80 protein-coding genes, 1 tRNA gene and 1 pseudogene are annotated in these 85990 nt (G+C 64.5%); 33 read left to right on the top strand and 49 right to left on the bottom strand.

Features of this window, described 5'->3' with window-relative positions; all coding sequences use genetic code 11:
• Positions 1-116: 116 nt before the first annotated feature.
• From ACFC25_RS19765 to ACFC25_RS19850, 18 genes are all read right to left on the bottom strand, one after another.
• Positions 117-857, bottom strand: a complete 741-nt coding sequence (locus tag ACFC25_RS19765) for a polyprenol monophosphomannose synthase (protein WP_337348258.1) — start codon at positions 855-857, stop codon at positions 117-119.
• Between the two features lie 102 nt (positions 858-959).
• Positions 960-2621: an amidohydrolase gene (locus ACFC25_RS19770; RefSeq protein WP_376048328.1), complete on the bottom strand. Its 1662-nt coding sequence runs from the start codon at positions 2619-2621 to the stop codon at positions 960-962.
• 58 nt (positions 2622-2679) lie between these two features.
• Positions 2680-5625, bottom strand: coding sequence for a DEAD/DEAH box helicase (locus ACFC25_RS19775; protein ID WP_376048331.1), 2946 nt, complete (start codon positions 5623-5625; stop codon positions 2680-2682).
• 24 nt (positions 5626-5649) lie between these two features.
• The gene (tatC, locus tag ACFC25_RS19780) at positions 5650-6444 is read right to left on the bottom strand and encodes a twin-arginine translocase subunit TatC (RefSeq protein ID WP_337348261.1); all 795 of its coding nucleotides are present in this window, start codon (positions 6442-6444) and stop codon (positions 5650-5652) included.
• Between the two features lie 48 nt (positions 6445-6492).
• Positions 6493-6768, bottom strand: coding sequence for a Sec-independent protein translocase subunit TatA (tatA, locus tag ACFC25_RS19785; RefSeq protein ID WP_337348262.1), 276 nt, complete (start codon positions 6766-6768; stop codon positions 6493-6495).
• Between the two features lie 32 nt (positions 6769-6800).
• Positions 6801-7142 (bottom strand): hypothetical protein, encoded by a 342-nt coding sequence (locus ACFC25_RS19790; protein ID WP_337348263.1) that lies wholly within the window; start codon positions 7140-7142, stop codon positions 6801-6803.
• Between the two features lie 10 nt (positions 7143-7152).
• Complete coding sequence (locus ACFC25_RS19795; RefSeq protein WP_376048334.1) at positions 7153-9138, bottom strand: helix-turn-helix transcriptional regulator; 1986 nt, start codon at positions 9136-9138, stop codon at positions 7153-7155.
• 103 nt (positions 9139-9241) lie between these two features.
• Entirely contained in the window at positions 9242-9637 is a 396-nt protein-coding gene (locus ACFC25_RS19800; RefSeq protein WP_337348265.1) for an FKBP-type peptidyl-prolyl cis-trans isomerase, read from the bottom strand.
• Positions 9638-9714: 77 nt separating this feature from the next.
• Entirely contained in the window at positions 9715-10650 is a 936-nt protein-coding gene (locus ACFC25_RS19805) for an FKBP-type peptidyl-prolyl cis-trans isomerase (RefSeq protein WP_337348266.1), read from the bottom strand.
• Between the two features lie 107 nt (positions 10651-10757).
• Complete coding sequence (pafA, locus tag ACFC25_RS19810) at positions 10758-12122, bottom strand: Pup--protein ligase (protein ID WP_337348267.1); 1365 nt, start codon at positions 12120-12122, stop codon at positions 10758-10760.
• A gap of 1 nt (position 12123) precedes the next feature.
• Positions 12124-12831 (bottom strand): proteasome subunit alpha, encoded by a 708-nt coding sequence (gene prcA / locus ACFC25_RS19815; protein WP_376048339.1) that lies wholly within the window; start codon positions 12829-12831, stop codon positions 12124-12126.
• A 2-nt stretch (positions 12832-12833) separates the two neighbouring features.
• On the bottom strand, positions 12834-13652 hold the full coding sequence (prcB, locus tag ACFC25_RS19820; RefSeq protein WP_337348269.1) for a proteasome subunit beta: 819 nt from the start codon (positions 13650-13652) through the stop codon (positions 12834-12836).
• Positions 13653-13733: 81 nt separating this feature from the next.
• The gene (locus tag ACFC25_RS19825; RefSeq protein ID WP_337348270.1) at positions 13734-13937 is read right to left on the bottom strand and encodes a ubiquitin-like protein Pup; all 204 of its coding nucleotides are present in this window, start codon (positions 13935-13937) and stop codon (positions 13734-13736) included.
• Between the two features lie 86 nt (positions 13938-14023).
• Positions 14024-15643, bottom strand: a complete 1620-nt coding sequence (gene dop / locus ACFC25_RS19830) for a depupylase/deamidase Dop (protein ID WP_337348340.1) — start codon at positions 15641-15643, stop codon at positions 14024-14026.
• 50 nt (positions 15644-15693) lie between these two features.
• The gene (arc, locus tag ACFC25_RS19835) at positions 15694-17445 is read right to left on the bottom strand and encodes a proteasome ATPase (RefSeq protein WP_337348271.1); all 1752 of its coding nucleotides are present in this window, start codon (positions 17443-17445) and stop codon (positions 15694-15696) included.
• Positions 17446-17527: 82 nt separating this feature from the next.
• On the bottom strand, positions 17528-18592 hold the full coding sequence (locus ACFC25_RS19840) for a tRNA (adenine-N1)-methyltransferase (RefSeq protein ID WP_337348272.1): 1065 nt from the start codon (positions 18590-18592) through the stop codon (positions 17528-17530).
• Positions 18593-18707: 115 nt separating this feature from the next.
• Entirely contained in the window at positions 18708-19874 is a 1167-nt protein-coding gene (locus ACFC25_RS19845; protein ID WP_376048344.1) for a site-2 protease family protein, read from the bottom strand.
• Positions 19867-20613, bottom strand: coding sequence for an HAD family hydrolase (locus ACFC25_RS19850; protein ID WP_376048347.1), 747 nt, complete (start codon positions 20611-20613; stop codon positions 19867-19869). The genes ACFC25_RS19845 and ACFC25_RS19850 overlap by 8 nt, the downstream gene beginning before the upstream one ends.
• 152 nt (positions 20614-20765) lie before the next feature.
• Here ACFC25_RS19850 and ACFC25_RS19855 point away from each other — a divergent pair, with 152 nt between their 5' ends.
• Positions 20766-21671 carry a PAC2 family protein gene (locus ACFC25_RS19855; protein WP_337348275.1) on the top strand — a complete coding sequence of 302 codons (906 nt, stop codon included), beginning with the start codon at positions 20766-20768 and terminating at the stop codon, positions 21669-21671.
• A 25-nt stretch (positions 21672-21696) separates the two neighbouring features.
• Positions 21697-21882: pseudogene (locus ACFC25_RS19860) on the top strand (transcription initiation protein); the annotation flags it as partial.
• Positions 21883-21890: 8 nt separating this feature from the next.
• Here the strand turns inward: ACFC25_RS19860 and mshC are convergent.
• Both mshC and ACFC25_RS19870 read right to left on the bottom strand, forming a co-directional pair.
• Positions 21891-23168 carry a cysteine--1-D-myo-inosityl 2-amino-2-deoxy-alpha-D-glucopyranoside ligase gene (mshC, locus tag ACFC25_RS19865; protein ID WP_376048351.1) on the bottom strand — a complete coding sequence of 426 codons (1278 nt, stop codon included), beginning with the start codon at positions 23166-23168 and terminating at the stop codon, positions 21891-21893.
• A gap of 15 nt (positions 23169-23183) precedes the next feature.
• Complete coding sequence (locus ACFC25_RS19870; protein WP_337348277.1) at positions 23184-24017, bottom strand: undecaprenyl-diphosphate phosphatase; 834 nt, start codon at positions 24015-24017, stop codon at positions 23184-23186.
• Positions 24018-24067: 50 nt separating this feature from the next.
• Here ACFC25_RS19870 and ACFC25_RS19875 point away from each other — a divergent pair, with 50 nt between their 5' ends.
• Positions 24068-25009 (top strand): aldo/keto reductase, encoded by a 942-nt coding sequence (locus tag ACFC25_RS19875; RefSeq protein ID WP_376048354.1) that lies wholly within the window; start codon positions 24068-24070, stop codon positions 25007-25009.
• A 22-nt stretch (positions 25010-25031) separates the two neighbouring features.
• On the opposite strand, the gene ACFC25_RS19880 is transcribed toward ACFC25_RS19875, so the two are convergent.
• Complete coding sequence (locus ACFC25_RS19880) at positions 25032-25298, bottom strand: hypothetical protein (RefSeq protein WP_337348279.1); 267 nt, start codon at positions 25296-25298, stop codon at positions 25032-25034.
• Positions 25299-25337: 39 nt separating this feature from the next.
• Here ACFC25_RS19880 and ACFC25_RS19885 point away from each other — a divergent pair, with 39 nt between their 5' ends.
• The gene (locus tag ACFC25_RS19885; RefSeq protein WP_337348280.1) at positions 25338-25571 is read left to right on the top strand and encodes a DUF5703 family protein; all 234 of its coding nucleotides are present in this window, start codon (positions 25338-25340) and stop codon (positions 25569-25571) included.
• 20 nt (positions 25572-25591) lie between these two features.
• Here ACFC25_RS19885 and ACFC25_RS19890 read toward each other — a convergent pair whose 3' ends face one another.
• Together ACFC25_RS19890 and ACFC25_RS19895 are read right to left on the bottom strand one after the other, a co-directional pair.
• Entirely contained in the window at positions 25592-26752 is a 1161-nt protein-coding gene (locus tag ACFC25_RS19890) for an acyl-CoA dehydrogenase family protein (protein ID WP_376048357.1), read from the bottom strand.
• Positions 26753-26764: 12 nt separating this feature from the next.
• The gene (locus tag ACFC25_RS19895; protein WP_376048359.1) at positions 26765-28069 is read right to left on the bottom strand and encodes a M20/M25/M40 family metallo-hydrolase; all 1305 of its coding nucleotides are present in this window, start codon (positions 28067-28069) and stop codon (positions 26765-26767) included.
• A gap of 173 nt (positions 28070-28242) precedes the next feature.
• Here ACFC25_RS19895 and ACFC25_RS19900 point away from each other — a divergent pair.
• Together ACFC25_RS19900 and ACFC25_RS19905 are read left to right on the top strand one after the other, a co-directional pair.
• Positions 28243-28325, top strand: a tRNA-Leu gene (locus ACFC25_RS19900).
• A gap of 262 nt (positions 28326-28587) precedes the next feature.
• Positions 28588-28890 carry a DUF4193 domain-containing protein gene (locus ACFC25_RS19905; RefSeq protein ID WP_131132986.1) on the top strand — a complete coding sequence of 101 codons (303 nt, stop codon included), beginning with the start codon at positions 28588-28590 and terminating at the stop codon, positions 28888-28890.
• Positions 28891-28983: 93 nt separating this feature from the next.
• On the opposite strand, the gene ACFC25_RS19910 is transcribed toward ACFC25_RS19905, so the two are convergent.
• On the bottom strand, positions 28984-29448 hold the full coding sequence (locus tag ACFC25_RS19910) for a GatB/YqeY domain-containing protein (RefSeq protein WP_376048362.1): 465 nt from the start codon (positions 29446-29448) through the stop codon (positions 28984-28986).
• A gap of 111 nt (positions 29449-29559) precedes the next feature.
• Between ACFC25_RS19910 and ACFC25_RS19915 the strand changes: the two genes are divergently transcribed.
• From ACFC25_RS19915 to ACFC25_RS19930, 4 genes are read left to right on the top strand one after another with little or no spacing between them, the layout of a single operon-like run.
• The gene (locus ACFC25_RS19915) at positions 29560-30303 is read left to right on the top strand and encodes a M50 family metallopeptidase (RefSeq protein ID WP_376048364.1); all 744 of its coding nucleotides are present in this window, start codon (positions 29560-29562) and stop codon (positions 30301-30303) included.
• A 9-nt stretch (positions 30304-30312) separates the two neighbouring features.
• The gene (locus tag ACFC25_RS19920; protein WP_376048367.1) at positions 30313-31422 is read left to right on the top strand and encodes a glutathione S-transferase family protein; all 1110 of its coding nucleotides are present in this window, start codon (positions 30313-30315) and stop codon (positions 31420-31422) included.
• A 17-nt stretch (positions 31423-31439) separates the two neighbouring features.
• Positions 31440-32549, top strand: a complete 1110-nt coding sequence (locus ACFC25_RS19925) for a serine hydrolase domain-containing protein (protein ID WP_376048370.1) — start codon at positions 31440-31442, stop codon at positions 32547-32549.
• A 27-nt stretch (positions 32550-32576) separates the two neighbouring features.
• On the top strand, positions 32577-33710 hold the full coding sequence (locus ACFC25_RS19930) for an aromatic acid exporter family protein (RefSeq protein WP_376048373.1): 1134 nt from the start codon (positions 32577-32579) through the stop codon (positions 33708-33710).
• On the opposite strand, the gene ACFC25_RS19935 is transcribed toward ACFC25_RS19930, so the two are convergent.
• Genes ACFC25_RS19935 through ACFC25_RS19945 form a run of 3 tightly spaced genes read right to left on the bottom strand, consistent with a single transcriptional unit; the run spans position 33707 to position 37332 of the window.
• Positions 33707-34618 carry a MaoC/PaaZ C-terminal domain-containing protein gene (locus ACFC25_RS19935; RefSeq protein ID WP_337348288.1) on the bottom strand — a complete coding sequence of 304 codons (912 nt, stop codon included), beginning with the start codon at positions 34616-34618 and terminating at the stop codon, positions 33707-33709. The genes ACFC25_RS19930 and ACFC25_RS19935 overlap by 4 nt on opposite strands.
• On the bottom strand, positions 34615-35955 hold the full coding sequence (locus ACFC25_RS19940; RefSeq protein WP_376048376.1) for a 3-oxoacyl-ACP reductase: 1341 nt from the start codon (positions 35953-35955) through the stop codon (positions 34615-34617). The genes ACFC25_RS19935 and ACFC25_RS19940 overlap by 4 nt, the downstream gene beginning before the upstream one ends.
• A 9-nt stretch (positions 35956-35964) precedes the next feature.
• A complete protein-coding gene (locus ACFC25_RS19945; protein WP_376048379.1) occupies positions 35965-37332 on the bottom strand; it encodes an acetyl-CoA C-acetyltransferase in 1368 nt (455 codons plus the stop codon).
• A 60-nt stretch (positions 37333-37392) separates the two neighbouring features.
• On the opposite strand from ACFC25_RS19945, the gene ACFC25_RS19950 reads away from it, so the two are divergent.
• Entirely contained in the window at positions 37393-38085 is a 693-nt protein-coding gene (locus ACFC25_RS19950) for a TetR/AcrR family transcriptional regulator (protein ID WP_337348291.1), read from the top strand.
• A gap of 92 nt (positions 38086-38177) precedes the next feature.
• Positions 38178-40316 carry an acyl-CoA dehydrogenase gene (locus ACFC25_RS19955; protein WP_376048382.1) on the top strand — a complete coding sequence of 713 codons (2139 nt, stop codon included), beginning with the start codon at positions 38178-38180 and terminating at the stop codon, positions 40314-40316.
• A 103-nt stretch (positions 40317-40419) separates the two neighbouring features.
• On the opposite strand, the gene glgA is transcribed toward ACFC25_RS19955, so the two are convergent.
• Positions 40420-41616 (bottom strand): glycogen synthase, encoded by a 1197-nt coding sequence (glgA, locus tag ACFC25_RS19960; protein ID WP_337348293.1) that lies wholly within the window; start codon positions 41614-41616, stop codon positions 40420-40422.
• Positions 41617-41718: 102 nt separating this feature from the next.
• On the opposite strand from glgA, the gene glgC reads away from it, so the two are divergent.
• From glgC to ACFC25_RS19975, 3 genes are read left to right on the top strand one after another with little or no spacing between them, the layout of a single operon-like run.
• Positions 41719-43122, top strand: coding sequence for a glucose-1-phosphate adenylyltransferase (gene glgC / locus ACFC25_RS19965; RefSeq protein WP_337348294.1), 1404 nt, complete (start codon positions 41719-41721; stop codon positions 43120-43122).
• Positions 43123-43181: 59 nt separating this feature from the next.
• On the top strand, positions 43182-44633 hold the full coding sequence (locus ACFC25_RS19970; RefSeq protein WP_337348295.1) for an SDR family NAD(P)-dependent oxidoreductase: 1452 nt from the start codon (positions 43182-43184) through the stop codon (positions 44631-44633).
• Between the two features lie 40 nt (positions 44634-44673).
• Complete coding sequence (locus tag ACFC25_RS19975; RefSeq protein WP_337351232.1) at positions 44674-45141, top strand: pyridoxamine 5'-phosphate oxidase family protein; 468 nt, start codon at positions 44674-44676, stop codon at positions 45139-45141.
• Between the two features lie 58 nt (positions 45142-45199).
• Here ACFC25_RS19975 and ACFC25_RS19980 read toward each other — a convergent pair whose 3' ends face one another.
• The 3 genes from ACFC25_RS19980 to ACFC25_RS19990 form a co-directional block, all read right to left on the bottom strand.
• Entirely contained in the window at positions 45200-46051 is an 852-nt protein-coding gene (locus ACFC25_RS19980) for a transglutaminase family protein (protein WP_337348297.1), read from the bottom strand.
• Positions 46048-46974: an alpha-E domain-containing protein gene (locus ACFC25_RS19985; RefSeq protein WP_018761308.1), complete on the bottom strand. Its 927-nt coding sequence runs from the start codon at positions 46972-46974 to the stop codon at positions 46048-46050. Before ACFC25_RS19985 ends, ACFC25_RS19980 begins: the two co-directional genes overlap by 4 nt.
• Before the next feature lie 63 nt (positions 46975-47037).
• On the bottom strand, positions 47038-48594 hold the full coding sequence (locus ACFC25_RS19990; RefSeq protein WP_376048388.1) for a circularly permuted type 2 ATP-grasp protein: 1557 nt from the start codon (positions 48592-48594) through the stop codon (positions 47038-47040).
• Between the two features lie 113 nt (positions 48595-48707).
• Between ACFC25_RS19990 and ACFC25_RS19995 the strand changes: the two genes are divergently transcribed.
• Both ACFC25_RS19995 and pepN read left to right on the top strand, forming a co-directional pair.
• Positions 48708-49757 carry a YeiH family protein gene (locus tag ACFC25_RS19995; RefSeq protein ID WP_376048391.1) on the top strand — a complete coding sequence of 350 codons (1050 nt, stop codon included), beginning with the start codon at positions 48708-48710 and terminating at the stop codon, positions 49755-49757.
• A 70-nt stretch (positions 49758-49827) separates the two neighbouring features.
• Positions 49828-52461 carry an aminopeptidase N gene (pepN, locus tag ACFC25_RS20000; RefSeq protein ID WP_376048394.1) on the top strand — a complete coding sequence of 878 codons (2634 nt, stop codon included), beginning with the start codon at positions 49828-49830 and terminating at the stop codon, positions 52459-52461.
• An 11-nt stretch (positions 52462-52472) separates the two neighbouring features.
• Here the strand turns inward: pepN and ACFC25_RS20005 are convergent, their stop codons facing one another.
• From ACFC25_RS20005 to ACFC25_RS20025, 5 genes are all read right to left on the bottom strand, one after another.
• Entirely contained in the window at positions 52473-53564 is a 1092-nt protein-coding gene (locus ACFC25_RS20005) for a biotin/lipoate A/B protein ligase family protein (protein ID WP_376048396.1), read from the bottom strand.
• A 98-nt stretch (positions 53565-53662) separates the two neighbouring features.
• The gene (locus tag ACFC25_RS20010) at positions 53663-53920 is read right to left on the bottom strand and encodes a type B 50S ribosomal protein L31 (protein ID WP_028267311.1); all 258 of its coding nucleotides are present in this window, start codon (positions 53918-53920) and stop codon (positions 53663-53665) included.
• 161 nt (positions 53921-54081) lie between these two features.
• Positions 54082-54891 (bottom strand): TrmH family RNA methyltransferase, encoded by an 810-nt coding sequence (locus ACFC25_RS20015; protein ID WP_376048400.1) that lies wholly within the window; start codon positions 54889-54891, stop codon positions 54082-54084.
• A gap of 7 nt (positions 54892-54898) precedes the next feature.
• Positions 54899-55684: a sulfite exporter TauE/SafE family protein gene (locus tag ACFC25_RS20020; RefSeq protein ID WP_337348310.1), complete on the bottom strand. Its 786-nt coding sequence runs from the start codon at positions 55682-55684 to the stop codon at positions 54899-54901.
• Between the two features lie 18 nt (positions 55685-55702).
• Entirely contained in the window at positions 55703-56488 is a 786-nt protein-coding gene (locus tag ACFC25_RS20025) for an ABC transporter ATP-binding protein (protein ID WP_376048403.1), read from the bottom strand.
• A 156-nt stretch (positions 56489-56644) separates the two neighbouring features.
• Between ACFC25_RS20025 and serB the strand changes: the two genes are divergently transcribed.
• The gene (gene serB / locus ACFC25_RS20030; protein ID WP_376048406.1) at positions 56645-57538 is read left to right on the top strand and encodes a phosphoserine phosphatase SerB; all 894 of its coding nucleotides are present in this window, start codon (positions 56645-56647) and stop codon (positions 57536-57538) included.
• Positions 57539-57576: 38 nt separating this feature from the next.
• Here the strand turns inward: serB and ACFC25_RS20035 are convergent, their stop codons facing one another.
• Together ACFC25_RS20035 and ACFC25_RS20040 are read right to left on the bottom strand one after the other, a co-directional pair.
• Positions 57577-58473 (bottom strand): VOC family protein, encoded by an 897-nt coding sequence (locus tag ACFC25_RS20035; RefSeq protein WP_376048408.1) that lies wholly within the window; start codon positions 58471-58473, stop codon positions 57577-57579.
• A 180-nt stretch (positions 58474-58653) separates the two neighbouring features.
• A complete protein-coding gene (locus ACFC25_RS20040; protein WP_337348314.1) occupies positions 58654-59406 on the bottom strand; it encodes an SDR family oxidoreductase in 753 nt (250 codons plus the stop codon).
• A 196-nt stretch (positions 59407-59602) separates the two neighbouring features.
• Here ACFC25_RS20040 and ACFC25_RS20045 point away from each other — a divergent pair, with 196 nt between their 5' ends.
• Positions 59603-59980 (top strand): DUF5655 domain-containing protein, encoded by a 378-nt coding sequence (locus ACFC25_RS20045; RefSeq protein WP_376048411.1) that lies wholly within the window; start codon positions 59603-59605, stop codon positions 59978-59980.
• 30 nt (positions 59981-60010) lie between these two features.
• Here the strand turns inward: ACFC25_RS20045 and fabG are convergent, their stop codons facing one another.
• Positions 60011-60736, bottom strand: coding sequence for a 3-oxoacyl-ACP reductase FabG (gene fabG, locus ACFC25_RS20050; RefSeq protein ID WP_337348316.1), 726 nt, complete (start codon positions 60734-60736; stop codon positions 60011-60013).
• 142 nt (positions 60737-60878) lie between these two features.
• On the opposite strand from fabG, the gene ACFC25_RS20055 reads away from it, so the two are divergent.
• From ACFC25_RS20055 to ACFC25_RS20065, 3 genes are read left to right on the top strand one after another with little or no spacing between them, the layout of a single operon-like run.
• Positions 60879-61313, top strand: coding sequence for a DUF3099 domain-containing protein (locus ACFC25_RS20055; RefSeq protein ID WP_376048414.1), 435 nt, complete (start codon positions 60879-60881; stop codon positions 61311-61313).
• On the top strand, positions 61310-61585 hold the full coding sequence (locus ACFC25_RS20060; protein ID WP_337348318.1) for a hypothetical protein: 276 nt from the start codon (positions 61310-61312) through the stop codon (positions 61583-61585). The genes ACFC25_RS20055 and ACFC25_RS20060 overlap by 4 nt, the downstream gene beginning before the upstream one ends.
• A complete protein-coding gene (locus ACFC25_RS20065; protein WP_376048417.1) occupies positions 61586-62479 on the top strand; it encodes an SURF1 family protein in 894 nt (297 codons plus the stop codon).
• 246 nt (positions 62480-62725) lie between these two features.
• Here the strand turns inward: ACFC25_RS20065 and ACFC25_RS20070 are convergent, their stop codons facing one another.
• Positions 62726-64324, bottom strand: coding sequence for an ABC-F family ATP-binding cassette domain-containing protein (locus tag ACFC25_RS20070; protein WP_337348320.1), 1599 nt, complete (start codon positions 64322-64324; stop codon positions 62726-62728).
• A gap of 309 nt (positions 64325-64633) precedes the next feature.
• Between ACFC25_RS20070 and ACFC25_RS20075 the strand changes: the two genes are divergently transcribed.
• From ACFC25_RS20075 to ACFC25_RS20085, 3 genes are read left to right on the top strand one after another with little or no spacing between them, the layout of a single operon-like run.
• Positions 64634-65263 carry a biotin transporter BioY gene (locus tag ACFC25_RS20075; RefSeq protein WP_376048420.1) on the top strand — a complete coding sequence of 210 codons (630 nt, stop codon included), beginning with the start codon at positions 64634-64636 and terminating at the stop codon, positions 65261-65263.
• 5 nt (positions 65264-65268) lie between these two features.
• A complete protein-coding gene (locus ACFC25_RS20080) occupies positions 65269-65985 on the top strand; it encodes an energy-coupling factor ABC transporter ATP-binding protein (protein ID WP_376048423.1) in 717 nt (238 codons plus the stop codon).
• The gene (locus ACFC25_RS20085) at positions 65982-66605 is read left to right on the top strand and encodes an energy-coupling factor transporter transmembrane component T family protein (protein ID WP_376048426.1); all 624 of its coding nucleotides are present in this window, start codon (positions 65982-65984) and stop codon (positions 66603-66605) included. The genes ACFC25_RS20080 and ACFC25_RS20085 overlap by 4 nt, the downstream gene beginning before the upstream one ends.
• Positions 66606-66631: 26 nt before the next feature.
• Here ACFC25_RS20085 and ACFC25_RS20090 read toward each other — a convergent pair whose 3' ends face one another.
• Complete coding sequence (locus tag ACFC25_RS20090; protein WP_376048428.1) at positions 66632-67816, bottom strand: thiolase family protein; 1185 nt, start codon at positions 67814-67816, stop codon at positions 66632-66634.
• Positions 67817-67836: 20 nt separating this feature from the next.
• Positions 67837-69240, bottom strand: a complete 1404-nt coding sequence (locus ACFC25_RS20095) for a class I adenylate-forming enzyme family protein (RefSeq protein ID WP_376048430.1) — start codon at positions 69238-69240, stop codon at positions 67837-67839.
• A 50-nt stretch (positions 69241-69290) separates the two neighbouring features.
• Between ACFC25_RS20095 and ACFC25_RS20100 the strand changes: the two genes are divergently transcribed.
• Positions 69291-70169 carry a neutral zinc metallopeptidase gene (locus ACFC25_RS20100; RefSeq protein ID WP_376048433.1) on the top strand — a complete coding sequence of 293 codons (879 nt, stop codon included), beginning with the start codon at positions 69291-69293 and terminating at the stop codon, positions 70167-70169.
• A gap of 141 nt (positions 70170-70310) precedes the next feature.
• Here ACFC25_RS20100 and ACFC25_RS20105 read toward each other — a convergent pair whose 3' ends face one another.
• The 6 genes from ACFC25_RS20105 to ACFC25_RS20130 form a co-directional block, all read right to left on the bottom strand.
• Positions 70311-70643, bottom strand: coding sequence for a metal-sulfur cluster assembly factor (locus tag ACFC25_RS20105; RefSeq protein ID WP_337348327.1), 333 nt, complete (start codon positions 70641-70643; stop codon positions 70311-70313).
• A 12-nt stretch (positions 70644-70655) separates the two neighbouring features.
• Complete coding sequence (sufC, locus tag ACFC25_RS20110; RefSeq protein ID WP_337348328.1) at positions 70656-71447, bottom strand: Fe-S cluster assembly ATPase SufC; 792 nt, start codon at positions 71445-71447, stop codon at positions 70656-70658.
• A gap of 115 nt (positions 71448-71562) precedes the next feature.
• On the bottom strand, positions 71563-71922 hold the full coding sequence (locus tag ACFC25_RS20115) for a non-heme iron oxygenase ferredoxin subunit (protein WP_337348329.1): 360 nt from the start codon (positions 71920-71922) through the stop codon (positions 71563-71565).
• 21 nt (positions 71923-71943) lie between these two features.
• Positions 71944-73230 carry a Fe-S cluster assembly protein SufD gene (sufD, locus tag ACFC25_RS20120; protein ID WP_376048438.1) on the bottom strand — a complete coding sequence of 429 codons (1287 nt, stop codon included), beginning with the start codon at positions 73228-73230 and terminating at the stop codon, positions 71944-71946.
• A gap of 2 nt (positions 73231-73232) precedes the next feature.
• The gene (sufB, locus tag ACFC25_RS20125) at positions 73233-74696 is read right to left on the bottom strand and encodes a Fe-S cluster assembly protein SufB (RefSeq protein ID WP_337348331.1); all 1464 of its coding nucleotides are present in this window, start codon (positions 74694-74696) and stop codon (positions 73233-73235) included.
• On the bottom strand, positions 74696-75529 hold the full coding sequence (locus ACFC25_RS20130; protein WP_337348332.1) for a helix-turn-helix domain-containing protein: 834 nt from the start codon (positions 75527-75529) through the stop codon (positions 74696-74698). The genes sufB and ACFC25_RS20130 overlap by 1 nt, the downstream gene beginning before the upstream one ends.
• A 114-nt stretch (positions 75530-75643) precedes the next feature.
• Between ACFC25_RS20130 and ACFC25_RS20135 the strand changes: the two genes are divergently transcribed.
• The 3 genes from ACFC25_RS20135 to ACFC25_RS20145 are packed head-to-tail and all read left to right on the top strand — an operon-like array spanning position 75644 to position 78331.
• Positions 75644-76612, top strand: a complete 969-nt coding sequence (locus ACFC25_RS20135; protein ID WP_376048442.1) for an ABC transporter ATP-binding protein — start codon at positions 75644-75646, stop codon at positions 76610-76612.
• A complete protein-coding gene (locus tag ACFC25_RS20140) occupies positions 76609-77379 on the top strand; it encodes an ABC transporter permease (protein WP_337348334.1) in 771 nt (256 codons plus the stop codon). The genes ACFC25_RS20135 and ACFC25_RS20140 overlap by 4 nt, the downstream gene beginning before the upstream one ends.
• A gap of 7 nt (positions 77380-77386) precedes the next feature.
• Positions 77387-78331 (top strand): COX15/CtaA family protein, encoded by a 945-nt coding sequence (locus ACFC25_RS20145; protein WP_337351253.1) that lies wholly within the window; start codon positions 77387-77389, stop codon positions 78329-78331.
• A 371-nt stretch (positions 78332-78702) separates the two neighbouring features.
• On the opposite strand, the gene ACFC25_RS20150 is transcribed toward ACFC25_RS20145, so the two are convergent.
• A complete protein-coding gene (locus ACFC25_RS20150; RefSeq protein ID WP_376048444.1) occupies positions 78703-79665 on the bottom strand; it encodes a heme o synthase in 963 nt (320 codons plus the stop codon).
• Positions 79666-80177: 512 nt separating this feature from the next.
• Here ACFC25_RS20150 and tkt point away from each other — a divergent pair.
• From tkt to ACFC25_RS20170, 4 genes are all read left to right on the top strand, one after another.
• Entirely contained in the window at positions 80178-82304 is a 2127-nt protein-coding gene (tkt, locus tag ACFC25_RS20155; protein ID WP_376048446.1) for a transketolase, read from the top strand.
• 24 nt (positions 82305-82328) lie between these two features.
• Positions 82329-83444: a transaldolase gene (tal, locus tag ACFC25_RS20160; protein ID WP_337351255.1), complete on the top strand. Its 1116-nt coding sequence runs from the start codon at positions 82329-82331 to the stop codon at positions 83442-83444.
• Between the two features lie 6 nt (positions 83445-83450).
• On the top strand, positions 83451-85085 hold the full coding sequence (locus ACFC25_RS20165; protein ID WP_376048449.1) for a glucose-6-phosphate isomerase: 1635 nt from the start codon (positions 83451-83453) through the stop codon (positions 85083-85085).
• A gap of 15 nt (positions 85086-85100) precedes the next feature.
• Positions 85101-85990 (top strand): glucose-6-phosphate dehydrogenase (locus tag ACFC25_RS20170; RefSeq protein WP_376048452.1); only part of this gene is annotated, 890 nt, incomplete at its 3' end.

Here is an 85990-nt window from a genome sequence, read left to right on the forward strand (position 1 = left end):
GGGTCATCTGCCCGAAGTGGAACGGGGACGAGTTGCCATACGACGCGACCAGGTGCGGGACGGCCCTTTTCGGGTTTGACCAAAAGCCGGGCGGCGGCCGTCGCCCGGCGCTGCGGTCATGGTTGGGAAGAATCCTTGCCGGTCAGCTTGTTCCAGCGGGCCAGCAGACCCCACTTCGTGACGTTGATCATTGCTTCCACAACGATGTTTCCGCTCATCTTCGACGCACCCAGCTCACGCTCCACGAATGTGATGGGCCGTTCCTCAATCCTTAGCCCCATCTTCGCGACGCGCCAGGCGAGGTCGACCTGGAAGCCGTAACCCACGGAGTCCACCTGGTCGAGGTTCAGCTTTTCCAAAGTGGTCCTGCGGAAGGCCCGGTAACCGCCGGTGACGTCCTTGATCTTCAGGCCCAGCATGATGCGGGCGTAAGTGCTGCCGATCCGGGAAATGGCCTGGCGGTACAACGGCCAGTTGACCACGCTGCCGCCAGCGACCCACCGCGAACCCATCGCCAGGTCTGCGCCCTGGTCAATGGCGTCCAGGAGGAGCGGCAGCTGTTCGGGCTTGTGGGAGCCATCCGCGTCCATTTCGACCAGGACGTCGTAGCCGGCGTCCAAACCCCATTTGAAGCCCGCAATGTATGCAGCGCCAAGGCCTTCCTTACCCTTGCGGTGCAAAACGTGGACCTGGGAGTCTTCGGCAGCGAAGCCGTCAGCCAACTGCCCCGTCCCGTCAGGGCTGTTGTCATCGACCACCAGTACATCCGACGCCGGCACGGCTGCCCGAAGGCGTTGGAGGGTCTTGGGAAGCGATTCCAGCTCGTTGTAAGTAGGAATGATGGTGAGGACGCGCACAGAGAGCCTTTCCTGGATGAAAGCGGTCAGAGCACCTGGTGCGCAGCGGAGGCACTGGCAGGCGCAACTTCCCATTATAGAGTGATGCCCGGTGGGCCGTGTTCAGGAGCGGAGGGCCGGGTTGCAGTACAGCTCGGCTCCGTCACGGACCGTCTGCAGGCAAACGGGGTCCGTATCCGTGTCCAGGGCGGGGAGGAGGGGGGTGCGGGCACGGGGGTCGGTGCTCCACGACTGAACCCTGCCGTCAGCCACCTGGACCATAAGTTCTTCGACGTCCCACACGGCAAAACTTGCCGGTGCCCCCGGAACTAACTGCCCGGCCATGGGGTTGTGGTACTTCGCAGCCCGCCAGCCGGCGCGGGTGTGGCCAACGAAGGCGGCGCGGGCCGAGATCCGCTGATCGGGATTGTGGTGTTCCAGGCATGCGCGGACACTGGCCCACGGGCGCAAAGGCGTTACCGGGCTGTCGCTTCCGAAAGTGATGGGCACACCGGCTGAGTAGAACGAGGCGAAGGGGTTCATGCTGCTGCTGCGGCTGCCAAGGCGTTGTGCGTAGAGGCTTCCATCTGCCCCCCAGGCGGCGTCAAATCCAGGCTGCGAACTGACCGTGACGGAGTAGTGCGCCAGCCGCTCCACTGCCTTGGAATCTGCGATCTCGACGTGCTCAAACCGGTGGCCCGCAGACCGGATACGTTGTTCGCCCACTTCAGCGGCGGCAAGGTCCAGGGCCGCGAGGGCGGTGTCCAGCCCGGCGTCGCCTATGACGTGGAACCCGCCCTGAATTCCAAGTACGGAGCACGCGGCGAGATGGGCAGCAGCCTGGTCCACCGAAAGGTACAGGCTGCCCCGCTCCCCCGTCGCGTCGCTGTAGTCGGAACGGAGCGCCGCGGTCCTGGAACCGATGGAGCCATCGATATTCAAGTCGCCGGCAAGTCCACGGACGGGCACACCCAGTTCATCGAGGATCGACTGTGCGTGTTCCGGGGTCAGAGCCAGTTCTCCCCAGTACGGGAGGACCTCCGGCAACGCTTCTGATCCGGGCCAGCCAAGGTTCCAGGACGCAGCCAGTCGAAGGTCAGCCATCCCGCCAATGTGGGGTGCCCCCATTTCGGCGGCCGCGACGTAGCCGTTCGCTGCCGCCTCAGCCAGTGCGCGCCGCTGGTAGTTGCGCAAGGCTTCCTCCGGCAGGTTCCGGGTGGCCTGCCGGGCAGCGTTATGGGCCGCACGCTTTAGGTGGCCTTCCGGCGAAAATCCGTCCAGTTGTGCCAAGCCGGCGGTGGCGGTGAGGGAACGGGACACGAGGGCTGAGTGAACATCCACCCTGGACAGGTAGACAGGCCGGCCCTGCGCAGCGCGCTCAAGTTCATCGGCGGTGGGCAGGGAAGGATCGTGCCAGGTGGATTCGTCCCAGCCGTGTCCGAGCACGGTACCCTCCCCGGGCGCGGACTGGACTGCGTCCAGCAGCTCCCGGGCGGACTTGACCAGGCCGAGTTGGAGGGAATCCAGGGCGATCCCCGTTTCGGTCAAATGGATGTGAGAGTCGACAAATCCCGGCGCCACCAGGCCACCGTGGAGGTCGATGACCTCCATGGTGCTGTCAGCGATGGATGACGCCGCCTGCTCAGATCCAACCCACGCCACTGTTTCGCCGTCCACGAGCATGGCAGTGGCAAAAGGATCCGCCGCCGTGTACACGGAACCGTTGCGGTAAAGCACCACCTTGCGCTCGTTCGGGGACGGCGTGGCAGACTTTGCTTCGGTCATGTGTTGTAAGGCTCCTCGAGATAGTGGGCCGCGCGCGGAGGTGGCAGCGGCAGGTGGGTCAGACGACGGACGAGTAGGCCACCACGCCACGGCGGACCAAGGAAATGGCTTCGGTGCAGAGCCGGGCGAGGCGGGGTTCCAGCCCGGGAATCTTGGCGAGCTGGTCAAGCAGGTCGATGACCTGCTTGACCCACCGTACGAAGTCGCCTGCGGCAAGGTCCGTGCCGTTAAGCACCTCCTGCAGGTGCTTGCCCTTTGCCCACTTGTACATCGGCCACACCAGGCCCAGTTCCGGCTCGCCGGTCAAAGGAAGCTTGTTCTGTTCCTCCACATCCTCAAGCGAGGACCATTCCCGGATGACGACGTCCACGGAGGACTCCAGCGAGATGCTGGGCATCCGCGGCCGGAGCCCCCTGTCCTCGCGCTTGGCCTGGTAGACCAGCACGCTGGCAAGGGCCGCAACTTCGACGGCGTCCAGGTCGTCGAAAGCACCAAGTCGAAGGGACTGGGAGATCAGCAGATCCTTTTCACCGTATATGCGCCGCAGCCGCTGGCCGTCCGCGCTGATGGACTGCCGTCCGTCAGCCGTGGTTTCCAGGTAGCCGTAGGCCGAGAGCACGTCGCAGACGCGGTCGAACGTTTTGGCGATGGTGTTGGTCCGGCCCTGGATCTGCCTGACCAAGGCGTCGGTTTCCCGGCGCAGCTTCCACCAGCGTTCGGACCACCTGGCGTGGTCTTCACGCTCACTGCAGCCATGGCAGGGGTGAGCGCGAAGCGCCCGCCGGAGGTCAGCGATGCGCTTTTCCTGGTTGGGCAGCGCTGTAGCCAGGCCGAAGTCATTGTTCCGGCTGCTGGTAGCCGCAGGTGGCCGGTTCTCCCGCAGGGCATTCCGTGCTGACGAGGCAAGGTCACGCCGTGACTTGGGCACTTTGGCGTTGAAGGATTTCGGGATCCGGATCCGGGTCATGGGCGCAATAGGCCCTTCCAGATCCTCGGTCCCGATTCGGCGCAGCTGGTTGTCCAGCGTCAGGACGGCCGGCCGCGGTTCCCGGCTGCTGTGATCGGCACTCAGCACAATAGCCGGCCCTGGCGCGCGTCCGCCGGGTACATCCACAACGTCCCCCGGCAGCAGCCGCGCCAAGGAGTCGTCACTGAGTGACTTTCTTGCTCGCGACTTGCTCCGGGAGGTCATGTTTTCGGCGTCTGAGAGCTCCCGGCGCAGCCTTGCATATTCGGTGAAGTCCCCGAGGTGGCAGGTCATCGACTTGGCGTAGCCGGCCAGCGACTCCTCCCTGCTGCGCACTTGCCTGGCGAGGCCCACCACCGAGCGGTCTGCCTGGAACTGTGCAAAGGAGGATTCCAGGATTTCGCGTGCCCGGGCGCGGCCGAACTGCGCCAGCAGGTTGATGCTCATGTTGTAAGTCGGGCGGAAACTGGAGTTGAGCGGATATGTCCGGCGCGATGCGAGCCCGGCCACCGCCGTCGGATCCGTTCCTGGCTGCCAGAGCACCACAGCATGGCCTTCGACGTCGATTCCGCGCCTGCCCGCGCGGCCCGTCAGCTGGGTGTACTCCCCTGCTGTGATATCCACGTGGGCTTCGCCGTTGAACTTGTCCAGTTTCTCCAGGACTACGGACCGCGCTGGCATGTTTACACCCAGGGCGAGCGTTTCCGTGGCGAAAACTGCTTTGACCAGGCCCTCAACGAACAGTTTCTCCACGACCTCCTTGAAGGTGGGCAGCATTCCCGCGTGATGGGCCGCAAAGCCCCGGAGCAGGCCGTCCCTCCACGTCCAGAAGCCAAGCACGTCAAGGTCTTCGGAGGGGATGTCCTGCCCGGCCTCGTCAACGCGCTGGGCAATAATGCGCTGCTCTTTCTCCGTGGTCAGCCATAGCCCGGAGGAGACGCACTGTGCCACCGCTGCATCACAGCCGGCACGGGAAAAGATGAAGGTGATGGACGGCAGCAGGTCCTGCCGGTCGAGGCTGGCGATGACCTGGGGGCGGCTGGCCTTCCGGACGCCGACTGGCTGGGCGCCCTGGCCCGGCCTGTCGTCTCCGCGCTGCCTGTGCTGTCGGCGCTGGCTGCGGCCGCCGTGGCCGAAGCGTCCGCGGAAACTTTGCTGGCTCTCGCTCCTTGCCATGGCCAACAGGTCCGGATTGACCTCGAATCCACGGCCGGGCATCTCCTCCGGCACTGCTGCAGGTGCCGGTACTCCGGTCTCCGCGTCTGCAGGTGGGGCGATCTCGTCGAAAGTGGTCTCGCCGGCGAAGAGATCCACGATTTCCTTGCCCACCATGACGTGCTGCCACAATGGCACGGGCCGATGCTCCGAGACGATGATGTCGGTGTCGCCCCGGACGGTGTCCAGCCAGGCCCCGAACTCTTCCGCGTTTGAGACCGTGGCGCTCAGCGAAGCTACCTGCACCTCACTGGGCAGGTGGATGATGACTTCCTCCCACACGGCGCCACGAAAGCGGTCCGCGAGGTAGTGCACTTCATCCATCACCACGAAGCCAAGGTCATCCAGTGACGCGGAGTCGGCGTAGAGCATGTTACGGAGGACCTCGGTGGTCATCACCACCACCGGCGCTTCGCCGTTGATGCTGGTGTCCCCCGTCAGGAGGCCAACGTTTTCCGGTCCATACTTTTCCGAGAGCTCGGCGAACTTCTGGTTGCTCAAGGCCTTGATGGGGGTGGTGTAGAAGGCTTTGAGGTTGCGCTCGAGTGCGAGATAGATCGCGAACTCACCCACGATGGTTTTTCCGGCGCCGGTGGGTGCGGCGACCAATACGCCCCTGCCTTCCTGCAGGGACCTGCAGGCCTGGCGCTGGAAGTCGTCCAGCTCAAAATCGAGGGTGCGGACGAAGCCGCCCAGATAGCTCGCGGCCTCGGCTGTCCGCTCCGTGCTGGCCCGGTAACTCTCAGAGGGCGAGAGCTGCTCTGGAACGGTAGGCCGGGAAGGGAACGGACCCGCTGGGTGCGGCCCGGAAATAGAGGACATGACTCCAGCCTAGTGGGCGCGGGGCTACAGGTTCTTCAGTTGGTTTCCGGGCGTCGCGACGTCGGCTGTCGCCTCGGTCTCGGCTTCGCGCTTGGCCACTCGCCGGGCACGGCGCTTGTCGTTCAGCAGGCAGAGGCCGATGGCTGCGAAAAAGAGCACCAGCAAGGGCCCTGCCAGCATGAACATCGAGATAGCGTCAGCACCGGGGGCGGCGATGGCCGCGAGGACGAACACCAGGAATACAGTGATCCGCCAGGCCTTAAGGATGGTCCGACCTGTGACGATGCCGGCCATGTTGATCCCTACCAAAACCACCGGGACCAGGAAGGCAAACCCGAGGACAAGGACCATCCTGGTGACAAAGTCGATGTAGTCCCTGGCGTCGATGATGTTGGAGAACCCGGCGGGGGTGAATTGTGTGAGGGCGCGGACGACCTGTGGGACCACAAGCCAGCCTGCCCAAATGCCGGCAAGGAAGAGCGGAACGGCGGCAGCCATGTAGCCCAAGGTGTAACGGCGTTCAGTGCTGGTCAGTCCCGGGGTGATGAAAGCCCACAGCTGGTAGATCCAGATGGGACTCGAAATGACCAAGCCGATGATGAGAGACATCTGCAGCTGGAAATCGAATGCCGACCCGATGTTCGAGAAGTTGACCGACGATACTCCACCGGTCTGCTGTGCGATCCGGTCCACCGGCTCCTTGAGGGCCGACAGCAGCGGGTTATAAAGTATCCATCCGCCGATCGCGCCGACCAGGACACCGATCCCGGACTTGATCAGCCGGTTCTTGAGTTCCTTGAGGTGGTCCCAAAGGGCCATACGGCCCTCAGGGTTGGCTTTGCGGCCCCTCGTCAGTGCCACCGTGGGTTAGGCGCGGTTCGACGGCGGTACATCAGTACCGTCCGTCGCGTCACCGGGCTTTGCCTGCGGGTGGTTGACGATCTTGCCCTCCACCGGTCCGGTCGTGTCAGCGGGGGTTTCGGTCTTGCCGTCGTTCTTCATTTCCTTGACCTCGGACTTGATGATCCGCATGGACTGGCCAAGGCTGCGAGCCATGGCAGGAAGCTTAGGGGCGGCGAAGAGCAGCAAAGCAACAACGATAATAATGACGATCGGCCAGGGGCCATCAAAGAGTCTTCCCACGGGAATTCCTTTCCTCTTAAAACATCCTACGTCTAAGTGAAGTCCAGATCGCCAAGCGACTGCCGCTGGCCACGGTCAGTCCTGCGCTGGACCCGCCTCAGGCGGCGGTCTTCCCGGCGGGCTGATTTGGATGTGTGGTAATCATGTCGCATTTGCACCGGAGAGGCAAAAACCGCTGCACCCGGAAGGGTTGCCGGTGGAGCCTGCGACGGCGCAGGGGCGGGGCTGAAATGACCAAGCTTCTCCCCGGCTGCGCCCAGATCCTTCAGCGTCGCCATGAACTGGCGGAACAACCGGATGCCCAACAGGACATAAAACAGCACAGACACCGCAACAAGCGCTATCCAGATAAGGATCCAAGACCACCAAGGCATGCTGAGAAGTCTAGCCGCCGTACCGGGTCAGTGCCGCCGCAACCCAGGCGCGGGACTGGTCGGCAAGCTCCCGTGGCTCCAGGATGCGCACCGCCCCGCCGTGCTGTGCTACGAACATTGGCAGCCACGCCGTGTTGCCAAAGCGGATTTCAGCCAGCAGACCGCCGTCGGGCAGGGGCGAAGTCCGCTCGGCGTAGTAGTCCTCTGCCAGCCCGGCGCCCCGCCTGGTGAGCTGGACTGTCACAGTCGTGTCGTCGTCGTTCGGTGTAAACAACTTGGCCGGGAAGCCTTCGTTGGGCTGCAGCATTGTCGACGCCGCGTTGCCGTTCGGGTGCAGATCCTGCACGCCGTCAAGACGGAAGTTCCGCAGGCCTTGGGCGGAGTGGCAGTAGGCTTCGAAGTACCACGTATTGTCCAGCGAATAGAGCCGAAGGGGGTCCACGTTCCGTTCGGAAACGCGGTCCCGCAGCGGCGACAGATATACCAGGCGAAGCTGCGACCGGGACTCGATTGCTTGGCGGACGACGTCCAGCGTGGCCGAATCAGCGGGGCCGACCTCCGGCCCGGCCAACGTTCCCGCGCGCAGCCCTTCCTCTCCGGCTGCAGCCATCAGTTTCAGGGTGACCGACTCCAGAGCGCCGCCTTCAGCGAGTTCCGGCAGCCCGTTCAGTGTTTCCAAGCCCGTCAGGAGTGCGCAGGCTTCCTCCACGGTGAACCTGACCGGTCTTTTGAGGTCCAGGTCCTGCGTGATGTAAACGTGGTCGTCCTCCCACTGGATATCCAGGAGGTCGTCAGGATATCCCTCAGGCAGCCCGGAGCAGATCAGGATCTGCAGGTCCCCTTCAAGTTCCTTGCGCGTGACGCCAAACCGTTCAGCGACCTCCTGGATGTGCAATCCCTGGTTGTGGACGAGAAACGGAACAAGCTGGAGCATGCGTTTGAGCTGGTCTTCGGAAGTCCGGGTCCGGACGCTGCCCGGCCGGGGCTGGTTCGGGAAGTCAATGACCGGAATCGGAGCCGCACAGAAGTCGGCTGCGGCCCGCAGCCGGCGCCGGACAGCTGTGACGAGGTCATCAGGCGTCACAGCGGTGGCGTCCGGACCGTAGGAGGCCAGTTCCTCTGCAAGTACCTCCACGTCCCGGTACTGGACGCTCAGGCGGTCGTAGCCGGCGTCGGGCGTTCCCGATGGGCCAATGTCGCCTGACAGGGCCCGCTGGCGAAGCCCCAGCAAGCGGCCGACCCGCACATCCACCTCGGCGGTCCGGAGCGGCAGTTCCGGCAGCCGGTCCAGCTCCGCCCGGATGTTGAAGTCCGCTGGCGGCGAGTAGCGCTCTTTATCCAGGACGGTGACGGCGCTGGTCAGACGGGACAGCCGGAAGTGCCGAGGAGCCTGTCGAGTCCGGTCGTAGCCGGCAAGGTACCACTGGCCGAAGCGACTGCCCAGGCCCCACGGTTCAACGGTCCGCTGTTCTTCTTTCCCTGTACTTCCCGCGAGGTAGGAAAAGGAGACCGGGTGCTGGGCGTGCATGGCTGCCACGAGGTCGTCGAAGGCCTTTCCGGCGGGTTTGATCCGCGGCTGGACCCCGAGAGGCAGTTCAACGTCAGTGAGGCGGCTGGACGCCTGGAGCTTTCGCAGGGCATTGGCCGCGGCGGTGCCCAGGGCCGCACGCTCCCAGAGCTGCGAGGCCAAGAGAATCACCGTCCACTCCCCTGGGCTGAGTTCGACGTCCGGAAGCCGGTTGGACTCCTTGCCGATCCGGTATCGCGTGGTTGCGGGGTCGTCCTCGCTCCATCCGAGGTCGGTGACGGTTTCGACGTCGAACCCGAAGTTTCGCAGGTCAGTCTTGTCTCGTTCGAACATCCGCCCGAAAGATACGTCGTTGCCGGCAACGTCACGGTAGACCGTTTCGCGCAAATCGCTGCGGTGCAGGCCATACCTGGTGTTCAGGAGGGCTATCAGGAGATTAAGCAGGCGTTCTGTACGGGATGGGGACACCCTCGCTACGTTACTAAAATCCGCGGGGGAAAGCAGAAGGCGCGGTAATGAACGGATGAGCTCATCCGATCATTACCGCGCCCTGGGGCCTGGAGGGCTCCGCTTAGCGGACGCCCACGAGGTCGACGACGAAGATCAGGGCTTCGTTGGGCTTGATCGCTCCCCCGGCACCGCGGGAGCCGTAAGCCAGCTCCGAGGGGATCTCCAGGCGACGACGGCCGCCAACCTTCATGCCCAGCAGGCCCTGGTCCCAACCCTGGATGACCTGGCCAACGCCGACCCGGAAGTCCAGCGGAGCGCCCCGGCCCCAGGAGGCGTCGAATTCCTCGCCCGTGGACCAGGCGACACCTACGTAGTGGGTGGACACGGTGTCGCCGGCTTTCGCTTCGGCACCGTCGCCCTCAATGAGGTCGGTGATGACCAGTTCCGTGGGAACATCGCCTTCCGGGAAGTCAATTTCCGGCTTCTGGCGGTCGAATTCGCGCTGACCAAATGACATGCTTGCTCCTTTTATTTGTTGGGCGGGTGAAGTTTGCCTGAAGTCTTGCCGGGCCCGGTTTGGGGCCCGCGATGGGGCTATTTGGCGCCGAGGATATCCACGACGAAGACAAGGTCGCCCTTGGCTTCGCCCTGGCCTGCATCACCATACGCGAGGTCCTTGGGGATGACCAGAAGGACCCGGGAGCCCACCGTCTTGCCTGCAAGGCCCTTGGTCCAGCCCGGAATGACGCCGGTCAGCGCGAAGCTGGCCGTCTCGCCACGGTCAAAGCTGGAGTCGAATTTGGTGCCGCCAACCAGGGTGACGCCCACATAGTTCACCGTCAGTGTGTCGGTTTCCTTGACTTCCGCGCCGGTGCCCTTGATCAGGTCCTGGGACACGAGGGCAGTCGGGGCTGCGACACCCTCAACGGAGATTTCCGGCACGCCTTGGTCGTTGTCTTTGACCGTGGGGAGGCCGGCGGGCGGGGTCACTGTTTCACCCTCGGGCTTTTCGAGCACCGGGGTTACATCCGTGGCGGAAAGTACCTTAATCAGCAGCAGCTGGGTGGGCTGCGCTGCGGCGCCTTCAGCGGCTGCCGCCTTGCCAGGAATGGCCAGGGCCAGGGTCGAGCCGATCTTGGAACCGACAAAAGCGTTATAGATGACGGCGCCGCCGGTCTTTAGCTCCTCGTTCAGTTCCAGGGGCTCGGGTTCGCCTGCGTAGGTGTCTTCGAGCGTGGCCCCGTCAGTGCCGTTCAGGGCGAGGATGGAAATGTTGGCCACCTGGTTCGCCTTGAGGGAATCGCCGGTGCCTTCGGTGACGACCTTGATGGTGGGCTCCGCTACGTCCAGCGGCTTGGTGAACTCAACACCGGGAGCTTTTTTGTCCCCGTTGTCCGTCAGTTTCAGGGAGTCGAACTTGGCAGTATCACCTGCGGACTGGCTGGTGGGCTCCGGTGCTGCGGGCGTCCCGCCTCCACAGGCGGTAAGCAGCAGCAGACCGGGGATAAGGATTGCTAGTAGTCGGCGCACGTAAGAACTTTCGTCGGGGCAGGATGGACGCTGCACCGGAAAATATCGCTCGGCGCAGCTCAGGACCGAAGAACGGCCCCATCCAGAATAGCCCCTGAAGCTGGGTGTCAGCCCATAGAGTCCAGGAGCGCATCCACACGGTCATCAACGCTTCGGAACGGATCCTTGCAGAGGATGGTCTGGTGGGCGCGGTCATTGAGTTTCAGGTGCACCCAGTCAACTGTGTAGTCCCGGCCGAGTTCCTGGGCACGCCGGACGAAGTCGCCGCGCAGTTTGGCGCGCGTGGTCTGCGGCGGAGCGTCCACTGCATCCTTGACCACGGTGTCGTCCACCACGCGGCGGACGGCGCCCCTGGACTGTAGGAGGTAGTACAGCCCCCTCGTCCGGGAGATGTCATGGTAAGTGAGGTCCAATTGTGCGATCCGCGGTGCATCAAGGCCGAGCCCGTGCCGTTGCCGGTAGTTGTCCATCAGCTTCTTTTTGATGGCCCAGTCGATCTCGGTGTCAATCGAACTGGTGTCTCCGCTCTCGATGGCCCTCAACGTCCTGCCCCACAGGTCCAGTATCAACGGCACGTGCGGGTTGTGCGCCCCATGCTCCTGGACGAAAGCAGTGACCTTCGTCAGGTACTCCTGCTGGATCTCCAGGGCTGTGAGTTGGCGTCCGTTGGCCAGCCGGACCAAGGCCCGTCCACTGAGGTCGTGGGAGATCTCCCGGATGCTCCGGATGGGGTTCTCCATGCGCATGTCGCGCATGATCACACCCGCCTCGATCATGCGGAGGATCAGGTCCACCGTTCCCACTTTGAGGAGGGCGGTGGTCTCGGACATGTTCGAGTCGCCCACGATCACGTGGAGCCTGCGGAAGAATTCGGCGTCGGCGTGGGGCTCGTCGCGGGTGTTGATGATCGGACGGGACCGGGTGGTGGCCGAGGACACGCCCTCCCAGATGTGGTCTGCACGCTGCGAAAAAGCGTAGGTGGCGCCGTGCGGGGTCTTGAGGATTTTTCCTGCGCCGGCAATCAGCTGGCGCGTCACGAGGAAGGGAATGAGGATTTCGGCGAGCCGGGAGAATTCCCCACGCCGGGGAATCAGGTAGTTTTCGTGGCTGCCGTAGGAGTTGCCGGCGGAATCGGTGTTGTTTTTGAACAGGTAGACGGTGCCGTTGAAGCCTTCTGCCGCCAGCCGGGACTGGGCTTCGTCCACGAGGTCATCGAGGATCAGTTCGCCGGCCCGGTCATGGGCGATCAGCTGCGCGAGGTCGTCGCACTCGGCGGTGGCGTACTCGGGGTGCGATCCCACGTCGAGGTAGAGGCGTGAGCCGTTGGTCAGGAAGACGTTGGACGAGCGTCCCCAGCTGACTACCTTGCGGAAAAGGTACCGGGCCACCTCTTCCGGGGCCAGCGGCCGCGAATCGGGGCTCGAATACGAAATGCCGAATTCGGTCTCGATACCGAAGATCCTCTTGTCCATCTCAGTCCTCCTCAGCCAGCAGCGCCGTGATGTCGGGGTCGTTCAATCGTCGGAACGCACGCCGGGACCCGCGCGAGCTCTCCGAGAGCCGGTCCAGGACAGCGACTTCCACCGCCGTGGCCGGCAGCGCGCCGGCTTCGGCGTCGGTGACGAGTCCTCCCATCGCCAAGCGGATCGCTCCCGGGAAACGCAACGAAGCGCGCCAGCCGTCCGCGATGGCGGCAGAGACCCGGTCCGCCTGGCCGCCCATCACGATGAACCCCTGTTCGTCTGCGATGGACCCGTCAAACGTCAGGCGGTAGAGGTGGTCCTCTTCCTGGGTCTGGGCGACTTCGGCGACTGCCAGCTCCACCTCGAAAGGCTTCTGCTCTGCAGTGAACACTGCGCCAAGGCTTTGGGCGTAGACACTGGCCAGTCCGCGGGCGGTGACGTCCTCGCGGTCGTAGGAGTAGCCCCGGACGTCGGCATACCTCACCCCGGCCTGCCGGAGACTCTCGAACTCGTTGTACTTTCCAACGGCGGCAAAAGCGATTTTGTCGTAGATTTCGCCGATCTTATGCAGGGACGGCGAGGGGTTCTCGGCCACCAGCGCGATGCCGTCCTGGCAGCTGACCACCACGACGGACCTGCCGCGGGCAATGCCTTTCCGTGCGAAGTCCGCACGGTCCTTCATCAGCTGCTCGGGGGAAACATAAAACTGCTGGGTCATTTCTAGGCCTCCCGCCGGGCGATGGTCCGCGCTTCAATGATGCTGCCTGCAACCGCAGCGAGCTCGGACTCGGGTACGCGCCGGGCTCCGCTCCGGCTGACGGTATACACCACGGGCCACAGTTGGCGGACGGGGTCGGGGCCGCCTGTGGCAGAGTCGTCGTCGGCTGCGTCGTAGAGGGACTCGACGGCGACAGCGACCGCTTCGGCTTCGGTCAGGTTGGGCCGCCAGAGTTTCTTCAGGGCGCCGCGGGCGAACACGGAGCCGGAACCGACCGTGTGATGTTCGCGTTCTTCGTACCGGCCGCCGGTCACGTCATAGGAAAACAGCCGGCCCAACCCCGCGGCAGTATCAAATCCGGCGAAGAGGGGCACCACCGCCAGCCCCTGCAGCGCCATGGGCAGGTTCCCCCGGATCATGGCCCCCAGTCGGTTGGCCTTACCTTCGAGGCTGAGCAGCGTGCCCTCTATTTTTTCGTAATGCTCAAGTTCAACCTGGAATAATCGGGTGAGGTCGATCGCGATGCCGGCCGTGCCCGCAATGCCAAGCACCGAGTAGTGGTCGGCCGGAAACACCTTCTCGATGTGGCGGCTGGCAATGACGTTGCCCATGGTCGCCCGGCGGTCTCCGGCCATCAGGACTCCGCCCTCGTAGCTCAAAGCCACGATGGTGGTGGCGTGCGGCACCTGCAGCGGCGTGGCGGCTGCCCCGGCGGGTAAGTCCCGGTTGTACGGAAGCAGTTCCGGCCGATCCCGCTGCAGATGCTCGGTGAACGAGGATGTCGCGTTGGCGGCTACCTGGTGGGCGGTCGGTTCCTGCACTGATGCACTCCTTCAACGTAGTAAGTCAACGTCTTGCCAGATCTGCGGCCGTCCGCGGCTCCCGCCGCCTTGTCGGACCGGTTACTGACCGCCCTTTTGGACGAACGCCCGAACGAATTCTTCGGCGTTGGATTCCAGGACGCCGTCGATTTCGTCAAGGAGGTCATCCACGCCCTGGGTCGCTGCGGATGCCTGCGCTTCGGGCGGCGCGGGAGGGGCCTCCGGCACGTCCTCTTCGACCTGGCTGTCGTGCGACTGCGGCTGCTGCTGCTCCTGGCCTGCCATTGTTATCTCCCTCTTCCTTAAAGCTCGGGTCCGGGTGGAACATCCGATACGCCCATATTGCCACGCTCCGGGGCTGCCGGGGTGGTTTACGCCCCCGGCGGATTGGTGTTATGTCCGAGCAGTTCTGCCAGGAAAGGACCAGCCTCCCGGTGCCGGGCAAACAGGCCACTTGTCAGTGCTTTGGTCCCCCTCAGCGGCTCGCGGGTGGGCACCCGCTGGAGACGTCCGTAGCCCGGCACATCGAAGATTACCGAGTCCCAACTGGCCCCCACGACATCCTTCCCGAAGCTGCTGACGCAGCGGCCGCGGAAGTAGGCCCGGGTGTCCGACGGCGGTTCCGTGACCGCTGCGGCGATGTCGGCGTCGTTCACAATCCGCTGCATCCGGTCCCTCGCCAGAAGGCGGTAGTAAAGGCCCTTCTCTGGCCGGATGTCCGCCCACTGGAGGTCCACAAGGCCCAGCCTGGCATCGTCCCAGGCAAGTCCGTCCCGATCCCGGTAGCCGTCAAGGAGCGAGAGCTTGGCGAGCCATTCGACCGAGGAAGCCGCTGCCGACCTGTCGCTGTCGAGCTGCGTCAGGGTGTTGGCCCAGCGCTCCAGCACCTCGTGCGTGTGGCCGTCGCCGTCGAGGGCGTCGGAAACCCCGGTGTCCTGGGCGAGCTTTGCCGCTGCTTCGTGGTAGATCCACTGCAGGTCCAGCGCAGTGACGCGGCGCCCGTCCAGCAACCGCAGCTTGGTGGTCAGGGACGTGTCATGGCTGATGGCCTGCAGTGCGGCGACCGGTTCATGCACCTCCAGCTTCGGTGCCAGGCCCGCCTCGATGAGACTGAGGACCATGGCAGTAGTGCCGAACTTGAGGTAGTTGGACGCCTGGCTCAAGTTGGCGTCGCCGATGATGACGTGCAGCCGGCGGTACTTGTCCGCCGTGGCATGCGGTTCATCGCGGGTGTTGATGATGGGCCGCCGGATGGTGGTTTCAAGGCCGACCTCCGCCTCAAAAAAATCGGCCCGCTGGCTGATCTGGTACCCCGGAACAGAACTGTCCTGGCCCAGGCCCACCCTGCCCGCGCCGCAAAATATTTGCCGCGTAACGAAGAAGGGCGTCAACCCGCGCACGATGTCCCCGAACGGAACGGAGCGTGGCATGAGGTAGTTCTCGTGCGAGCCATAGGACACGGACTTGTTGTCCGTATTGTTCTTGTATAGGTTTACCGCGGGCAACTCGGGGTCCATGGTGAGCCGGCGTACCGCGGCCAATGCCACCAGGTCGCCGGCGGCGTCCCACGTCACGGCGTCGCGGGGGTTGGTGACCTCGGGGCTTGAGTACTCCGGGTGGGCATGGTCCACATACAGGCGGGCGCCGTTACCGAGCACCATGTTCATCAGCAGTGTCCCGGACTCGTCCTGTCCGTCCAGTTCCAGTTCTTCGCGGCCGTAGGCAAGGGCGACGGCCTCCGCATCCAGGACCGGCGGCTGGTCCGTGAGCTGGCTCGGGTGCGCCGAGGCCCGGTCAAGGGTCCAGCCGCGGGCGTCGTGCAGCGGCTCCTCATCCGTGTAGTCCCACCGCGTTTCGGCGCCGCCGGCCGCGCGCTGGCGTGTCACCTGCGCATATGCCTGCACTACCCGGGCCGACATCATGGTGGCGTTAGCCGAGGGAGCAGCTGGAGCGTGGATCCCGTATTCCGTCTCCGCACCCATAACCCGCATGGCCCCGCCGACGGGGAGTGATCCTCCGCTGGCGGGTTCCGCAGCAGCCGTCACAGGTACTGTCCTGTGCTGGGCATCGTTTCGATGGACTTCCCGGGTTCCTGTCCGGCCTTGCCCTGGACGATGGTCCGGATATAGGTGATCCGCTCGCCCTTCTTGCCCGAGATGCGGGCCCAGTCATCCGGGTTGGTGGTGTTCGGCATATCCTCATGCTCGCGGAATTCGTCCACGACGGCCCGGAGGAGGTGCTCGATCCGCAGGCCCTTCTGGTGGAGGGTCAGCAGGTCCTTGATGGCATACTTCTTGGCCCGGTCCACAACGTTTTGGACCACCGCCCCGGAGTTGAAGTCCTTGAAGTAGAGCATCTCGGTGTCCCCGTTGGCGTACGTGACTTCCAGGTATTCATTGGACTTCTCCGTGGAGTACATGGCTTCCACCGTGCGCTGGACCATGGCGTCCACGGTGGCCTGGACATCGCCGTCGTATTCGGCAAGGTCAGACTCGTGGAAGGGCAGGTCCGTGGTGATGTATTTGTTGAAGATGTCCGCGGCTGCTTCGGCATCCGGCCGCTGGATCTTGACCTTGACGTCCAGCCGGCCCGGACGAAGGATCGCGGGGTCGATCATGTCTTCGCGGTTGGACGCGCCGATGACGATGACGTTGTCCAGGCGCTCCACGCCGTCGATCTCGCTCAGAAGCTGGGGCACGATGGTGGTTTCGACGTCGGAGGAGATGCCCGTACCGCGTGTGCGGAACAGGGAGTCCATTTCGTCGAAGAACACTACAACGGGGCTGCCGTCCGAGGCCTTTTCACGCGCACGGGAGAAGATCAGCCGGATGTGGCGTTCGGTTTCACCGACGTACTTGTCCAGCAGTTCGGGGCCCTTGATGTTGAGGAAGTAGCTCTTCAGGTCGACGTTCCCGGACCGCTCCGCTGCCCGGGCTGCCAGCGAGTTTGCCACCGCCTTCGCGATCAGGGTCTTACCGCAGCCCGGGGGGCCGTACAGCAGAATGCCTTTGGGGGCCTTCAGTCCATGCTCGCGGTAGAGGTCTGGGTGAAGGAACGGCAATTCGACGGCGTCGCGGATCTGTTCGATCTGCGGGCCAAGCCCGCCGATGTCCTCGTAGGTGATGTCGGGAACTTCCTCCAGGACCAGGTTCTCAACCTCGGACCGCGGGACTTTCTCCAGCGCATAGCCTGTCCGCGAATCAATGGATAGGGCGTCCCCAACCCGGAGCTTTTCGCCCAGCAGGGCGCCTGAGAGCCTGATGACCCGTTCTTCGTCGGCGCGTCCGACGACGAGGGCCCGGTCCGTGCCCAGCATCTCCTTCAGGGTTGCCAGCTCGCCGGCGCGTTCGTAGCCAAGGCCGGCAACAATCAGAAGGGCCTCGTTGAGGAGGACTTCCTGGCCAACGGCCAGCTGGCTGATGTTGACCAAGGGGCTGATGCCTACCCGCATCTTCCGGCCGGCATTGAAGATGTCCGCTGATTCCTCGGTGGTGGCTTGGCCGCTGTTGCCGGCGGACGGCTGGCGCTTCGGATTGAGTTGGAGAATGGTGCCGAAGCTGTATGGCGGCTGCCCCTCCTGGTCGAGGGCGTTCTTGAGCCGCAGGATCTCCGCTTTCGCGGCTTCCAGCATGGTGACCAGCTTGGCGTTGTTCTGTGTTGCGGCCGCGAGTTGGCGGTCAATGTGCCTGAGCTTGTCCCGGAGGATGTTGACCTGCCTGTCAGCAACAGACAAATCATTAACGGCAGACTGCTCTGCCGGTGTACGTCCGGAGTCCTGGTTCGGAGTCTCCATGATGCATCAGCCCCTTCCTGCGCTTCTCTTAAGACCTTAGCCCCAAGTTGGCAGGTACAGCTGAAGACTCCCGAAATCTGGACTAGTTCGTGATCTCCGGATCGTCCTTGACGTTGGTCCCCGCGATTGCGTCGCGGGCGGCTCGGCGGAGCTTCTTGTCTGAGACCAGCCGCTCCCCCACCGCTCCCGGTGTCCAGGCATTCACATCGGCTTCGTCAAAGTCGGTTTTCGACGGGCGCCGCTTGACAGAGATCCCGGTCACGCCGTCGGCCAAGCGCCGGGTGACCAGCAGGAAACCTGTGTGGGCAACCATCCGGTGGTCGGGGCGGACCGCGAGGCCTTCAAGGTGCCAGCCGCGGACCATGGACTCCCAGGCGTCGGGCTCGGTGAAACGGCCGTCGGCGCGGATAGCTTCAGCCGTGCGGGAAAGCTGGGTCACTGTGGCCACGTAGTTGATCCAGACGCCGCCCGGAGCAAGCACTGTTGCTACGGCGTCGAGGCACTCCCAAGGGGCCAGCATGTCCAGAACCACCCGGTCAACGGATCCGGGGGCTTCGCTGCGGACAACTTCCTCCTGGAAGTCACCGAGTGAAACTTTCCACGCCGGGTGGGGTCCGCCGAAGATTGTTTCAACATTGCCGCGGGCAATGTCGGCGAATTCTTCCCGCCGTTCGAAGGAGTGCAGGTAACCGTTGTCGCCCACCGCCCGCAGGAGGGAGATGGACAGTGCTCCCGAGCCGACGCCCGCTTCAACCACCCTGGCCCCGGGGAAGATATCCGCCATGGTGACGATCTGGCCGGCGTCCTTGGGGTAGACAACGGCGGCGCCGCGGGGCATGGACAGGACAAAGTCGGAGAGCAGGGGGCGCAGCGTCTGGTACTGCTGGCCTACGTTGTTCACCACGACGGAGCCGTCAACCTTGCCGATGATCTCGTCGTGGTTGAGGAATCCCCGGTGGGTGTGGAAGGCGCCACCCACCTCAAGAGTGATGGTGTTCATGCGGCCGCGCTCGTCGGTCAGCTGGACGCGTTCGCCCTCACGGAAGGGTCCCCGGCGCCGCGCAGCTCCCACCGGCTGGGCTCCGTTGGCGGCAACACCTGTCTGGGGTTTTGCTGCGGCTTCGGTGGCGGCAGATTCGCTGCTCATGAATTTTCCTCGCTCCTGTAAAACTGTGGGGCTGCGCACTTGGTGGGGGCTGTCCTGTCCGGCCTGGCCCCACAACGGAAACCGTGTGGCAGCTAAACGCGACCGGCAGGTAACTCTACCGGTTCTGGCGCTGTGGATACCTATTGGGGCGCACGCTCTTACCGGTGATGGCTGCCACCACAACATCCTGGGCCAGCAGCCCGGTCACTGTGCCGCGGTGGTCAACCACCGCATACTCCTGGCCTTCCAGCTGGCCGAGGTACTGGATGAGCTCCTGGCCTTTTGACCACTCAGGCACGTGGGCGCCTGCACCAAGGGCATAGGACACCGCCGTTACTGGCGTGGAACTTGTGGCGTGCGGCGGAACTGCGGCCACTGCCGGGGGGTCTACTACGGCCTGCGGGCGTCCATCGGGTCCGCACACCACAACGGCAGGGACACCGGTCGGTGACAGCCGAAGGACGTCCGCCACCGTGGAGGTGTTGGGAATTCCGACGGCGGGCCTGGCCAGTGCGGCAGCATTGACGAGGTGCAGCCGCCCTCGCATGGTTCCCTGCTGGATAGACGCTGATGCCCCCATCCAGAGGAATCCACCCACCAGGACGGTGATCATCAGCAGGCTGAGTTCGGGCGTTTCTCCGGCCAGGACGGGGCGGGCCAGGAACCAGAAACCCAGGGCGACGACGATGACGCGGCCTGCCCAGCCTGCGGCGACCGTGCCTTTGGCTTGGCTGCCCGTGGCTTTCCATACGGCGGATTCGACGATCCTGCCGCCGTCGAGGGGCAACCCGGGAAGGACGTTGAAAATACCGATCAGCAGGTTGGCCCACATAAAGATGTTGGTCAGGAGTTCTGCGACGCTGGGAAGGCTGGCGCCGGACAGGACCAGCCACGCGCCACCGGCCAGCGCGAAGTTCGCGGCTGGTCCTGCAAGCGCGACAAGCACGGACCGGCCCGGAGTGGCTGTGAAGTTCTCAAACTGGGTGTGCCCGCCCCAAAGGTTCAGGACGATCTTCTGCGTCGGCCAGCCATAGATTTTCGCGGTCAGTGCGTGGGCGAGTTCGTGCACAAGCACGGAAATCAGTAGCAGGATGGCATAGGCAAATGCCACCGTGTAGGCGGCTACGCCGAGAGCCGGATTGTTCTCCCGCAGCACGGGCCCGTAAACAATCACGGTGAAGGCGGCGATGACGAACCATGAGTAGGCCAGGATGACAGGGATGCCCGCGATCCTGCCGAGGGGGATTCCTTCGCGGCGTGCCGGCGTGGTTTTCTCACCCATCTGCGGGGCTCCCCTGCGCCGCTTCCAGCAGACGCCCGGTGCCGCCTGTTCCGTTGCGGTCCGCGGCAATGGCGACCAGTTCGGCCACCGTCCGGCCCTTCAGGGACTCCCAGGTGGTGTGCCGGGGGCTGTCTGGGATAGGCACGATGTGGGGAATGGCCACCGTGGATACGCCGGAAGCCACTGCAGCTGCAACGCCGGGCGCGGAATCTTCCAGGGCGATGCAGTGATCGATGGTCAGGGCCGGATCAGAGCCCTGAAGCAGTTCAACCGCGGTCAGGTACGCCTCAGGGTGCGGCTTGCCCTGGGTGACGGTGTCCCCTGTCACCACAAATTCAAAGTAGGGCCTGGGGAGGTTCGCAACGATTTCCCGGGCCAGTGGACCCTCGGACATGGTGACGAGGGCGCACCGGATACCCTCCTGGTGGAGCTCGTCCAGGAGTTCACGGGCGCCGGGCCGCCACGGCACACGGCGTTGCACGCCACGGATGACTTCTGCCGTGAGTGTGTCGATGATTTCCCGGGCTTCCAGGTCCACTCCGGCGTTCTGGAGGATGCCAGCCGAGTAGGTCAGCGACTGGCCGACGAGCTGAATGGCTTGTTCGTGGGACCAGGTGCCGCCATGGGCTTCCACCAGCGCATGTTCGGCCGCGATCCAGTAGGGCTCCGTGTCCACAATGGTGCCATCCATGTCCCAGAGGACTGCTTTGAGGGGGGAAATTGTGGCTGGGGATCGCATGTGTTCAGTCTACGGTGCCCTGCTGGACGCGGGCTGTGGGCTACGCCCTCGGCGAATACATGGCATCCCGTAGGCAGGCGTGGCGCGGCGCCGCTCATTTTTCGGCGCTTCATTCTATGCGTGACGCGGGTTCTTGGACGTAGGGTGATGGGATGAATAGCTTCGACGGAGACACCACCGAACCGGGTGCCGAGGCCGGGCCGGAGCGGTTCCTGCAGCCAGTGGCTGAGGGTGAACGCATCACCGTAATGCTGGCCGCCTTTGAGGGCTGGAACGACGCCGGGGAAGCGGCCAGCGATTCTTTGCGGTACTTGAACAAGCTCTGGGGCGGCAAGAAAGTTGCGTCCATCGACGCCGACGAATATTACGACTTCCAGTTCACCCGGCCGACGGTAAGGCGCAACGCGGCCGGCGAACGGAAGATCAAGTGGCCATCCACCAGGATCTACAAGGCCAGCGCGCCCGATTCCAACGTGGACGTCATCTTTGTCCAGGGCACCGAGCCGTCCTACAAGTGGCGTGCCTATACGGCAGAGCTGCTGGTCCACGCGGAAGCCCTGAATGTGGACTATGTTGTGCTGGTCGGAGCCCTGTTGGCTGATGTGCCCCACAGCCGCCCCATCCCGGTCAGCACATCCTCGGACGATGCACCGCTGCGGGAGCGGCTGAACCTGGAGGCCTCCCAGTACGAGGGACCCGTCGGCATAGTGGGAGTTTTGGCCGAAGTGGCGCTGCTGGCCGGGATCCCCACCGTCTCCCTGTGGGCTGCCGTGCCGCACTACGTGGCCCAGGCGCCGTCGCCCAAAGCTCAGCTGGCCCTCCTTCACCGCATTGAAGAATTGCTCCAGGTGCCGCTGGACACCCATGAACTGGCCGAGGAAGCTGATGCCTGGGAACGCGGTGTGGACGAGCTCGCCACCGAAGATCCAGAGATCGCAGCCTATGTGCGCCAGCTTGAGGAAGCGAAGGACACCGCCGATCTGCCTGAGGCCAGCGGGGAGTCCATCGCCCGGGAGTTTGAGCGGTACCTGAAGCGCCGGGGCAAGGACAAGCAATAAGAATGCCACAGCAGAGGAGTCCTCGATGACGAAGTACCTGATCTCGTTCCCCAGTGAAGCGATGGTGGCCCCGGAGGAGGAGTTCGAGGCGGTGGTCGAAGCCTCGCACGCCGTCATCGACGAGGCCAAGGCTGCGGGCGTCTACGTTTTCGGCGGCGGGATTGATGAGGGCGTAGCTCCGGTGCTCGTCGCCGGTGACGGCACCGTCAGGACGGCGGTCTAAAGGACGACGCCGAGCAGCGCCTCGACGGCGTCACTGACCAGGGCACGGTCCCGCTGGCTGCCCGCTGCCGCGGCGGAAGCGGCTCCGGCGGCCCAACGGTCGACCGCCCCAACCGCCGCCGGCGCGTCCAGATCCGTTGCGAGGGCGGCACGCATTTCCGCGATCAGCCCGAGGGCAGAACCTTCCGGAGCAGCCTCGAGTGCGTTGCGCCACGCTGAGAGCCGACCTTTCGCCTCCGCGAAGCCGGCGTCGGTCCAGGACCAGTCAGACCGGTAGTGGTGGGCCAGGATCGCCAGCCTGATGGCCGCGGGCTCCTCCCCCGTGGCCCGGAGCCGCGACACCAGGACCAGGTTGCCTTTGGACTTGCTCATTTTCTCGCCGTCCAGCCCCACCATGCCGGCATGTGCATAGTGGTGTGCCAGCGGAACGCCCGCTAGGGAGTAGGCGTGGCCCGCACCCATCTCGTGGTGCGGGAAAATGAGGTCGGAGCCCCCACCCTGCACCGTAAACGGGGCGGGGAGGTACTCCTGGGCGATGACAGTGCACTCGATGTGCCAGCCAGGGCGTCCGTCTCCGAGCTCTCCCCCGGGCCAGCTGGGTTCACCTTTTCTGGCGACTCGCCACAGGAGCGGGTCCAGCGCCTGCCGCTTGCCGGCACGTCCGGGGTCGCCGCCGCGTTCGGCGAACAGTTCCAGCATCTCCGTTTCCACAAGGCCGGAGATATCACCGAGGGTCCAGGCATCGGCGGCGCTGGACTGCTTTCCGGCCGCCTCGACGTCGTAATAGACATCGCCGTCCGGCTCGCCCGCTCCGCCGGGTACGCGGTAAGCGAGGCCTTTGCTGAGGAGCCGCTCAATGGCGGGAACGATCAGCGGGACGGATTCCACAGCGCCGACGTAGTGGTCCGGCGCGAGGACATTCAGGGCCACCATGTCTGTCTGGAAAAGTTCGATCTGGCTGGCGGCAAGGTCCTGCCAGTCGACGCCCGTGGCAGTGGCCCGCTCCAGCAGCGGGTCATCGACGTCGGTGACGTTTTGTACGTAGGCCACGCGCTGGCCGGCATCACGCCAGGCCCTGTTCAACAGGTCAAACGCAACGTAACTGGCCGCGTGGCCCATATGTGTGGCGTCGTAAGGCGTGATCCCGCAGACATACAACGACTGGTCGCCGTCGCCCTGGAGTTCAACTTCCCGGCCTTGGACAGTGTCAAAAAGCCTGATGGCAGGCATTTGGCCGGGCAGGTCAGGAACGGGGCGGGATATCCAGGACTTCACAGGCCAAGCCTACTGTCAGGCACTGATCACATTGAAACCGAGCAGCAGATACAGGGCAAGGCCCAGGAAGATCCGGTACCAGACAAAGAGCCGGTAGCTGCGCGTCGAGACGAACTTCAGGAACCAGCCAATAATGACGTAGCCCACCACGAAGGCGATGACGGTGGCCATGGCAGTCTCCGGCAGGCCGTAGGGGCCTGTGATGCCTTCCTTCGATACCGTCTTGTAGAGCTGGAACAGTCCGCTGCCGAAGACTGCGGGAATGGCCAGGAGGAACGAATAGCGGGCGGCGGCTTCACGGGTGTACCCCATGAGCAGGCCCGCGGTGATAGTGCCACCGGAGCGGGAAACGCCCGGGATCAAGGCCATTGCCTGGGCGAAACCGAAAAGGATGCCGTGCTTATAGGTTAATCGGGTCAGCTCCCGTTCCTGTTTGCCCACGGCATCCGCCACGGCGAGTACCAGGCCGAACACGATCAAGGTCGTTGCAACAATCCAGAGACTGCGCAGGACTGATTCGATCTGGTCCTGGAACAGGAGCCCCAGAACGATGATGGGAAGGCTGCCGAGAATCACGAGCCAGCCCATCCGCGCGTCCGGGTCCTGTCGCGAGACTTTTCCGGTCAGCGAGCCCAGCCACGCCTTGACGATGCGGACGATGTCGTGCCAGAAAAAAACGAGGACGGCTGTTTCGGTGCCGAGCTGCGTGATAGCGGTGAATGCGGCACCGGGATCGGCAGCGTTGGGCAGGAATTGCCCGACGATCCGTAGGTGCGCGCTTGATGAAATCGGTAGAAATTCGGTCAGTCCCTGCACTAGGCCCAGCAGGGCCGCCTCAAACCAGTTCACGCTAAGACCCTACGTCATGGACCCCGCTGATTCCCCGTAAGCTTGCTGCTATGCAGCAGCGTTACGTCGGCAACAGTGGATTGCGAGTCTCCGCCCTATCTCTCGGGACCATGTCATGGGCTGGCGAAACCGATGAGCAGGACGCCACCGAATTGCTGCGGACGTTTGTGGACGCGGGCGGCCGGCACATCGATACGGCGGCCTCTTATTCCGACGGCAGGTCGGAGGCGCTGATCGGCTCGCTGCTGGGCGACGTCGTCTCCCGCACCGAGGTCTCGATCTCCACCAAAGCCGGAATCTCGACGCCGGACGGCCGGCGGACCGTGGACACGTCGCGTAACGCGATGCTGTCGGGGCTCGATGCCAGCCTCGCACGACTGGGCACCGACTACGTCGATATTTGGTTTGCCCAGGCCTGGGATCCCAACGTCCCCCTCGATGAGACATTGTCCGCCTTGGAGTTCGCCTTACGGAGCGGCCGTGCCCGTTACGCCGGCATCTCAAACTTCAACGGCTGGCAGAGCGCCAAGGCCGCCGCCATCGCCGGATTCCCGCTGGTTGCCGCCCAGGCAGAATATTCGCTGCTCCGGCGGAGGCCTGAAGAAGAATTGATTCCTGCGGTGGAGGACGCCGGGCTGGGGCTGCTGGCGTGGGGGCCGCTGGGGCGTGGAGTGCTGACGGGCAAGTACAGAGGCAGCATCCCGGGCGATTCGCGGGCGGCCAACCCTGGCCTTACCTCCTATGTGGAACCGTATCTCGGCCAGGAGGCCTCCCGTGTGGTGGAGGCTGTTTCAATGGCTGCGAAGGGTCTGGGGCGCACGCCGCTCGACGTGTCACTCAGCTGGCTGCTCTCCCAGCACGGAGTGGCCTCGGCCGTCGTGGGCCCCCGGACGCCTGTCCAGCTCAAGGAAATCCTTGACGCGCAGCTTTCCCCGCTACCGCCGGAAATTTCGCGGGCCCTGGAGGACGTGTCCGAACCGGCCCAACGCTGACTGGCGGCCGGTTGACCGGGTCCTAGTCTTCGAGGATCTCCAAGTCCTCTTCGTCGTCGACATCCCGTTCTTCGTCTTCGTCCTCTTCGTCGTCAAAAACCTGCAGCGGCGTCACTTCGCTGTAGGCCTCGTAAAGGGCGTCCTCATAAACTTCGAACGCATCCGCGACGGCAAAAAAAGCCGCCTCTACGGCGGGGTCCCCATCACCGCGGCGATTGGACGCTGCTATAAGGTGTTCTTCCAAGGAGGAAGTTAAGGACTGAAGCGCGACACGCGGATCGATGCTCATGACTTCACGTTAGCCGGAAAAGGACGAAAATGGAGAGCAATGAAGGAACATTTTCTCACCAGCTCGGTCCAGCGGGAACGGGACTATCTGAGGCAGTACGAGTACCTCGTACTGACGGTCAGTCCTGACGATTCCCTCCCTGACGCCCGGCGCCGTCTTGTGGAACATTCCGAATACGGCAAGTGGGAGTTGGAGCGCAGCAAGCTGTACGTGGGCGGAGGCAGGCGCTTTTGGCTCCGCCGCCGGGTGATGCAGGTCCAGCGGACTGTCTAGGGGTTCGCTGCCGAGGCGGTTCAGGCTTCGAGCGGGCCGAGCCAGGCGTTGGCAACCGTGTTGTGTGCCGACTCGTCATCCGACGGGTGGAATATGCCGGCCAGCACGTCGCGGTAGAGCCGCTCCAGTTCCGAGCCCCGGAAATAGCTTGAGCCGCCGCTTACCCTGATGGCAAGGTCCACCACACGGCGTGCAGTTTCGGTTGCGTTGACTTTCAGCCCCACGAGCTTGGGGAACCACTGCGGTCCATGGTCGACGAGGGCATCAACATCCCGGGCCACTAAGGCCAACTGCGGATAGAGGCAGTCCATGGCCATGGCCGCCTCTGCCACTTTCCAGCGGATGTCAGGATCCTGGGCATAGCTTCGGCCGCCATTCTTCAGCGAAGTCCGCCGCTTAACCGCTGCGACCCCCAAATCCAGGGCCCGTTCTCCGATTCCTGAGTAGACGGCGGCCAGCAACGTTTCGAAACACGCGAAGATGGCGAAAATCAGCGGATCGGCGTTGGGGCCGACGGGCAGTTTGCGGAAGATCCGGTCCGGCGGGATTTCGGCGCCGTCCAGCACTGTGCTGTTGGACTGGCTCGCACGCATCCCCAGCGTGTCCCAGTCGTCCAGGATCCGGTAGCCGGGGGCGTCCCGGCGGAGGAAACCGTGGACCAACTCCCCTTCGCCGTTCCGGGCCTCGGTATCTTTGCCGAAGATCCCCAGCTGTGTCCAGGCCGGCGAGAGGCTTGTGAAGATCTTTGTTCCCGTGAAGCTGTAACCGCCATCCGGCAACGGCGCCGCCACCGTGCGCGAATCAAACAGCACGGAGTCGTTGCCCGCCTCCGAGTTCCCGAACGCGAAGATCTCGCCTCCGGCCGCTTCCCGCAGGACATAGTCCAGGGACTGATCGCCCCTGGCCGCGAGCACCTGTGCGACGCCGGTCCAGACCAGGTGCATGTTCACGGCCAGGGCGGTGGCTGGCGCCGCCGTTGCCAGCCGCCGTTGGCACTGTGCCGCCGATTCCAGCCCAAGCCCCAGGCCGCCGTCGGACACGGGGACAAAGAGCCTAAGGTAGCCGGCGGCGGCGAGTTCCTCAAGGTCTTCGTGGAAAAACGCATTATCGCGGTCATAGGTTGCGGCGCGCCCCCTGAACCGCTCCAGCAGGGCGTCCGGCAACACGTCCTCGGGTGTCATGCTGGGCCTGTCTCAGTAGTTCGTAAGGAGTGTGTTGAGCACGCGCGCACCGAACTTCAGCGAATCCGCCGGGACGCGCTCGTCGACGCCGTGGAACATGCCGGTGAAGTCGAGGTCGTCCGGAAGCTGCAGCGGCGCGAAGCCGTAGCCCGTGATGCCCAGGCGGCTCAGGGACTTGTTGTCCGTGCCTCCAGAGAGGGTGTAAGGCAGAACTTTGGCTCCCGGGTCTTCGGCATGCAGCGCGTCAATCATGGAATCCACCAGGTTGCCCGCGAAGGGAACCTCCAGGGAGACATCGTTGTGCACGTAGCTGACGTCCACCCCGGTTCCGGCGAGCTCACGGACTATTTCGAGCACGTGGTCCTGCTGGCCAGGCAGTGTGCGGCAGTCAACAAGGGCCTCGGCCGATTCCGGAATCACGTTGTGTTTGTAGCCGCCGTTCAGCAAGGTCGGGTTGGTGGTGTTTTGCAGTGTTGCCCCCACGAACCGGGCCACCGTGCCGAGTTGGTTCAGGAGGATGTCCGGGTTGTCCGGATCGAATTCCACTCCCGTGAGTTCTGTCACGCCGTCCAGGAACTGACGGGTGGTAGGGGTCAGCTCAATGGGCCATTTGTATTCCCCGATCCGGGTCACAGCGGCTGCCAGCCGTGTGATCGCGTTGTCAGTATTGATCTGCGAACCGTGGCCGGCCCGTCCGTGGGCAACGAGGCGGAGCCAGGAGATCCCCTTTTCCGCGGTCTGAAGGAGGTAGGTGCGCTGCCCGCCAATGGTTGCCGAAAACCCGCCTACCTCGGAGATGGCCTCCGTCGCACCTTCGAAAAGTTCCGGGCGCTTGTCCACCGCGTACCGGGCCCCGTATTCGCCCCCAGCCTCCTCGTCAGCGAAGAAGGCGAAGATGATGTCCCGCTTCGGTTTCCGTCCCTCCCTGGCGAACCCGCGCAGGACGGAGAGGATCATGGCGTCCATGTCCTTCATGTCCACTGCGCCGCGCCCCCAGATGAGGCCGTCCTTGAGCTCCGCGCCGAACGGATCTACCGACCACTGCTCCCTGATAGCGGGGACCACGTCGAGGTGGCCGTGGACCACGAGGGCACTTGCGCCCGGGTCCTCCCCAGCCATCCTGGAGACGACGCTTGCCCTGCCCGGGGCCGACTCGAAGATTTCGGCGGACAACCCGACTTCCTCGATCAGGCCGGCTGTGTACTCGGCTGCGGCGCGTTCCCCGGGTCCGGACCCGTCGCCGTAATTGGAGGTGTCAATCCGGATGAGTTCCTGGCAGATCCGGACGACTTCATCTTCGGGACGGATTTGGGTCATTGGGCACTCCTCATGAAGGTGGCGGCTGCTGGGAACCTGGGCGGATTTCCGTGCCTTCAGCCTACCCATCGGGCCCGATTTCATGTTCCAGGAAAGTTCATGTAGAGTCTTTCTCGCTGCTTCGGAGAAATGCGAAACGCTGAAAGGCGGAAACGTTGTCCGAATTACCACCTGCGCGGGTGGCGGAATGGCAGACGCGCTAGCTTGAGGTGCTAGTCCTCGAAAGGGGGTGGGGGTTCAAGTCCCCCTCCGCGCACAGAAGGGAAAGCCCCTGGAATCCAAGGATTCCAGGGGCTTTTTTCTATGGCGGCAAACTTCGATCCGGCTGCGTCCGCCGTCGGCCTTGTGCTGATTGCAGGTTCCATGCTTTAGTAGCCCGCAGCAATGCCGTTGGTCACATTCGGATCGAATATCGCCCGCCACACGTGTAGTGGAGCGTTAGCCCGTTGGGGAATACCAGCGCCATGCTGTACGTTGCATACGCGACAGACTGAACCAAAGAAAAGAGAAACACCTAAGTGGCAACCGATTACGATGAACTCCGCTCCGACGTCAAGGAGTCGCAGGACAACTCGCTCGAGGCGCTCCAGTCCGCGAACGCACCGGACGCCCGCAGCGTTGTGCTGGAACTCGATGAGGCAGATGGACTGGACGGCGCAGGCGTTCCGGGCGGCGAATTCGTTGCCGAGGAACTGATCGTCCAGGTCATCCCCCAGGCCGATGACGAGTTCACCTGCTACTCCTGCTTCCTGGTCCGGCACCGCTCGCAGATCGCGCGGCAGAAAGACGGACACAGCTACTGCACGGACTGCGAAGGCTGATAGCAGTACAAGGACACCCCCGGCGCCCGCTACCGCAGGCGCACCCGGAGACGATGAGGCGCGCCCACGGCAACCGTGGACGTGCCTTTCGTTTTAACCGAGCCGGCTGCGGACCATCTGGCTGACGGCTTTTCCGTCGAAGCGGCCAGCGACCTTCGCCGTGACCGGCTTCATCACCTCGCCCATCTGGCGCATGCCGGGCACCTGGCCCTGGGCGCTGATCTCGGCAATGACGGCATCAACGATGGCTTCCACTTCAGCTTCGGTCAGCTGCTTTGGCAAGTAAGCCTCGATGACCTCCGCCTCGGCGAGTTCAGCGGCAGCGCGGTCAGGTTCTCCTGCCTCCGTATAGATCCGCGCGGTGTCGCGGCGTTTGGCCGCTTCCTTCTGCAGCAGGGACGTCACCTGGGCGTCGTCCAGCACCACAGGCGTCTTCCCTGACTTTTCGCGGGTTTCGATCTCGCCCAGTACGTTGCGCACGGTCGTGAGCGCTACCTTGTTGCGCTCCTTCATGTGCGTCACCACATCAGCGTGCAGTCGTTCCTTCAAAGTGGACACGGTATTCCTCGATTCATAGCGCGCCCCAGGCCGGGGCGCCGGCAGGTCCACCTGCCCTCTAGTACCGTAGAGGGCTATGGCGCACTCTGACTACCTCCCCGCGGGCAGGCGATGAACACCCTGCCCGGTCAACTGTGGCAGCGCCTCGTTGAAGCTTTCGGCCGGACCGCCCTCCCTGATGTTTCCCTCAGTGAATTGGCGGTGGTCCTTCTTGTGGCCACTGCATTGTCGATTCCCCGGGCCACTTGGCGATACTTTGGCCTGTTGGCCACCGCTACCCATGAGCTGGGCCATGCTTTTGCCGCTCTTATGAGCGGACAAAGACTGGGCGGGATCAGGCTCAGCCTGGATCACTCGGGGACAACCACCAGCTACAGCAGGGGCCGGTTGGCTGCCGTGTGGTCCGGCTTCTGGGGATACCCCGTGCCGGCACTGACCGGGGCGGCGCTGGTCTGGTCCGGCTTCAACGGCTGGGGGCCGGCCGCGCTGACGGCAGGCTCACTGACCCTGCTCCTGTCGCTTCTTTTCGTTCGCAACCTGGCGGGGTTCCTCATCACCGTGTGCGCAGCCGCGGCGGGCGCCGCACTGGTTTTTTTCGTTCCGCACGCCTTCACCGGCCATGTGGCGATCGCGCTCGGGCTGGCTCTGTTAGTGGCTGCAGTCCGCGATGTGATCAAGCTCATGCACGTGCATTTTCGGCGCAGGGACCGTTTGGCCAGCTCCGACGCCTATCTGCTTTATCGCTCCACGTCCGTGCCCTCGTTTATCTGGATTGCGTTGTTCGCCGCCGTCGTGGGGGCTTCGTGGGTGGTGGCCTGGCAGCCTATCTCGGCGATTCTCGTTGCAGGAGCATAGGGTAGTCGGATGAAACAGGAAACGGGAGCAGCGCCGACGTCCGGCCCCAAGGGTGGCGACGATCACAGCACGTTGGGTGCCTATGTTACCGGCGGTGCGGAGTTCACCCGCGATACCAATTACATCGAGGACCGGATCACCCGTGAAGGCACTCCCGGACCCAACGGGGAACGCGGCTGGCCCGTGGAGTCGGGACGGTACCGCCTGATCGCTGCAAGAGCCTGCCCGTGGGCCAACCGGACTGTCATCGTACGAAGGCTTCTGGGCCTCGAAGATGCCATTTCCCTTGGGCAGCCTGGACCCACCCATGACGCCCGTTCCTGGACTTTCGACCTGGACCCAGGCGGCGTTGATCCGGTCTTGGGCATCGAGCGTATCCAAACCGCGTATTTCCGGCGGTTTCCCAACTATCCGAGGGGCATCACCGTCCCTGTGATCGTGGATGTCGCCAGCGGTGAAGTTGTGACGAACAATTTCCCCCAGATCACCCTCGACTTCTCCACCGAATGGACGCAGTTCCACCGTGCGGGCGCGCCGCAACTGTACCCGGTAGAGCTGCGGGCAGAAATTGACGCAGTCAACAAACGCGTCTTTACAGAGGTCAACAACGGGGTCTACCGCTGCGGCTTTGCCGGGTCGCAGGAAGCCTACGACGCCGCCTTCGCCCGGCTTTGGACGGCTTTGGACTGGCTGGAGGAGCGGCTCTCCGGCCAGCGATACCTGGTCGGAGACACCATTACCGAGGCGGACGTCCGGCTCTTCACCACCCTGGCCCGGTTCGATGCCGTGTACCACGGCCACTTCAAGTGCAACCGCCAGAAGCTTTCCGAAATGCCGGCGTTGTGGGGCTATGCCCGTGATCTTTTCCAGACGCCCGGATTTGGCGACACGATCGATTTCGTCCAGATCAAGCAGCACTATTACCTCGTGCACGAGGACATCAATCCCACGGGCATCGTGCCGCAGGGGCCGGAGTTGTCGGGCTGGTTGGATGCCCACGGCCGGGAATCCCTGGGCGGACGCCCCTTCGGAAACGGTACTCCCCCGGGTCCGGTGCGGCCAGATGAAAAGGTGACGCCAGGGCATGGGGCCGGGTCAGCATCGGAAAGCGCTTTCTAAGCCGCTAAGCTAAGGCCATGCAGATTTCTCATGGCTTTGCCGCACCCGGTTTCGAGGGCGTTTTTGACCTGTTCGAATCTCTCCTTGCCCAGGATGAGCGCTACAGCGCGCAGCTGGCTGCCTACCAGCACGGTACCAAGGTAGTTGAGCTCAGCGGCGGCCCTCTCATCTCGTCAGATTCCATCACGGGCGCCTACTCCTGTTCGAAGGGCGTGGCCGCGATGGTGATTGCCTTGCTGGTCCAGGACGGTCTGCTGGATCTGGACCGCACCATGGCACACTACTGGCCGGAATTCGGGCAGCACGGAAAGGACCGCCTCCTTGTCCGTCAGGCTTTGTCCCACCAGGCCGGCGTGTTGGGCGTCGAGGGCGGCTTCGCCCTCGGTGAGTTCACTACGCCGGAAGCCGCCGCGCGGCTAGCGGCAACTGTGCCGGCGTGGCGCCCAGGCAGCTGCTTCGGATACCACGCGATCACCATCGGGATCATGATGGAGGAACTGTGCCGGCGAGTGGCCGGCAGCACGCTCCAGTCGCTGTACAACAGCCGCATCCGCGAGCCGTTCGGTGTCGACTTCTTCCTGGGGCTGCCGGTTGAGCTGGACAGCCGCTACCGGGATGTCCTCTATGACGCCGACCCGCAGCAGCCGTGGCTGGACCCACTGAGCCTTGAAGGAATCAATGGCAACGCTGCCGTGAGCACCATCATGGAGCTGCCCAACCAGCGGACGGTACGGGAGGCCGGCATGAGCGCGGCCGGCGGGGTCGGTTCGGCCCAAGGGCTTGCACGCCTGTACGCAGCGGCTACCACCGGCGTCGAAGGCGGCCCGCCATTGCTCTCGCCTGGCACAGTGGCAGCGATGTCCCAGGAACAGGTGTGGGGCCTGGACCGTTCCTCGGGGCTCGACAACGCCTTTGCCGTGGTGTTCATGAAGCCGCATCCGTCACGGAATTTTGGCAGCCACCGCGCCTTTGGCCATGAAGGCGCCAACGCGGCCCTGGGCTTCGCGGACCCATCCTACGGACTTGGTTTTGGCTACATTCCGCAGCGCGCAGAGGTCGGCCGTACTCCCGGTAAGGCGCACCGCCTGGCCGCTGAGGTCAGGCGTGCGGCCGCTGCCTTGTCCTAGCGGGACCCTGCCCCTAAGGTGGGGCGGATGGGTGATACTCAACCGCCGCGGGCGGCCAGGCTGCCTAACGGGACCAGGCTCTTGCGCCGGGCGGTCAAAGGCGTAGGTGTAGCGTTCGAAGTGCAGCGCCTTCAGCTGGCCGCAAAGGCTGCGCTGGCTGCCGGCCTGGCCTTTTTTGTTGCCCCGTACATGCCGGGAGCGGCGGCGGAGTATCCGTATTATGCCCCTCTGGGCGCCTTGGTCTCGATGTACCACAACGTTGCCGGTTCAGTACGCCAGGGCCTCCAGACTTTGGTGGGCCTGGCCATGGGAATTGGCCTTGCGTTCCTCCTGGTCAATGTCACGGATCCTTCTCCGGTGAGCGTTGCGGTCTTCATGGGCATCGGCGTGCTGCTCGCGGGCCTGCCGCGGCTGGGATCGGGAAGGGACTGGATTCCAACGGCGGCACTGCTGGTCCTGTTGGTGGGCGGAAGCAACCCTGATGATTTTTCCTTCGGCTACCTCATCCAGATGGGTGTGGGCGTTGCTGTCGGCATCGCCGTGAACCTCCTGGTGTTTCCGCCCTTGCACTTCAATGCTGCGGCCGCCAGCCTGGACGAGCTCCGACTGGCACTTGGCACACAGCTGACCGACATGGGGGCAGCGCTCAAGGAGAAGTGGCCCCCGGAGCATGAGGACTGGTCCCGCCGTTCGGACGAGCTGGCAACGGCCGCCCGGTCCGTCAGGCACCTGGTCCAGGAAGCAGACGCCAGCCGGCGCGCGAACCCGCGCCGGCGGCTCCACCCCCGGGACGTGGACCTGGACTACCGCAACCTGCGCGAGCTGGAAAGGGTGACGTTCCACATCCAGGACATGACGGAGGTTCTCTCCGACGTCATCTGGCAGGAAGACGTACCGTATACGGTCCCCTTCAGGGACAGCGTGCCGCTGGCAGAGGCCATGACCGCCACCGGAGAGCTGTTGCGCTCATTCCATAGTGAAGACACCGCATCACAGCACCGGCTGTTCAGCTCGGCGGAAGCGGCTGTGGCAGCCTGCATGGCCGCCACAGCCAGCCCGGACCTGGCAGAGCCTGACCCGGACGAAAGGACCGTGACCGCTTCCGAATCGATCCTCCTGAGCCTGCACCGGATCCTGCGCGCCGTGAGGCCAGCACCCTAGAGTGCAGCCACGGTTCCGGCGAAATACTTGCGGCCGGACCTCGGGTTCCAGGCAACAAAAGCGGACTTTTGCCACGCCCCTGCTGGAAGCTGCTCGCTGCCGATGTCAAGGGCAACGCGTGCCGGCAGGAACACCGGCGCTTCGAAGTCAACGTCCCAGCTAAATGAATCCCCCTTGACCGCGCCAACGTCCGCCAGCGCCCTCGACGCCAAGTACATGCCATGGGCTATGGACCGGCGCATCCCGAGGGCTTTGGCTGACAACACGCTGAGGTGTATCGGGTTGAAGTCGCCTGAGACTGCTGCGTAAGCCCTGCCGGTATCAACGCCCAGGTGCCACAAGGCCGTTGGATCGGGGGCTTTGAAGTCAGCCCTGCTTTCAGCAGGCGAAGGTTTGTCGATCCCCGGCAGGAATACGCCTTTGGCGAGATACGTAGAGACTCCCCGCCACCGGAGGTCGGCCGTCCCGGCACTGCGCACCTCCACCACCACGTCCACTTGCGTCCCGGAACGGTGGCCCCTCAGGTTCTCCACGTGAGCTGTGATGTCCAGCCGTTCCGAGAACAGGACTGGGGACCGTTGTTCTACATGGTTGCTGAGATGGACCATGCCCAGCAGTGGCAATGGGAAGTCATCCCTGTTCATCACGCTGATGGCAAGCGGGAAGGCGAGGGCATGGATGAAGCCGGCCGGCAGGACATCGCTGGCCGTCTCGCCGATGAGGTGCTGATATGCAGTGAGGTTGCCGACGTCGGCAGTGACTCCCCTGACTTCGTGGCTGGCCTCTGGAAGTTCAGCCGCATCGTGGGATCCCAGTATTCGGCGGCGTGCGGCCTGCGCGGCCGCATTGACATACAGCTTGGAGAGGGACGGCATCTCACCCAGGATGACCGGCTGGACTGTGGTCATGCCCCCACCATGTACTGTCCGCAGACCCGCAGGACGCCGCCGTTGATTCCTCCGGCGGCATCGCTGGCCAGGAAGGCGATGGCTTCGGCAACGTCGGTGGGCTGGCCGCCCTGCCGGAGTGAGTTGAGCCGGCGGCCCGCCTCCCTCAGAGCCAGCGGTACTTTGGCGGTCATGTCGGTTTCGATGAACCCGGGTGCCACGGCGTTGATCGTTCCCCCGCGCTCGGAAAGGAGCGGAGCGGAGGCTCGCACCATGCCCATCACTCCGCCTTTGGAAGCAGCGTAGTTTGTTTGGCCGCGGTTTCCGGCGATGCCGCTGGTGGAGGCCAGCGACACGATGCGGGGTGAATCGCGAAAGTGTTCAGAAGCGAGGAGGGCCTCGTTGATTCGGAGCTGGGCGGCAATATTGACGTTGATGACGGCGGACCAGCGCCCGTGATCCATGTTGGCCAGGAGTTTGTCTCTGGTGATTCCGGCGTTGTGGATGAGGATGTCCAGGCGTCCGTGCCGCTGCACGGCATGTTCGATGATCCGCTGGCCCGCGTCCTCACGGCTGATGTCCAGTTGGAGGGCCGTGCCGTGGACTTCGTTGGCCACCGCGGCGAGATGGTCTCCTGCCGCCGGAATATCCACGAGGACCACGGTTGCCCCGTCGCGGTGAAGGGTCCGGGCAATCGATGCGCCGATTCCGCGGGCGGCACCGGTAACAACGGCAACCTTGCCCGCCAACGGTTTCTCGAAATCTGCCGGCAGGCTGCCTTCCGTCGAGGTGACAGTCAGGAACTGACCGTCCACGTATGCCGAGCGTCCAGAGAGGAGGAACCGCAAGGCTGCCAAGGCGCTGGGGCTGGTAGTGGTGACGCCATCACCGAGCAGGATGCCGTTGCCGGTCGCGCCGGCGCGGAGTTCCATTGCCAGCGACCGCAAGAAGCCGTCCACGCCCTGCCTGGCCGCGGCCTGTGAGGGGGTCGCGCTGTTGGCTGCAGGCCGGGAGAGGGTTATGACGCGGCCACTGGGAGCGAGATCGCGGAGCGAAGCTGCCGCTGCCAGGACTGGGTGTTCAAGATCGTCGGGCCGGTCCAGCTCATCGAGGACCAGCACTATGGCGCCAAGTTTTTCGCGCGGTACGGCATGTCTGCGGACATCCAGGTCCCACGAGAGCAGGCTGGCCGCCAGCGCGTCAGCTCCCGCAGAGTTGCCTTGCACCAGGACCGGGCCGGTGATCAGTGGCTGCCCCGGCTCGTACCGCCGCAGGATCGTCGGCTGTGGGAGGCCCAGCTTCTTTGCGACGTTCCTGCCGAGTCCGTGGCTCACGAACTGCGTGTATTTGTCTGTCATCCGGTCCCCCTACAGTGCTTCGAGAATTGCGACAACGCCCTGGCCACCTGCGGCGCAGATGGAAATGAGTCCACGCGCCGGCCGTCCGTCAACGCTGCCCTTGGCATGCAGCATCTTCGCCAGCGAGGCAACGATGCGGCCTCCAGTGGCGGCAAAGGGATGCCCTGCGGCGAGGGACGAGCCGTTGACGTTCAGTTTGGCGCGGTCGACAGTTCCGAACGCGCCTTCAAGGCCCAGCCTGGTGCGCCCAAACTCTTCGTCCTCCCATGCTGCCAGGGTGCTGAGGACTGTGCCGGCGAAGGCTTCATGGATTTCAAAGAAGTCGAAGTCCGCCAGGGTGAGGCCGTTGCGGGCCAGGAGTCGCGGAACAGCAAACGCGGGAGCCATCAGCAGGCCGTCCTTGCCATGGACAAAGTCGACGGCGGCCGCCTCACCGTCCACGACCGCTGCCAGTTTGGGAAGGGCATGGGCATCAGCCCACGCCTCAGCTGCGAGGAGGACTGTGGAGGCTCCGTCAGTCAGAGGGGTCGAATTACCCGCGGTCATGGTGGCTTCCGCCCCAAGGTTCCTGCCGAAAACCGGTTTCAGCGTGGCCAGCTTCTCCAGCGTGGTGTCAGCCCGCAAATTGGAGTCCCGCGCCAGGCCGCGGTAGGGGGTCAGGAGGTCGTCAAAAAAGCCGGCGTCATAAGCAGCCGCGAGATTGCGGTGGCTGGCGAACGCAAGCTGGTCCTGCGCCTCCCGCGTGATGTTCCACTGGGCGGTGGTCAGCGCTTGGTGTTCGCCCATGGAGAGGCCGGTACGGGGCTCGCCCGTGTTGGGCGCATCGGGGGCGAGGTCCTTCGGCCTCAACCGGCTGAGCACCTGCAACCGCTGCGGGAGGGTTTTGGCCCGGTTGAGGTCCAGCAGTACCTGCCGCAGCCCCTCGCTCACGGCTATGGGCGCATCCGATGCCGAATCCACGCCGCCGGCAATCGCGGAGTCGATTTGGCCGAGCTTGATCTTGTTGGCAAGGCCGAGAACGGTTTCCAGCCCTGTGGCGCATGCCTGCTGGACATCGTACGCGGGTGTCTCAGCGGACAGCGCTGAGCCCAGGACGGCCTCGCGCGTCAGGTTGAAATCCCGGGAGTGTTTGAGGACGGCGCCGGCGGCGACCTCGCCGATCCGCTCCTCCTGAAGTCCGAACCTGGCAATGAGGCCATCCAGGGCGGCGGTCAGCATGTCCTGGTTCGAGGACTTGGTGTAGGCGCCCCCTGACCGTGCAAAGGGGATCCGGTTTCCGCCTACCACCACAGCCCTGCGGGGCGTTGGAACGGTTGCGGGGACAACCGGGCTGCTGGATTCCTGGGGTCCTGCGACGGACTGTCCTTCGACGGACATAGGTGTCTCCTCTGTTGTGGTCTGTTACCGATACCCAGCGTACCTGATACGCTGGGTATCGTGAACAACCCTCAGGCGAAGGCAGCACCATCCCCGGTCATTGTCAGCGAAGACGGCCGCTCGTCCCGCTGGCAGAGCCACCGCGAAGAACGACGCCGGGAGCTGATCAAGTCGGCGCGCCGGGCAGTGCATGCCCTCGGCAGTGATGCTTCCATGGAGGAGATCGCCCACGCCGCCGGCACGTCGAAGTCTGTTTTCTACCGCTATTTCGGGGACAAGGCAGGGCTCCAGAAGGCAGTGGGCGAGGTTGTCCTCAGCCAGATGCAACGCCGTATCGGCGAAGCCGCCCAAAACGCCCAGACTCCCCGTGAGGGGCTGCTGGCCATGGTCTCTGCCTACCTGCAGATGGCCGAAACCAGCCCCAATGTGTACACGTTCGTGACACGGCAATCCGGTGGCGAGCCGGACAGTCTGCACGGTTCAGCAGCTATTTCCGGCGCCCTCGGTCATTTTTTCGACTCCATCGGGGAGATGATCGCCACGCCTATGCGCGCACATCTTGGCGAGGGCAAGGAAGCAGTGATCGGCTACTGGCCAACGGCTGCTATCGGCCTGGTCCGCAACGCCGGGGAGCAGTGGCTGAGCACCCCCGATTCTCCGGCAAAGCCCGGCCAGGAAGCCATGGCACGCCAGATCACGGCCTGGCTGTGCGTGGGGATAGCCCCTGAGCTGGACCCCGCCAAATCGCTATGAAATCCGCATTCAGCCCGGGAATCCCCTAACTGGCCGAGCTGAGAGCATCACCGTCAGAACACCACCTGTCAGAACCAACGAAGGACATTGACATGACTGAAGTAGTGGACCGCCCGACAGGCAAGGGGCCGCGGCCCGCCAAGCAGACCAGGGCGTCTGCGTTGCCCTCGAGCAGCCAGCACGGAAAGGCCCAGCCCGCCGTCGACGTCGCCGCCCTGGGTGAACAGCTCCTGGGTAGATGGGCCAGCATCCGCCGGCAGGCGCGCCAACTTGCCAAAAGCCCTGAGCTGCACAAGACGGAGGGCCTGACGCACACCGACCACCGGAGCCGCACCTTCGGGCAGCTGAAGTTCCTCGTGGACAACGAAGCAGTGCACCGGGCCTTCCCGGCTGCCCTTGGTGGTTCGGATGATCATGGGGGCAATATCGCCGGATTTGAGGAGTTGGTCACGGCCGACCCGTCGCTACAGATCAAGGCAGGCGTCCAGTGGGGGCTCTTCGGGTCGGCGGTGATGCACCTGGGCACCGAGGAGCACCACGCTAAGTGGCTGCCGGGCATCATGAACCTGGACATTCCCGGCTGCTTCGCCATGACGGAAACGGGCCACGGTTCGGATGTGGCGAGCATCGCCACGACTGCCACGTACGACGCCCAAACCCAGGAATTTGTGGTCCACACACCCTTCCGCGCGGCGTGGAAGGACTACATCGGCAATGCCGCCATCGATGGCCTCGGTGCTGTTGTCTTTGCCCAGCTGGTGACCAAGGGCGTCAATCATGGCGTCCATGCCTTCTACGTTGACCTGCGTGATCCGGCAACGAAGGAATTCCTGCCGGGAATCGGCGGCGAGGATGACGGCGTCAAGGGCGGCTTGAATGGAATAGACAATGGGCGCCTGCACTTCACCAATGTCCGCATTCCCCGCACGAACCTGCTGAACCGCTACGGGAACGTGGACGCGGACGGAACCTACACATCAATGATCGCCAGCCCCGGCCGGCGGTTTTTCACCATGCTGGGCACCCTGGTCCAGGGCCGGGTTTCCCTGGACGGCGCCGCCGTCGCCGCCTCGAAAATTGCGCTTAAGGCGGCCATCCAGTACGCCACAGAACGCCGCCAGTTCAACGCCTCCTCCCACACCGACGAGGAAGTCCTCCTCGACTACCAGCGGCATCAGCGCCGCCTCTTCACGAGACTGGCAACCACGTACGCCGCCGGCTTTGCCCACGAGCAGCTTCTGCAGAAGTTCGATGACGTGTTTTCCGGCGCCCACGACACCGATGAGGACCGCCAGGACCTGGAAACCCTGGCAGCCGCCCTCAAGCCGCTCAGCACCTGGCACGCCCTGGATACGCTGCAGGAATGCCGTGAAGCCTGCGGCGGCGCCGGCTTCCTGATCGAAAACCGCTTTGCTTCCCTCCGCGCAGACCTCGATGTGTACGCGACCTTCGAAGGGGACAACACGGTGCTGCTCCAGCTCGTGGCCAAACGGTTGCTTGCCGATTACGCCAAGGAGTTCCGGAACGTCGATTTTGGCGTGTTGGCGCGCTACGTCGTAGGCCAGGCGACAGGTGCGGCCATTCACCGCACCGGCCTGCGGCAGGTTGCCCAATTTGTGGCCGACACCGGTTCTGTGCAGAAGGCGGCGCTGGCCCTCCGTGACGAGGAAGGACAGCGGGCGCTCCTCACCGACAGGGTCCAGACCATGGTGGCGGACGTCGGATCCGCGCTCAAGGGCGCCGGGCGGCTGCCCCAGGACAAGGGTGCCGCCTTGTTCAACCAACACCAGAATGAACTCATCGATGCTGCCCAAGCACACGCGGAGCTGCTGCAATGGGAAGCTTTCACCGAAGCACTCCGTGACGTCGCAGATCCAGGCACCAAGACTGTGCTGACGTGGCTGCGGGACCTTTTCGGTCTCTCGCTGATCGAGAAGAACCTGGCCTGGTACCTCATGAACGGCAGGCTTTCCATGCAACGCGGTCGCACTGTGGGTGAGTACATCAACCGGCTACTGACCAAGATCCGCCCGCATGCAGTGGACCTGGTGGACGCCTTCGGCTACGGCCCGGAGCACGTCCGCGCCGCGATCGCCACAGGCGCCGAAAAGGCGCGGCAGGACGAGGCCCGGGAGTACCTTCGGGCAGAACGCGCAAGCGGCCAGTCCCCCGTTGAGGAAAAGGTCCTGTTGGCGCGCACCGCGGCCGCCGCGCGCACGCCGCGGAGTTGAGTCCCTTCCGTACTTCGTTGTCCGGGCACGGCTAAGCGGTGAAATAACGACGGCGCCACTCCCCTTGCGTGGGGCGCGGCGCCGTCGTTATTTATCACCCGCCTCAGGCGAGGACTGAGCGGTACACCTCAAGGGTGGTTTCGGTGATGGATTCCCAAGAGAAGTGCTTCTCGGCGCGCAGGCGGCCTGCCTGTCCCATGGCACGTGCGCGTTCGGGGTCGGAGACGACTTCGGTCAGGGCAGCCGCGAACTCGGTGACGAACTTCTCCGGATCCAGGGGCGTCCCCGTGCCGTCAGTGACCTGTTCCAGTTCCACGAGCAGGCCCGTTTCGCCGTGCTGGACAACCTCCGGAATGCCGCCCGTGGCACTGGCAACCACGGCAGCGCCGCACGCCATGGCTTCGAGGTTCACAATGCCCAGCGGCTCATAGATTGACGGGCAGGCGAACGCGGTGGCGTGGCTGAGCACCTGGATAAGTTCGTTGCGGGGAAGCATGCGCTCAATCAGTACTACGCCCGTGCGCTGACTCTGGAGTTCTTCAATGAGGCGGGCCGTCTCGGCTGCGAGCTCCGGCGTATCCGCGGCTCCCAGGCACAGGACCAGCTGCACGTCGGCCGGCAGTTTGGCGGCGGCGCGCAGCAGGTACGGAACGCCCTTCTGGCGTGTGTTGCGTCCGACAAAAACGACGCTGGGTTTCGTCGGATCGATCCCCAGCGCCCGGACTGCATCTTCGCCTTCATCGCGGTGCCACATCTCGACGTCGATGCCGTTGTGGACCACCCGGACCTTGGCCGGGTCCACGTCGGGGTAGCTGCGCAGGATGTCCTGGCGCATGCCTTCAGAGACGGCGATGATGGCCGCTGCTGCCTCATAGGCGGTCTTTTCCACCCAGGACGACAGTGCGTAGCCGCCGCCGAGCTGTTCGGCTTTCCACGGACGGAGCGGTTCAAGGCTGTGGGCGCTGAGAACGTGCGGGATGCCATGGAGCAGGGACGCCAGGTGCCCGGCCATGTTGGCATACCACGTGTGCGAATGGACAAGGTCGGCGCCCTCGATGTCCGGCACGATCCGAAGATCCACCCCTAGCGTCTGGACGGCCGCATTGGCTGAGCCCAGGTCTTCAGGCACGGAATACGACGTCACCCCAGCACCGTGGTAATCGGCGTCGCGGGGTGCCCCGAAGGCACGAACCTGCAGGTCAACGTGCTTACTAAGCACCCTGCTCAATTCGGCCACGTGGACCCCGGCGCCTCCGTAGATCTCCGGCGGGAACTCTTTAGTCACAATGTCTATTCGCACGATACCCAAGGTAGTCCTTCCGGCTTAACTGTTCTAGTGTGAAGGGGTCCGGGCATGCCGGACTGTTTGGGGAGTTACGAAGGCGTACAGGAGCGACCAATAATGCCGTTGAACAAAAGAGTCCTGGCCATTGTCCTCGCAGGCGGCGAGGGAAACAGACTGATGCCACTGACGGCAGACCGCGCAAAACCTGGCGTGCCCTTTGCCGGCAGTTACCGCCTCATCGACTTTGCGCTGTCCAACCTGGTGAATTCGCGTTACCTCCAGATTGTGGTGCTGACGCAGTACAAGTCACACAGCCTTGACCGCCACATTTCCGAAACGTGGCGCATGTCCACCCAGCTCGGGAACTATGTGGCGTCAGTCCCCGCCCAGCAGCGCGTGGGCAAGAGCTGGTTCCTCGGCAGCGCCAACGCCATCTACCAGTCCCTTAACCTGATCCACGACGCCAACCCGGACATCGTGGTGGTGGTTGGCGCGGACCACGTGTACCGGATGGACTTTGCCCAGATGGTGGAGCAGCACGTCCTCAGCGGTGCCAAGGCCACCGTGGCGGCCGTCCGGCAGCCCCTGAGCATGGCCAACCAGTTCGGCGTGATCGAAGTGGACCAGAACGATGCACAGAAGATTGCAGCGTTTGTGGAGAAGCCTGCCAGCACGCCGGGCCTGGCAGCAGACCCTACCCAGTTCCTTGCATCAATGGGCAACTACGTGTTCGACGCCGACGCCCTGGTGGAGGCCCTCCAGGTAGACGCGGAGCGCCTGGACACCAAGCACGACATGGGCGGCGACATCATTCCCTACTTCGTCAACAAGGGCGAAGCGGGCGTGTACGACTTCACGCTTAACGACATCCCCGGCTCCACCGAGCGTGACCGCACGTACTGGCGCGACGTCGGGACCATCGACTCCTTCTATGACGCGCACATGGACCTTATTTCCCCGCTGCCCGTCTTCAACCTCTACAACTCCGAGTGGCCTATCTACACTCGCCAGAGCATTTCGCCGCCCGCCAAGTTCGTGCGCGGCGAGAAGGACACCGTAGGTACCGCGCTGGACTCGATCGTTTCCAACGGCGTGGTGATCTCCGGCGGTGTGGTGGAAGGCTCGGTTCTGTCCAACGACGTCTTTGTGGCGACCGGCAGCCGGGTCATCGACTCAGTCCTGATGGACAAGGTGAAGATCGGCGAAGGGGCCGTAGTGAACCGGGCCATCATCGACAAGAACGTCAAAGTACCCGCAGGAGCGGCGATCGGGCTTGACGCGGACCTGGACCGCGCCCGTGGTTTCAAGGTCACGGAGTCGGGGATCACGGTGCTGTCCAAGGGCCAGAACGTCCCGGAGCCGGGCGATGAGGAACGTGCACTCGCCGCCAAGAACCTGCACCTTGTACCCAACGCGGTGAAGGCGGCCACCGCCAACTACCCGGAGCTTCGCGAATCCGTGGAGCAAGTGGCAGAGGTGCACGCCGGTGTGGCCAATGCCTCCGGGGCAAACCGCAACTAGTAGCAGGACTTCATTCCGTCCGGGCAGGCCGGATCTCCACAGGCTGTAAAATCGGTACAATGAGCTCCCCCGATCTGACGCCTGAGGAAATCCAGGCCTGCCTCAAGGTTTTAAACACCATCCACGCGTATGACGAGGAGCACCCGGACTACGTCCAGGTTCGGCGTGCCACCGGGAAAATGTTCAAAGCCGTCAAGCGGCACCGCCGAGTGACAAAGCGGGATCTCATCTCCGAAGCGGACCGCGCGGTCATCGCCCAGACGGCCACCGCGGCTCCGGACCGTATCGACGACGAAACCCGGGGCAACAAGCTGGCGACGTCGGCCACTGGTGCCATCGCCGGGCACCTCATCCGTTCGCGTCCGTGCTACATCTGCAAGCAGCATTACACGCAGGTGGACGCCTTCTATCACCAGCTCTGTCCCGAGTGCGCCGCCTTCAACCACGGCAAGCGGGATGCCCGTACTGACCTCACAGGCCGCCGGGCGTTGCTCACGGGCGGACGCGCGAAGATTGGCATGTACATAGCCTTGCGGCTGCTGCGCGACGGCGCGCACACCACCATCACGACGCGGTTCCCCAAAGATGCTGCACGCCGCTTCGCGGCCATGGAGGACAGCGGGGACTGGCTGCACCGGCTTCAGATTGTGGGCATCGACCTCCGCGATCCGTCGCAGGTGATGGCCCTGACAGATTCCCTCAGTGCTGCCGGCCCGCTCGACATCATCATCAACAACGCAGCACAGACAGTGCGCCGCTCGGGCAACGCGTACAAGCCGTTGGTTGACGCTGAAGATGAGCCCCTTCCCGCCGCCCTGGACGCTTCCAACGGCGGTCCTGTGCTGCTGACGTTTGGCCATGCGCACGACAAGCATCCGCTCGCCCTGGCAAGCAGCGTCACCGACCATCCCGTGCTGGCGGGCGATGCCATTACGTCACTGGCCCTCTCCACCGGTTCTGCCTCCCTGGAGCGCATCGCGTCCGGGACGGCGATCGACGCCGGCGGGCTGGTTCCGGACCTGGCCACCATCAACAGCTGGACGCAGGTGGTTGACGAGGTGGATCCACTGGAAATGCTGGAGGTCCAGCTCTGCAACGTGACGGCTCCCTTCCTGCTGGTGAGCCGGCTGCGTGATGCCATGAAGCGCTCAACGGCGCACCGGAAGTACATCGTTAACGTCTCCGCCATGGAAGGACAGTTCTCCCGCGCCTACAAGGGCCCCGGGCATCCGCACACCAACATGGCGAAGGCGGCACTGAACATGATGACCCGGACCAGCGCCCAGGAAATGCTGGAGACCGACGGCATCCTGATGACTGCCGTCGACACCGGCTGGATCACTGATGAGCGCCCGCATTTCACAAAGGTCCGGCTCATGGAGGAAGGCTTCCACGCGCCCCTGGACCTGGTGGACGGAGCCGCACGCGTCTACGATCCCATCGTGATGGGTGAGAAGGGCGAGGACCAGTACGGCGTCTTCCTGAAGGACTACAAGCCAAGCCCCTGGTAGTCCCTGTCCCAGGGCCCGGCTCGGGCGTAAGCTCAGCGGCATGAGCAACGAGTCATCTTCAGAGGTCGAGAACCTGGAAAACCATGAATGCTGGGAACTGTTGCGGACAGTCTCCGTGGGAAGGCTGGCGGTCCTTGCTGACGGCCACCCGGATATCTTCCCGATCAACTACACGGTAGACGGCGGAACGCTGGTGTTCCGCACCGGCGAGGGAACCAAACTGGCTGGCGCCACTGAAGGCGCCCACGTGGCCCTCGAAGCGGACGGCGTGGATGCCACCACCGGCCTCGCCTGGAGCGTAGTGGTGAAGGGCGCCGCGGCTGCGGTGACAGGAACCGAACAGCTGTTGGACACGGCAGCCCTTTACCTGTTTCCATGGCAGGCCGGCAGGAAAGACACGTTCGTCCGCGTGACCCCCGGCAGCATCACAGGACGGCGCTTCAAGGTGACTGCGCCGATGACCTGGTGGACGCAGCTGAGCGGGGCGGTCAAAGCGTCCCCGGAATAAGGACAGCAGGCCATTAACGAAACCGCAGGCCGGGCCAGTCGGCCCGGCCTGCGGTCAGTCATGCGAGCCGGGTGATCTCCACGCTGACGCTCAGCGCCGATCCGCCGCCGCCGGACAGGATGCCCTTCAGCGGCGGCACATCGCGGTAGTCCCGGCCACGTGCCACGGTGACGTGGTAGTCGCCGGCTGGTTTGTGGTTCGTCGGATCCCAGCTCCGCCACTGCCCGTCCCACCATTCCAGCCACGCATGGGACTGGCCGGCAACGGTCTCGCCGATGTCCGCCGTCGAGCGCGGGTGGAGGTAGCCGGACACATAGCGGGCGGGGATCCCGCAGCTGCGGAGGGCGCCGATGGCCAGGTGCGCAAGGTCCTGGCAGACGCCCTGCCGCTGTCCCCAGGCTTCCTCGGCGTTGGTGGTCACCGCAGTGGACCCTGACATGTAGGTCATCTCGCCGCGCATCCAGCCAAAGATGGCCATGGCGGCTTCGTGTGGATTCTTACCTGCGACAACGCCGGGGATAATCCCGAGCACTTCCGCGCCGGGACCACTGAGCTGGGACTGCGGCAGCCAGTCACTGTAGGTGTTCAGGGTTTCGTCGGACGCCAGGACGTCCCAGCCCGCGATGTCCGTCTCCGAGGGGATCTTTTCGGCCCGATGGACCTCCACGGTGATGTTGGAGATGACCTCGAGGTGGTCGTGCGGCATCTGCATGTCAAAGGCCGTTACCCTGGTTCCCCAGTAGTCCCGGTAGCTGCTCACGGCCGCCTGCGACGGCGAGACCTTGAGGACGGACTCCAGGACCACCTGTTGGGGGTCCGTCAGCGGCGTCATGCGGGCCTCGTTGTAGGACAGCGTGACTCGCTTGTTGTACTTGTACGCGGTCTTGTGGATGATGCTCAGCCGGGTCATGAAACTTCTCCCACCCAGGCCAGTTCGTCCGCCTGATTGAAGTACTTACGGGAAATGGCGTCGGACGCCTGCGAAACGGCTTTCTGCACGCGCTCCATGTGTTCGGGGAGTTCGGACATGAGGTCGTCCGTGCGGTGGAACTCCAGGAACGTCCGCGCCTGGCCGACGATCCGTCGGGCGTCGTTGATGAAGCCCACCCGCTGGGCGGAAGGATCCAGCTTGGCCAGGCACTCGTCGGCGTCGCGCAGGGCATACACGATGGAGCGCGGGAACAGCCTGTCCAGAAGCAGGAACTCGGCGGCGTGCTGGTCGCCGAACGCTGCCCTGCGGGTACGCAGGAAGGATTCGTAGGCTCCCGCGCACCGGAGCATGTTCACCCAGGACATGCCGGCGGAGAGGACATCCCGGGTGGAGAGCATGCGGGCGGTCATGTCTGCCCGTTCCAGGGAACGGCCCAGCACCAGGAACAGCCAGCTTTCGTCGTGGCTCACCGTGGTGTCCGCGAGGCCACTGACCATGGCGGTCCGTTCCAGCGTCCAGTTGCAGAAGCGGTACGTGCCCACCACGTCCTTGCGGTGCTGGCTCAGCCCGTAGTACGTGGTGTTGAGGCTCTCCCAGAGGCCGGAGGATACGGTCTCGCGGGCACGCCTGGCGTTCTCCCGGGCAGCGCCCAGGGATCCCGCGATCGAGGTGGCACTGGTTTTGTCGTACGCCAGGGCGTGCAGCAGTTCGGGAAGACCGAAGTCCTCACTCTGCGGCCGGGCGCCCATGACTGCCAGGAGTTCCTGGGCGACGCTGCGGCGCTCTTCCATGGGCAGGTGGTTCAGGCGCTCCAGGTGAACGTCAAGGATGCGGGCCGTGCCGTCAGCACGCTCCACATACCTGCCGATCCAAAAAAGGGACTCAGCAATACGGCTAAGCATTCGTGGCTACCTCCTGCGCGTCCGGAATCCGATGGGAAATTACTGCCGGGGTCAAGGCCCGGCTCACTGCTGCTGCTCCGACTGGCGGTCGCGCCAGTTGCTCTCCACTGGCCAGACCGAGACCCGCTCGCGGATGGCAATCGATGGCCGCGGGATGGTCTCTACGGGTACCTGGGGCGAGTCGGCCAGTACCCAGGTGTCCTTGGAGCCGCCGCCTTGGCTGGAGTTCACAATCAGGGACCCCTCCTTGAGCGCCACCCGGGTAAGTCCGCCGGGGAGGACCCAGACGTCGTCGCCGTCGTTGACCGCGAACGGGCGCAGGTCAACGTGGCGGGGCCCAAATTTGTCGCCGCTGAGCGTGGGAACGGTGGAAAGCTGCAGCACCGGCTGCGCAATCCATCCGCGGGGATCCGCAATGACCCGCTTGCGGAGCGCGTCGAGTTCGTCGTTGGAGGCGTCGGGCCCGATGACAAGGCCCTTGCCGCCGGAGCCGTCCACGGGTTTCACCACGAGTTCGGCGAGGTTGTCCAGGACGTACTCCCGGGCGTCCTTCTCCTCCAGCCGGAACGTGTCCACGTTCGCGATAATCGGTTCCTCGCTCAAGTAATACCGGATCAGGTCCGGAACGTAGCTGTACACGAGTTTGTCGTCTGCAACACCGTTGCCCACCGCGTTGGCGATGGTCACGCCGCCGGCCCGTGCCGCGTTGACCAGGCCCGGGCAGCCGAGCATGGAGTCGGCGCGGAACTGCAGCGGGTCCAGGAATTCGTCGTCGATCCGTTTGTAGATCACGTCCACACGCTGTTCGCCGGCGGTGGTGCGCATGTAGACGCGGTTGCCGCGGCAAATCAGGTCGCGGCCTTCCACCAGCTCAACGCCCATCAGGCCGGCCAGCAGGGTGTGCTCGAAGTAGGCGCTGTTGAAGACGCCGGGGGTCAGCACCACAACAGTGGGATCATCGACACCGGACGGTGCAGTCTTGCGCAGCGCCGAGAGGAGCCTCCGCGGGTATTCTTCCACCGGGCGGATGAGCTGCTGGCCGAACGCCTCAGGCAGCCCCTTGGCCATGGCCCGGCGGTTCTCCAGGACGTAGCTCACGCCGGACGGAACCCGGACGTTGTCTTCGAGGACGCGGAAGGTGCCTTCCGCGTCGCGGACTACGTCGATGCCGGAAATGTGTACGCGGACCCCACCGGCGGGCTCGAAGCCCTGGACCTGGCGGTGGAAGTGGGCACTGGTAGTGACCAGCTGGCGCGGAATGACGCCATCGGACACAACGGTCATTTTGTCGTAAACGTCGTTGAGGAAGGCCTCCAGGGCCTTGACCCGCTGCGCCACCCCCCGTTCCAGAACGGTCCATTCATCCGCCGGGATGACCCGCGGAACAATATCGAGGGGGAAAGGCCGCTCCTCCCCCGCGAAGTCGAAGGTGACACCGCGGTCCAGGAACGTCCGTGCCATCGAATCAGCCCTGGCGCTGACATCGGCCAGCGAGAGCTTGCTGAGGGCGTCGGCCACCTGCCCGTACGACTCGCGGGCTTCCTGGCCGGGGGCGAACATCTCGTCGTAGGCACCGGAACGCCCGGCGGCCTCGGAGTAATCCTGGAATAGGTCTGACATGTCCTTTAGCCAACCATCTTTTTGTTTCGAAATCATTACTGCCATCCATTGTGGCGTGTTGGACCGCCGCGGCCGGTTCGTGGAATCCGTGTCCTATCCGGCAAAGTAGGTGAGTGCCACTTGGAAAGGACCGTCTCCTGCCGGGCCTGCTGACCGCTGCCCTGGCACTGGCGGCTGCCTTCCTCGTCCACAGCCTGGTTCCCGTCCTGCCCGCCATGACCCTCGCTGTTGTCCTTGGCCTGCTGGCGGCGAACCTTCCGGGCACTGCCGTGTGGGTGGCCGGACGAGCCAGGCCGGGGCTCGATTTCGCCGGCAAGCACTTCATGCGTGCCGGGATCGTGGTTCTTGGGCTCAAGGTCAGCATCATGGATGTCATGGGCCTGGGCTGGCTTGCCTTGTTGCTGGTCGCTGGTGTGGTGCTTGTCAGTTTCGTCGGCACTTATGTGATCTCCAGGGTCTTCCGGCTGCCCGCGGAGACGTCCCTGCTGATCGCCACCGGATTTTCCATCTGCGGTGCCTCCGCCATTGGCGCGATGGCCGCGGTCCGCCGGATCCGACACGTGGACACGGTGCTGCCCGTGGCCCTTGTGACACTGTGCGGAACCTTGGCCATCGGGGTCCTTCCGCTGCTGGTGCATCCGCTGCAGCTCACTCCCCTGGCGTTCGGTGCCTGGACGGGGGCATCAGTGCACGACGTCGGCCAGGTGGTGGCCACCGCTCAGACTGCCGGGACGACGGCGCTGGGGATCGCCGTCGTCGTCAAACTCACCCGTGTGCTCCTGCTGGCGCCTGTTGTGGCCGCGGCGGGGGTCCATCAACGGTTCAGTGCGGCGAAGGCCGCAGGCAAGGCAGCAGCTTCGCTGCCGCCGGGAACCTTGGCAGCTTCCTCCATGGAGCGACTCCCGCCCGTGATCCCGCTCTTTGTGCTCGGCTTCATGGCCATGGTTGGCCTGCGGTCCAGCGGATGGCTTCCCCCGGCGGCCCTGGACGCCGGTGCCGGAGTCCAGGACATCCTGCTGGGCGCCGCACTGTTCGGCCTGGGATCCGCGGTACGGATCCGCACGCTCCTGCACACCGGCGCCCGGGCGCTGTCCGCTGCTTTGGCAGCCTGGCTGCTGATTGCCCTGCTGGGCCTTGCTGCTGCCTTGCTCATGACTGCCTAGGTCCTCGCGGGCCCGTTGCACAGCGATTCGGGCGGTGAACGCCGTCGGAGTCCCGTGATTAGATAGCGGAGTGTCACATGAGAATCTGCAGCGCACCGAAGCCGCGCAACGCTCGGCCCTGATCACGACCCACAGCTACGACGTTTCCCTGGACGTGAGCCAGGCGGCCGATCCAGGCGTTGCCGGGTATTCAAGCCGTAGCGTCATCAACTTCTCGGCCGCGGAGCCTGGCGAGGGGCAGTCAGCCTCGACCTTCCTGGATTTCATCGCCAGCGAGGTGCATGGCGTGGTCCTCAACGGCAAGGAACTGAGCGTCGCCGACGTCGTGGACGGCTCCCGGATCCGGTTGGACAACCTGCAGGCTAAAAACCAGGTGACTGTGACGGGCACTGCCCTGTATAGCCGTTCCGGTGAGGGAATGCACCGCTTTGTGGATCCCGCGGACGGCCAGTGCTACCTGTATACGCAGTACGAGCCCGCTGACGCGAGGCGGGTGTTCGCCAACTTTGAACAGCCGGATCTCAAGGCCGAATTCACGTTCCACGTCATTGCCCCGTCCGGCTGGGAAGTCGCTTCCAACGGAGTCGAGGCCGCCCGCACGCAACTGACTTCGGATCCGGCCACCAGCCGCTGGGACTTCGCCACTACACGGCCCATGTCCACGTACATCACTACGGTGCTCGCTGGCCCCTACGTCAAGGCAGCGGACCACTGGAGCGCCACCTTGGATGACGGCACACCGCTGGAAGTGCCATTGGCTCTGTACTGCCGTGCTTCCATGGTGGAGTCTTTCGATGCCACTGAACTGTTCCGCCTCACCAAGGGCGGGCTGGACTTCTTCAACCGGCTTTTCGGCTACCCGTACCCGTGGGGAAAGTACGACCAGGCCTTTGTCCCCGAATACAACCTCGGCGCGATGGAGAACCCGGGCCTGGTCACCTTCACCGACAGCTATGTGTTCACGTCCCGCGCCACCGACTCGCAATACCAGGCGCGTGCGAACACCTTGCTGCACGAAATGGCCCATATGTGGTTTGGTGACCTCGTCACCATGCAGTGGTGGGATGACCTGTGGCTCAAAGAGTCGTTCGCCGACTACATGGGAACCCTCGGCGTGGACCGCGCGACGGACTGGGACTCCGCGTGGGTCAACTTTGCCAACAAACGCAAGGCCTGGGCCTACGTCCAGGACCAGCTGCCCACCACACACCCCATCGTGGCAGACATCCCCGACCTCGAGGCCGCCAAACAGAACTTCGACGGCATCACCTACGCCAAGGGCGCGTCCGTACTCAAGCAGCTGGTGGCGTATGTGGGGTTCGAAGCGTTCATCGCCGGTTCAAGGCAGTATTTCCGTGACCATGCCTATGGCAACACCACCCTGGCGGACCTGCTGACGGCACTCAGTGCTTCCTCGGGCCGCGACCTTGCCGGCTGGGCAGCCCGCTGGCTGCAGACCTCCGGCATCTCCACGCTCTCGGTGCAGGCCGGGACGCACGACGCCGAGCCAGGCGCCGTGGCCATCGTCCAGGAGGCTGTGGACCCGGTTACCGGACGCGTCGAGCTGCGCCCCCACCGGCTGCGCGTGGGTTCCTACAATTTCGACGCCGATGGCGCACTGGTCCGGACTGGAACCGTCGAAACCGACGTAACGGGGGAACGAACGGACATTCCCGAACTTGCCGGCCTGCCCCGGCCCGCGCTCCTGCTGGTGAACGACGACGACCTCACCTACGCCAAGGTGCGGCTGGACCCATTCTCGGAAGCCACTGTGCTGGCCTCCCTGGACCGCATCACCGATCCCATGGCCCGCGCGCTCTGCTGGACTGCGCTATGGAACTCGGCCCGCGACGGCGAAAGCCCGGCCACCCGCTACGTCGACGCGGTCAAGGCATTCGGACCGTCCGAAACCGGGATCGGCGTGCTGGTGAACATCCTCGACAACGCCCAGACCGCCGTCGAACGCTATACACCGTCCGGTGCGCGCGACGCCGTCCGCAGGGCCTTCCTGACGGCCGCGGACACCCAGCTGCAGCTGGCTGGCCCTGGTTCCGACCACCAGCTCGCCTGGGCGCGCACGTTGGCCGCCGTCAGCCGCCACGACGCCATGCTGCTCCCCCGGCTTCGAAGCCTCCTGGACGGCACGGTTAACGTGGACGGACTTGCCGTCGACGCCGAGCTGCGCTGGAACATCTGGCACGCGCTGGCAGCCAACAACCAAGCCACTGTGGGCGAACTGGACGCCGAGCTGGACCGCGACACCACTGCGTCAGGCCGGGCCGGCCACGCGACCGCCCTCGCCGCCCGCCCCGATCCTGAGGTCAAGGGGGCAGCATGGAAGGCGGCCGTTGAGGGCACGGAGCTCTCGAACCAGCTCCTCACCGCCACTATCGCCGGCTTCACAACTGCACCCTCTGCCCTGCTGGAACCCTACGTGGAGCCCTACTTCGACTGCCTCCGCGGTGTATGGGACAACCGGAGCATCGAAATCGCCAGCCGTATTGTCCGTGGGCTGTATCCGATAGCACAGGATCTCCCGGCCGGGACCTTGCCCGAGCAGCATTCCGTGGTGCTCCGCACGGGTGCCTGGCTGGAAGCGAACGCCGACGCCCCGCGCGCCCTGCGCAGGATCATTCTTGAGCAGCAAAGCCACCTGCTCCGGGCGCTTACTGCCCAGGCCACGTCAGCGGCGCCAGCAGTTTAGGGACCCGCAAGCTAGGGGACCCGGTTCAGCCATTCCTCGGTGCCGAACTTTGTAACCACCCGTTCACGCGCGGCGTCCAGTTCGGCGTCCGTGAGTTCTGACGACGTGGCCGCGTACCGTTCACGGAACACTTCCATCATCGCGGCGATGATCTCCGTGCGGGCCAGCCCGGTCTGGCGGCGCAACGGGTCAACCCGCTTCTTGGCGCTTCGCGTTCCCTTGTCCGAGAGCTTTTCCTTGCCGATTCGCAGCACTTCGACCATTTTGTCGGCGTCGATGTCATAGCTCATGGTGACGTGGTGCAGCATGCCGCCGTTGGCCAGCCGTTTCTGTGCGGCGCCGCCGATCTTGCCCTGCTCCGTGGCGATATCGTTCAGGGGTACGTAAAACGCCGTGACGCCGATCTTCTCCAGCGCGGCCATCACCCAGGCGTCCAGGAACGCGTACGAGTCGGCGAAGCTCACTCCGTCCACCAGGGACTGCGGCAGGTACAGGGAGTATGTGATGCAGTTGCCGGCCTCCATGAACATCGCTCCCCCGCCACTGATACGGCGGACCACGGTAATGCCGTGCCGGGCGACGCCGTCGGGATCCAGCTCATTGCGGACGGACTGGAAGCTGCCGATCACCACGGACGGTTCCTCCCAGTCCCAGAACCGCAGCGTGGGGTTGCGACGGCCGGCGCCCACCTCTTCGGTCAGCACCTCGTCCAGGGCGACGTTGACGTGGGTGGGGAGCACTGTGGGGGCAATGACGTTCCAGTGATGGTCGGACCACGACGTCGCCTTCGCCAGTGCACGGCGTACGGTGACGGCAACGGCGTCGGCTGAAAAGCCGAACAGGACGGCGCCGGGCGGCAGGGAGGCGGCCACGGCGGCCGAGAGTTCAGCCGCCGTCGTGGTTTCCGGGAGCCCGGTGAGGGCGCGGTTGATATCCAGGAGCGCCTCATCGGGTTCCAGGAAGAAATCGCCGCTGACTGACACCCCCGTGAGGAGTCCGTCCACGACATCGAGGTCTACCACCACGAGTTTGCCGCCCGGGACCTTGTACTCGCCGTGGAGGCGGCCGGGCTGGTCCTGGGCTGTGGGTGCAGTGTCAGTCATGGCTTCCATCCTGCACCACTAGCCAGGATGCCGAAAACGCAAAAAGCCCGCACCGTTGCCGGTGCGGGCTTTCCAAAGAACCTTGGGGGTGAAGTGAATTACTTCTTGCCGCCGAAGCCCTTGAAGCGAGCGTTGAAGCGCTCGACGCGGCCTGCAGAGTCCATGATGCGCTGCTTGCCCGTGTAGAACGGGTGGGACTCGGAGGAGATTTCGACGTCGATGACCGGGTAGGTGTTTCCGTCTTCCCACTCGATGGTCTTCTTGGAAGACACGGTGGACTTGGTCAGGAACTTGACGCCGGAAGCCAGGTCGTTGAAAACAACAGCTTCGTACTTCGGGTGGATATCAGACTTCATAATGGGACCTTTGTTCGCACAACTGGATTTTGCCAGCTGCCAGGTATGAATGGGATGGCCACTGCCTGCAACAGCAGAACATCATTGCGGCCAGCTACCAATAATAGCGGATCGCAGGAGTCCTTGCGAACCACTTTGGCCGCGAGAGAGGGCTGCCCCTCCTATGCTCGGGGCCTGAGCTCCCAGAACGCCACCGCTGACGCCGCGGCCACATTTAGTGAGTCCACGCCCGTCCGCATGGGGATCTTCACGGCCAGGTCGACGGCGGCGAGGGTCTCCGCGCTCATGCCCGCCCCCTCCGTGCCAAGCACCAGGGCCAGCCGGTCCGGGTTCCGGGCGGCGAGGTCATCGACGTCCACCGCGTTCTCGGTCAACTCCAGCGCCGCCACGGTGAAGCCGTGTTCCTTGAGGACCGCCAGATCCTGCGGCCACGACTCCAGCCGTGCCCACGGAACCTGGAACACCGTTCCCATGCTGACGCGGACACTTCGGCGGTAGAGCGGGTCGCCGCACCGCGGCGATACCAGCACGGCGTCGATGTCCAGCGCAGCCGCAGACCTGAAGATTGCCCCCACGTTGGTGTGGTCCACGATGTCCTCGAGAACGGCCACCCGGCGGGCGCCCGAGAGGAGCCGGGCCAGCGGTACGGGGGCAGGCCGTTCCATGGCCGCCATCGCTCCGCGGTGCAGGTGGAAGCCGGTGATTTCCTCCAGCAATGACGCGTGTCCGATGAATGCCGGGACCTCTGGGTAGGTGTCGAGGACATCCTGAAGGTCTGCCAGCCATTTCTCGGCCAGGAAAAATGACCGGGGCCGGTGGCCGGCGGCCAGGGCGCGGCGGAGAACCCGCGAGGATTCGGCGATGTACATGCCCTCCGCAGGCTCGCGCAGCTTGCGCAAATGGACGTCCGTCAGCTGGGTGTAGTCGGACACGCGGGGATCCCGGGCTGATTCGAGGTAGTGGATTGGCACCGGCTGATTATTTCAGGAGATTGGCGATCATAAAGCCCAGGGCCACCAGCCCGAGGGCAAAGATGACACCCCGGAGGACGGTGGGCGAGAGCCGCCGTCCAACTTTGGAGCCAAGGAGTCCGCCGATCGTTGAACTGACCGCGATCAGGAGCACCACCAGCCAATTGATGCGGTCGAAGGCGAAGACCAGGTACGAAACAGCGGCCACCAGGTTTACACCGAGCACCAGGATGTTCTTCATGGCGTTGGCGTTCTGGATGGTGCCGGTCAGGAACACGCCCAGGATGCCCACCAGCAGGATGCCCTGGGCAGCCACGAAGTACCCGCCATAAACACCGGCAAGGTAGACAAGCACTACAAGGAGGACGCCGTGGCTCTTGTCCCGTACAGCGTGTTCCGGGTTCTCTTCGCGGTTGCGCACCCAAGCCTGGAGGCGTGGCTGGAAGACCACCATCAGGAGGGCCAGGACAATGAGGACTGGGGCGACGTAGTGGAAGACCTCCTCAGGAAGGTGCAGAAGCAGCCAGGCGCCCGAAATGCCGCCCAGGAGCGACGCCGGCAGAAGCCTGAGGAGCTGCCGTCCCCTCCCTTTGAGCTCGCGGCGGTAGCCGAAGGCGCCTGCGGCGCCGCCTGCCACCAGTCCCATGGCGTTGCTCATGGATGCCACCACCGGGGTGACCCCCAAGGCGATCAGAACGGGGAAAGTGACCAGGGTCCCGGAGCCTACAACGGCGTTGATGGTGCCCGCCCACAGGCCGGCAAAGAACACAAAGGTACTGCTGAGAAGATCCACGGTGGGCGGCGCCGGGGCCTAGCGGCGGGCGGTGGCGGTGTAGCGGCCGGCGTTCTCGGACACATCCAAGGCCAAGCCAAAAGTACTGGTGAGGTGTTCGTCCGTGAGCACCTCCGCGATGGGGCCGGCAGCTACTACGCCGCCGTCACGAAGCAGCATGGCGTGCGTGAAGCCTGGCGGGACCTCTTCAAGATGGTGGGTCACCAGGACCATGGCAGGTGCGGCTTCGTCCAGCGCAAGTTCACTGAGCTTGTGGACGAGTTCCTCGCGGCCGCCCAGGTCCAGGCCGGCCGCGGGTTCGTCCAGCAGCAGCAGCTCCGGATCCGTCATAAGGGCCCGGGCGATCTGGACGCGCTTGCGCTCACCTTCGGACAGCGTTGCGAAGGTCCTGTTGAGCAGCGGCCCCATTCCCCAGGCGTTCAGCAAACGGAAGGCACGGCGCTCATCATCGCGTTCGTAGCCCTCGCGCCAGCGGCCTGTCACGCCATAGGCGGCGGTGACCACCACGTTGAGGACGATCTCATTCTCCGGGATCTGGGTGGCAAGGGCTGCGGAGGAAAGGCCGATACGCGGACGGAGCTCAAACACGTCAACGCGGCCGAGGGTTTCATCCAGAATCCCTGCCCTGCCGCTGCTCGGATGCAGGCGGGCTGCGGCTATCTGGAGAAGCGTTGTCTTGCCTGCGCCGTTGGGGCCAAGAATGACCCAGCGTTCGCCTTCGTTGACCTGCCAGTCGACCTTGTCCAGCAGGGTCTTCGTGCCTCGGACAACGCTGACGGAAGCCAATTCCAGAACATCACTCATAGGAGTAGACACTAGGACAAAACGGGGACCTACTGATAACTGATACGGCCGCTGCGACGCGGGTCACAGTCGCCCTCAGAGTACGGCCGTGGTTTAGGGCCTTCTCCCCCCGCAATGAATTCGGGCCGAACCCCGCCGCTGGCTAAGATTGCAGCCATGACTCCGAACGTGACTGCGGTCAGCTATGGCCCGAAACTGACTGCCTCCGAGCTTGACCAGCTGCGCTCCGTCCTGGCCGGCAGCGGCGCTACATTCCAGTCCGAATCCCGCGCCGGGGACAGCCGTTTTGAGGTCCACACGGCTGAACTGGCCGTGGCCGACAGCACGGACTCGGGCATCGCTGCCCTCCGCCACGCTGTGGCCGAGGCAGCGCAGGCGGGCCTGGACACGGCGATCGTTCCAGCCGGACTCCGCGACGCCCAGCGGAAATTCCTGATCATGGACGTCGATTCGACACTGATCCAGCAGGAAGTCATTGAACTCCTGGCCGCCTACGCGGGCAAGCGCGAGGAGGTTGCGGCCGTCACCGAAGCCGCCATGCGCGGCGAACTGGATTTTGCGCAGAGCCTGCACGCACGGGTGGCCGTGCTCGCGGGACTGCCGGCCGCAGTCGTCGACTCCGTCCGTGCGGAAGTAAAGCTGAGCGAGGGTGCCGCCGAACTGGTGGCAGCGTTCAAGGCTGCGGGACATGTGGTGGCGGTGGTCTCCGGCGGCTTTAACCAGATCCTGCGTCCGATCGCCCAGGACCTGGGCCTGGACTACTGGATCGCCAACGAGCTCGAAATCGTGGACGGCGCCCTGACCGGCAAGGTGCTCGGTGCCGTGATTGACCGTGCCGCTAAGGAAAAGTACCTGCGCGAATGGGCAGCCGCCGAAGGAATTGCGATGGAACACACCATTGCAGTGGGTGACGGGGCCAATGACCTCGACATGCTGGGAGCTGCCGGGATCGGGGTGGCGTTCAACGCCAAGCCTGCCGTCCGGGCTGTGGCCGACTCCGCCGTCAACATGCCCTACCTGGACGCAGTGAGGCACATCGCCGGAGTCTGAGGCCGGACTCCGCCCCGCCCCTGCCTAGCCGGGTCCGCTCAGCTGGTGGGAGGGGTGAACTGGCTCGCTGTGAAGACGGCTCCGGCGGGATCCCGGATCAGGGCGGTGCGCGTCCACTCCGTATCGTCGTGCCCCAGGATGACGGCGCCGAGGCGCTCTGCATCCTCGGCCGTACGGTCCCGGTCTGCGACAGAAAACGTTACGTGCCACTGCGGACGCTCGCCAGGAGCCACCGGGGCCAACCAGGCGACGGCGTCCTCGAAGCCACGTGGGGCGAGGTCGCCGGACTGGCGGACCCTGATGTTGGGGTCCACAGTGGCTTCGAGGTGATCCCCATATCCGGGACGGCGGATCATTACTCCGAAGTCGAGGTTGTCGAACTGCCAGCCGAAGGCCTTCGTGTAGAAGGCGATGGCTGCCTCGGGATCTGCTGTGTGGAGGTCACTGAAGTTCCATCCGCTGGGACCGTTTACCGCCTGGGCACCGGGTCGCTCCCCGGGCTGCCAGAGACGGAACTCGACGCCTTCGGGATCCGTCAAAGCCGCCTGCACGCCTCCCAGGCCCGCGTCGGCAGGAGCCGACATCAGTGTTGCTCCGGCCGTGAGCAAACGGCGCACCGCAGCATCCGCTTCGTCCACGGAGACGTAAGTGTTCCACGCTGCGGCATCGGATCCTGCTGCACCGGGGCCGGGGCCTGCGATCGCGGCGGCCTCCTGCCCGTCCAGCGTGGCTATAACGTACCTGCCAGTGCCAGTGCCAGTGCCAGTGCCAGTGCTACTGCCCGTGCCGACGGCCGGGACAGCGTCCTCGAAATCCCACCCGAAGACTTCGCCGTAGAAATGCATGGCTGCCTCCACGTCGGGCTGCCAGGTGTCCACCCAGCACGGAACGCCTTCCGGATAGGTTCGGCGCGTCATCCCTGATTGCTGTGCCATGCATCTGACCCTAGGCGCCCTTGCTTCCGTAGACAACGGCGCTCCGTAGACAACGGCGGGTCGATGCCCAGGGTTGGTTTCAGGACAGACAAAAGCTCCGGGCAGGAGTACTGCCCGGAGCTCGTCGTGGTGATCGGTTTGCTGCGTGGCAAACCGGAGCGGTGAGAAGCCTGAAAAGCGCTAGTTGGCGCCCTTACCGAAGTAGTCGGCGCCGCCGGCGTACTCCGTGTGGCCGGATTCGACATCCGCGGTTGCCATGCTGGCCACTACCTCGGCGAACTCCTCCACAGAGTAGAGCTTGCCGGCCTCGGCGCGGCGGGCCTCGATAGCGCCCGGGTTCGAGCGGTCCAGCAGGGTTGCCGTGACGGTGCCTTCGATCATGTCGCCCGAAACAACCACCAGCGAGATGCCCTTCTCGGCAAGGTTGGGCAGCAGGGCGCGGAGAGCGTCCTCGCCGGCACGCTTGCTGCGGGCTACGGGCTCGTACTCGGGCATGGTGGGCACAGTGTTGATGAAGTGCGCCTGGTGGCTGGTCACGAAGACCACGCGGGAGCCCTCCTTCATCAGCGGCACAGCGGCGTTGAGCATGTTGACCTGCGCGTCCCGGTTCAGCTTCAGGGCGTAGTCGTCCTCCATACCGGATTCCATGCCACCGGAAGCATTCAGCACGAGGACGTCCAGCGAGCCGAAGTTCTCCATGGCTGCACTGGCCAGGGCCTGCACACCTTCCAGCGTGGTCAGGTCCGCACCCACGGCCGTTGCACGGCCGCCCGCGGCTTCAATCTCAGCGACCACTTTGTTGGCGCGCGGCGCCTTTTGACGGTAATTAACGACGACGGCGGCGCCCTCGCCAGCCAGGATCTTGGCCACTTCCGCGCCAATTCCGCGTGAGGATCCGGTCACGATGGCGGTTTTGTTGTCCAGCAGTCCCATACGAGCTCCCTTTTGTTCGAAACGTCTAAATCGCTTGAGGTCTGCAGTCCATCATGCCAGCGCAGGCCCCGTATTCGCTTGTGTGACCCCCACAAAGAAGGCCCTCTGAGCTAGTGTCGGCGTGTCTCCCGGTCGCAGACTTTCCGGCGTACGCTCGCCCTATGAGGAACCGCCCGGAGCCTGGGAGGCGCCGCCCATGACCGTCCCCGCCGGCACTGCGTCCACGCCGGAAGAGGTCTTCGGCAACTCACCGGACGGCCTGCGGCTTTGCCAGCTTGTCCGCGACACCATCCTGAACGCCGTTCCAGCCACCGTCCGCACCACCACCAGCCAAGTGGCCTTCCGGAACCGACGCGGCTTCGCCTATCTCTGGAACCCGCGGCGGCATCTGAACACGGATGTTCCGGCGGTGCTCTCCATTGCACTGCCCCGGCGAGTGGATTCGTCGCGGTTCAAGGAAGTGGTCCACCCGTCCCCCGGCGTGTGGATGCACCACCTGGAACTTTCCACTGCTGACGACGTCGACGAACAGGTGACGCAATGGCTAAAGGAGGCGTTCGGCGCCGCTGGCTGATGGACGCCGTGGCCGCAGGATCAAACCCTGTTAGTGGCCCATGCCAAGTCCGCCGTCAACAGGGATGACTGCACCGGAAATATAAGCCGCCTCGTCGCTTGAAATCCAGCGGACCACGTTGGCCACCTCAGACGCCTCGGCAAAACGGCCTGCCGGAATGCTGGAGAGGTAGTCCTTCTGGGTGGCTTCGGGCAGTTCGGCCGTCATATCGGTGTTGATGAACCCCGGAGCCACAACATTGGCCGTGATGCCGCGGGATCCCAGTTCGCGCGTCAAGGAACGCGCTACACCCACGAGGCCGGCTTTGGAGGCAGAGTAGTTGATCTGGCCGGGGGCGCCGTAGAGGCCGGACACAGAGGAAATGAGGACCACGCGGCCCTTGCGCATCCGGATCATCCCCTTGGACGCGCGCTTGATGACGCGGAAAGCGCCCGTGAGGTTGGTGTCGATCACGGAGGTAAAGTCATCTTCGCTCATGCGCAGCAGGAGGGTGTCCTTGGTGATGCCCGCGTTTGCCACGAGGACCTCAACCGGCCCGTGGGCGGCTTCCACTTCCGTGAAGGCCGCATCCACAGAGGCCTCATCCGTCACATCGGCTTTGACGCCCAGGATCCCGGCTGGCAGTTCTGACGGACTCCGGTAGGTCACGGCTACCTTGTCGCCGTTAGCCAGGAAGGCTTCGGCGATGGCCAGGCCGATGCCACGGTTTCCACCGGTGATCAGGACGCTTCGGGCCGCAGTAGCTGCTTCAGACATTAATTGCTCCGGGATTCTGCGGCACGCGGGGCCGCGGTAGGAAGGGGCGTGATTTTGCTGCCTCCGATCTTAGCCCGCGTTTGGGCGCCACTGCCGATGGTGAGAGAATTGAGGCAAGCCTTTGGAGCGTGATTAATCAACCGTGACCCTTGAAAACCATGCTGGACAGCCCGTGCCCGGAGACCCTGAGCGGTTCTCCGGCGATTCCGGAGTCCACAGCATCACGGACGCTGCGGCAGCCCACTCCGAGGACATGCGCCAGCGGATGATCAAGTACGCGCTTGCCATGGGAATCCGCATGGTCTGCCTCATCCTCATTTTTGTGGTGGACGGCTGGTTCAAGCTCCTGATGGTGGCGGGCGCCGTTTTCCTGCCCTGGATCGCGGTTGTCATCGCCAACGGAAGCGACAAAGCGGAGATCCACAGCGATTCGTTGCTCGACTCCGCGCCGCTTGCCGAACTGGAAGGGCCCAGCTGGCCAGCGGCTAAAGCCGAACCGGACAGCGATATCCTGCAAGGCGAACTCATTGATGATGACGACGAACCAAACCACGGCGAGGAACGGCGCGCTTCATGAACATTTTTGACTTGGCTGCGGGGACTCCCGGTCCCCCTCCGGCCGCAGTTGCCATGTGCTCCCGGAAAGCCTGCCGCTCCGAGGCGTCATGGCAGCTTCTCTGGAACAACCCGAAAATCCACACCCCAGAGCGCCGGAAGATCTGGCTCGCCTGCGGCGAACACCGCGACTGGCTGGAGGACTACCTCCAGACCCGCGGACTGTGGAAGGAAACCGTGCCGCTGGGAAGTGACGCCGGGACGGGCTCCGCGCCGCGGGGGCAGGAAGGCTGAATGTACCGCTTCCTCTTTTCCAGTAAGTGGCTGGGCTACCTCCTGCTTGCCGCAATCTTCGCCACGGCCTGTGTTTTCCTGGGCCGCTGGCAGATGGACCGGCGGGCTGAAACGCTCGCTGAAATTAACCGGGTGGTTTCCAATTACTCGGCCACGCCGGTCCCCTTCACCGCGGTCAGGGATGAGTTCAACCGGCTGGAGCCTGAGAAGGAATGGACCCAGGTTGAGCTGAAGGGCCAATACGACGCCGCAGGCCAGCGGATTGTCCGCAACAGGCCCTTGAACGGTCAGCCCGGCTACGAAGTGGTGGTGCCTTTCAAGCTGGAGTCCGGTGAAACCGTGGTGATTGACCGCGGCTGGCTGCCGATCGGAAACAACAACCCTGGCCGTCCTGACTACATCCCGGCCCCACCCACAGGTGAGGTGACCGCCGTCGTCCGCCTCAAGGCTGGCGAGCCGACGCTCCAGCGCAGCGCCCCGGATGGCCAGCTGGCGTCCATTGACCTTCCCGCCTATGCCGAGGAACTCGGTTACCCCGTGCTCACGGGAGCCTACGGCCAGCTCGCGTCTGAGACTCCGGCGCCGGCAGAGATGCCTTTCCCGTTCCCTATGCCCTCCACGGAGGAAGGCACGCACTTGTCCTACTCCCTGCAGTGGTTTGCCTTCGGGGTGTTGATGTTTGTGGGCTTCGGCTACGCTGCCCGGCAACAGGCGCGGAACGCCGCGATCGACGCCGAGGACGAAGCTGAACGTGAGGACGTAGCGCGCGACTCCGGAAGCCCGGTGCACTCGGCCGCCGCGGCAGCCCGCCGTCGTCCGCCCGTCCCACGCAAACGGAAGCGCCCAACCGCAGAGGAAGAGGAAGACGCCCTCCTCGACGCCCAAGGCTACTGACCGATGCACACACGCCAGGAAGTCGGCGGAGTAGCCCCCGTATGTTCAGCATCACCTACAACGACCTGCAACGGATCACGAAGGCTCCGGAACTGACCGTCCGATAGTTCGCTAAAGGTGACCTGAGCGCCAGCGCCTGCGGCCGGGTGATTTGTGTAGCTTGCGTCAAGGGCGAGGAACGAGCCAGCAAGCGGCAAATTACGCGGTTGGGGGCGCGAACGCAACCAGTGGTCGGCGGGAACCGGATTAAGCCAGCGTAATCAGGTCCAGATAGTCTTCGTTCCAGTGATCCTCAATACCATCAGGCAACAGCACAACCCGCTCGGGATTCAGTGCCTCGACTGCGCCTTCGTCGTGGCTCACCAGGACGACGGCGCCGGAGTAGTTCCGCAGGGCGCCGAGGATTTCGGCGCGGCTGGCGGGGTCCAGGTTGTTGGTGGGCTCGTCCAGGAGGAGCACGTTGGCGCTGGAGGCCACGATGGTGGCCAGGGCCAGCCGGGTCTTCTCACCGCCGGAGAGTACACCGGCGGGCTTGTCGACGTCGTCGCCCGAGAACAGGAATGAGCCGAGGATGCCGCGGACCTCGGCGTCCTTCATGTCCGGAGCAGAGGAGCGCATGTTCTCGAGGACGGTGCGGTCGACGTCCAGCGTTTCGTGTTCCTGTGCGTAATAGCCCACCTTCAGGCCGTGCCCGGCAATGACGTCGCCGGTATCAGGCTTGTCCACGCCGGCGAGCATCCGCAGGAGGGTGGTCTTGCCGGCGCCGTTGAGGCCAAGGATGACCACCTTGGAGCCGCGGTCGATGGCGAGGTCGACGTCCGTGAAGATTTCCAGCGAACCGTAGGACTTGCTGAGGCCCTCGGCGGTCAGCGGGGTCCTGCCGCAGGGCGAAGGGTCGGGGAAGCGGAGGGCTGCCACGCGGTCGTTTTCGCGCACGGCCTCCAGTCCGCTGAGAAGGCGTTCGGCACGCTTGGCCATGTTCTGCGCGGCAACAGCCTTGGTGGCCTTGGCCCTCATCTTGTTGGCCTGGTCGAAAAGGACCTGGGCCTTCTTTTCGGCGTTGGCGCGTTCGCGCTTGCGGGCGCGTTCGTCTGTTTCGCGCTGGGTGAGGTAGCGCTTCCAGTCCATGTTGTAGAAGTCGATCTGGGCGCGGTTGGCGTCAAGCAGGAACACCTTGTTGACGGTGGCTTCAAGCAGTTCCGTGTCGTGGCTGATCACGATCAGGCCGCCCTGGTGGTTCTTGAGGAAGTCACGCAGCCAGGCGATGGAATCGGCGTCGAGGTGGTTTGTGGGCTCATCGAGGAGCATGGTCTCGGCATCCGAGTAGAGGATGCGGGCAAGCTCCACACGGCGGCGCTGGCCACCGGAGAGTGTCTTAAGCGGCTGGTTGAGGAGGCGGTCCGGAAGGGCCAGGTTGGAGCAGATCGCAGCGGCCTCGGCTTCGGCAGCGTAGCCGCCGGCGGCCAGGAACTCGGATTCGAGCCGGTCATAGCGGTTCATTGCCTTGCGCTGGATGGTGGCGTCCTCGCTGGCCATCTCTTCGTGGGCGACGCGGAGCTTGCCTACGGCGATGTCCAGGCCACGGACGGACAGGATCCGGTCGCGGGCGAGCTGCTCCATGTCCGGCGTGCGCGGGTCCTGGGGCAGGTAGCCTATTTCGCCGGTGCGGGTCACCTTGCCCGCCGCGGGAAGCCCTTCGCCGGCAAGGACACGTGTGAGGGTGGTCTTGCCTGCACCGTTCCGGCCCACGAGGCCGATTTTGTCTCCCTTGTCGATGCGGAAGCTCACCTGGTCCATAAGGAGCCGGGCGCCGGCGCGCAGTTCAAGATCCTGGACAGTAATCACAGCAGGTAAGGCCTTTCACAACAGGGAACGCCGCAGCCCAACGAATGAAGTCTGGAAGGAACCGGGCAGAGAGGCCGGAGAACAGCCTATACAAGTCTACCGGCCCCAGCTTCACACCATAACCGCGGCGATTGGCCCTAAAGTCTGGCCGTACGCGGCAGCCCTGGTGCGGCGCCACATGGGCCTTTGTGCTCTGCCATCACATCAGGGCATCTTGTTTAGTGGATCCCCTACAAAATAGAGTCCGACGGCGGACGGTAACGTCAGGAACATCCCCTGCTTTGCTTGTACAACCCCGACAGGATTCCCATGAGCCAGACTGACACCGCCGTCGAAGGCACCTCTTCTCCCGTCCGACGCCGCTGGAACGCCACCGACCTTGGCCTGATCGCCGTCTTCGCCGCACTGGTAGCGGGTTCCGCGTTGGTTCCCGGCATCGCGGCGAACGTCTTCGGCATCCCCATCACTTTCCAGACCCTCGCGGTGATGCTCACCGGCCTGATGCTGGGCCCAGCACGTGGCTTCGCTGCCGTCGGCCTTTACACGCTCCTGGGGCTGGCCGGGCTGCCGATCTTCAGCCAAGGACGCAGCGGCCTGGGCATCCTGGCCGGACCGTCAGCCGGCTACATTATCGCCTTCCCCATTGCCGCGGCACTGGTCGGTTGGCTGGCCACTGTGGTCATCCGGCGTACCACCCGCGCCCGGGCACTGTGGTTCTTCCTGGCGGCCACGGTGACCAGCATCCTGGTGGTGCATTCCCTGGGGATCGCCGGCATCGTGATCAACACCAAGACCGGCTTGGGACAGGCGTTTATGGCGGACCTGATCTTCTACCCCGGAGACATCATCAAGAACATCCTCGCCGCCGTGATTGCAGTCGCCCTCCACCGTGCGTTCCCTGACGTGCTGGTCCGCCGCGTGAAGCTGACCAACCGCTAAATCCCATGTCCACTATTTCCTTCCGGCAGGCGTGCGTGGCCGTAGCAGTCGACAGTCATCCGGAGCCCAAGACCCTGCTCCACGGTGTCACCCTGGAGCTGGCAGAACGGCGAATCGGCGTGATCGGAGCCAACGGGTCCGGTAAATCGACCCTGCTGCGCCTGGTCAACGGCCTGGTCCAGCCCAGCTCCGGCACGGTGGCGGTGGATGGCGACGATACTGTCCGCGCCGTACGGGCAGTCCGTCGGAATGTCGGGTTCGTCTTCACAGATCCCCTGTCCCAGTTGGTGATGCCCACGGGACGCGAAGATGTGGAACTGTCGCTCCGCCGTTCGGTCCGGAATGGAGCGGAGCGGCGGCGCCTCGCGGAGGCAGCGCTGGAGCGGTTCGGGCTGCTGGGACTGGCTGACCAGAGCATTTATGAACTCTCGGGCGGGGAGCGCCAGTTGATGGCGCTGGCCGCTGTCCTGGCCGTGAACCCCTCGGTGCTGGTGCTCGATGAGCCCTCCACCCTGCTGGACCTGCGGAACCGCGAACTCCTGCGCCGGACGCTGAACGGCTTGGATCAGCAGATCCTGATGTCCACGCACGATCTTGAGCTGGCCCTGGACATGGACCGCGTGGTGGTGATTGAGGCCGGACACGTGGTGTTCGACGGTGCGCCCGCCCAAGCTGTGGACAGGTACCGCGCCCTCTGCGCCGAAGGCCTGGCCGCGCCGTGAGAGGACACGGGTTCCTGCTGGCGAATTACGTCCCGGGAGATTCGGTCATCCACCGCTGCCCGCTGGTCCTGAAGTTCCTGCTGGTGTTCGGCTGCGGCCTGGCGTCCTTCCTGATTATTGACTGGCTCGTGTCCGCTGCGGTCCTTGCCGTGATGAGCATGCTGTACTTGCTCACCGGGGCCGGTGCGCGCAGGCTGCTCGGTGCCATCCGACCGTTGCTGCTTGTCCTGCCCGTGATCGGGCTGTTTCAGTGGTGGCAGCTCGGCGGGCCCACAGCCGCCCGGATCGTCCTGAACATCATGGTGTGCGTAGTGGCGGCATCGCTGCTGACGGCGACCACGCCCATGCAGCGTCTGCTGGACGGCGTGGTGTCATTGGCCACGCCGTTTCGGCGTTTCGGCGCCGACCCGGAACGCTTCGCGCTGACCATCGCAGTGATGTTGCGGAGTATCCCGTACATTGCTGGCGCGTTTGCGGACGTCCGGGATTCAGCCCGGGCACGGGGCCTGGAGCGGAACCCGAGGGCGCTGGTGCTGCCCGTTTTTATTACCACCGTGGCCTTTGCACGGCAGACTGGTGAGGCGCTGGCCGCCCGGGGCCTCGGCGAGGCTGACGACTGACAGCCCGCCGGGCCGGTTCAGCTGCTTCAGGCAGTGATTTTCTCGTACCGCAGCAGCGCGGCTGTCCCCATCCCGCCGGCGATACTGATGAGCGCCAGCGCCAGCAGGCCGGGCTCGCCGGTGGAACGGGCCTGTGCCAGCAGGCGTGTGACCAGGACAGCTCCGGAAGCACCGTAAGCGTGGCCCAAAGCCAGGGCGCCGCCGTCGGCATTTGCCCGGTTCGCCTCAATGCCCAGATGATCCAGGCAGGCGAGAGCCTGGGCGGCGAACGCCTCGTTGAATTCCACGAGCCCCACACTGGCGGCTGTAAGGCAGTGGGTGGCCAGGAGCCTTTCGCCAGCCACCGCCGCGCCGATCCCCAGCAGTTCGGGGTCCACCCCGGCAGTGTCCGTGGCCAGCACCAGGAGTCCATCCGTCACGCCCAGTCCACGGGCGCGTTGCAGGGAAGTGATGACGACGGCGGAGGCGGCGTCGGCGTCAAAGCATGAGTTTCCTGCGGTGACTGTTCCTCCGTCAACAAAAGCCGCCGGGAATCGCTTCAGGACAGCCGCATTGAGTCCGGGACGTGGCCCGTCGTCCCTGTCGACGGTTCCGCCCGCTGTTTCCAGCGGCGTGATCTCGCTGTCGAAGCGCCCGGCCCGGGCCGCTGAGACGGCGCGCTCGTGGCTGGCCAACGCAAAGGCGTCCTGCCGGTCCCGGCCGACGGCGAAGCGCGCGGCAACGTTTTCGGCCGCCACTCCCATGTCCGGGTCGCCGAAGCTCAGCGGCACAAACTGGGCCCGGGAGAAAAAGTCCGGTTCGCCGTCGTCATTCCGGTATGCGCGCAGCGGCGCGGTGCTGATGCTCTCCACTCCCCCGGCGAGATACACAGGGTTTCCCCCGGAAGCCACCAGCCTGGCGGCCAGCACAATGGCGTCCAGGCCGGATCCGCACTGCCGGTCCACGGTCATGCCCGGCACAGTGACCGGTAGCCCGGCCTCGAGCAGGGCCAGGCGGGCCACGTTGCCGCCTCCGCCCACGGCGTTGCCAACCACCACATCTGCCACGTCTTCCGGAGACACCCCGCATTCAGCAAGGAGCTGCGCCAGGACGGGGGCCAGCAACTGGTGCGCCCGGAGGTCCTTCACCGCCCCGTTCGCCCGGCACACCGGAGTCCGCCGGGCGGCGATGATCACGGGCTGCCGGTCGGGAGGCAGCAGTTCAGGAGGCATGGTGTCAGTGTTCACGAGTCTCACTGCCCAAGGTGGCGGACCCTTTGGTCATGGGACGTGATCCACTCAAGGAGCATGTTCCGGCTCACCTTGCCGCGGTCGGTGGTGGGCAGTTCGGACAGGGCGAAGTACTGCAGGGGCCGTTTGTCGCGCGCCAGGACATTCTCCAGGCCGGCTTTGAGCTGGGTGGCGGTGATTCCGCCGTGGGCCGGGACCACGCCCGCCACGACGCGCTGGCCGCGGAGGTCATCGGGCATTCCAGCCGCCATGGCCGCCGCGACACCGGGAACGGACGCCAATGCCAATTCAACCTCATGCGGATAGACGTTCTTCCCGGACGTGAGGATCATGTCAGCGCGACGGCCCAGGATGTGGAGCTCCTCGCCGGCCAGGTAGCCCTGGTCCCCCACGGTGAACCAGTCGCCGAAGGACCGGAGGGCCTGGCCGTCATCGCCCCACAAGTAGCCGTTGCTCACCAGCCCGCTGCGGACGCAGATGTTACCGGCTTCACCATCGGGCAGCGGGGATCCGTCGTCGTCCAGGATCCGGACCTCCACCCCTGGAAACGCGTGCCCGATTCCGGTGCCGCCGGCGTCGAGTTCTCCGGCGGGCAGGCCGGCACCCGAGACGAAACTCAGTTCGGAGGCCCCGTAGTACTCGAAGATCGTGGCGTTGGGCGCCCACCGGCGTGCCGCTTCAAGGGTGCGCGCATCGAGTTTTGAGCCGGCGCAGATGATGGTCCGCACTCCTGCCGCGTCCACGCAGCCGGTGAGGCCGCGCTCACTGAGCAGCCGCAGCATGGTGGGCACCAGGACCAGGCGCGTCACGCCGTCGTGCGTGATGGCCGCGTGGACGTCACCGACATCGAAGTTCTCCAGCGTTTGGAATTCTGAGCCCGCATAAAGGCACTCCGCCAGGGCATAGAGGTTCAGGCTTGCCGCGAGGGGGCCGGGGGCAAGGGTGACGTCGTCCTGCCTGAGGCCGAAGAACTCAATGGACGCGTCGAAGGATTTCCGCCAGGACTGCCTGGACCGGGTGAAGGCCTTGGGCACTGAGGTGGTGCCGGAAGTCAGTCCAATCAGGAACGTGGTTTCGGGTGGCCCGTCGGCCAAGGCGTCGTCCGGGGCCACGCTCCCGGGCCGGGCTGAGCCGTCCAGCCGGCCACGGATTTCGCGCTGCAACTGTTCCGGCCACGCCGGGTCCAGGACGGCGCACTGCCGTTCCCCGGCCACGGCCGCGGCGAACCGGACAGCGAAGTCTACGGAGTTTGCCTCCGCCAGGACAGTGACCCCTTTGGAGCCGGACACTTCAGCGGCCGCGGCGTCGCGGAGCGCAGCCCACGTCAGGCGCCGGCCATCCACTACGACGGCGGTGTCGAGGGGGCGGTCCGTGGCCCAACGCTGGATTCGATCAAGAAAAGGCATCAGCCCAACTTTACCGGCCGGCCACTGCCTGCTGGGTCTATTGTGACTCTATGAGCTTCAATGACAACGTCCAGCTGGATCCTTCCCAGGTGCAGGACCGCCGTGGCAGAGGCCGCGGCGGCCTCATTGGCGGTGGAATCGGGGGTGGGTTGATCCTGCTTATTGCCGCTCTCCTGGGCGTTAACCCCCAACTGCTCGAAGGACTGACAGGCGGGGCGCAGGAGCCTCAAAGCCAGGGCACAGCGCCCGCCTGCGAGACGGGCGCCGACGCCGATGCCCGCCTCGACTGCCGTATCACGGGCACTGTCAACAGCCTTAATGCGTTCTGGCCGGCGTACCTCCAGGAATACAGTGTGCAGTATCCCCAGCCTGAGACCGTTATCTTCGACGACGCCGTCAGCACCGGCTGCGGTACGGCCTCCAGCGCGGTGGGACCCTTCTACTGCCCCACGGACACCACCGCCTACTTCGATCCTGGCTTCTTCCAGGACCTCGTGGACCGCTTCGGCTCCTCGGGTGGACCACTGGCCCAGGAGTATGTGGTGGCACACGAATTCGGACACCACATCCAGAATGTCCTGGGATACCTTGAACGCGCGCAGCAGGATCCTCAGGGCCCTGAATCGGGGGCCGTCCGCGTGGAGCTCCAAGCGGACTGCTATGCCGGCCTCTGGGTCAAGCACGCCTCAACCCAACCCGGCCCCGACGGCCAGCCTTTCCTTGAACCGATCACCCAGCAGGACCTGAATGACGCCCTGTCAGCGGCTTCGGCCGTGGGCGATGACCGGATCCAGGAGGCTGCCACTGGCCAAGTATCCCCGGAAGCGTGGACGCACGGTTCCAGCGAACAGCGGCAAAGGTGGTTCTACCAGGGCTACCAGACCGGCGACATCAACCAGTGCGACACGTTCTCGGCGCCCAGCCTCTGACCCTATCCATCGACTGCTCCGTAACCGCCGTTTTGGGTGCTCAAAAGGGCGCTGACGGAGCACTCGATGAACTAACGACGACGGCCGGTCACCTTCGGATGGAGGTAACCGGCCGTCGTCGTACTCTATGGCGGTGGGGATCTAGATGTTGAAGCCGAGGGCCCGCATCTGGTCCTTGCCGTCGTCAGTGATCCGTTCCGGACCCCATGGCGGCATCCAGACCCAGTTCAGGCGCCAGTCATCAACAATGCCGTCCAGTGCCTTGCCAACCTGCTCCTCGATGACATCGGTGAGCGGGCAGGCGGCCGTGGTGAGCGTCATGTCGATCAGCAGTGCGCCGTCGTCATCGGAGTACTTCAGGCCGTACAGCAGCCCAAGGTCAACGATGTTCACGCCGAGCTCGGGGTCGATGACGTCCTTGAGTGCCTCTTCGACATCCTCAAGACCCGTACGGGCCGTATTGGTTTCGGTCATGGCTGGTCCTTACTAGGCCTGTGCGGCTGCGGCGGCGATGGTGGCTGCGCCGGCGCCCTTGGCGTAGCGGTCGTAGCCTTCTTCTTCGAGGCGGTCGGCCAGTTCCGGGCCGCCCTCTTCGACAACCTGGCCGTCAACGAACACGTGGACGAAGTCAGGCTTGATGTAGCGCAGGATGCGCGTGTAGTGCGTGATGAGCAGCGTGCCCATGTTGCCTTCGGCGTGGGCGCGGTTGACGCCCTCGGAGACAACCTTCAGGGCGTCGACGTCCAGCCCGGAGTCGGTTTCGTCCAGGATGGCGAACTTCGGCTTGAAGAGTTCGAGCTGGAGGATCTCCACGCGCTTCTTCTCGCCGCCGGAGAAGCCTTCGTTGACGTTGCGCTGGGCGAAGTCAGCGTCGATGCGCAGCTTCTCCATGGCGTCCTTGACTTCCTTGGTCCAGGTGCGCAGCTTGGGCGCTTCGCCGTCAATGGCGGTCTTGGCGGTCCGCAGGAAGTTGGTCATGGAGACGCCCGGGACCTCGACGGGGTACTGCATGGCCAGGAAGACACCGGCACGGGCGCGCTCGTCGACGCTCATAGCGAGGACATCTTCGCCGTCGAGGGTGATCGAGCCACTGGTGACGTTGTAGCGCGGGTGCCCGGCGATGGTGGATGCCAGGGTGGATTTGCCGGAACCGTTGGGGCCCATGATGGCGTGGGTCTGGCCGGTCTTGATGGTCAGGCTGACGCCCTTCAGGATCTCCTTGGTGCCCTGCTCCGTGTCAATGCTGACGTGCAGGTCCTTGATCTCAAGAGTAGACATAGGTCTTGTTCTCCTTTGCACCGTGCCCTCCGGCGGCGGTGCGGTCTTTGTCTGGAAGTTTTTGTTCTGTTGCTTCGTATTGCTGCCGGCGGCGGATCTTGTCCGGCTGATGCTGCTAGCTGAAGTTCGGGGCTTCCGCTCCGTTGAGGACGTTGGTGAAGTCCACGTAGACCTCATCGCCAAGGACCTCGACGGCGAACACCGGGACGGGATCGTAGGCAGGCAGCTGCAGAGGTTCGCCGCTGCGTAGGTCGAACTGGGAGCCGTGGCCCCAGCACTCGATCATGCACCCTTCCACTTCGCCCTCCGACAGTGAGATGTCCGCGTGCGAGCAGGTGTCCCCGATGGCGTGGATTTCGCCCATGGAGTCCTTGACGATGGCTACGGGGTAGTCGTCGATCAGGATCCGCAGCGCCTGCTTGAGCTGGATTTCATCCACCTTGCAGACGAGCTCGCCCTTTGGCTGGTCAGTCATCTGTGTAGTACCGCGCCGTCTTTAGTTGTCCGTCAGCGCGAGTTCGCGCTCAACAGCGTCGGTGAGGCGCTCTTCGAGAGCCGGCACCTTGATCTGCTGGATGATTTCGTGCAGGAAGCCGCGGACCACCAGGCGGCGGGCAACATCCTCGGGGATGCCGCGGGCCATCAGGTAGAACAGGTGCTCGTCGTCCAGGCGGCCGGTGGCGCTGGCGTGGCCTGCGCCCTCGATCAGTCCGGTTTCGATTTCCAGGTTCGGCACCGAGTCGGCCCGTGCGCCCTCGGTCAGGAGCAGGTTGCGGTTTGCCTCGTAAGTGTCGGTGCCTTCTGCTTCCTTGCGGATCAGGACGTCACCCACCCAGACAGCGTGGGCATTCCGGCCCTGCAGCGCGCCCTTGTACAGCACGTTGGACTTGCAGTTTGCCACGGCGTGGTCAACGAAGAGGCGCTGCTCAAGGTGCTGGCCGGCGTCGGCGAAGTAAAGGCCGAACATTTCGGCTTCCCCGCCCGGGGCGGTGAAACGGGCCGACGGCGTGACGCGCACCAGGTCCCCGCCGAAGCTGACCATCACGTGCTTGAACTTGGCGTCACGGCCGATTTTCGCCTGCTGGGAGGAGGCGTGCACGGCGTCGTCGTTCCATTCCTGGAGCGTAACGACCGTCAGGCTTGCGCCGTCTTCGACAACAATTTCGACGTTCTCGGACACCACGGCGGAGCCCTGGTGATCCAGGATGACCAAGGACTTGGAGAACTTCTCGGCCACAATCACGATGTGCTGGGCAGCAGCTGCTGTGTCTTGGCCCGTGATGAGGACGTTGATGTCAGCGTCCGCCTCAAATTCAGACGGGATGGTGACAACCGTGGCTTCGCTGAAGTTCTCCCAGGCGTTGGCGGACACCCGGTCTTCCGGAATGCCGGCGGAGCCGATGCGCTTGTCGTCGCGGGCCACGGTTTCCACCGTCACCCGGTCCGGACCGGTGACAGTGACGGTGGGGGCTGCACCTGACAGGATCTCGTTGTGCAGGCCGCGCAGGCGCTTGAGCGGGGTGAACCGCCAGTCTTCCTCCAGGCCGGTGAGCGGCTTGAAGTCCGCCAGCTTGTAGGAAGTCAGGCGTCCGGCGCGTGAGCTGTCCGGGATGCCTACTCCGCCGCCGTGGGAGTGGCTCTTGACCGCTTCGCCGGCCAGCGGGGCCTTGGAGCCGGCCGCGTTGATCGGAGACAGGCTTTCGCCCTCTTCCGTGAAACCGTCGATAAACGGCTGGGATGAGGGCGCGCCGATGCGGGCCTTTTCAGTAGTGATTTCAGTCATCGTTATCCGACGGACCCTTCCATCTGCAGTTCAATCAGGCGGTTCAGCTCAAGTGCGTACTCCATCGGGAGTTCGCGGGCGATGGGCTCGATGAAGCCACGGACGATCATCGCCATGGCCTCGTCTTCGCGCATGCCGCGGGACATCAGGTAAAAGAGCTGCTCTTCGCTGACCCGGGAAACAGTTGCTTCATGGCCCATCACCACGTCATCCTCGCGGATGTCGATGTACGGGTAAGTATCCGACCGGCTGATGGTGTCCACCAGCAACGCGTCGCAGCGAACGGTGTTGGCCGAGTGCTTGGCGCCTTCGCGGACCTGGACCAGGCCACGGTAGGCAGCACGTCCGCCGCCGCGGGCCACGGATTTGGAAATGATGGAGCTCTTGGTATTCGGCGCGATGTGCACCATCTTCGATCCGGTGTCCTGGTGCTGGCCGGCGCCGGCGAAGGCGATGGACAGGGTTTCGCCCTTGGCGTGCTCGCCCACCAGGTAGACGGCCGGGTACTTCATGGTCACCTTGGAGCCGATGTTGCCGTCAACCCATTCCATCGTGGCGCCTTCTTCGCAGATGGCACGCTTGGTCACCAGGTTGTACACGTTGGTGGACCAGTTCTGGATAGTGGTGTAGCGGACGCGGGCGCCCTTCTTGACAATGATCTCCACCACGGCGGAGTGCAGCGAGTCCGAGGTGTAAATCGGTGCGGTGCAGCCTTCGATGTAGTGGACGTAGGAGTCCTCGTCGGCGATGATCAGGGTCCGCTCGAACTGGCCCATGTTTTCAGTGTTGATGCGGAAGTATGCCTGCAGGGGGATGTCTACGTGGACGCCCTTGGGGACGTATACGAAGGATCCGCCGGACCAGACGGCAGTGTTCAGTGAGGCGAACTTGTTGTCGCCCACGGGAATGACGGTGCCGAAGTACTCCTGGAAGATCTCCGGGTGCTCGCGCAGGGCGGTATCGGTGTCCAGGAAGATGACGCCCTGGGCTTCGAGGTCCTCGCGGATCTGGTGGTACACCACCTCGGACTCATACTGTGCGGCGACACCCGAGACGAGGCGGCTGCGCTCAGCTTCCGGGATGCCCAGCTTCTCGTACGTGTTCCGGATATCCTCGGGCAGGTCTTCCCACGTGGCGGCCTGCTTCTCAGTGGAGCGGACGAAGTACTTGATGTTGTCGAAGTCGATGCCGGAGAGGTCTGCACCCCAGGTGGGCATGGGCTTGCGGTCGAAGTACTTCAGCCCCTTGAGGCGAAGGTCCAGCATCCACTGCGGTTCACTCTTTTTGTCCGAAATATCACGGACTACTTCGTCGTTGATACCGCGGCGGGCGTTGGCGCCGACATCGTTCTTGTCGGACCAGCCGTACTCGTACGTGCCGATGCCGTGGAGCTCGGGATTCTTTTCCAGAATCTCCGAGATCACAGTGTCTTCGGCTACCGCTTTCTCTGATAGTTGGTCCGTCATCACGGCCTTTCTTGCTGATGGTTGGTTACTTCATCCAGGCTGGCGGGGGCTGTTTGCGGGACACTGGGTCCCCCGGCAGCCAGCCGGCCTGTGGGTATGTGGGTAGTGCAGACATGTCCGCCGCGCGCGAGTGTCGAGAGCCGGCGGACGTCAACGCCTACCAGCCGGGAGAACACTTCGGTTTCCACGTCGCAGAAGACCGGAAATTGAGCGGCGAGTTGCTGGATCGGGCAATGGCCCTGGCACAATTGGACGCTGGACAAGGCAGCCGGCAGCGGGGCTTTGGCCTCGATCGAGGCGGCGGAGGCTACGAAGCCGTCCCGGCTGAGCGCCTCGGCCAGTACCCGGGCCCGCGCAGTGATGTCCGGTCCGGCCTGCTCGATCTCCGGTGTGTAACGACGCTCCATTTCGGCAAAGCGTTCGACGGCGAATTGGCGGACGGCTTCTTCACCCGCCATCGCCTGGAGCTGCTTGAGCGCCAGCGTGGCGATGTCAAGGTAGTCGTTGCCCAGCGATGACTGCCCCTGGGAACTCAGGACATAGCGCCGCGCAGGGCGCCCGGCGCCGGAGCCCGCCTTCGCGACGCGCTTGACTTCAATGACGCCGCTGCGGGACAGATGGTCCAGGTGGCGGCGGACGGCTGCCGGGGTGAAGCCGAGGAGGTCGCCAAGTTCCGCTGCACTGACGGGGCCGTGTTCCAGGACTGCGCTGAGGACGCGGTCGCGGGTGCGCTCGTCTGCGTCCGCCACCGGCAAGGCAGCGACGTGGCCGCGGTCAGCGGGGGCACTTGGCGCCCGATGCCCGCCAAAAGGCACAGCAGTAGCACTGGTCATGGAATACACAACACAATCATGTCGTAATTTACTCCCCCGTTCCAGTAAGGTGAGGCTGGCCTGCGCTGCTGCCGGGATCGTCGCAACGAGTACTACATCCCGTAGAATGCTGGGGTGCGTTCCCCCAAATCCCCGGTTCTGTCCATCAGCGGGTTAATTAAGGATGTTGGTCCGCTGGCCACCCTGGACGGGAAGATGCTCCGGGTGGTGAGCGGCGTCTCCCTTGTCGCCGAACGGGGGGAGGTCACGGCCCTCCTCGGTGCCAACGGCGCCGGTAAAACCACCACCATTGAATGTGCCCAGGGCTTACAGGTGCGCAGTGGCGGAACGATCTCCCTGCTGGGCCACGATCCTGCCCAGGCAGGCGCAAACCTTCGCGCCCGCGTAGGTGTGATGCTCCAGGACGGCGGCCTCCCGCCGTCGGCCCGTCCCATCCCGCTGCTGCGGCACATCGCCGGCATGTATGCCCAGCCCCGCCCGGTGGACGATCTGGTAGAGCGGCTGGGCATCGACACGTTCAGCAGGGCATCGGTCCGCCGGCTCTCCGGGGGACAAAAGCAGAGGCTGGCCCTGGCCGCGGCGCTGATCGGCAACCCTGAGGTCCTCTTCCTAGATGAGCCCAGCGCAGGCCTGGATCCACAGTCACGGCAGTTGGTCTTTGAACTCATTGCCGAGCTGCGGGACGCCGGGATGGGCATCATCCTCACCACGCACCTCATGGATGACGCGCAGCGGCTGGCCGACTACGTCTATATCATCGACGCCGGCCGGAACGTTGCCGAAGGGACCGTGGCGCAACTCCTCCAGCGGGACCCCGTCGTGGAGGCGGGCGCCGAGCACATCCGGACACTTTTCTTTGAGGCTCCTGCGGGATTGGACCTCGCCGGCGTGCTCCCGGCGGCCATTGCCGTCAGCGAGACCCGTGCCGGCAGCTATGTCGCCACCGGACCACTCACACCCGAAGACCTTGCGTCGCTTGCCTCATGGTGGGCAGCCCACGGCGTTATGCCCGGCTCACTCAGCCTCGAAGCACGCAGCCTCGAAGACGTCTTCCTGGACATCTCGGGAAAGGACATCCGATGACAGTTCCTTCCATGGCTCCCCCGGCCCAGGCACCTGCGCCGCTGCTTCGGCGCATCCTGTTGCAGGGCAAGTATGAATCGCTGGCCATGCTCCGGAACGGCGAGCAACTGATCCTGGCCGTCGTCCTGCCCCTGCTCGCCTTGGTGGGCCTGACGGTGACTCCCCTCTTGGACGGACTCGGCGGGAGCCGCGTCAACGTTGCAGTCCCCGGAATCCTGGCGCTGTGCGCCATGTCTACGGCCTTCACCGGACAAGGCATCGCCACCGGCTTTGACCGCCGGTACGGCGTGCTGCGCTTCCTCTCCACCACCCCGTTGGGCCGCACCGGACTTATTGCCGGCAAGGTACTGGCCGTGCTGGCTGTACTTGCCCTCCAGATTGCCGTGATCACGGCCGTGGCACTTCCCCTTGGCTGGAGCCCGCCGGCAGCAGGCTGGCTGCCCGGCCTTGCGCTGCTGGTCCTGGGCGCCGCGGCTTTTACCGCCCTTGGCCTCCTGGTGGCGGGTACCGTTCGGCCGGAGGCCACTCTGGCGATCACCAACCTGCTGTGGATCCTGCTCGGCGCGTTGGGAGGCATCGTCATTCCTGCGGAACGGCTGCCCGCCCCCGCGCAGGGGATAGTTCACTATCTGCCTTCGGGCGCACTTGGGGAGGCCTTGCGCGAGGCCTTCCTGCTCGGCACTGTAGATGGCGGTGCCGCCCTTATCCTGTTGGTCTGGACAGTTCTTGCCGGAGCAGCAGCCATCCGTTGGTTCAAGTGGAATTGAGATATCCGTGAGCACGGCTTCACGCCTCCCGCAGTTCGCCGGACGCCTGGCGTCCCGGCTGCCCCGTACCGTTGATGCCCGGGTCCGGCGCCTGGCAGTGGCGTCCCTGATCGGACAGACGGCCCTGGTTGTCACAGGCGGCGCCGTTCGGCTGACGGCGTCGGGGCTCGGTTGCCCCACCTGGCCGCGCTGTACAGACACCTCCCTGGTCAACACACCGGAAATGGGAATCCACGGGTTCATCGAATTCGGCAACAGGCTGCTGACTTTCGCCCTCGCCGCCGTCGCAGTCCTGATGCTGGTGTACTTGTGGAACCTGCGCAAGGAACGCCGCGACCTCTTCCTGCTGGCGCTGGGCCTGCTGGCCAGCATTCCAGCGCAGGCTGTGATCGGCGGCATTACCGTGCTGACCAACCTCAACCCCTGGGTGGTGGGACTGCACTTCCTTGTGTCCATGGCGCTGGTGGTAATTGCCACACTGCTCGTCAACCGGGCTTACGGGCGGACCGGCCGGTTTGCCACTCGCTCCCTGCCCGCATTGCCGGGCGTCTTACGCCCGGTGAGCGCCGCCGTCGCGCTTTTCTCTGCAATGGCCGTGATGCTTGGAGTAGTGGTCACGGGTGCCGGCCCCCACGCGGGTGATGCAGACGCGCCGCGAAACGGCCTCGACTGGGACCTGTTCTCCCACATCCACGCGGTTCCGGCCTACCTAATCACCGCCGGAACGCTCTTCGCGCTCGTCGTGGTCCTCATGCGCCGGATTCCCGGTCCCTTCCGGACATCGGTGATCCTGCTCCTGGCGGTGACGCTGCTGCAGGCCGTGATCGGTTTTACGCAGTACTACAACGGCATTCCGGCGCTGCTGGTGGGGACGCACATGCTCGGGGCGGCACTGCTGATGAGTGCGGCAACCAACGCCGCCGACATCGCCCGTTCCAGCCCTGTGACGTAGTCGGGCACCACGGCTAAACCCGCGTTCCCAACCATGAGGCGCCCTGGTTCCTACGAGCCGGGGCGCCTTCGGTTTACGGGTCGCTCTCTGATTTCCTGGCTGAACGTACGACGGCGTCACGCCAGACAGTCTTTTGGCCCACCATAGGTGCCGCTCCCCCGCAATGCCGGGACGCCCCGTTGTTCACTCCTCAAAAGCGTGCATTGCGTGACGCCCGCCGGCCTCTGGGTCCTCCCGTATGGGCACCCACAACAGCTTGGCTGATACATAGGAACACTCCCGCGTCCTGAACCACACCAAAAACCCTCCCTCACCGGCAGTGAGAGAGGGTGCTGGAATTTCCTGCAGGAAGTGAGAGAGGGTCCTGGTAATCAGCCGGCCATCACTGCCGGGCCGACGAACGGGTCCACCGCCAGGGCGATGAATAGCAGCGTCAGGTAGCTGATGGAACCGTGGAAGACCTTCATGGCGCGCTTGTCCGAGATGTCCTCCCGCTGCGCCCGGTTGTACAGGGAGTGTGACTCGTACAGGAACCAGGCACCGGCAAGGACCGCCGTAGCTGTGTAGACCCAGCCTGCGCCGCCGGCCGGAACCATCAGCAGGGAGCAGACAACCATGGCCCAGGCGTAGAGGACCACCTGGACCGAAACCACCTTGGCGCCGGCGATGGCGCCAAGCATGGGGACGTTGGCGTTGCGGTAGTCCTCGCCGTAGCGCATGGACAGCGGCCAGTAGTGCGGCGGCGTCCAGAGGAAGATCACCATGAACAGGATGACGGCCGGCCACTCCACGGAGTTGGTCACAGCGGCCCAGGCGATCAGTACCGGGAAGCAGCCCGCGGCCCCGCCCCACACAATGTTCTGTGCCGTGCGGCGCTTGAGGATGATGGTGTAGATGACCACGTAGAAGAAGATGGCGCCCAGGCCAAGCCAGGCGGCCAGCGGGTTGGCGCCGAACCATAGGATCGCAATGGCGGCAGCCCCAAGGAGCCACGAGAAAATGAGGGCCTCGCGGGGCGTGACCTCGCCCGTGACGAGCGGCCGGTTTTCGGTTCGGTGCATCAGCTTATCGATGTCGCGGTCGATGTAGCAGTTGAACGCCCCTGCGCTGCCGGCCGCGAATGCACCGCCGACGAGCGTGGCCAGGATCAGGCCTATGGAGGGGAAGCCGCGTTCGGCGTAGATCATGGTGGGCAGCGTGCTGACCAGCAGCAGTTCGATGACGCGTGGCTTGGTGAGCGCCAGATACGCCTTGGCTTTGCGGGCCAGCCCGGTTCCCCCTCGGGAGCGGGAAGCGTTCAGCGGCGTATCGGTTGTGCTCACGGTGGCGGTCACCCGTTCTGTTTGGCAAGTCTGTCTGGCGGTGCAGCTGTCGGTGCGGCCGATATCCGGGCAGCCCGCCAATGGTCATCAGAAGAAAGTCCCGGCAACACCCTTTGGACCGCCGTGAACCCCTTAAGGAGCACGGCCACCCGGCGTCAGCCTCCAAATATCATACCGTGCGCATTTGTAACAGAAGCCCCGTCAATAGGCCCTGATGATCGCTCGCAGGCCGATTCGAGCAGATTAACTCAACCTCACGGAATGGTGATTCACATAAGGGGAAATTGCGTCCAAAACGTGAGATTTGGGCCTCCCAAAGGATGGAATAGAGCTAAGCTGTCACCAGATCAGCACGCAGAGAAGAAGCGGTGGAAACCGCATTCCCAGATCCGACATGTGGCTGAGTGATAGATCAACGTTTCGACGGTGAACGGCTGGTACACACCAAAGCGGGCACCCCAGCGTGCCTCCGTACGGACCCCGTGTACCGCCCGCCGTCAGCACTAGAGAGGGGCCCGGTTTTCGTGCCACATTTTGAAGAGCAAGAACTGTCTTGGACCAGCCTGGACCAGCGCGCGGTGGACACCGTCCGCGTTTTGGCCGCAGATGCCGTGGAGAAGGTTGGCAACGGCCACCCGGGCACGGCCATGAGCCTGGCGCCTGCCGCCTACCTTCTCTTCCAGAAGCTGATGCGCCACGATCCCCGGAACCCTGACTGGATCGGCCGCGACCGTTTCATCCTGTCCCCGGGCCACACGTCCCTGACGCTGTACATCCAGCTGTTCCTCTCCGGCTACGGCCTGGAGCTGAAGGACCTTGAGGCCCTCCGCACCTGGGGCTCCCTGACGCCGGGCCACCCCGAGTACAAGCACACCGCCGGTGTGGAAATCACCACCGGCCCGCTAGGTCAGGGCCTGGCGTCCTCCGTAGGCTTCGCCTACTCCCAGCGCCGCCAACGCGGCCTGTTCGACGCCGATGCTCCCGCCGGCGAGAGCCCGTTCGACCACACCATCTGGGTCATCGCGTCCGACGGCGACCTCCAGGAAGGCGTCACGGCCGAGGCTTCCTCGCTGGCCGGCCACCAGGAACTCGGCAACCTCGTTGTTGTCTACGATGAGAACCACATCTCCATCGAAGACGACACCGACATCTCCTTCACCGAAGACGTCCTCAAGCGCTACGAGGCCTACGGCTGGCACACCCAGCGCGTGGACTGGACCAAGACCGGCGAGTACGTCGAAGACGTGCAGGAGCTGTACTCTGCGCTGCTCGCCGCCAAGGCCGAAACCTCCAAGCCCTCCATCATTTCGCTGCGCACCATCATCGGGTACCCGGCACCGAAGAAGCAGAACACCGGCAAGATCCACGGCTCCGCACTGGGCGCCGAGGAAGTTGCGGCCCTGAAGGAAGTACTGGGCTTCGACCCCGCCAAGTCCTTCGATGTCGACCAGGACGTCCTGGCCCACGCCCGTTCCGTGGTTGACCGCGGTGCAGCTGCCCGCAAGGAATGGGAAGAGTCCTTCAACGCCTGGCAGGCAGCCAACCCGGAGAACGCCGAACTGCTGCAGCGCATCGAAGCCCGCGAACTGCCCGAGGGCCTGGACGCCGCACTTCCGGTCTTCCCGGCCGGCAAGGACGTCTCCACCCGCGCCGCGTCCGGCAAGGTGCTCAACGCACTGGGCCCGGTCTTGCCGGAACTCTGGGGCGGCTCCGCCGACCTCGCCGAGTCCAACAACACCACCATCGAAGGTTCGCCGTCGTTCGTGCCTGCCTCCAAGCAGACCGACGCCTGGTCCGGCAACCCCTACGGCCGTGTGCTGCACTTCGGTATCCGTGAGCACGCCGCCGCCTCGATCGTGAACGGCATCGCCCTGCACGGCAACACCCGCGCATTCTCCGGAACGTTCCTGATCTTCTCCGACTACCAGCGGCCCGCCATCCGGCTCGGCGCCCTCATGGGTGTCCCGTCGCTGTACGTATGGACCCACGACTCCATCGGCCTGGGCGAAGACGGCCCCACCCACCAGCCGGTGGAACAGCTGGCCTCCCTGCGCGCCATCGTGGGCCTGGACGTTGTCCGCCCCGGTGACGCCAACGAGGTCGCTGCGGCATGGAAGACCATGCTGGAGAACCACGAAAACCCGGCCGGCATCGTGTTGACCCGCCAGAACATCCCTACCTACGCCCGCGGTGAAAGCGAAGCCGACGGCGACACGTTCGGTTCCGTAGCCGGCGTCGCCAAGGGAGGGTACGTCCTTGCCGAAGCATCCAAGGACGGCGCCACTGTTCCTGCCGACGTCATCCTCATCGGCACCGGCTCCGAGGTCCAGCTGGCCGTACAGGCTCGCGAAGCGCTCCAGGCCGAAGGTATCGCCGCCCGCGTTGTCTCCATGCCGTGCGTTGAGTGGTTCAACAAGCAGGACGCCGCCTACCGCGAGTCCGTGCTCCCCGCCGCCGTCAAGGCCCGGGTATCCGTCGAAGCCGGTCTGGCCCTGGGCTGGAGGGAGTTCGTCGGCGACGCCGGCCGCTCCATCAGCCTCGAGCACTACGGCGCTTCCGCTGACTACAAGCGCCTTTTCCAGGAGTTCGGCATCACTGCGGAGGCTGTCGCCGCCGCCGCCAAGGACTCCCTCGCTGGCCTGCAGGCCTGAACCCTAATCCAGGAGATACAAAAAATGACTACCCCCACTCAGCAGCTCTCCGACGCCGGAGTCTCCATCTGGCTCGATGACCTTTCCCGCAGCCGCCTCGAAACCGGCACACTGCGCAAGCTCATCGAAGAGAAGAACGTTGTTGGTGTCACCACCAACCCGTCGATCTTCCACGCCGCGATCACTGCCGGCACGGACTACGACGCCACCATTGCGGCCCAGGCCGCTGCCGGCGCCAGCGTCGAAGACACCATCTTCGAGATCACCACCACCGACGTCGCCGACGCCTGCGACCTGTTCGCTCCGGTCGCCGCCGCTACCAAGGGCGTTGACGGCCGCGTGTCCATCGAAGTCGATCCTCGCCTTGCCTGGGACACCGCCGGCACCATCGCCGAAGCGAAGCACCTGTACAAGAAGGTCAACAAGGACAACGTCCTCATCAAGATCCCGGCAACGCTCGAGGGCCTGGAAGCCATCACCGCCACCCTCGCCGAAGGTATCAGCGTCAACGTGACCCTGATCTTCTCGCTGGAGCGCTACCGCGCCGTCATCAACGCCTTCCAGTCCGGCCTGGAGCAGGCCAAGGAAAACGGCCACGACCTCTCCAAGATCCACTCGGTCGCGTCGTTCTTCGTTTCCCGCGTGGACTCCGAAATTGACAAGCGCCTTGACGCCATCGGCACCGACGAAGCCAAGGCACTCAAGGGCAAGGCCGGCGTCGCCAACGCCCGCTTGGCCTACCAGGTCTACGAAGAACTCTTCGCCACCGAGCGCTGGGCCCTGCTGGCCGAAGCCGGCGCCCTCCCCCAGCGCCCGCTGTGGGCCTCCACCGGCGTCAAGGACCCGGCGTACCCGGACACCCTCTACGTCACCGAGCTCGTTGCCCCCGGCGTTGTCAACACCATGCCGGAGAAGACCCTCGACGCCACGTTCGACCACGGCGTCGTCACCGGCGACACCGTTTCCGGGACGTACGCCGAGGCCAATGCCACGCTCGACGCACTGGACGCCCTGGGCATCTCCTACAACGACGTCGTCGCGATCCTCGAATCCGAAGGCCTTGACAAGTTCGTGGCCAGCTGGAAGGAACTGCTGGCCGACGTCGAGGGCGCCCTCGCCTCTGCACGGAAGGCTTCCTAACCCACTATGAGCACACTCAGCTACGACGCCACCGGTGCCGCCCAACAGGCACTCGAGCAGCACCTCCCGACCCTCGTCGAGGACCGTATTGCCACCCGGATCTTCGCCAAGGACCACACGCTGTGGGGTCCCGACGCCGAAGCAGAGTCGGCTGTCCGCCTCGGCTGGGTTGAGGCGGCCACCGTCTCCCAGCCGCTGGTTGCGGACATTTTGGAACTCCGCGACGCCCTGAAGGCAGAAGGCGTGACCCGGATCGTGCTTTGCGGCATGGGCGGATCATCGCTCGCACCGGAAGTCATCGCGGGCACCGCTGGCGTCGAGCTGACTGTGCTGGACAGCACGGACCCGGACCAGGTCCGTGTTGCCCTGGCGGACCGGCTGGACGAGACCGCCATTGTGGTCTCGTCCAAGTCCGGTTCCACGCTGGAAACCGACTCCCAGCGCAGGATCTTCGAGCACGCCTTCACCGAGGCCGGACTCGATGCGAAGAGCCGGGTCATCATTGTTACCGATCCAGGTTCCCCGCTGGATAAGGCGTCCCGCGAGGCCGGTTACCGCGCTGTTTTCAACGCCGACCCCAACGTGGGCGGCCGCTATTCGGCCCTCACCGCCTTCGGCCTGGTCCCGTCCGGCCTGGCCGGCGTTGACATCCAGGCCTTCCTGGATGAGGCCGAGGAAGCCGCCGAGATCCTCAATGACGACGCCGCCGAGAACATCGGCCTGGCGCTCGGGACGGCCCTCGGCGGAACCAGCCCGCTGCGTAACAAGATTGTCATCGCAGAGGACGGATCCGGGATTGTGGGCTTTGCGGACTGGGCCGAACAGCTCATCGCGGAATCCACCGGAAAGCTCGGCACCGGCGTCCTGCCCGTAGTCGCCGGTCCCGCGTCACCGGAGGTCACCTCCGGTGCGGCCGACGTCCTCGTGGTGCGGCTGGTAGCCGCGGATGCCGACGTCGAGCTCGGTGAAAACGAAGTGGCCATTGCAGGTGGCCTGGCCACCCAGATGATGGTGTGGGAGTTCGCCACTGCCGTGGCGGGGCGCCTTCTGGGCATCAACCCGTTCGACCAGCCCGACGTGGAAGCCGCCAAGGTTGCCGCGCGGGGTCTGCTGGACGCCCAGCCCGAACCCACGCCTGCGGCTTTTGTCGACGGCGCCATCGAGGTCCGCGGCGGAGACTGGCTGGGCTCTGCGGCAACCGCTGAAGAATCCGTCCGTGCGCTGCTGGGAACCCTGGAGGCCGACAGCTACCTTAGTGTCCAGGCCTACTTCGATCGGCTGGCCTTTGCGCAGCTCGAGGGCGTCAGGGACGAACTCGCGGCAGCCAGCGGCCGTCCGGTGACTTTTGGCTGGGGTCCCCGCTTCCTGCACTCCACGGGCCAGTTCCACAAGGGCGGCCCCGCCATCGGGGTCTTCCTCCAGGTCACCGCAGCTCCCACAGAGGACCTGTCCATCCCGGATCGTCCCTTCACGTTCGGGGAACTGATTGCTGCGCAGGCCGCGGGCGATGCCCAGGTCCTGGGTGAGCACGGACGGCCTGTGCTGCGCCTGCACCTGACTGATCGGGCTGCCGGTGTGGCGCAGCTGCAGGACATCGTCGCTGCGCTGTCCGCCCGGTCAGCCTCCGTTACCGAAAGCTAAGGTACAAAAGCAACCATGCCAGAAACTGAATACGGCAGGACCTCCGGGTCGCGTGCCGGAAAATCAGGGCGCAATCCGCTCCGGGATCCGCGTGATCGTCGTTTGAATAGGATTGCTGGTCCGTCGTCGTTGGTGCTTTTTGGGGTGACTGGTGATCTTGCGCGTAAGAAGCTGATGCCGGCTGTGTATGACCTGGCGAACCGGGGGTTGTTGCCGCCGAGTTTCGCGTTGGTGGGTTTTGGGCGGCGGGCGTGGAGTGATGGGGAGTTCGCTGCTGAGGTGAAGTCCTCGGTGCAGGCTTATGCGCGGACGCCGTTTGATGAGGCGGTGTGGAACCAGTTGTCCGAGGGTGTCCGGTTTGTCCAGGGCGAGTTTGATGATGATGACGCGTTTGAGCGTCTGGGTGACACGATTGCGTTGTTGGATGAGGAGCGTGGGACGCGGGGTAATCATGCGTTTTACCTCTCGATCCCGCCGAAGGCCTTTGAGCAGGTCTGCCGTCAGTTGTCCAAGCATGGCCTGGCGCAGGCTGATGGGGAGAAGTGGCGGCGGGTGGTGATCGAGAAGCCGTTCGGGCATGACCTGGAGTCGGCGCGGGCGTTGAATGACATTGTGGAGTCGGTGTTCCCGCCGGATGCGGTGTTCCGGATTGATCATTATCTGGGGAAGGAGACGGTGCAGAACATCCTGGCGTTGCGTTTCGCGAACCAGTTGTTCGAGCCGTTGTGGAACGCGAATTATGTGGACCATGTCCAGATCACGATGGCTGAGGACATCGGCACCGGTGGCCGGGCGGGGTATTACGACGGTGTGGGTGCTGCGCGGGATGTGATCCAGAACCATCTGTTGCAGTTGTTGGCGCTGACGGCGATGGAGGAGCCCATTTCGTTTAATGCCGATGATTT

It is taken from the genome of Pseudarthrobacter sp. NPDC055928 (assembly GCF_042270935.1).
Taxonomy (GTDB): domain Bacteria; phylum Actinomycetota; class Actinomycetes; order Actinomycetales; family Micrococcaceae; genus Arthrobacter.

Coding starts and splice junctions, on each gene's coding strand:
- ACFC25_RS20060 (WP_337348318.1), top strand. CDS start 61,310: ATGAACATTTTTGACTTGGCTGCGGGGACTCCCGGTCCCCCTCCGGCC.
- ACFC25_RS20005 (WP_376048396.1), bottom strand. CDS start 53,564: ATGACTGACACTGCACCCACAGCCCAGGACCAGCCCGGCCGCCTCCAC.
- ACFC25_RS19845 (WP_376048344.1), bottom strand. CDS start 19,874: ATGGGTGAGAAAACCACGCCGGCACGCCGCGAAGGAATCCCCCTCGGC.
- tal (WP_337351255.1), top strand. CDS start 82,329: ATGACTACCCCCACTCAGCAGCTCTCCGACGCCGGAGTCTCCATCTGG.
- ACFC25_RS20130 (WP_337348332.1), bottom strand. CDS start 75,529: ATGACCAGTGCTACTGCTGTGCCTTTTGGCGGGCATCGGGCGCCAAGT.
- ACFC25_RS19790 (WP_337348263.1), bottom strand. CDS start 7,142: ATGCCTTGGTGGTCTTGGATCCTTATCTGGATAGCGCTTGTTGCGGTG.
- ACFC25_RS20075 (WP_376048420.1), top strand. CDS start 64,634: ATGAGCCAGACTGACACCGCCGTCGAAGGCACCTCTTCTCCCGTCCGA.
- ACFC25_RS19975 (WP_337351232.1), top strand. CDS start 44,674: ATGAGCAACGAGTCATCTTCAGAGGTCGAGAACCTGGAAAACCATGAA.
- ACFC25_RS19920 (WP_376048367.1), top strand. CDS start 30,313: ATGAAACAGGAAACGGGAGCAGCGCCGACGTCCGGCCCCAAGGGTGGC.
- ACFC25_RS19880 (WP_337348279.1), bottom strand. CDS start 25,298: ATGAGCATCGATCCGCGTGTCGCGCTTCAGTCCTTAACTTCCTCCTTG.
- ACFC25_RS19955 (WP_376048382.1), top strand. CDS start 38,178: ATGACTGAAGTAGTGGACCGCCCGACAGGCAAGGGGCCGCGGCCCGCC.
- glgC (WP_337348294.1), top strand. CDS start 41,719: ATGCCGTTGAACAAAAGAGTCCTGGCCATTGTCCTCGCAGGCGGCGAG.
- prcA (WP_376048339.1), bottom strand. CDS start 12,831: ATGACCCAGCAGTTTTATGTTTCCCCCGAGCAGCTGATGAAGGACCGT.
- ACFC25_RS20095 (WP_376048430.1), bottom strand. CDS start 69,240: ATGCCTTTTCTTGATCGAATCCAGCGTTGGGCCACGGACCGCCCCCTC.
- ACFC25_RS19800 (WP_337348265.1), bottom strand. CDS start 9,637: ATGTCATTTGGTCAGCGCGAATTCGACCGCCAGAAGCCGGAAATTGAC.
- sufB (WP_337348331.1), bottom strand. CDS start 74,696: ATGACGGACCAACTATCAGAGAAAGCGGTAGCCGAAGACACTGTGATC.
- ACFC25_RS19875 (WP_376048354.1), top strand. CDS start 24,068: ATGCAGCAGCGTTACGTCGGCAACAGTGGATTGCGAGTCTCCGCCCTA.
- ACFC25_RS19980 (WP_337348297.1), bottom strand. CDS start 46,051: ATGACCCGGCTGAGCATCATCCACAAGACCGCGTACAAGTACAACAAG.
- ACFC25_RS20140 (WP_337348334.1), top strand. CDS start 76,609: ATGACAGTTCCTTCCATGGCTCCCCCGGCCCAGGCACCTGCGCCGCTG.
- ACFC25_RS19970 (WP_337348295.1), top strand. CDS start 43,182: ATGAGCTCCCCCGATCTGACGCCTGAGGAAATCCAGGCCTGCCTCAAG.
- ACFC25_RS19775 (WP_376048331.1), bottom strand. CDS start 5,625: ATGTCCTCTATTTCCGGGCCGCACCCAGCGGGTCCGTTCCCTTCCCGG.
- ACFC25_RS19825 (WP_337348270.1), bottom strand. CDS start 13,937: ATGGCAGGCCAGGAGCAGCAGCAGCCGCAGTCGCACGACAGCCAGGTC.
- tatC (WP_337348261.1), bottom strand. CDS start 6,444: ATGGCCCTTTGGGACCACCTCAAGGAACTCAAGAACCGGCTGATCAAG.
- ACFC25_RS19925 (WP_376048370.1), top strand. CDS start 31,440: ATGCAGATTTCTCATGGCTTTGCCGCACCCGGTTTCGAGGGCGTTTTT.
- ACFC25_RS19935 (WP_337348288.1), bottom strand. CDS start 34,618: ATGACCACAGTCCAGCCGGTCATCCTGGGTGAGATGCCGTCCCTCTCC.
- ACFC25_RS19885 (WP_337348280.1), top strand. CDS start 25,338: ATGAAGGAACATTTTCTCACCAGCTCGGTCCAGCGGGAACGGGACTAT.
- ACFC25_RS20035 (WP_376048408.1), bottom strand. CDS start 58,473: ATGGCACAGCAATCAGGGATGACGCGCCGAACCTATCCGGAAGGCGTT.
- ACFC25_RS19930 (WP_376048373.1), top strand. CDS start 32,577: ATGGGTGATACTCAACCGCCGCGGGCGGCCAGGCTGCCTAACGGGACC.
- ACFC25_RS20165 (WP_376048449.1), top strand. CDS start 83,451: ATGAGCACACTCAGCTACGACGCCACCGGTGCCGCCCAACAGGCACTC.
- ACFC25_RS20025 (WP_376048403.1), bottom strand. CDS start 56,488: ATGAGTGATGTTCTGGAATTGGCTTCCGTCAGCGTTGTCCGAGGCACG.
- ACFC25_RS20040 (WP_337348314.1), bottom strand. CDS start 59,406: ATGGGACTGCTGGACAACAAAACCGCCATCGTGACCGGATCCTCACGC.
- ACFC25_RS19770 (WP_376048328.1), bottom strand. CDS start 2,621: ATGACCGAAGCAAAGTCTGCCACGCCGTCCCCGAACGAGCGCAAGGTG.
- ACFC25_RS20010 (WP_028267311.1), bottom strand. CDS start 53,920: ATGAAGTCTGATATCCACCCGAAGTACGAAGCTGTTGTTTTCAACGAC.
- pafA (WP_337348267.1), bottom strand. CDS start 12,122: ATGGACAAGAGGATCTTCGGTATCGAGACCGAATTCGGCATTTCGTAT.
- ACFC25_RS20090 (WP_376048428.1), bottom strand. CDS start 67,816: ATGCCTCCTGAACTGCTGCCTCCCGACCGGCAGCCCGTGATCATCGCC.
- ACFC25_RS19855 (WP_337348275.1), top strand. CDS start 20,766: ATGAATAGCTTCGACGGAGACACCACCGAACCGGGTGCCGAGGCCGGG.
- fabG (WP_337348316.1), bottom strand. CDS start 60,736: ATGTCTGAAGCAGCTACTGCGGCCCGAAGCGTCCTGATCACCGGTGGA.
- ACFC25_RS20100 (WP_376048433.1), top strand. CDS start 69,291: ATGAGCTTCAATGACAACGTCCAGCTGGATCCTTCCCAGGTGCAGGAC.
- dop (WP_337348340.1), bottom strand. CDS start 15,643: ATGCGGGTTATGGGTGCGGAGACGGAATACGGGATCCACGCTCCAGCT.
- ACFC25_RS19990 (WP_376048388.1), bottom strand. CDS start 48,594: ATGTCAGACCTATTCCAGGATTACTCCGAGGCCGCCGGGCGTTCCGGT.
- ACFC25_RS20105 (WP_337348327.1), bottom strand. CDS start 70,643: ATGACCGAAACCAATACGGCCCGTACGGGTCTTGAGGATGTCGAAGAG.
- ACFC25_RS20115 (WP_337348329.1), bottom strand. CDS start 71,922: ATGACTGACCAGCCAAAGGGCGAGCTCGTCTGCAAGGTGGATGAAATC.
- ACFC25_RS19890 (WP_376048357.1), bottom strand. CDS start 26,752: ATGACACCCGAGGACGTGTTGCCGGACGCCCTGCTGGAGCGGTTCAGG.
- ACFC25_RS19840 (WP_337348272.1), bottom strand. CDS start 18,592: ATGAGCAGCGAATCTGCCGCCACCGAAGCCGCAGCAAAACCCCAGACA.
- ACFC25_RS19895 (WP_376048359.1), bottom strand. CDS start 28,069: ATGACCCAAATCCGTCCCGAAGATGAAGTCGTCCGGATCTGCCAGGAA.
- sufC (WP_337348328.1), bottom strand. CDS start 71,447: ATGTCTACTCTTGAGATCAAGGACCTGCACGTCAGCATTGACACGGAG.
- ACFC25_RS20080 (WP_376048423.1), top strand. CDS start 65,269: ATGTCCACTATTTCCTTCCGGCAGGCGTGCGTGGCCGTAGCAGTCGAC.
- ACFC25_RS19945 (WP_376048379.1), bottom strand. CDS start 37,332: ATGTCCGTCGAAGGACAGTCCGTCGCAGGACCCCAGGAATCCAGCAGC.
- arc (WP_337348271.1), bottom strand. CDS start 17,445: ATGGAGACTCCGAACCAGGACTCCGGACGTACACCGGCAGAGCAGTCT.
- ACFC25_RS19985 (WP_018761308.1), bottom strand. CDS start 46,974: ATGCTTAGCCGTATTGCTGAGTCCCTTTTTTGGATCGGCAGGTATGTG.
- ACFC25_RS19915 (WP_376048364.1), top strand. CDS start 29,560: ATGAACACCCTGCCCGGTCAACTGTGGCAGCGCCTCGTTGAAGCTTTC.
- ACFC25_RS19940 (WP_376048376.1), bottom strand. CDS start 35,955: ATGACAGACAAATACACGCAGTTCGTGAGCCACGGACTCGGCAGGAAC.
- sufD (WP_376048438.1), bottom strand. CDS start 73,230: ATGACTGAAATCACTACTGAAAAGGCCCGCATCGGCGCGCCCTCATCC.
- ACFC25_RS19850 (WP_376048347.1), bottom strand. CDS start 20,613: ATGCGATCCCCAGCCACAATTTCCCCCCTCAAAGCAGTCCTCTGGGAC.
- ACFC25_RS20065 (WP_376048417.1), top strand. CDS start 61,586: ATGTACCGCTTCCTCTTTTCCAGTAAGTGGCTGGGCTACCTCCTGCTT.
- serB (WP_376048406.1), top strand. CDS start 56,645: ATGACTCCGAACGTGACTGCGGTCAGCTATGGCCCGAAACTGACTGCC.
- ACFC25_RS20045 (WP_376048411.1), top strand. CDS start 59,603: ATGACCGTCCCCGCCGGCACTGCGTCCACGCCGGAAGAGGTCTTCGGC.